The organism is Streptomyces toyocaensis, from assembly GCF_000725125.1.
GTDB classification, from domain to species: Bacteria; Actinomycetota; Actinomycetes; order Streptomycetales; family Streptomycetaceae; genus Streptomyces; species Streptomyces toyocaensis.
Map to the genome: position 1 here is coordinate 1 of NZ_JFCB01000013.1, position 114,036 is coordinate 114,036.

Below are 114,036 nucleotides of genomic sequence, written 5' to 3' on the forward strand. Positions count from 1 at the left end.
GCCTGCGGGACGTGCTCCTCGGCGACACCCGCAAACGGCGATGCGGTGGGCGGCCCGCCGTAACCCGCCGGCGCGGGCGGCGGCGGCATCCGGCCGGCCACGGGAGCGGTCCCCACCATGGAGGCCGCGGCGGTGCCGCCCGGCCGAGGGCCCGCCGCGTCGTAACCGGCGAAGAGACCGGCCAGTCCCGCCGGATGCTCACGCCAGCCCGGCGGAGCGGGGGCGGGCTGGCTGCGTCCGATACGGACGGAGCGGAGGCGGGGCAGCTCGGTGCGACGGCGCAGGTCGGCGGTGGCCAGGGCGATGCGCACCCCGGTCCAGTCCTCACCCGTGCGCTGGGCGACCGAGGCCCGCAGCAACAGGCGCCCGTCCTGGTCCCCCTGACGGTGCGCGAGACGGTAGGCGGGCACCCACACGGCGCCGGGCACCCCGTACTCCACCTCCACCCCGACCTCGGCGCCGTGCGCACCGTCGAGTGTCAGGACCGCACAGACCGAGGTGGCCACGTGCGCTTCCGGCGCGTCGGTGGAGGCACGGGCGTGCCTGTCCACCGCCACGGTGAGTTCGTGCTCGACCCGGCGCAGCTCCTCCTCCAGTTCGCGGAGCCTGCCGTGCAACCCGGTCAGGCGCTCGTCGACGAAATCGGCCAGGTCCAGCCACGCGTCGACCGGAGTGCGACGATGCGGGTCGTCCTTCCTGCGGGCCGGAGGCACCGGACGCAGCGCACCGATCTCCTCGATCAGGGTGAGCTGCCGGTCCCGGCGGCCCCGCGCCGCGTCGCAGTCGTCGCGCAACCGCTCCACTTCCCGCAGCAACTCGCCTGCCCGGTCGGAGTCCTGCGGCTCGGCCCCGACCTCCACCCGGGCCTCGGTGACGCGCACTCCGGAGACATCGACGACGCGCGCCCGCAACGAGTCCGCGTCCAGCGAGCGGGGCAGTCCCGCCACCCGCACCCGACCGTCCGCGGGCACCGGGCCCCGGGCCACGCGGCGGCACAGCGCGCCCTGCGCGTACACCACCACCGAATCGAGAACCGACGCCCACCTCGGAGCCGCCCCAGCCATCCTGTGCTCCCCCCAGCCGTGCCCGTGCCGAGGGAAGCCTACGCGGTACCGTGCCGTGTCGCCCCGCTGATCCGCTGTCCGGGCCGGAGGAGTCGGCGGCCGCCGGTCCGCAGCCTCTGGACGATGTGCGCACCTCACCCGGCGCGTTCGTCGACAGAGTCGCCCGGCTCGGTACCGCGGACCTGGTCGTCGTCGCGGGGCAGGCCAGTGACCGACGGCGGTCCGACGGAGCGCCCCGCGCCGGTCGGCCGCGGTCGTCTCACCGGATCAGGCACCAGTAGCCGCCGTGACTCCCGATGCCGATGCGCTCGTCCCGCGGAACCAGAGCGGGGTCCGGCCGGCCGACGGCCGCCAGGGAGCAGGCGGGGTCACCCACCGTCCCCTCGGCGGCCATGCGCCGCGCGGCGGCCACCGCTGCCGGAGAGGTGTACCAGGTGGTGGTCACCGGCTTGTGCGCGCCGGTCGTCGGTGCGGGCGTCGGGTGCTTCCGGTGGGGGGACGCCGGTACGGACGTCGCGGCGGGCGGGGTCGGCGTGAACGTCGCGGTCGGCGGGGTCGGCGGGGTCGGCGGGGTCGGCGTGAACGTCGCGGTCGGCGGGGTCGGCATGAACGGCGCGCTCGGCTTCGGGGCGGGCGTCAGGGTGGGGGGCGGCGGTACGGGCGTGGTGGGCCGCGGTCGCGTCGTCGGCGACCGTTCCGGTTCCGGACGCGCGGGCGGGGCCGGGGGCACGGGCGCCGTGGGCCGCGCCGAAGGCTCGTGCCCGGGGGATCGCGCCGGTGGCGGTGCCGACGAGGACGTCGTCCGCGGGGCCTGGACGCCCGGGCCGCCGGTCGCGGTCGCACGGGGCCCGGTCTCCCGGCCGGACGGTGCCGAGCGGGTGGCCGGCCTCTCGCCCGGAACCCCCGCTTCGGTGGCCGCCGGCCGTCGGCTCTCCGGCTCGGGTCGCGTCGTGGGCCGCAGGCCCGGCGGGACCGTCTCCCGGGGGCGGGACGTCGCCGGTGGGGAGGGCGGCGTCCGGGTGGGTGTCCCCGGCGAGGTGCTCGGCAGGCCTGTCCCGAACGTCCAGGACGGAAGTGGGTCCAGGGTGGGAAGGGCCAGGTCGGTCGGGTTCGAGGGCGTGGGGCGGGGAGTGCCGCCGTCCTGCGCGACCAACGCCCACACGCCGAGGCCGCCGAGGACGAGCAGGGCGGCGCCTCCTGCGATCCACGGGGTACGTCGGGGCGGGCGTCGGTGACGGTTCATGGTCCTACTGTCCTATGCGACCTGGCGAGGCGCCTGCCGCGTCGGCTGGACGTTGTGCTGTTCGCCCGCTTGTACCGCCGTCCGGGTGAGGCCCCTGGTCTGCGGCAGTCGGCCCCGCACCGTCGGTCCGGGCCGGCCGAGGTTCCGGCGACGACGGGGTGCCTCCGTCCGGAGAGCACCCCGTTCCGGCCGACACCGTCCTCGGTCAGTCGTTGACTTCCCTGTCGAAGTCCTCGGCGCACGCGTCCCGTTCGCTCCGCGTCTCGGCCTGCTGGACACAGTCGTCGAAGTTCTTGAACTCGTCCGAGTTGAGGATCGACGCGCCGACCGCGATGATCACGGTGGTGGCGATCAACGCCAGCCCGCCGAGCACCGCGCCGACGATCGACATCGTGCCGTGCGGGGCTCTGCCGCCCCGCGCCTTGCGGGCGCCGATGATGCCGAAGACCAGAGCCAGCAGCCCGAGCAGGAATCCACCGAACACGGTCCAGAAGAGGACGACCGCCAGCACGCCCAGAACCAGTGCGGCGATCGCCAGACCGTTGCCCCGACTCACGCCCGTGTCACGCTGCGTCTGCGTGGAGTCCGTGCGCGTCGGGGGGTGTTCCGGGAAGGACATGTCATCACACTCATCTCTGCTTCGGTCCAAGTGAGTTGCCGTACCTGCCGGTTGCCCTCATACCGGTGGCGAATGCCTGTGGGCCCGGCACGGGACGTTCACGGGGCGCTCACGGGACGTCAGCGGGCCGGCGCTCCGAGAGCACGCGGTGCGGCGCCGTCATGTCGTCGGCGCCGGCCGTGACGAGCACGGTCGCCGGTCCGTGGGCCGGATCCCCGGTGGTCGGCCTGCCCCGTCCGTGTCCGGGTCAGCGGGCCTCCCCGGAGGCGGGCCGGGCGGGGTGCGGTGCTGTACGGCCGGTGGCGGTGTCACCGCGGCGCAGCAGGCCCGGCAGGGCCAGGGCGCCCGGCCCGAAGAACACCAGGAGGAGGAAACCCCAGCAGAACAGTGCCGGGGCGAGGCCGCCGTTCTGCAGCGGGAAGAGACCGTCCTTCTGGTGTTCGGTGAAGTAGGCGAACGCCATGGCTCCCGAGCTGAGGAACGCCGCGCTTCGGGTGGCGACTCCGAGGAGGACGAGAGCACCGCAGACGAGCTCGATCAGGCCCGCGTACCAGAACGGCCAGTCACCGGTGGGGCCGGCCTTCCTGCCGAGCACACCGAAGACCGTGGCGGCGCCCTCACTGGTGAACAACACGCCGAGGACGATCCGGAACAGGCCCAGAACGAGAGGCTGGTGGTCGCAGAGCCGGTCGGTCAGGCGTCTGGTGCTCATCGCTGCGTACTCCTTGCACGGGTCGGTGCGGCGCGGGCGTGCGCCCGTCCGCACCTCTTTTACGTGCACGGTGTGCCGGCGGTTCAGCCGGTCCTGCGTTCACCGGCTCGACCCGGTGGGCCGGGCGTCCGGCCACACCGAACGCAGTGCCCCGCACGTCGTAATCCGGTCGTGTCCCGCAGCCGTGAGCGGTTAGTTTCCGGTGCAGTCCGGCGAGGGACCGGGCGCGACCGCGAAGGAGCCAGGCATGGAGATCGAGGGCGTGCGAACCGACCGGCTGGGCCTGCTGCTGGACCAGTTCGACCAGGCGCGGGAGATGGCGCGGGTCCGCCTGGCAGGACTGGGCGACGACGAGTACCTGTGGGAGCCGGTGCCCGGCTGCTGGTCGATCCGGCGCCGGGACGAGGCGGTCACACCCAGGGCGTTCGGGCCGGGGGAATGGGTGCTCGACAAGGGCGCCCCGGACATCCCGGCGAGCGAGTACGCGGAGGTCGTCCGGCAGGCCGCCGACGGCATGACGGTCGCCAAGATCGCCGATGACTGGAGCGTCGGTGTCGAGCGGGTCGAGCAGGTCCTCGCCCACACAGGGCCGCCTGAGCCGGACACCTCGCCGGTCGCCACCATCGCGTGGCGGCTGGGGCATGTGCACTCCAACTTCGAGGGCCAATGGGAGTGGACCTTCGGCGAGCGGAAGGACCCCGGCCTGTTGGTCGACTTCACCCCCTCCGCCGCCCTGGCACTCGAGCGGTTCTGGGCGTCGATCGACCGCTGGCGGGACAGCGTCGCCTCCGTCACCGAGGAGCAGCTCGACACGGTCGGCTTCTCGCGGTACCCGCACAGCAACGACGCGGAGTGCCCCTACGTGACCGTACTGGCGGGGGCCAACCTCGAGTTCATCCACCACATGGCCGAGACGGCGCTGCTCCGCGACCTGTGGCGGACCCGCTTCACGACGTCCGGGTAGGCGTTCCGGGACCTCCGTACCCCACCCCGCCGTGGACGGTCCCCGTCGCACCGGTCGTCAGCGACCGGTCGTGCCGTCGACGAGCTCGCGGAGGATGTCCGCGTGGCCGGCGTGGCGCCCGCTCTCCTCGATCACGTGCGTGAGGGAGGTCGCACCGGCGGTGAGTCCGGGTCGGCCGGATGTCACGGCGCCGCCCGACCCGGGCGGCGCCGTTCGGCGTCATCCGCGCCGGAGAGCTTCGATGGCTTCCTCGGTGGTGGGGTGGAAGGTGAACACCTGGTCGAGGCCGACCACCTGGAAGACCCGCATCTGGTCCGCGCTGACCCCCGCCAGGCCGAGGGGTGAGCCGGTGGCCTGTGCCCTCTGGTAGGCGGTGATGAGCGCCGTGATGCCCGTGGAGTCGCAGTAGGTCAGGCCGGACAGGTCGAGCACCACCCCCTCGTCGCCGAACGGTGCGTCGTTGACTGCCTCGGACAGGTAGTGGGCGGTGTGGTGGTCGAGCTCTCCGACCACCTCCACGACATAAGGGCCCGACGGAATCCGGCGCGGCGTGACGGAGCAGATTTCGTCCGAGTCGGTCACGGGTTCTCCTTGGTGCGGTTCTCGAGGTGGTGAGCGGGTGCGGGCCGGGCGAGGCCGTGAAGCGGGTGGGGCCGGTCACGCCGAGTGCCGAGCCGTCGGCGGCACGTTCCCCGGTGAGCGCGTCGGTGTGTCCCTGCGACGCCTGCCGTCATCGTGGTCCCGATCCTAGATTCTGCTGCCTCTCCGTCCGAGCCTGCCCCACCGATTGGCTTATCCTACGAACTCGTGGCAATCGGCCGTGCATCTCATGGGCGTCACGGAAATCGTGACACATGGTGACTTCTGCTCTTTTCCGGGTACCGGCTGGTGGTCGGTCGTAACGCGTGACAGGGGTCGAGGCGGAGTCGTCCTGACCGGGACCTGATCGACGCGGTGGCCCCGAGTGCGTGAGGAAAGGGTGTCGAGTGGAGCGCTCGGATGGCGTTGGGCACGGGTCGGCGGCAGCGCCCGGTGCGGACGTTTTCGCCGTCGACGAGGAGATCGGCCGTGCTCTTGCCGGCGTGGAGTGGTCGGCGACTCCGCTGGGCCCTCCGGACCAGTGGCCGCAGAGTCTGCGGACCGCGGTCAGCATCCTCCTGTCGTCCCGCTTCTCCATGTGGATGGCGTGGGGCCCGGAACTGACGTTCTTCTGCAACGCCGCCTACCGGCGCGACACGCTAGGAGACAAGTACCCGTGGGCGCTGGGCCGGCCGGCGCGTGAGGTGTGGGCGGAGATCTGGGAGGACATCGCCCCGCGGATCGACACCGTGATGACCTCGGGGGAGGCGACCTGGGACGAGGGGCTGCTGCTCTTCCTGCAACGGTCCGGCTACACGGAGGAGACGTACCACACCTTCAGCTACAGCCCGCTGCGTGACGACTCCGGGGCGGTGGTCGGCATGCTGTGCGTGGTCAGCGAGGACACCAAGCGCGTCATCGGCGAACGCCGGATGGCGACCCTGCGCGACCTCGGTTCCGACCCCAGCGTGGTCCGTACCGAACAGGAAGTGCTGGCGTTCGCCGACCAGCAGCTGGGCCGCAACGCGAAGGACCTGCCCTTCACGCTGACCTATCTGTTCCAGGCGGACGGCTCCGCGCGTCTGGCCGGCACCGCCGGGCTCTCCCCGGGACACCCGGCCGGACCCGCCACCCTGCCGGCCGGCGGTTCCGGTGTCTGGCCGGTGGCGACGCCGACGCACAGCGAGTCGGCCCTCGTCCCGCTCGACGGGCCCCCCTTCACGGACCTGCCGACCGGACACTGGCGGCAGCCACCCACTCACGCCCTGGTGCTGCCCCTGCTGCGCCAGGGCGACACGCCCTACGGGTTCCTGGTGGCAGGGCTGAACCGGTACCGGGCCCTGGACGACGCCCACCGCGGCTTCCTCACGCTGACCGCCGGCCATCTCGCGGCGGGTATCGCCAGCGCCCGCAGCTACGAGGAACAGCAGCGCCGGGCCGAGGAGCTGGCCGAGCTGGACCGGGCCAAGACCACCTTCTTCTCCAACATCAGCCACGAACTGCGCACCCCGCTCACCCTGATCGCGGGGCCCGTGGAGGAGCTGCGCACACAGCTGGCGGGGGCCGACGCCCGCGTGCGCGAGGAACTGGAGGTCATTCACCGCAACGGGCTGCGCCTGGGCAAGCTGGTCAACTCACTGCTGGACTTCTCCCGTATCGAGGCCGGCCGGATGCAGGCCCGCTATGAACCGGTCGACCTGTCCCGGACCACCGCCGACCTGGCCAGCGTCTTCCGCTCCGCCGTCGAGAAGGCGGGTCTGGACTTCCGCGTCGACTGCCCCCCGCTCCCCGCCCCGGTGTACATCGACCGCGGTATGTGGGAAAGGGTCATCCTGAACCTGCTGAGCAACGCGCTGAAGTTCACCTTCGAGGGCTCGATCGACGTCGTCGTCCGCGCCCGGGACGCGCACGCGCTCGTCACCGTCTCCGACACGGGCATCGGCGTGTCCCAGAAGGAGATGCCCCGCCTGTTCGAGCGGTTCCACCGCATCGAGAACGCCCGGTCCCGTTCCAGCGAGGGCAGCGGCATCGGACTCGCTCTGATCAAGGAACTGATCGGGCTGCACGGAGGCACGATCACGGCGGACAGCACCGAGGGCGAGGGCACCACCTTCACCGTGCGCCTGCCGTTCGGCTCGGCGCACCTCCCCGCGGACGCCCTCGCGCCCCCCGGCGACGGCCGTGCGATGTCCTCCGCCGCCTCCTACGTCCAGGAGGCGCTGCGCTGGCTGCCGGACGAGTCCGCCGCTGAGGCACGCTCCGTGACGACGGTCGCCGACACCCCGGGCACCTCGGTCCGTGCCGTCCCCGCGCGCCTGCTGGTCGCCGACGACAACGCCGACATGCGCGAGTACCTCGCCCGCCTGCTGGACGGCGCGGGGTACCAGGTGGACACGGTGAGGGACGGCCTGGCGGCGTTGCAGGCGGTCCGCGCCGACGCCCCGGACCTCGTGATCAGCGACGTCATGATGCCCGGCCTCGACGGCCGCGGTCTCGTGGCGGCACTGCGGGCCGATCCGCGGACCGCGTCGGTGCCGGTGGTGCTGCTGTCCGCGCGGGCCGGGCAGGAGGCGTCCATCGAGGGGCTGCAGGCCGGTGCCGACGACTACCTGGTCAAACCGTTCGCCGCGGCCGAACTGCTCGCCCGGGTACGGGCCAACGTCGAGCTGTCCCGTCTGCGTACGCACCAGGCGCGCTGGCGTACGGCGCTGGTCGACTCGATGCAGGAGGCCTTCTTCGTCTGCGACGAGGACGGCGCGGTCGTCGAGATCAACGCGGCCTTCACCGACATCCTCGGCTTCACCCCGGACGGCCTGCCCTACCGGCCGGTCCACCCGTGGTGGCCCGACGCCGTCACCGAGGCCGAGGCGCACCGCCAGGTCGAAGAGGCGTTCTCCCAGCTCCTCAACAACCCCAAGGGTTTCTACACCATCCCCGTCACCCACCGTGATGGCCATCGACTGTGGGTGACGGCCACGTTCAACCAGGCGCAGGACCCGGACACCGGGTGCCGGGTGACGGTGGGTACCTTCCGTGACGTGACCGCCGAGCACTACGCCGTCCAGCGCAAGAGCGCCCAGGCTGCCCTGGGCATGCGGCTGACGCAGGCCACCAGCCTCACGGAGGCCCTGGAGGGGGCCCTGGCGGAATTCAAGAGCCTCTGGCGCGCCGAACGGGTGCTCGCCGTCGTCTCGGCCCCCGACCGGCAACCGTCCGTGACGGCGACCGATCCCGGGCTGCGGTGGGAGGACCTGCCCGCCGAGCGCCGCGACACGCTCACCGCGTGGCTCGGCCGGTCCGTCCTCACGCCCCTGGACGACCCCACCGGGGCCGGCATCACCGTCAACCACCCCGAAGGCGCGATGGTGGTGTGGGTCGACCTCGGGGACCGTCGGCCGTTCACCGACGAGGACCAGCTCCTGCTGTCGCTCCTGGCCGGCCAGCTCGCCCAGGGGCTGGCCAGGGCGCACCAGATCGACCAGCAGCGCGAGACGGCGCTCGCCCTCCAGCGGGCCATCCTGGGGCCGGCCCATCTTCCGGAAGGCTTCGCCGTCCGCTACGAACCCGCCGGCCGCCCCCTGGAGGTCGGCGGCGACTGGTACGACGTCGTCCCCCTGCCCGACGGCCGCATCGGGATCGTCGTCGGCGACTGTGTCGGACGGGGCCTGGCGGCCGCCGCCGTGATGGGTCAGCTGCGCAGCGCCTGCCGCGCCCTGCTGCTCCAGGACGCCGCGCCCGGCCGGGTCCTGACGGCGCTGGACCGCTTCGCCGCCGGTGTGCCCGGCGCGAGGAGCACGACGGTCTTCTGCGGCGTCCTCAGCCCCGACACCGGCCGGCTCACCTATGCCAGCGCGGGACACCCGCCGGGCATCCTCGCCCCACCCGACGGAGGCGTCCGTCTCCTCGACGAGGGACGATCCGTACCGCTGGCCGTGCGGCCCGGCCGCGACCGTCCCGAGGGGATCTGCACGGTGCCGGCCCGGGCCACACTCCTGCTGTACACCGACGGGCTGGTGGAGCGCAGGCGCCGCCCGCTGACGGTCGGCATCCGCCAGGCGGGCGAGGCCGTCCAGGCCGGCCGCGCCGCCGCCGTCGGCGACCTCGCCACCAGGGTCATGGCCCGGCTCGCGCCGGCCGGCGGCTACGACGACGACGTCGCGCTGCTGCTCTACCGGCACCCCGGGCCGCTCGATGTGGCCTTCCCCGCCGATTCGTCCCAGCTCGCGCCGGTGCGCAAGGCCCTGCGTAGCTGGCTCGTCCAGTGCGGTCTGACGCCGCGGATGGTGCAGAACGTCCTGGTGGCGTCGGGCGAAGCCTGCGCCAACGCCATCGAGCACGGTCACCGGGACCGCCCCGGCGGCGCCATCCGGCTCCGTGCCGAAGCCCGGGCCGACGCCCTGCGCCTGACCGTCACCGACTCCGGGCGCTGGAAGGCGCCCCAGCCCGAGATCGACACCCACCGAGGACGAGGCGTGGCGCTGATGCGCGCCCTCATGCACCAGGTCACCATCACGTCCGGCGCGGCCGGCACCACTGTCGACATGCACACGAGGATCGCCTGATGACCACGCAGCTCACCCTCACGTCCGGTCGGCGACCCGACGGCACGGCCCAGCTGACGGTCGTCGGCGAGATCGACATGAGCAATACCGACGCCCTGGCGTCCGCCATCGAGGCCACCGAGGGGCCGCTCGTCCTCGACCTCACCGCCGTCCAGTACCTCGACAGCGCCGGTCTGAGCGTTCTCTTCTCCCACATCGACCGCATCGAAGTCATCGCCACACCCCTCCTGACGCCCGTGCTCGAGGTGTCCGGCCTCGCCGACGTGGCCACGGTGCACAGGGTGGAGTCATTCCGACCATGACCGGACACCACCTGCCGGGGGCGCCCGGAGCATGACCCGCGAACCGGCACGCGTGTCGAACGTGTGATGATCTGAAGGCAACATCCCGCCTTCCGGTATATGGCCAGGGCCGAGCCGAGCGCCCGGAGCCGTGGAATTCTGTGGGCAAACTGTTGACCGACCGGCCGGTGAGGAGGGGACATGGCGGCTGCGCGTGGTGAGCGCGCCCCCGGCGACCAGCACGCCGGGGTGACCCCCGGTCCAGCGGTCGGTGACATGATCGCGGTCCTCGGCACGGGTGCCTACGTCGTGGACGCGCAGGGCCACATCATGGCCGTCAACGCCGTCGCCGAGCGGTGGCTCGGCCGGTCCGCCGAGCAGCTCCTCAAAGGGGACGCCCACGACCTGCTGCACCGGAACGCCCGCGGGGAGTCGATTCCCAGGGTGCAGTGCCGCATGCGGCCGGCCTTCATGGCGGGGCGTCCGGCCCAGGCCGATCTGGAGTGGTTCGAGCGTGGCGACGGATCACTGATGGCCGTGTCATGGACGCTCAGTCCCGTCGACCTCGGTGGTGACGACGCCTCCACGCTCGTCCTGTTCCAGCCCCGGGAGGAGCCCGCCGACCTCGCGGCACGGCCCGATCCGGGTGACGGACTGCTGCAGGAACTCGAACGGCTCGCGCTGCTGGCGGAGATGACCACGCAGCTGACCTCCACCCTGTCCGTCGACGAGGCACTCCAGCGCCTCGTCTCCCTCGTCCTGCCCCGGCTGGCGGACTGGGCGGTGATCGACCTGATCAGCGAACGCGACGAGGTGTGGCGCACCAAGGTGGTGCACATGGAGAACGGCACCGCGGTGTCCCGGAGGGATCTCGAGGGGCCGATGGCGCCGGTGCCCGCCGAATCACTCATGCCGTTGTCCCGGGCCCTTCGGGGCGTGGCCTCGACGATCGCCGAACCGCAGACGTACGAGCGGTCGCCCGACACCGCCATCGCGGTCGAGCAGCGCCGCCTCTTCGAGGTGACGGGCATGCACTCGGCGGCCATCGCACCGATCCGGGGCCTGAGGGAGGTCCTCGGGGCCCTGACCCTGGGCCGGTCCGAACGCCCCGACAAGTTCACGCCCGTCGATCTCGCCCTGGTGGAGGACATCACCCGGCGCGCCGGCCTGGCCCTGGACAACGCCCGCCTCTACCAGCGGCAGCGCAAGGTGGCCGAAACCATGCAGCGGTACCTGCTGCCACAGCTTCCGCGCGTGGCGGGGCTGGAGATGACCTCCCGTTATCTGCCCGCGCCGGACGCCTCCCACGTCGGCGGTGACTGGTACGACGCCTTCGCACTCTCGGACGACGCCACCGCCCTCGTGATCGGCGACGTCTCCGGACACGACCTGGACGCCGCGGCGGGCATGTCGCAACTGCGGAACGTGCTGCGCTCCTACGCCTGGTCCCAGAAGGAACCCCCCAGCCGCATCGTCGAGCGCGTGGACCGGGCGGTGCTCAGCATCACCGACGTCTCCATGGCCACGCTCGTGTTCGCCACCCTCGTACCGGGCGAGGAGGGGCAGTGGGAACTGCAGTGGACCAACGCGGGCCATCCGCCACCGCTGCTGGTCACCCGCGAAGGGGTGGCCCGCTACCTCGCGAAGGGCAGCGGCATGCTCCTGGGTACCGGCGCGAACCGGCCGCGCTCGGACAGCTCCGAGACACTGCCACTGGGTTCCACCCTCGTGCTGTACACGGACGGACTCGTCGAATCGCCGAGCCACTCCATCGACGAGGGCCTGGAGCGCCTGCGCCGGCATGCCGCCTCCCTGGCCCACCGGCCGGTGGAGTCATTCACCGACGAACTGCTCAGCAGGACGCGGCCGGCCGACAACGACGACGACGTCGCCCTCCTGGCACTGCGGGTCGGCACCCGCCCCGGGCCCGCGTAGAGAACACATCCGGCCGCACCGGCGCGCGGGTCCCCGGTTTCGGCGCGATCGCGTGCGGTGAAGCCGCGTGACGGGGGTACCGGCAGGGCAATGCGTGATGCCACGGCCGGGAGGGTGACGTTGGACAGGACGAGTCAATTGCGACAGCTCAGGGGCGTGTACGCGGGAGGGGTCGTCGCCTGGACCTTCTGTCTGCTGCTGACCGCGGTCCAGGGCGGGGGCTCGGCACGGCAGACGGTGGTGCTGCTCGGGCTGCTCGCCGTCTTCCTCGTCCTGCTGCTGTGGTCGACCTGGTGCTTGTGGGAAGCCGGCACGCGGGTTACCGCGGCCCGGGCGGGAGGAACGGTGAACGCACAGGCCGACCAGCCCTGACCGGCGCAGCGGCAGCCGCTGAGCCGGACACCGAGAGCCCCTGCACGCCGAACCCGAACCGGGTTCGGCGTGCAGGGGCTCTCGGTGTCAATCGGCTTGTGCCTCAGGAGACTTGGGTCCTCCGGAGGTCAGAACGGCAGCCGTCCCCGCGCCCGTCGCCCCGCGGAGCCGCTGCGGCCGACCGCGCGGGAACTGGAGCGGAAGGGCTTGCTGAAGAGGCGCCCGAGCGGGCCAGGGGCCTTGGACCCGGCCCGGGAGCCGACGCCGAGGACGCGTTGCGTTCCGTTCTGCGGGTGTCGCGACAGACGTGGGACGAGGAAGGCGAGAATCGCGATGACGACGCAGACGACAACGATGCCGACGACCATGGTGAGGGCCTCCAGAGTCAGTGACGGGGATGCCGGACCGGTTGGTCCGTGTGACACCGCTTGCCCCGATTCCGGCCGGACACGCGCCCCAAGTCGGCGCTCGAGGCGGGAGGGGAAGCGGCATGGAGGCCGGGCGCGCCCGGTGGGCCCGGCCCTTTCGCCGACCGCGGGGTCAGGCCTCGACGATGCGGCGTACGTTCTCCACTGAGCCGCAGTCGGCCTTCAGCCGGCGCTCGCGTTCCTCCCGGAAGGCCGCGCCCAGCTCCGCACGCCGCTCCGTCGCCACGTTCTCCCGCGCCTGGTTGAGGATGGTGCGCTCCTCCTCGTCGGCGTGATGGGTCACGGCCTCGACGAGTTCCTCCAGCTTCGCGTCCCACTCCTCGGAGCCGATCTCTCGCACTTCGAGAAGCTCCAGCAGGGCCTTGTTCCCCTCCTCGTGCTCGTGCTCCCCGTGCTCGACCTCTTCGTCGTCGACGTTCTTGTACCGCTTCAGAGCGGGATACACCTTGGTCTCCTCGGCGAGGGCGTGCGCGACCAGCAGGCCCGCGAACTCGCGCAGCGCGGAGGCCCGGTCGGCCTCGACACTCCGCATCTCGCGGAAGAGGTCCTCCATACGCCGGTGGTCCTGGAGGATGAGTTCGACGACGTCCGAAGTCTCGGCCATGGGACTGTGCTCCTTTCCTGGGAGAAACTCTGCGCCTACCGCATGCCCCGTCCGGCCGTATTGAGTACTCCTGACTTTCCGGGAACGGTCACCCGGCCTCATACGTGTGTGCACGCGCGAGCGCCCCCGTCCGAAGACGGGAGCGCTCGAATGCGGCACGTCGGAATGTTCCGGGCCGGCTTTCGCCGACCGGGGTGCCGTCAGGCGTGGGCGTGTCCGCGACGATGCCCGCGGCCGGTGAAGGCTCGGTACAGCGCCAGGAGAATGACGGAGCCGATGATCGCCGCGATCCAGGTGGAAAGGTCGAAGAAACCGTCGATGGAATCGACACCGAAGATCACCTTGCCGAGGAAGCCTCCCAGGAGCCCTCCGGCGATACCGATGAGCATGGTGATGATGATCCCGCCCGGGTCCTTACCCGGCATGAGCGCCTTGGCAATGGCCCCGGCGAGCAGACCGATGAATATCCACGCGATGATTCCCATCTCACACTCTCCTTGTAGCTGTCGCTTCGACAACCGTGTTCCCCGGATCGCGGCTCCTAACAAAAATCTGACGGCAAAGCCGGGCGAGTCTTCGAACGGAACTGACGGGCAATCAACGGGGTCACACCTGTCGGATATGCCAAGTGCCCTTGAGGCCGCACGAGTTGGGGTTCAGTCGGTGGCGCCCAGACGTCGCCGGAGTTCCGCCTCCGAGACGTCCTCCAGGTGGGTCAGGAAGACCCATATGTGACCTGACGGGTCCTTGAGGATGACGGTGCGGTCACCGTGGAACATGTCCGTCGGCGGCTGGAGGATCTCGGCGCCGGCCGCCTCCGCCCGCTCCGCCAGGCCGTCGACGTCCGGCACGAAGACGTGCAGCGTGACGGAAGTGCCCCCGCCGAGGGAGGCCGGTGAGGCGAAGGCCCCCGCCTCCGCCTCCTCCACGCTCGCGTCGCCCAGCATCAGCGTCGACCGTCCGACGGTGATCTCGGCGTGCAGGATCCCACCGTCCGGTGCGTCGATCCGGAAGTCCTCGCGAGCACCGAAGGCCCTTTGGTAGAAGTCGATCGCTGAGGGGGCGTCGTCGACCATGATGTGCGGGATCACGGCGTAGCGATAACGGTCGGGAATCCCGGTGTGCACTGCGCGGCCGGCCATGACGAACCTCCTCGAAGACACCGCAGGTCGGTTCCCGCGGCTGAGGAACGAACGTAGAAACTCAAGCCCGCTTCAGGTCAAGCGCCGGCCGGGCGAAGGGGGCAGGCTGCGGGATCAGGCGTTGCTTCCGCGGGTCACGGAAGTTGAGCCGGGAGCACGGCTCACCCACGCGGTCAGGTCCCGTTCCCCCGCTGCGGCGCCGAGCGGTCCTGTTCCACCCCTCTCACCGAAGGCCGTCGCGATGCACGATCCTGCCCACCGTTCTCCCCGGCCGAACGTCTCGCGGGCGGCGGGCCCGCAGCCACCGGAGCCACGGCTGATCAGCGGCGTCTACGGCCTGGTCCTGGCCGGCGCGCTGGCAGCCGCCCTGGACTCCCCGGACGAGCAGACCGACCCCGGATCCGACGCGGTGTGGGTCCTCTTCACCGCCCTCGCGGCCGCGGCGGCCCACGGCTACGCCCACGTTCTCGCGCACCGGATGTCGACGGACCACAGCGGCCTCAAGGTCGGGTTCCGCGCCATGCTCGCCGAGTGGCCGGTCGTCGCGGCGGCGGTTCCGACCGTGGTCGTCCTGCTGACCGCGGTGCCCTCCTGGTGGACGGAGGGCGAGGCCGTGACCACCGCGCTGCTGATCAATACCCTGATCCTGGCGGGGGCCGGGATGTGGACGGCACGTCGCGCGGGCCGCGGGTGGCCGGCGTCCCTCCGGGCCGGCGCCGGCGACATGCTCATCGGCCTGGTGATCATCGCCGCGAACGCTCTGATCAAGTGACCGCCGATGCGGCGACCGCAGAGGCCGGCCGTCAGCGCGAGGACGGCACGATGTGCAGTCGCAGCTCGTCGACCAGGCCGGCGGCGAGGAACCGGTTGGTGGTGTTGGCGCCACCTCCACCGGCTGGGGCTCGCGCGCTTGGTGGGTGAGCACGAACACCGGCGCGTGGAACGGCGGATTGCCCCCCACCAGCCGTTCCACGGCCGCTCCCACGCGCCTCGCACCGGACCGGACATGTTGCGCCCGATGACGAACGCCCCGGCGTGGGACAACCGGTCGATGTCGGCCCGGTTCTCGTCAGGGGTGTCGAACATCCAGGTGTGCACTGTGCCGAATGCCGTGCGGCACGGGCCCTGGACGAGTTCGTCATGAGGGGCAGGCGGGCGCTCACGGGCCCCCGGCGCGATCCGGTGTACGCCGCTTCGCGGAGCGGGCGCAGCCGACATGGGTCGCCCGGTGGCCCGGGCCGATGAGGACCGTGGGCCGGCACGAGGCCGGAAGACCGGTGAGCCGGGCCGCGGCCCCTCCCCCCCGGTGCGGCTCTGACCGCGCACTGATCCCCAGGACGAAGCAAGATGGAACGACAGGACGTGCCGGTGAACCGGGGAGGTGCGGTGATGCAGGACGAGATCCGGAACGGCGGGGCTTCCCCGGCAGGGGACGATCCGTACGTCGACGAGCCCGATGCCGAGGACCTCGACGAGTACACCGAGCCCGAGCCGCACGACGAGGAGCCGGACGCCTACGCCACGGCGGACACGGCCACCAGCGCCACCGGTGTGCATCCGGACGTCTATCTGGACGTTCCGGTGCTGAAGGTCGACGAGATCGACCTGGACGTCGAGAACCTGCGGGCGCACGTCTCGCTGCAGGCCGAAGTGCTGGATCTGCTGAAGCTGAACGTGGGTGCCGACGTCGCACTCGGCCGGGTCCACCTGGGCATCACGGGCGTGGAGGCACAGGCCCGGCTCGAGGTGCGGCTCGACAACGTCGCGATGATCATCGATCGGGTGCTCACCACGCTCGACCGCAACCCGGAGATCCTCCACGAGCTGGCACGGGGCGTGGGGTCCGCCGTACGCGACGTCGGCGGCGGAGCCCGCCAGGCCGTCGGCGAGCTGGGTACGGGCGCCGGCCGGGCTGTCCAGAACGTGGGCGAGGGCGCCGGAGCCGCGGTTCGGGACGTCGGTCGCGGGGCCGGCCTGGCCGTCGAGGACGTGGGCCGCGGGGCCGGGAGAACCGTTGAGGACGTGGGCCGCGGCGTCGGCTCGGTGGCCGCGGACGTCGGCCGCGGGGCCGGGAGGGTCGTCGAGGACGTCGGTGGTGAAGTGGTCCCGGAGGCGGTGGGGGAGGCCGGCCAGGTGGTGGGCGGCGTCGCCGGGACCGCGGCCGGCGGGGTCCGGAACGTGACCGAAGGGGCGGAGGAAACACTTCCGGAAAGTGGCCGTGCTGCGGCGGACACAGCCGGAACGTCCGAGGGCGCCGCACGCCGGGCGGCACCGGTGGAACGGAGGGCGGTACGCAGGACGGGAGCCGGGGGCGGGGAGCCTGCCGCCCGGCGTCAAGTCGGCACCCGCAAGCGGCGGGTGCGTGCCGAGGACGAGAAGCCGGCACCGAGGCCCCGTCGCCGCCGCGCCGCCGAAGAGGGGGAGGAGCCGCCCTGAACGGCTGACGCGCCGGCTCCGGAGGGCGCCGGCCGGGCCGCCGCCGGGATGAGCCCGGGCCCGGGAGACGGGGAAGGGCACGGGCCGACGTGGGACATCTCGTTCCGGTCGACGGTCCGCTCCGAACGTCTCCGCTTCGCGGAGGAACCCCGAACCGCCGTCCGCTTTTCCGGCACCGGCGAACGGGAGTCGGTCAGCCACAGCGACCGGGACCACCTCCCTGAGAAGGTCGTCGCAGGTCAGGACTACCGCGACGTCACCGTCGACTACCGCCTCGAGACCCGGCTCGCTGCGGAGCAGGGTCTCGCGCGGGGCGCCGCCGACACGGATGCTCAGCCCTCGGGACGCAGCAGGCCGCGCCGGTAGGCGGGCACGAGGCGCGAGGTGGTGCGGGACCCGGTGGGTCACGCCGTCCACGGTGGCCGGCACCGGATGGGGCGCCCCGCGGGATGGTGCCCCCGCCGGCGGTCGTCGGCACCCTCTGTTTGCCCGCCCCCTCCGGGGGGACCCTGCGCGTATGACCAAGAAGCCAGGTCGTCGCCGTATGCGGCAGAACCGGATGCTGTGGCTGCTGGACGCCCTGGAGCGCGACCCCAGCAGGGACAAGGTGATCGACGCGCTCGTCGGCGGCGTACGCGCGTTGCCGCTCGGCCGGGCACGGGACGCGCTGCACGGCACATGGCTCGGCCATCCCGTACACCCCTTGATGGTGCAGGTCCCGATCGGCACGTGGATGTCCGCCGCGGTGCTGGATCTGAGGCCGGGCCCCTCCCGGGGCGCCGGTCTCCTGGTCGGTGTCGGGCTGCTGGCGGCCGGTCCCGCCGCCCTGACGGGCGCGGTCGACTGGGCGGAACTGCGCCGCCGGCAGACGAGGGTCGGGCTGGTGCACGCCGTCGCCAACGCGACGGCCGTGGGTCTCTACGGGGCCTCGCTGGCCCTTCGCCTGTCCGGGCGGGCCGGAGCAGGCCGCACGTGCGGCTTCCTCGGACTGACCGCGGTCGGGCTGGGAGGCATGCTCGGTGGCCACATGGCGTACCGGCAGGCATCCGGCGCCAACCACGCCGAGGAGGTGCCGCACGTCGTGCGGGAGGGCTGGCACCGGATCGGCACCGTGGACGAGTTCCCCGTCGGCGAGCCCGTGCGCCGCACCGTGGACGACGTGCCGGTCCTGGTGGTGCGCGAGATCGGCGGGAGCATCCACGCGCTGGCCGAGCGGTGCAGTCACCTGGCGGGACCTCTGTCCGAGGGGACGGTCGCCGACGGGTGTGTCCGGTGCCCCTGGCACGGCAGCGTCTTCCGGCTCTCGGACGGCTGGAACGTCCGCGGTCCCGCCACCGCGCCGCAGCCCGCCTTCGACAGCCGCGTCGTCGCCGGGCACGTCGAGATCAGCCTGCGCGGCGAGGGCCAGACGGCGGAAGAGCACGGCACGGGCGAGCCGGCGACGGCAACGGGACGGGGTGAGCATGATGGGCACGGCGACTGACGGCCGTTTCGCGCGACGTCTCAGGGGACTGGTGCGGCGAACCGAACACGACTATGCGGCGGGGAGCGACCGCCCGCTGCGCGGCTACGTCGCCGCCATGGCGGCCTTCGGCGTGTACACGGCCGGATGGGCCACCGTGGTGAGGACGCGCGGGCGTCCCCTGCCGGACCGGCCCCTGCCCTGGGACGTGGTCCTGACCTCGGTGGCGACGTTCCGACTGAGCCGGCTGCTGAGCAAGGCATCGGTGACCAGTCCGCTCAGAGCCCCTTTCACCACGTTCGTCGGCCCGCAGGGCCCGGCCGAACTGCACGAGGAGGCTCAGGCCGACGACCGCAGGGCCACGGTCGGCGAACTGGTGACCTGCCCGTTCTGCGTGAGCGTCTGGGTGGCCTCGACGCTCACGGCCGGGCAGTTGCTCTGGCCGCGCGCGACCCGCACCACCATGGGCGCGCTGACCGCCCTGGCCGGCGCGGACGCCCTGCAGCTCGCGTACGGCGCGCTGGTGAGCAGGACGACCGGTGAGTGACCGCGCGTCGGCGGCCGCGCGCACGTACGCCGCCCGGTGCGGCCGGGGGCGGGGTGACCGGCGCCGGCGGTACGACGGGCCCTGAACGGCTCGACGCGCACGACGCGACGCGGATAATGACCCGGTGTCCACTGCGATGATCTCCGCCCGGGAAGCCGAAGTGCTGGCGCTGCTCGGGGAGCACCTCAGCAACGCGGAGATAGCCGCCCGGTTGTTCATCTCCGTACGCACCGTCGAGTCGCACGTGTCCTCACTGCTGCGCAAGCTGCACCTGCCCGACCGGAGGGCGCTGTCCCGGCAGGCGGCCGGCCTGTCCCGGGCGCAGCGCACCGGGGCGGCCGCCCTGCCCTCACCGCTGACGACGTTCGTCGGCCGGGCGCGTGAGCGTGCCGAGCTCGCCGACGCGGTCACGACGCACCGGCAGGTGACCGCGGCCGGTCCCGGCGGAGTGGGGAAGACCCGGCTCGCCCTGACGGTCGCCGCCGACGTGGCCGACCGGTTCCCCGACGGAGTGTGGTTCGCCGATCTGGTCCCGGTCACCGACCCCCGGCGCGTGGGCGCCGCGGTGGCGGAGGCCGTGGGTGCGGGGGACGAGCCCGGGCGCGACATCGACGACGCCGTGCTGGCCGCGCTGGCGGACCGCCGTGCGCTGCTGGTGCTGGACAACTGCGAGCACGTACGCGACGGGGCGGCGCCTTTCTTGGAGAGGCTCCTGACGGCCTGTCCGCGCCTGCACGTCCTCACGACGAGCCGGGCCCGGCTGATGGTGCCGTTCGAACGCGTCTTCACCGTCCCCCCGTTGTCGCGGGAGGGCGGAGACGAGTCGGACGCGGTCGCCCTCTTCATGGACCGGGCCGCGGCGGTCGGCTGGCCGCCGGGTCCCGCCGTGAGCGAGGGAGTCGTGGCCATCTGCGAACGGCTCGACGGTATGGCGCTCGCCATCGAACTGGCGGCGGCACGCTGGTCCACTCTCGGCCTCGACGGCCTGACCGCCGGTCTCTCCGATCAGCTGCGGACCCTCACCGGCGGCGCCCGCGCCGACGGCCGGCACCGGTCGGTGCGGGCCGTACTGGACTGGAGCCACGACCTGCTCGCGCCGCAGGACAAGGCGCTGCTGCGCCGCGTGTCGGTGTTCGTCGCACCGTTCACCGCCGAGGCGGCCGCGGAGGTCGCCGCGCTCGCCCCGCTGGACGCGTCCACCGTGATAGACGGGCTCGGCAGACTGGCGGAGCAGAGCTTGCTCGCGGTCACCCCGTCCGGGACCGGCACCCGGTACGACGCGCGGGTCACCATCCGCCAGTACGGGGCGCAGCGGCTCACCGACGCCGGCGAGCAGACCGTCGTCCGGTCCCGCCACGTCCAGTGGTGCCTGGCCACCTCGGCCGCCCTCGTGGAAGACGACGGCCCGGACTGGCGCGCCCGGTTCGACGCGGTGGCGGACGACGTCAGAGCGGCTCTCGCGTGGGCCGCCGACCGGCCCGGACGGCCTGAGGACGCCTGCCGCCTCGCCCGGTACCTGGCGCGGCTGGCCTTCACCCGCAACCTGCTCGGCGAGGCCCAGCAGCGCTACGAGCAGGCCGCGCGGCTCGCCGGTGAGGCCGCCACCGCGGCCGCGGCGCTGCGTGACGCCGCCGCGGTGGCGGGGTGCCGCAGGGCCGGCGACGACATGTACCGGCTGCACCGTGCCGCCGCGGAGGCCGCTCGCCGGGCCGGGGACGACGTCCGGGCCGGCTGTGACCTGGCGGCCGCCGCCACCGTCGCGTACCGCTTCTCCACTGCCTTCTCGCGCATCCCCCCGGCCGGCCAGGTACGGATCCTCCTGACGCGGGCACGTGAACTGGCGGGCGACGCCCCCGGTGCCCGGGCGGCCGTCGCGCTGGCCGAGGCGGCCGTCGTCACCGACGCGTTCGGCGCGCTGCAGACGGACGAGGACAATCCCGTGCGCGAGACGGTCGAGCACGCCGAACGGGCCGTCCTCCTCGCCCGGCGCGCGGGCGACGCGGTCGCGGAGTCCGCCGCTCTCGACGCGCTCTCCGGCGCCCGCGGCTGGACCGGTGACGCCTTCGCCGTCGCGGCCGCCGCCAGGCGCCGCACCGAGGTCCTGGCCCCGCTGCCGCCCACTCCCGCCGTCTCGCACGAGTGGGCGGACGCCCTCGCCATGGCCGCCGCGACCGCCCTCGGCATCGGGGACCTGCCGCAGGCCAGGCGGTGGGGCGGACAACTCGCCGGTCATCCGCTGCTGGCCGAGGCGGGCCACCATGCCACGTCCTGGATGCTGGTCGCGGACGCCTTCGCCGGCCGGGCCGACGACGTCCTCGCCCGCGGCGTGCGCTTCCGCGACTCCTGGGAGCACGGCGGACGGCCCCGGTCACTGTCCTTGGGTGCCGCGGCCGCTTCGGTGGCCATGGTCCACGGGCTGCGCGGCGACCCCGCCTCCCGGACCGCCTGGCTCACGATCGCCGACCGGGCGGACATGGCGGTCCAGCACCGACAGGGCTACGGCGCGGTCTTCGACGCCACGGTCCTGCTCCACCACGGGGACGCGGAGGCGGCACTGGAGCGGGTGGCACCGGAGCCGGAGGAGGTGTGGAAATGGGTGTGCTGGATCTGGCTGCACTGGTACGTGGCCCTCCGCGCGGAGACGGCGGTGCTCGCCGGCCACCCCGACGCCCGGACCCGCATCCACGCGGCACGGACCGTGGTCACCGGCAACCCGGTCGCCACAGCCCAGGTGGACCGGGCGGAGGCCCTGCTCGACGGCGACCTGCAGGGCCAGCTCGCGGCCGCCAAGGCGTTCGATGCGGCCGGCTGCCCCTACCAGTCGGCGCGCACGCTGCTGCTCGCCGGTGGCGAGCACACAGCGGCCGGCACGACCGCGCTGGCCGCTCTCGGCCTCGGTTCCGGGCCGGCCGGGTAGCGCGGCTCCAGGTCCCCGCGGCCCGCACCTGACCTCGCGTCCGGCACGTACCGCGTGCCCGGCCGTCAGCGCACCGCCTGCTGCACCAGCGCGGCGATCCGCGCCTCCACCTGCGGCGTGACGTCGGTCAGGGCGAAGCCGGCCGCCCACATCGTGCCGTCGTCCAGGTTCGCCCGGTCGCTGAAGCCGAGTGTGGCGTAGCGTGCCTTGAATTTCGCCGCGCTTTGGAAGAAGCACAGGACCTTGCCGTCCAGCGCGTACGCGGGCATGCCGTACCAGAGCCTCGCCGTGAGGGCCGGCGAGGCGGCCATGACGACGGCGTGCACCCGCTCGGCCATGACCCGGTCCGATCCCTCCATCTCGGCGATCTTCCCGAGGACGTCCCGCTCCGCCTGCGCGGCCTTGTCCGCGGGCGATCCGCGCCGCGCCGCGGCCTTCCGCTCCTGGGCGTGCTCCTTCATCGCGGCCCGTTCCTCGGCCGTGAACCCCTCGTACGCGTCGCTCTTCGTGCTGCTCATGATTCCTCCCGTGGCTGGGTGTCCCGCCGGGCCCGTGAGCCGGCCGGCCCCTGTTCCCGCTGTGGTCACAGGCTCTCCCATCAGCACCAGGGACCGCCTCCGTGCCCACCACGGAAACCACCACGGACACCACCACGGACGGGACGGTCAGGAGCCGGCTGGGTGCGTCCGCGGGGGCTGGTGGGTGCGGGTACGGAGGACGAAGGCGCCGAGTGCCGTGACCGTCATGGCGGTCAGCCAGGCGGTGCTGTTGAGCAGAGGGCTCAGGGTGACGTTCCCGGTGAAGCCCGCGGCGAGGCTGGTCTGGAGCGAACCGTAGCTCGGAAGCAGCTCGACCAGCGGATTGTCGGCCGTGGTACTGGCGACGGGGTTCTGCGGTGCGAGGTCGATGATGCTGGTCATGATGATCGTGACCAGCCCTTCGACCTCACCGCGGAGGAAGAGGGCCAGGCACATGCCCATGGCCCCGTAGACCAGACAGTCCGCCAGGACCGCAAGGCCCAGGAGGAAAGGCTGGAGGGGAGTCCAGAACAGCAGCATCCAGGCGGTGGCGTAGGCGCTGACCAGTACCGAGGCGACCAGGAGCGTGGTGAGCTTGGCGCCCGTCAGGGCGGTTCGGGGGTAGCCGGCTGCGGTGAGACGACGGTCGAAGGCCCTGGTGCGGCGTGCGGCGCTGAACATCAGGAATCCCACGAGGAGGGACACGGCGTTCAGGGAACCGCTGATCATCGTGATCTCGTCACCGCCGGCGCGCAGCCACGTCCCGGTGGCACGCAGCCGGAAGGGGAACGTCTTCGGTGTGGTGAGGGTCTTGGCCACGGTGATCCACATCGGGATGAAGGCGATCAGGAGCACGGCGGCCAGCCGGTTCTTGGCCATGGCGAGCAGGGCGTAGCGGGTGGCGACCAGGTAGGCGCTCATGCGGTGTCCGCCGTGGGGGAGGGGCCGAGGACACCGTCGTGCAGCTGGTGCAGGACGTCCAGCCGTGCGGCGTCGTGGGCGAGGTGGGAGATGATGATCACGGTGCGGCCGCGGCCCCGCAGCTCCTGGGCGAGGTCCCAGAACCGCAGGTAGGTCTCCCAGTCGAACCCCTGGTAGGGCTCGTCGAGCAGCACGACGTCCGGGTCGTGCATCAGGGCCAGGACCAGGTTCAGTTTCTGCAGGGTGCCGCCGCTGAGGAATTTCACCGGTGTGTCCAGATAGCCGGCCGCGGAGAGGCCCTCGATCAGCCGGAGCGCGCGGCCGGGACCGGGGAGGCGGTAGGCGACCTGGAAGAGACGGAGATGCTGGCGCATGGTCAGCTCCTCGTCAAGGACCGGGTGCTGCGGGCAGTAGCCCCGGGTGCCCAGCAGGTCCACGCGTCCGTCGTCGGGGCGCAGGTCGCCGCTGAGAATGCGCAGCAGCGTGGTCTTCCCGGCGCCGTTCTCCCCGACGATGCCCACCAACTGCCCCGCACGCGCCTCGAAGCTCACCCCGCGCAGGACCTCCCGGGACCCGAAGCTCTTGCGGACCGCCGTGACGCGCAGCACCACGTCGGCGGACAGCGGGCTCGAACCGGCCACGGGTGCTCCTGGAGGGCGGGGGAGTGCGGAGGTTCCGACCAGTCCACGATGCACGAGCCGGTCGGGAAACGTCATGACCGTGTGCGGCGCGCCCTCGGAACCGGGAGGTGAGCCGCCACCGAGAACGCGGATCCGGAGCCCGTCCTGAATGTTCATGCCAGATATCACCACGCCTGCAGACCCCGGTCGACCGTCCTGACCAGGTAAAAGGGCACATTGGGTGAGGTCGCCGAAACTCGGGGAAAAAGATGCGGCAGTCGACGGGAGGTTGTCGTGAGAGGTGGAGACGTGGAACTGGGCGAGTTGCTCGCCGCCGCGGAGGCGGCGCCGCCCGGTGAGTCCGTCGATGTCGTGGCGGACGATCTGAAGAAGCGGTTCGGTGCGGAGCAGGTGTCCTTTCTGTTCGTGGACCTCGTCGGTCAGCGGCTCGTCCGGTTCACCGCGCCGACCTCCGGCATCGCGGACTCCGACGAACCGATCGACCTCCACGGCAGCGTCTACGACCGCGTCCTGCGGAGCCAGCGCCAGCACGTGGAACCCGACGGTCAGGGCGGGCGGCGCGTCATCACGCCGGTCACCAACCGGGGCGACTGCATCGGCGTCCTGGAGGTGACCCTGCAGTCCGCCGACGACACCGTGCTCCAGCAGGTGCGCGACGCGGCCCACGCGCTGGCCTACATCATCGTCACGGACCGCCGCTTCACCGACCTCTACCACCTGGGCCGGCGCACCACCGAGACCAGCCTGGCCGCGGAGATCCAGCACCAGCTGCTCCCGTCCGCCTCGTGCTGCGAGGCGGCCCAGTTCACCCTCGCCGCCGGGCTGGTCCCGGCCGACGACATCGGCGGCGACACCTACGACTACGCCCTCGACCGCGACACCCTGCACCTGTCGGTCACCGACGCCATGGGCCACGACACCAACTCGGCCCTGCTGGCCACCTTGCTGGTCGGCGCGCTGCGACGGGCACGCCGCGGTGGCTGCGACGCCCTCCTGCAGGCCAACCACGCGCACCAGGCCCTGCTGAACCACAGCCGCGGCCTGGCCACGGGCCAGCTGCTGTGCGTGCAACTCGAGACGGGCCTCTGTGAACTGGTCAACGCCGGTCATCCCCGGCCGCTGCGCCTGCGCGACGGCACCGTCGAAGAGGTCGAACTCGCCGTCAACCTGCCCTTCGGTGTGGCGGCGCCCACCCCCTATCGTCTGCAGGAACTGCAACTGCGGCCCGGAGACCGGCTGATCCTGCTGACCGACGGGATGCAGGAACGCGGCGCCGCGGCCGTGGACCTGGCGGCGCTCGCCCACGACACCCGTTCGCTGCATCCACGCGAGGCCGTCCGGAGTCTGACCGCCGCAGTGCTCGACGCCTGCCACGGCAACCTCAGGGACGACGCCACGATCCTGATACTGGACTGGCACGGCGGACGTCGCAGACCGGCCGAGCACTGACGGCGCCGACGGCCGGAACGGGGCCGCCATGTCCTGTCAGTCCGTCGGGTGGGAGCCCGGGGTGTGGCCGAAGGTACGGCGGAAGACGTCGATGAAGGAACTGGCGGAGGACCAGCCGCACCGGTGGGCCACCGAGGTCACCGGCGTCCCCCCGGCCAGGAGGACCAGGGCGTGGTGCAGACGCAGCTGGGTGCGCCACTGCGGGAAGGTCATGCCGAGGTCGCTGCGGAACAGCCGGGACAGGGTGCGGTCGCTCGCCCCTACCTCGCGGCCGAGTTCGGCGAGTGTGCGGCTGTCGCCCGGGTCGGCCCGCAGGATGTCGCACAGGGCGCGCAGCACCGGCGCGGTGGGAGTCGGCAGGTACAGCGGCTGCCGGCGCGACGCCCGCAGCTGGTCGAGCAGCACCGCGCGCAGACGGGCCCGTTCGGGGCTGCGGTCGTCCTCGGTGCGGGTGTAGTGGACGATCAGCTCCCGCAGGAGCGGTCCGACGGCCAGCACGGTCGGCGACCGGAGGCCGAGCGGATTGTCGGTGACGGGCAGCCCCACCAGGTGCAGGTCGACCGCGCCGTAGGCCCGGTGCGCGTGCACGGTCCCGGCGGGTACCCAGATGGCACGCGTGGCCGGAGCGACCCAGGACCCCTCGCTGGTCGTGACGGCCAGCACCCCCCGGCCGGCGTGGACGATCTGGTGGTCGTCATGCCGGTGGGCGTCGATCGCGGTGCCGGACGCCATCCACTGGGCGCGGGTCGGGGCCGTCGGATCGTGGCGGATTTCCGTCATCACCTGACAGTTTATCGAAAGCGCGTCATGGCTCCCGGCTCGGATCATGACGGGATGCGGAGGAACACACCGATCGTCCTGCTGTCCGTGGGCCACGCCTGCGTCGACGTGTACCAAGGCGCCGTGGCGGCCCTCGTGCCGTTCTTCGTCGCCGAACGCTCCTACACCTACGCGGCCGCCGCGGGCGTCGTGCTGGCCGCCTCGCTGCTGTCCTCGGTGGCCCAGCCGGTGTTCGGCGCGCTGACCGACCGCCGGGCCATGCCCTGGCTGCTGCCGGTCAGCACCCTGCTCGGCGGCCTGGGTATCGCACTCAGCGGGCTGAGCGGCTCCTACCCGCTCACCCTCGTGTGCGTCGCCGTCTCGGGCGTCGGCGTCGCCGCCTACCATCCGGAGTCCGCCCGCGTCGCCCGGATCGCCACCCGGGGCAGCCACCGGGGCATGGGCTGGTTCGTCTCAGGGGGCAACATCGGCTTCGCGCTGGCTCCGCTCATGGTCACGTCCGTGGTCGCCGCCGGAGGCCTGCGCTGGACACCGCTGCTGGTGCTGCCGGCTCTCGCGGGCGCCGCGATGTGCCTGCCCGCGGCGCGAGCGCTGCGGCGGAACGAAGCCGACGGAGCCGGTACGACGCCGGCCGCGGGCGGTGACGACACCGCCTCCTTCGTGAAGCTGTCACTGGCGGTGGCGTTCCGGTCGATCACCCTGGTCGGTCTGAGCACCTTCATCTCGCTGTACGCCCGGCAACGCCTGGGTGGCAGCGCGGCCGCCGGTACCACGGCCCTGACCGTGCTGTATCTCGGCGGCGCGGTCGGCTCGCTGCTGGGCGGGGTTCTGGCGGGCCGCTGGGACCGGGTGACGGTCTCACGCTGGTCGTATCTGATCACGGCCGCGTGTGTCGCGGGGGTGGTGTGGGTGCCGGGCCCGGCGATCCACCTGTTCGTGGCGCTGACCTCGGTCGGCCTGTACGTGCCGTTCTCGCTGCAGGTCACGCTCGGCCAGGACTACCTGCCCTCCCGGGTCGGAACCGCCGGCGGGATCACCCTCGGCCTGACCGTCAGCGTTGGCGGCCTGGCCACTCCCGTCCTCGGCGGACTCGCCGACGCCACGTCCCTGCAGACCGCTCTGACGCCTCTCGTGCTGATGCCGGTACTCGGCTGGCTGCTGTTCCGCACCCTGCCCGAACCGAGGCGCCCGATGCCCGGTGTCCCCGCCCGCTCCGGAAGCCGGGCCGCGCGGTGACGGCGTCCCGGACCGGTCGGCGGGCCGGTTTCACGGGGTGGCGGGCAGCCGGCGCTTGTGGTCGGTGCGGCGGTAGTGGCCGAGGATGGTGTCGAAGGCCTGCTCGTCGACCGGCTTGCCCTCGAGGAAGTCGTCGATGACGTCGTAGCCGACTCCGAGCGCGTCCTCGTCGGCCTTGCCCGCGTCGAGACTCTCCAGGTCGGCGGTGGGGACTTTCCACACCAGCCCGGCGGGCGCGCCCAGCGCGTCTCCGAGGGCGCGCACCCGGCGCTTGGTCAGTCCGGCCAGCGGGACCAGGTCGGCGGCGCCGTCGCCGAACTTGGTGAAGAAGCCGGTGACCGCCTCGGCGGCCTGGTCGGTGCCGACGACGAGTCCCTCGTGCGCGCCGGCCACCGTGTACTGGGCGATCATGCGCTGGCGCGCCTTGATGTTGCCGTGCACGAAGTCCTGGTGGCGGGCGTCGCGGAACGTCACCCCCGCGGCGATCGTGCCCTCGAGCGCGGCGTCGGCGGCGGGTTTGATGTCCACCGTCAGCACGTGGTCGGCGCGGATGAAGGAGAGCGCGCGCTGGGCGTCGTGCTCGTCGGCCTGCACCCCGTAGGGCAGGCGCATGGCGTAGAACCGGGCCTCGTACCCGGCAGTCCGTGCGCGTTCCACGGCCAGCTGGCACAACCGGCCCGCGACGGTGGAGTCGACACCGCCACTGATGCCGAGCACGAGGGAGCGCAGACCGCTCGACGTCAGCCGCTCGGTGAGGAAGGCCACCCGGCGCTCGGTCTCCTGCGCGGCCTCGAAGGTCTCGGCGACGCCCAGTTCCCGGGCGATCTCCTGCTGCAGCGCGATGGACGCCGACTCGCTCAAGTCTGCTCCTTGGTCCGGCTCACGGGTGCTGTCGGGATCCGCTTACCCAGGACCCCTTCGGCGAATCCGGACCGGCGGGACACCGCCCGGCGGTGCGCCCCGCCCGAGTCCGGCCCCGCTGTCGTTTCCGTCCAAGACGGCCGTCCCGGTCCCGGTCTAGTGTGCACCCCGTACCCGATGACGAGGAGACAGCACCATGCGTGACCTGGTCTACACCGGCTTCATGTCGCTCGACGGCGTCGTGGACTCGCCCGGCGGCGGGCCGGGGGAGGAGCACCGCAGCGGAGGCTGGGTGTTCAAGGACCTCGAGTTCGTGGAAGAAGCCTGGTCGCTGAAGGGCGAGGAGCTCGCCGACACGACCGCGCTGATGTTCGGCCGCCGCAGTTACGAGGCGTTCGCGCCCGTCTGGCCCGGCTCGGAGGATCACGCCGCCTACAAGGATCTGCCCAAGTACGTGGTCTCGTCCACGCTGGGCGACGACGCCCTGGTCGACGGTTGGGGACCGACGACGATCCTGCGCTCGACCGCGGACGTCGCCGCGCTCAAGGAGGGCGAGGGCGGCGCTGTCTTCCTTCACGGGAGCGCGGAACTGGCCCGGCGGCTGTCCGACGAGGGCCTGATCGACCGGTACCACCTGCTCGTCTTCCCCGTGCTGCTCGGAGCCGGGAAGAGCCTGTTCGGCCGGGCCGACCGGGACAAGCACATGCTGACGCTGCGCGAGTCCGAGAGCTACCCCAACGGGATCCTCAAGCTGGTCTACGACGTCAGGCGCTGATCCACGTCGAGGGCGATCGCGCCGCCGCTGCCTTGCCGCAGTTGCCCGGCGGTGCGTCCGATGTAGCGGCGCAGTGCCCTGGCCAGGTGCGGTTCGTCGAAGTAGTCGAGTTCGGCCACGGCGTCGGCGGCCGGGACGCCGTCCGCCAGCAGTTCCGCCGCCGTGCGGGCCCGCTCGATCTGCCGGACGGCGCCGCGCGTCAGCCCGGTGGCGGCGCGGAACCGTCGTTCGACCGTGCGCTCCGAGACGGCCGGGCGGTGCCCCCGCAGCACTTCGGTGACGAGCGGATCACGGACCACGATCCCGGCCCGGACGAGACGCCCGACCAGGGCCTCGGCGTCGTCGGGGCCGGGCGTGGGCCAGCGCGTGCCGTCCAGCCGGAACGTCCGGCGCGTGGTGTCGGGGAGTCCGATGCCGCCGTCCACCAACTCGGGCGCGGGCACGGCGCGCAACGAGGTGCCCACGGCGAATGCGATGCCCGTGAACGTGGCGCCCTCCGGAACCGGGGCGGTGGCGGTCCGGGTCTCGGGCCCGGTGACGCCCGCGTGTGTCCGGCCGTCCTGTTCCCAGAACACCAGGCCCAGGCATGCCCCTGCGACGGACGTCATGGCCGTGACCTGCCCGCTTGTGCATGTCCACACGGTGTCGACCCACAGCGAGTCGGACCGGCGCGTCTCGAACCGCAGTCCCACGGCGGCAGGATACGCCGCCGTGGGCAGTGAGCCGCGATGAGTTCCGCGGCGTCCGGCGGTCATACTGACGAACCCGTTGCCGAGGAGGGCTTCTGATGCGCAGCGTGACCTATTCGATGAGCGTCTCACTCGACGGCTATGTCGTCGGGCCGGACGGTGGCTTCGACTGGGGGGTGCCCGACGAGGAGGTCTTCCGCTTCTGGATCGACGAGATCCGGGAGGTCGGCGTCCACCTGCTGGGACGACGGCTGTACGAGACGATGCTGTACTGGGAGACCGCGGAACGGGAACGGTCGCTCGACGACGCGGAGCTCGAGTGGGCCGCGCTCTGGAAGCCGCTTCCGAAAGTCGTGTTCTCCACCACGCTGTCCGAGGTGCGGGGTCACGCCCGCCTGGCCTCCGGCGGCGTGGCGGAGGAGATCGAGCGGTTGAAAGCCGAGCCGGACGGGGGTGACATTGCGATCGGCGGCGCGACGCTCGCCGCCGAGGCGGCCGCATCGGACTTGATCGACGAGTACCGGCTCGTGGTCCACCCGGTGCTGGTGGGCGGTGGCATTCCGTACTTCCCCCAGCAGGAACGCCGGGCCGATCTCGAACTCGTCGAGAGCCGCACGTTCCACTCGGGAGTCGTCCACCTGCGCTACCGCGTGGCCCGCCGGCGCGCGTCCCGGGACGCCGCCGTCCCGGTCCGTTCGCCCGGCAGCTGACCAGTCACCGAGCTCCGGCGGCGCCCGGTCACCACGTACCGATGACCGGAGCGTCGGGACGGTGGTGCCGCCAGGACCGGTCCAGCCGTGTGAGCCGGTGCGTGGCGGCGATACTGCACAGGGACGCGACCTTGCCGTCGCTGACTTCGAACGCCACGGCGCCCACGACCCGGTCGTCGATGACGGCGATGATCGCCGGGAGGCCGTTGACCGGCGCGATGTGGAACGTGGGCGTGCCCCCGGCCAGCCGTCGCTTCGCCGGCGTGGGCGTGAAGCCGGCCCGTACGTGGGTCGCGACCCGTTCGCGCGTCCGGAACCGCAACAGGCGCCTGCTCAGCCCGGCACCGTCCGAGACCGCGGTCACGTCCTCGGTGAGCAGCGCCACCAGCCGGTCGGTGTGCCCCGACGCGGCCGCGGCGAGAAACTCCTCGGCGACCCGGCGCGCGGACGCGGGGTCCGCATCACCGCCGCGCCGGCCCTCAGCGGTGACCCGGGTCCGTGCCCGGTGCAGGTGCTGCTGGCTCGCTGAGCGGGTGATGTCGAGGAGGGAGGCGATCTCGGCATGACGGTACGAGAAGGCCTCACGCAGGACGTAGACGGCCCGCTCGACCGGCGACAGGCGCTCCAGAAGGATCAGTACCGCCAGGGACACCGATTCGCGCTGCTCGACGGTGTCGGCCGGGCCCAGCATCGGGTCCCCCTGCAACAGCGGCTCGGGCAGCCAGGCACCGGTCGCACGCTCATGGCGCACCTGCGCGGAGCGGAGCCGGTCGAGGCAGAGATGGGTGACGACCTTGGTCAGCCACGCCTCCGGCACCTCGACCCGTTCCCGGTCTGCGGCCTGCCAGCGCAGGAACGCGTCCTGAACCGCGTCCTCGGCGTCGGCGGCCGAGCCGAGCAGACGGTACGCCAGCGAGGCCAGCCGGCCGCGGCTGGCCTCGAACCGATCGATGGCTGCGGTGTCCACGCGGAACAGCCTAGGCGGGGACTCCGGCACCCGTGCTCTCCGGGTCGGCGGCCAGGCGGCGCCTGCGCTTGGGCATGCCGAAGGTCGGGTGGGCGATGCCCCACCCGGCCCCGCTGAGCACGCCCGACTTGAGTCGCGCCGCTGTCCGCCCGCCCAGGTACCAGGACGTCGACCGGGCGTCCCCGTCCACCATCTGGAAGATCCCGTCCCGCCGCCCGAGGCTGATGTGGTTGCCGTGGTACTTCAGCCCGGTGACCGGGACCTCGCCGCCCGTCAGGCGCGCGATGATCGCCGCGGTCGCCTGCGCGGTGGTGCAGCCGGCCGTGGCGCATGACATCGGCAGCGGCCGGCCGTTGTCGCCGATCGTGTAGGCGCAGTCACCGGCGGCGTAGACGTCCGGGTGCGAGACGGAGCGCATGGTGCGGTCCACGACGATCTGGCCGGTCCCGACGACCTCCAGTCCGCTGACGGCCGCCAGGGGATGCACGGCGAACCCGGCCGACCACACGGTCACGTCGGCCGGCAGTGACCTGCCGTCGGCGGCGATCGCCCGCGTGGGCTCGACGGCTTCGATGCCGGTGTGCTCGTGGACGGTGATGCCGAGCCGGTCGAAGGCCCGGCGCAGGTGGCGCCGGGCCTTGGGCGAGAGCCAGGATCCCAGTTCGCCGCGGGCCGCGAGCACGACCGACAGGTCGGGGCGGGACTCGGCGAACTCGGTGGCGGTCTCGATGCCGGTCAGCCCCTCCCCGACGACCAGTACGGTGCCGCCCTCGGCCAGATCCGCCAGGCGCTCCCGCAGACGCAGCGCCGAGGACCGTCCGGTCACGTCATAGGCGTGTTCGGCCACGCCGGGGACGCCGTGGTCGGCGACGGAGCTGCCGAGCGTGTAGAGAAGGGTGTCGTACGCCAGCTCGGCGTCGCCCGCCTCAGCGGTGACGGCGACGGTCCCGCGCCGGGGGTCGACGCCGGTGACGCGCGCCAGACACAGCCGTACCCCGGTGCCCGCGAAGACGTCGGCGAGCCGGCGGAACGTGAGGTCGTGCCCGGCCGCGAGCTGGTGGAGCCGCATGCGCTCGACGAAGTCGGGCACGGCGTTGACGACGGTGATCTCGGTGTCGGCGGGGGAGAGGCGACGGGCCAGGTTCCCGGCGGCGAAGGCCCCGGCGTACCCGGCGCCGAGGACGACGATGCGGTGCTTCATGAGGTTGCTCCTGTCTCGATCGCGTGCACCTTGAACGAGAGGGCACCCCGATTGCTGACAGGAGCCGGGTGTGACGCGCGTCACCCTTCCGGGCGGCGGGGACGCGGACGTATGAGCCAAGGGTGAGAGCACCCCGTATCGGCCCGTCAGGGCCGCTCTACGCTGGGAGGATCCGGACAGGCGAGTGCGCCGGTGGGGGCGCGGGTGAGGCCGGGGGTGGGCGTGGCCGAGCGCGGCATGGCCGGCCGTGCCGTTCCGGGTGGGGCGGGGCCGGGCAGGAGGGACCACGGTGTCCAGGACGCATCCGCGGTGACCGAGGGCCGGTCGGGCCGGTAACGGCGCAGCGGCGGGCCGGGCGGACCACGGCCGGGTGACGGCGCGACGCGTGCGGTGCCCCGTCACGCGGCGTGCGAGATGGACGGCAACGGGCGGTGGGCTGAGCGGCGTTCGCTGCCGCGGACGGCGGGACACCGCACCGCGGAGGCCACCGTCATCGACATCATCGAGGCGGCCCGGTCCGCCGGTGTCGGGTGGCTCAGTCCGTACGGGACCGCGGGTACGCCCCGGTCCAGCAGGCGCGGGACCCGGCGTCGCTGTCGTCGATGCAGGGCGAGCGAGCCGGCCCGCGCTCCTCGCTCCGTCCACCACGGCCGGTCCCGAGCCACCGTGGCTTCATTCAGCTCCTCGGTCCGGTCTGTGCGACACCCCGGCGACCTCGCACCGGGTACCGGCGGTAGGGGCTCGGACGGCGCTCTCGTCCGGCTCGTCGAGCAGGGCCAGCTCGTGTTCGGTCAGGCGCAGGCTTCCGGCGGCGATGTTCTCCGCGAGGTGTGCCGGGTTCGTGGTACCGGGAATGGCCAGCACATGCGGTCCGCGGTGCAGGGTCCAGGCGATCCGTACCTGGGCCGGTGTCGCACCGTGGGCGCGGGCGACGGAGTGGACGCGCGCGTCGCGCTCCCGGCCGGCGGCTGCCTCGCGCCGCAGGCCGGAGACGGCGAAGTAGGGCACGAAGGCGATGCCCTGTTCCTGACAGAGGTCCACCAGTCCGGTCTCGTCGGCGCGGCGCCAGTCCAGGCCGTAGGAGTTCTGCACGCATACCACCGGCGCGACGGTCAGGGCTTCGACCACGTGCTCCGGTCGGACGTTGGAGAGTCCGAGGTGCCGGATCAGGCCTGCCTTGCACAGCTCGGTGAGAGCACCGAAGTGCTCGATGACCGAGGCCGTACCGGGGCCGTTGCAGCGCAGGTTCACCACGTCCAGGTGATCACGGCCGAGCTGGCGCAGGTTCTCCTCGACCTGGCCGCGCAGCTGGTCGGGGCGGGCCATGGTGAGCCACTCGCCGGAGGAGTCGCGCGCCGGGCCGACCTTGGTCACCACGACCACCTCGCCGTGCCAGGAGGACAGGGCGCGGTTGATGAGCTCGTTCGCGGACCGCAGTGGTGAGAAGTAGAACGCGGCCGTGTCGATGTGGTTGACACCCTGCTCGAACGCGCTGTGCAACAGGCCGACGGCGAGATCGCGGTCGATCGGCGTGCCGTCGGAGTTCCCCATCATTCCGTTGCCCGTCAGCCGCATCGCGCCGTAGCCGACGCGATTCACCTCCAGGTCACCGAGTTTCCGGGCACCCGCTGCCTCCGCTGAGTTCACCGTGCTCCTTCGCCCGTTGGTTCGTCAGGTCCTGGAGTATGCGGCCGTCAGGGCGGGCTGTGACAGGTCGACGGGCTGGGCGAAACGTCACATCTCCACCGGGAACTCATCGCTGCCGCACAGCCGTTGAATCTGTGGAGTGGAGCGGTCGGCCCGCCGCGACCACGGCGCGGCAGGGCAACGCGACGAGCAGAGCGATCGCGACCATGAGCGCGCTCGCCCACAGCGGCCCGAGGTCCCCGGCCGGGGTGCCGAGGGCGGTGGCGGCGACGAGGGGGCCGACGGCGGCACCGGTGTTGAGTGCCGCGGTCGCGTACGACCCGGCCATGGTGGTGGCTTCCGCGGCCTCGTAGAGGACTCGAGTGATCAGGGTGCTGCCCAGCGCGAACGACAGGGCGCCCTGCACGAACACGAGGGCGAACAAGGCCGCCGGCTCGTGAGCCAGCACCGCCAGGGCCGGCCAGCCGGTGAGCAGCAGCGGGCCGCCGACTGCGACGACCACGCCGGGACGCCGGTCGGACAGACGGCCGGCCACGGCCACCCCGGTGAAGGACCCGGCCCCGAACAGCGCGAGAACGGCGGAGATCCACAACCCGCCCATCCCGGCGGTGTCGGTCACCACGGGAGCGAGGAAGGTGAAGCTGCCGAACGTGGCCGCGTTCACCAGCGCGCCGAGCAGCATCACCAGAAGCAGGGGCCGCCTGGCGAGCTGGGCGAGCTCCGCCCTCAAGTCGGCCCCGCCGGACGCCTCTTCGTTCACTCGTCCCGCCGGTACCGCCTTCACGACGGCGAGAGCCGCAGGCAGGCAGAGAGCGGCGACGGCCCAGAAGGTGGCCCGCCAGCCGAGCAGCTCGCCGAGTGCCGACCCGCCGGGGACACCGGCGACCGTGGCCACCGTCGTTCCGGACAGCAGCACGGCCAGTGCCCGTCCCTTCCTGTCGGGCGGGACCAACGTGCCGGCAGCCGTGAGGGCGACGGCGAGGAACCCCGCGTTCGCGAGCGCGGCGACGACCCGGCCGGCGAACAGGACCGGGAAGCTGGTGGTGACGGCACCCACGCCGTGAGCCGCCGCGAAGACGAGGACGAACCCGACAAGCCCGGAGCGCCGGGGCCAGTCGCGCGCAAGCGCGGCCACGAGGGGAGCACCGACGGCCATGCCGACCGCGAAGGCCGAGGCGAGGGTGCCCGCTGTCCCCACCGTGACGTCGAGATCCGAGGCCATGTCAGGCAGAAGGCCGGCGAGCATGAACTCCGAGGTGCCCATGGCGAAGACCGCCATGGCAAGCAGATACAGCGAGAGAGGCATCGAGTGGCTCCGAGGTGAGGAGAAGCGCGAGAAGGTCATCTCGTCACCGCGGCCAGCCCTGAGGGTGCACGCGCCCGGCCGCAGAACTGCGGCGCGACGACAGGGCTACGGACTCCGTGGTTCAGGGGCTGACGGCGTGACCGACAGCCCCCACCGTGTCCGACTCAGGACTCGACATGGCCCGCACGGTACCCGACCGATACCCGTCGAGGCATCTTGCTTCTCCGGTTCCGGCCCGCGCCGCGAGTCAGTGGGGTTGCGATGAGGTGGGGGCCTTCGCGCACCGCCCCACAGGGATGGCATACGATGCGCGCGACCTTCATAAAGATCATATAAAAGGATGTCCACGTCATGGCAACCCGTGCCCCGTACCGTTCTCTTCGCGGCGTATCCGCCGTAGTCGCCCTGCTCGCGATCGGCGCGGTGGGATGCTCGGGCGTCACCGACGCCGTCGACAGCGCCAAGGACGGCGCGAAGAAGGCGGCTCGCCAGCGCTCGGTGTTCTCCCTGGATGTCGGCGACTGCTACAACCCGAACGGCAAGGCCGAGGGGGCGGCCTACCTCGTCGAGATCGTGCCCTGCGACGAGGCGCACGAAGGTCAGGTCGTCGGCGAGTTCGCCGTCGACGAGGGCAAGGGGTACCCCGGTGAGAGCGGGATCTCGGCGATCGCGGACAAGCGCTGCCCGGTCGAGGCGCAGAAGTACGCCCCGGACACCTGGGCGCTCCCCAAGGACGCCGCCCTCTTCTACTACACGCCGACCAGCGAGAGCTGGGCGACGGGTGACCGCGCGGTGAGCTGCACCTACACCGCCGAGAAGGGCGCGCTCAGCGGCTCCCTGAACACGGCGAAGACCCTCGAGCCCGAGCAGACCACGTACCTGAAGGGTTCGAACGCGGTCTACGAGGCCCTGTGGGCGAACCAGCCCGAGACGGACACCGTCGAGTCCGACCTGGCCGGTTACAAGGCGCAGGCCAAGGCTGTCGCTGCCGCCCTCGACACGCACGTCGAGGGCCTGGACGGCATCGAGGGTGCCGAAGTCGGCAAGCTCCGCGCGAACCTGACGAAGGCGGCCGGGAACTGGCAGAAGGCCGCGAACGCCGCCGACGCCGACGCGTTCTACCTCGCCTACGAGCCGGCGTTCACCGGCATCGACCCGAACAAGTCGGTCGCCGCCCGCAAGGAACTGGGCCTGGCCACCACGGTCCCGGCCGACGAGGCCGAGGTCTGGGCGGGCTGACGCTCCGTCGGTGGAGCATGAAGCGGGGTCCGTGCCCGTCGGGGCCGCGGACCCCCGCGGGGCGGGCACGGACCCCGCGACGCAGGCGACGGCGGCTTTCCCTTTTGTCCTCTGGCAGACGCGCGTAGACCACGGGCATCATCATTCTGTACCGCCTGCACAACCATCCCCCGAATGAAGCGTGGCCCACCGCAGGAAGGTCCCCACATGAAGGCCCTCAAAGCCCCGAAGCTCCGTTCCGTCCTGACCGCACTGGTCCTCGTCGTCGCTCCCGGCGTCGCCGTCATCGGCACCGCCGGCGAGGCCGCCGCCGTCACCAAGATCAGTCACGCCACCGCGACCTCGATGTTCCGTGACGTCGGCATCACCTGGTCGTCGTCCGGCAACTGCTCCGACCGCTACAACTCCACCTGTACGTCCTTCGAGCAGCTCAACCTGGCCACCGCCCAGGGCGCCCAGACCCTCAAGCGGGCCAGCGGCTGCGCCCTGAACATCACCGGCGGCACCGAGACCGGGCACGCCTCCGGCACGTACTCGCACTGGAACGGCTACAAGCTCGACTTCAGCAAGTACACCTGCGTCGGTAACTACATCAAGAACACCTTCACCTACATCGGCGTGCGCGGCGACGGTGCCCCGCAGTGGCGCTCCGGCTCCGGCAACATCTACGCCGACGAGGGCAACCACTGGGACGTCCTGTACTACAACTGCGGCGGCTGCTGAGCCCGTCCCGCGCCCGATCCCGAGGCTCCTCCGGCGGCCGGCATCGCCCCGCAGGAGGAGCGGGCGGGCCCGGGAACGCCGGCGCCGCGCGGCCGGGTGAACCCGGCTGTGGTTTTCCTGATGACCAGTCAGGTAAGCCGGTATCTGGTTCTACGCCGTCGACCTCGCGCCCCGCTCGCCCCCGTGCCCGGCCTGCCGAATGCTCTCTCGCGCCGCGCGGATGAGGTCGGCGTTCGTGTCCGCGGGTGCACCGTCCGGCAGCCGGAGCGTGTCCTCCAGGCCGATCCGCGTGTCCAGCCGACGGGCGGCTGCCAGGCGAAGGACGGGCCAGGCGGCCTCGCCCTCGCCGTGCAGGAGGATCCGCGAGGTCGCGGCCGGGCGGAGGTCGTCCAGCAGGCCGGCCGCGGATCGTACGGCGGTGTGCGGATCGGCGTCGGTGATCTCGGCCAGGACGCGCAGGACGCGGTGGGACTCCGGCCAGTCGAGGAACCGCCGTGCCGCGGGAGTGCCCGAGTAGATGCCTGCTTCGATGCCGACGCCCCGCTCCAGCAGGGCAGCGGCGACTTCGGCCGCGCCGTCCTCGTGCCAGTTCACGGAGGCGTGATCCGGCAGCACGGTCCATGAGCGGACCTGGGAGGCGCGGGTTTCCGGATGCGGGGTGGCCCAGGCGCCGGTGGTCACACCGACAGGGATGCCCGGGACGGCGGACCGTACGGCGGTGAGGGCCGCGGCGACGGCGGCAGGGTCCAGCGTGTCCTCGCCGTCGCCGTTCTTGGGGTGAAGGTGGATGTCCTGGGCGCCGGCGGCGACGGCTTCGCGGGCTGTCGCTGCCAACTCCTCAGGCGTGACGGGGAGATAAGGGCATTCGACGCGGCCTCTGGCGCCATTCAGGCAGACTTGCAGCATGAGCTGATCCTCTCAGGGGCCCCACGCCCCAGAGCGCGTCACGTCACCTCACGGACCGTCGGCGATCTTCTCGGCGCTCCCCGATGCGCAGGACGACGGCGTGGTGGGCCTGGCCAGACCGTCCCGGCCTGAGCGCTTTGGGCAGTCCGGTCGAGCGCGTCACCTGCCGCACGCGTCGCCGGATCCGCGGCCGGCGTCACGACGCGGCCGGCCAGTCCGCGAAGGCCGCCGCATCAGGGAACGCGTCGACCTCCACCCCGGTGAACTCCCCCACGCGAGCCAGGCCAATCCGGCCGCACTCCGGTCCGTGGGCAAGCAGGCCCGGCTCCTCATGCGGGTCCCAGGCCGGTTCAGGCGAGGTCGTGGTGCCGGCTGTCGTCCTCTTCGGAGCGGTTGCGCGTCCGGAACGTGCGGCGGTAGGTGTGCGGGGGCAGTCCGACCACGCGGTTGAAGTGCCGGCGCAGCGTGGTGGCGGTTCCCATGCCGGTGGCCGCCGCGACGGCGTCGACACTGTCGTCGGTGGTCTCCAGCAACTCCTGGGCGCGCCGTATGCGTTGGGTGAGCAGCCACTGCAGCGGGGTGGTACCGGTCGTGGCCCTGAAGTGGCGGCCCAGGTGGCGGGAGCTCATCCGGGCCCGGCCGGCCAGGTCTTCCACCGTCAGCGGCTGGTCGAGCCGTTCCAGCACCCAAGGGAGCAGTTCGGCGAGGGGATGACGGCCGGGAGCGGGGACCGGGGCCGTGATGAACTGGGCCTGGCCCCCGTCCCGGTGCGGCGGCACGACCAGGCGGCGGGCGACCTTGTTGGCGGTCGCCGAGCCGCGGTCGAGTCGGATGAGGTGCAGGCACAGGTCCATGGCGGCGGCCTTGCCGGCGGAGGTGAGCACGCTGCCGTTGTCCACGTAGAGGACGTCCGGATCCACATGGACCTTCGGATGGCGGTCGGCCAGCGCTCGGGTGTGTGCCCAGTGCGTCGTCGCGCGCAGTCCGTCGAGGAGGCCGGCGGAGGCCAGGACGAAGGCGCCCGTGCACAGGGACACCACGCGTGCCCCCGCCTCGTGGGCCGCGCGCACCGCGTCGACCAGGTCGGCGGGCGGCGCCTCGTCGATGTCGGCCCAGCCCGGGACGATCACGGTGTCGGCCCGGGGGAGCCGGTCGAGTCCGTGATCGGGCTCCAGCAGGAACCGGCCGGCCCGCACCGGGCCGGGCCCGCAGATGGCGAGGCGGTACCACGGACCCGCCACGCCGTCCGGGGCGGAGCCGAAGACCTCCTGGGCCAAGGCCAGTTCGAAGTGAAGCATCCCGTCGGTGACGGCCAGCGCAACCGTGTCCACGTCCGGAAGTGTACGGCGTATGTCGTTCCGGACACTCGTGCGAGCCTTCTGCCCCCGCCAGGATGGTCGCGACGGAGCTGAACGGATCATTCGAGCGAAGGAAGCACCCATGACGACGGCACCCAGGGTCGCGGTGTACGGCGCGTACGGACACACCGGGCGGTTCGTGGTGGCGGAGCTGCGGGAACGCCGGTACACCGCGGTGCTCTCCGGCCGCGACGCCGGCAAGCTGAAGGCGCTGGCACACGAGACCGGGCTGGACGCCCACCCCGCGTCGGTCGACGACCAGCCCTCGCTCGACCGGGCGCTGGCCGGCACGGCGGCCGTGATCAACTGTGCCGGGCCTTTCGCCACGACGGCCGTCCCCATGATCGAGGCGGCCCGGCGGGCCGGGATCCCGTACGTGGACGTGGCGGCCGAGATCGAGGCCGTCGCCGACACCCTCGCGTACGCCGCCGACCGGCCCCGGGACGCCGGGGCGGCGCTGGTCGTTCCAGCGATGGCCTTCTACGGCGGTCTCGGCGACCTGTTGGTCACCACAGCCATGGGCGACTGGACGGCTGCCGACGAGGCGCACATCGCCTACGGGCTGAGCGGTTGGCATCCCACCCCCGGGACGCGTGCCGCGGGCGCGGTCTCGCGGGAGCGGCGGGACGGCCGGAGCGTCCGATACCGGAACGGACGGCTGGAGTACCACCGGGACGACCTGCCCACGCTGGAGTGGCCCTTCCCCGCCCCGATGGGTCCCCGGTCCGTCATCGGGGAGTTCACGATGGCTGACGTCGTCACCGTTCCCAGCCACCTGTCCATCCCCGACGTGCGCACCTACATGGCGGTCGAGGCGGCCCAGGACATCGCCGCCCCGGACACGCCGACACCTGCCGCGGCCGACGAGTCCGGACGGTCCGGTCAGACCTTCCTCGTCGACGCCGTGGTGCGCTCCGGCACCCGTGAACGGCGTGCCGTGGCGAGGGGCCGGGACATCTACGCCGTCACCGCCCCGCTCGCGGTGGAAGCGGTCGACCGCATCCTGACGGGACGGACCCGGACGACCGGAGCCGCCTCCGCGGGGGAGGTCTTCGACGCCCCCGACTTCCTTCGCGCACTGTCCCCGCACATCACCCTGGAGCTGTGCCCGTAGCGAGCGGGCCGCGCTCAGCGTCTCGAGGTCCGCAGGTATCCGATGAGTCGCGACACGTGGCGACCAGCGGCCCTCCAGGATGCGGCAGCCGGGCGGAGCATGATCGATCGAGCGGCCGACCGGGGCGCTCTCCATGGGTGAGAGCCTTGGCGGTTACGGTCAGCGGAGTGTTCTCCAGAAGCCGTAGCGGTGGTCCTCGGCGAAGTCCACGGGGCGGATGCCGCCCGGTCCCGAGGCGAGGGACTGCACGTTCGGGGCGACCGGAGTGGTGGGCTTCCAGCTCGCCCTGCCCGTGCGGGCGAAGTCGCTCCAGATACGGATCATCCGGTGGGCCAGTCCCCGCTGGGTCGTGGTGAGTGACGCGTAGGCCTCGAGTTCGAAGAGGTACGGAAGCTCGAAGGTGTGCGCGGCACCGACGTCGAAGTCGGGTTTCCGGTAGTTCGGGTCCGCGTACCAAGGGGCGTCGTCGTCGGCGAACTCGTAGGCGTACGTGGGCACGTGGGCGGACAGTGCCCGGCCGGTGTCGACGGAGTGCCGGGCCCAGTTGCCGTCGGTCAGGGCCGCCGCGAGAGCGAGCGCGGGGGAGCCGTCGTATGCGCTGACGGGGTAGCGTTCGGCAATCAGCGGGGCCTTCTCCTCTCCGAACTCCTCCCGCAGACGGGCGTAATGGTCGGCCTGGTCGATTCGGGCGTCCGGGTCGCCCGTCGCCGCCTTCTTGGCCAGCTCCAGACCGTAGACCCGGCCTCGTTCCTCGTGGCGGTTGATGCCCTGGAGCACCGGGACCTGGTTGAACCGGCCGGTGGCGAAAGCCTCTTGGGGGGTGTGGGGCAGCAGTCTGCCGCCGTAGGCAGGCGTGTACTCGGGGCCCGTGCCGAAAGGATTGACCAGGTGCCCGGGGAGCGCGGTGCGCCAGTCGTCCGGACCGTGCTCCCTCTCGATCCCGGCCGCTGTCGCCACACCTTGCGTCAGGGCGCTCTCGCGGTCGCGTCGTCCCATGTCGGCCGTGCACGGGGCGCTCTGCAGGATGACCCGGTGGAAGAGACCGGCCGACGACGGGGCGACCAGATGGGCGCACGTGCTGTAGCCGCCGGCGGACTGGCCGAAGAGCGTGACGTTCCCCGGGTCGCCGCCGAAGGCGGTGGCGTTGCGCCGCACCCAGCGCAAGGCCGCCTGCTGGTCGAGGAAGCCGTAATTGCCGGACTCCCCCCGCGTCTCGAGGTCCGGATGAGCGAGGTAGCCCAGGGCGCCGAGCCGGTAGTTGACCGTCACCACGACGACGTCGCCCCGGGCGGCGAGTCGCTCGGCCCCGTGCATGGCGCCCTCCCCGTCGGTGTGGTCGCCGCCGTGCAGATGGACCATCACGGGCCGCGACCCGGAGGAGGCGTTACGCGGGGCCGTGACGTTGACGAAGAGGCAGTCCTCGTCGTCGGACGCGGGCCCGACGGGAGGGAGCAGACCCGCCTGGGGGCAGGCGATGCCCGGCTTCGTGGCGTCCCGCACACCGTCCCATCCCGTGGCAGGGGTGGGTGCCGCCCAGCGACGGTGACCTGTGGGCGGCGCGGCGTACGGGATGCCCTGGAAGACGCGTGCCGTCCTGGTCACCGTGCCCCGTACAGCACCCTTGTCCGTGCGCACCAGCGAGGCGTCCCGGTGGCGCTCCACCGCACCGTCCGGATCGGAGGCGGCCGCCGCTCCGGTGACGTCCGCGGTGACCACGGCGCCGAGAATCAGAGCGCCGACCATGACTGCTTGTGCTGTCCGCTTCACCATGCAGACGACCGTATGGACGGGTCGACCGCAGGAGTAGCCGGTCAGCCACCAGCCGTCACGGGGGTCAACCCCCTCGCGGAAAGGGGTGCTGCCCCCCTGGCCGCGCGGTGGGTGAGGGCTGCGCGAACCGAGTGGATGGGGGCCCGCCCGGTGCCTGCGCACCAGCGGACGCAAGCGGCTGGTCCGATTGCCACGCCGTACCAGCGTGGTGGCGGTCACTCGGCCGGCGATGCGACGACGCGCTCGCCGTGTGCCTCAGGTGCCCGTCAGCAGGGCGCCCTCCTGCACCGCCGTCAGGGACAGCGTCTTGTAGCCGACCTGCTCGAACAGCACGACGAGCCGGTCCTCCTCCGTGCGCATGACCGTGCCCGCACCCCACTCCGCGTGACGCACCCGCTCGTTCGGCTCATAGCGCTTGGCGCGCCCGGGTGGGGGACTGACATCCCGGTGCCCGCCCCCGGTGCCGGATGGCTCGTCCTCGCGGTCGCACCCGTCACACCGTCCGCACGGTGCGTCGAGCTGCTCACCGAAATAGCCCAGGAGGTACTGGCGGCGGCACGACGGCGTCTCCGCGTAGCCGCGCATCATCTCGATGCGCGACCGGTCGATGCGGCGCCGCCGCTCGAACACCTGCACCGCAGCTTCGGCGGCCTCGTCCGCCGTACGACCGGGCAGGGCCCGCACCGCGCGGCGCCTGCCCTCGACGGTCACCGCGCCCGCCTCTTGCAGCAGGTTCAGCAGATCACTGGTCTTCCGGCGCGACAGGCCGCAGAGCTGAGCCGTCCGGCTGCGGCTCTGCGGGACGCCCTGCTCCAGCAGCGTGGTCATGATGCGACGCAGCGCGTCGGCGTCCAGGGCCCGGGCCGTGAGGAACTTCTGCAGCCCCAGGTCCTCGGGGCGGTAGAACAGCACCGCGCGCGCCGGTTCCCCGTCCCGGCCGGCGCGCCCGATCTCCTGGTAGTAGGAGTCCAGCGATTCCGGGACGGACGCATGGGCGACGAATCGCACGTCCGCCTTGTCGATGCCCATCCCGAACGCGGAGGTGGCCACCACCACGGCGGGAGCGCCGCTCATGAACCCGTCGTGGATCCGGCGGCGCTCCGCGGCCTTCAGGCCCGCGTGGTACGCCTCCGCGTCGACGCCGTCCTGCCGAAGGCGCCCCGCATACGTCTCTGCGTCCTTGCGGGTGGCCGTGTAGAGGATGCCGGGGGCGCGTGCTCCGGCCGTCCAGCGTGAGACGGCCTCGCGTTTGGCGGGGTCGTCGGTGAAGGTGCGTACCGCCAGGTGGATGGTGGGCCGGTCGATCCCGGTCGTCACGACGTGGGCGTCGCGCATGCGCAGGTGCTCGACGATGTCGTCCCTGACCGGGGCCGCGGCCGTCGCCGTCAGAGCGAGTACCGGAGGGCGGCCCAGCCGTTCCGCGGCCTCACCCAGATTCAGGTAGTCGGGGCGGAAGTCGTGGCCCCAGGCGGAGACGCAGTGGGCCTCGTCGACGACGAACAGCGAGGGGCCCAGTTCCCTCAGCTGTTCCACGACATGGTCCTTCGCGAGCTGCTCGGGGGAGAGGAACAGGTATTCGGCGTCACCGTCCCGGATCGCCCGCCAGCCCCTGTCGGTGGCCGACCGCGACTGCGCGGAGTTCACGGCCACCGCATCCGGTGCCGCGCTCTCCCGCAGGCCGGCGACCTGGTCGCGCTGCAGGGCGATCAGCGGCGACACGACGACGGCGGGGCCACCGAGCATGACGGTCGGCACCTGATAGATCGCCGACTTCCCGGAACCCGTGGGCATGACGACCAGCACGTCGCGACCGTCGAGCAGTGCCTCCATCGCCTCCGTCTGCTCAGCGGCCAAGTCGGTCCACCCGAACCGTTCCCGGGCCACACGGCCCAGCTCGTCGATCCGGTCGTGCACGTCCATCGCTGTGTCCCTCTCACCGCCCGGCACTCCTGCAGACCCCGCCCGGGTACCCCCCTGGCCGGCCACGATGCGAAGAGACACGCGGTGAACGTGGCCTTTCCCCCCGGCCGGGCGTGGCGGCGCGCCGGCGGGATACCCGGCCGGCATGACGGACACACGGCCCCTCGCCCTGATCACCGGTGCTTCCGCCGGAATCGGCTACGAACTGGCCCGGCAGTTCGCCGAGCACGGCTACGACCTTGTGGTCAACGCCGAGGACGAACGGCTGGACGCCGCCGCTCGCACCCTGCGGGGGACGGGTATCCGGGTTCGTTCCGTACGCGCCGATCTCCGGACCCGTGAGGGCGTGGAAGAGCTGCTCGCGGCGGTCGACGGACTCACGGTCGACGTCGCAGCCCTCAACGCGGGAGTCGGCCGGGGCGGCGCCTTCGTGGACACCGATCCCGCCGACGACCAGGCCGTCATCGATCTGAACATCACCGCCACCGTCCGGCTGGCCAAGCCGCTGCTGCGCGCCATGGTGGCGCGCGGCGCGGGCAGGATCGCCTTCACCTCGTCCGTCGCCGCGATGATTCCCGGCCCCTGTCAGCCCGTCTACAACGCCTCGAAGTCGTTCGTGCAGTCCTTCGCCGAGGCGCTGCAGGAGGAGGTCCGGGACACCGGGGTGACGATCACGTCGTTCATGCCGGGCGCGACGGAAACGGACTTCTTCCGCAGGGCGGGGATGGCGGGGGACACCCGGATGGGCACCTCGAAGAAGGACGATCCCGCACAGGTCGCCGAGCAGGCGTTCACGGCGATCATGAAGGGCGAGAAGAAGGCCGTCACCGGGTCCGTGAAGGCCAAGGCGCTCGGCACGGCGGGCAAGGTGCTGCCGGACGGCGTCAAGGCGGCGGCCCACCGGAAACTGGCGGAACCGGGAACCGGCAAGAACGCCGGTCCCGGGAACGAGAGGTGAGCGAGTGCCGACGCGCCGACGGACGGCCCTGTGCGCTACGCCTCGTCGGTGCCGGAACGGCGAGCGGCGCGGCGCCGTATGCGCAAGGGCAGCGCGTACCAGCAGAGCCCGAACCACAACATGACCCCCACGACGAGTACTTCGGCGAGGACACCGGGAACCACGAAGCGCAGGATGAGGAGCAGCGTGCAGCCGATGGTCAGCGCGAGCAGGACCATGCCGCACATCATCAGGCGGCAGGCGGCCTCCACCACCTCGTTCTTCATCCGCTGGCCGGACAGGAAGCGGTGGATGGAGACGGGCGCGATGAGCGCGCCCGTGGCCGATGCGCCGAGTACCACGGTCGTGACGTAGATGACGTGGTCCAGCGTTCCGAGCTCCCGGAACAGTGGAGTGAAGGCCACGCTCAGCAGGAACCCGAAGAGGATCTGCACGCCTGTCTGCGTGACCCGCGTCTCCTGCAGGACCTCGTTCCAGCGGCGGTTGACCCGCTCACGCGGAGACTCCGGCGCCTCGCCACCGGCCCCCGGACCCTGGCCGTCGTGGTGCGCGCAACGCGCGATCTCCTGCTCCACCAACGTGGCCGACTGCTCCGTCATCGTCATGACACCCTCCCGATCGCAGGCCGTCCGTCTGCCCCGTCTTCACCGTCTTCATGCAGGTCATGGGGCAGGAGGGCCGGCCTCGCCGCCGCGGTCGGAGGGGACGCCGCAGACGACGGCGACTTCGTGGCTCCGGTGCGGGCGGACCGGTGCCCACAACGGCACGTGACGGCAGGACGAGCGGAGAGCTGATGTCGGTCGACTTACTCGGTTTCCTCGGTGTGGTGCTGGTGGCGTACGTGGTACCCGGCCCGGACTTCCTGGTGGTGGTGAGATCCGCCGCCGAGCATCCGTCCAAAGGCCGGGCGGCGGCGCTGGGGGCGCAGGCAGGGCTCTGCGTACACATGCTGGCGGCGGTCGCGGGACTGTCGGTGGTCGCCGCTCGCTCGCCCGTGATGTACGAGACGATCGAACTGGCCGGCGCGGCCTATGTGCTGTACCTGGGGGTGCGCGCGGTCCTCGCCGCCCGCCGGGTCGCCATCGAGGGCCGGCCCCGCGACCCGGCCGGGGCGTACGCGACGGAATCCGGGGAGTCCCGGTTCCACTGGAGGTCCGGCTTCACCCAGGGGTTCCTCACGAACGTCCTCAACCCCAAGGCCGCGCTGTTCTTCCTCAGCATCCTGCCGCAGTTCGTCGACGACGGCGGACCGATGGCCCGGCAGGTTCTCCTCCTCGGCATCCTGGACGTTCTCATCGGCGTGGTCTACTGGTTCGCCCTGGTCGTCGTCGCCGCGCGACTTCGGACCCTGCTCGCACGGCCCGAGATCCGTCACCGCTGGGAACTGACCACTGGCTGGCTCTTCATCGTCATCGGCATCTCGGTCGCCGCCGTGGCCTGAGCACCTCCGGCGTGGCGGGGAGCCAGGCAAGGGGAACCACATGCGACTGCCGGCCCTGGTCCGGGCCCTACGACCGGGACAACGCCCCCTCAATGTGCTGCGTGCCGACGGCTTCGGTCACCCGGACCGGCTGGCTCCGGCCCGGTGTGCCCCGGAAACGAGCCTGACGCGTGTTCGTCGTCGGCGAAGACGGTCGTGGGCCACGGCGACTGATGCCACGGTGTGCTCATGAAGACGACACCGGACGGACGTCCCGTCCCGCCCGCGCACGCCGACGAGCGCGCCATGCTGGAAGCATGGCTGGACTTTCACCGTGCGACTCTCGCCCTGAAGTGTTCCGGCCTCACCGAGGATCAGTCACGTCTCGCTGCGGCGTCACCCTCCTCCATGACGCTGCTGGGTCTCGTCCAGCACATGGCTGTGGTGGAACGCAACTGGTTCCAGCGTATTTTCGCCGGTGAGGAGGTGTCTCCGGTCTTCGAGGAGACCAACGTCGACGGTTTTTCCCTTCGGCCGGAACGAGGGCTCGAAGAGGCGATGGCTGTGTGGCAGTCGGAGGTCGCCCGAGGCCGTGAACTGATCGCTGACGCGTCGTTGGACGATTCCGGCCGTCTGTCCGAACAGGAAGCGGGTCACGTCGGCGACCAGAGCGTCTCCCTGCGCTGGATCATGGTGCACATGATCGAGGAATACGCGCGTCACAACGGTCATGCCGACCTCATCCGCGAACAGATCGACGGAGTCACCGGCGCCTGAGACGCGCTCGCCGATGACAGGCGAGCCGACAGCGACGGCGCAGGCGAAGCCGCGCTGACACTCCCTCGTCTCCTTCGTCCGGCTCCCGCTCCCAGGCGTTGCCCGGCCTCTCGGGGGTACGAGTGTGCGGTACCCCGTCGGCCACGAGTGCCTGTACGGACTCTCTTCGAAGCAGTGGGAGATGACATGAGGCTCCGCGAGTCGGCTTCGGTATTGGCCTCCCGGTACTGCGCCGACGTGCTGGCCGGGCGATACCGCCTGGACACGTTCATCGGCTCGGGTGGTGCCGCCGACGTCCACCGGGGTCTCGACCTGCGTCTGCGACGACCGGTGGCCGTCAAGGTCTTCCGGCCCGGCGCCGGTGCCGACATGGAGGAACGTTTCCAGGGCGAAGCGCTGATGCTGGCCAGGCTGCAGCATCCCGGGCTGGTCACCGTCTACGACGTCGGACGGCACCATGACCGCGCCTACCTCGTCATGCAGCTGATCGAAGGCCCCACGCTGAAAGGGCGTATCGCCAAGGGGCCCCTGTCCCTTCGTGAGACGGCCGCGCTCGGCGCCGGCCTTGCCGCGGCTCTGGCCCACACGCATGAAGCGGGGATCGTTCACCGTGATGTGAAGCCGTCCAACATCATCCTGGATGAGTCCGGGCGTCCCCACCTGACCGACTTCGGTATTTCCCGGCTGCTCGACGGCACGACGCAGACCTCCCCCGGAACGCTCGTCGGCACAGCCGCGTACCTGGCGCCCGAGCAGGTGCTCGGCCGGCCCGTCGGCCGGGCCGTCGACGTCTACGCCCTGGGCCTTGTCCTCCTCGAGTGCCTCACGGGCAGACTCGAGTACGACGGAGGCCCCCTTGAGGCCGCGATCGCACGACTGCACCGTCAGCCCGTACTGCCCGAATTCCTGCCGAGGGACTTCGCGGTGCTGCTACGGAACATGACCGCCCTGGACGAGCGGGACCGCCCGTCGGCACACGAGTGCGCCCGGACACTGACCTCCCTGGCCGGTGCCGTACCGTCCGTATCCGTCCCGTCCGTGCCCCGGGCCACGAGCGTCGCACCGAGTCGACGACCGGCGCGGGACGCCGAGTCCACGCATCTGAACCCGTTGCCCGCCGTCGGCACGGCCGAGCCGAAAACGGCGGGCCCCCGCCGGCGCGCCCTCATCGCCGGCGGAACGGCCGCATTGGCGGCCGTCCTGACCACCGCCCTCGCTGTCTCCGACGGCCCTCCACGAACTGACGCAGCACCCGTGGTGCCGTCGTCGTCCATCCCCGACACCCCGGCCGAGCCGCACCGTGACGCCCCCGCGGGGCGGAGCCCACGTCCCGCCCCGACCGACCCGAGCCGGGACGCAGCCACCGGGGCAGCCGCACACCGCACCGCGGCCCCCACTTCTCACCCGGCCTCGGACGGCACGGGGGGCGGCCGGGCCACAAACTCCTCCCACCCACGACACGAGGCCAGGACAAAGACCCCGAGCGAACAACACGCCACGCCCGAAACGGCTCGGAAGAACCAGGGAAACGGTCAGAGGGGAGGCAAGAAGCAGCGTTGATCCCGGCTACTTGGGCGCACCGCCCGGTGTCCCCGGCCGGGCGCGCGGTGCGTGCGGCGTCAGGGGGTGAGTGCTTCGTGGAGGGTGGGACAGCAGTCGATGACGCCGTCGACACCGGTGAGCTGCAGGACCCGCAGGACCGAGTCGGGGGGCCCGGCCAGGCGCAGCCAGCCGTCGGCCGCGGTGACGGCCCGGTGGGCGGAGATGAGGATGTTGATGCCGCTGGAGTCCATGAAGGTGACGCCGCGCATGTCCATCACGACGTGCGGGTGGGCGGCATCGGAGACGTCCAGGGCTTGCCTGAGCTGATCGCCGGTGTGGTGGTCTATCTCCCCGGACAGGGTCAGCAGGCGAATGCCGTCAGTGGCGGTGACCACGACCGACAGCCCGCCCACCCGGTGTCTCTGCTCGGCTTTCGGTCTGGGTGTTTCAGCCATACTGGTGATACTTCCATACTGGAAGCTTCATCATGGGTGTCATCCCGCCTCTCTGGGTGACGCGTTCCGTGTGACGTAACCGGCACCGGGCGCGCGGCATAGGCCGTGAACGCGAGGGTAAGGGCGAGGGCGTGTACGGGGTGGCAGAAATGAACGCGATGGATTCAGTGTCCGCTGGCGATGACGGCAGCCTGCCGCGTGAGCGGGCCATGCGGACGACGGTGGCCCTGGACGGCGGGGGAGCGGACATCGCCCACGCCCGTCATCTGGCCGTCGGCTTCCTCACCCGCGTGCAGGGCGAGCACGGCCTGCCCGTCTCGCAGCGTGCCCTGGACGTCACGCAGCTGGTGGTCAGCGAGCTGGTCACGAACGCTCGCAAGTACGCGCCCGGCCCGGTACTGCTCGACCTGCGGATCGCGGGCGACATGGTCGAGGTCGTGGTGTGGGACTCCGAGCCGGTGCTGCCGATCGCCCGGTCGGCCGACGCCGGGCGGGTGGGACAGCACGGGCTGGAGATCGTGATGGCCGTGGCGCAGGGGTTCGAGGCCCAACGGGAGCCGTTCGGCAAGCGCATCACTGTCCGGATCGCGCTGCTGGACGACCCGGAGGGTGATCTTCCCGGGCGCGGCACCGTGTAGCTCTCGGCCCGGGGAACAGGGACGGCTTCCCCACGGAGCACGTCGTTTGCGTGGTGCGGCGGATCACCGTCGCGCATGGTGCCGGTGGTGGTGCGCAGGGCCCAGACGGCGGAGCCCAGGCAGGGCCAGACCGCACCGTTTTGAACTCGGTGGCCCGACCGGGGTGCCAGTCGGGCGAGGACGGTGGCACAGCGGCCGCGGTGGTCGGGGTGGACGAGAGCGACGATGTCCGCGAGCGCGGCGAGGGGGCCGGCGCCCTCGAACGTGACACGGACGAGTTCGTGGAAGATCGCCGTGCCTTCCCGGGCCGCGCGGTCCCCGTGCATGAGGGCAGCCATCCGGCGGGCCGCGTCCATCGTGGCCTCCCGGCCGACGGGGGCGACATGGACCGCGGAGGTCGATGCCCGCATCGAGGAACCGTTTCCCGCTGCTCGCCGGCCGACCTGGAAATGGGACGCGGCGGCGAGGTCCCACGGCAAGCCGTTGGTCAGAACGTCTTGGGTCTGCGAGCCGATGTCTTCGGCTCTGATGCCGCCCACCGCTGGAAGCGGGTGAAGATGTCCGGCATGTCCAGTCCGCCGCGCTGGAACACCCTCGACGTCCACCGCATCGAGTGGTGGGCCATGGTGGGGAACACCGGCTCGCGTGCCGTCGCCGAGAAACTCGGCTTCACCGTCGAAGGGACACTGCGCCGTCGCGGCGTCGCCAACGACGGTGAGAGCCGCAAGACTGGTCGGTGGGCGGACTGCTGAGGCCCTGAGGCCCTGAGGTGCTGAGGCTCGGGTCGGTGGCACCCCGTCGGGGGCTCGCGACGGATCCCGCGCCGCCGCGGGCAAGCGCGGTTCTTCCTCGGACCCCGTCCAGGACAGGCCCGAACCGCGGGCAGCGGAGCGGCCCCCGGCCGGCCGTGGTCTCGATGGACACGGGCTCCTGGACCGCCTCACGGCCAGGTGCGGCGTGGTGGCCAGGCCGCCGCGCGAGCGCCCCGCGCGACGTCTGCGCGAACGCGTCGCAACACACCCGGGGCCCGAGACGGCTGCGAGGAGCCTTCGCACGGGCCGCTCAGTCCGTCGCCTGTTCGGTGATCCAGCGCGCGGCGAGGAGTCCGGAGGCCGAGGTGAGGACGGCGGCCGCGATGACGGTGGTGCTCAGGCCGAACGCGTCGGCGAGGACGCCGGCCACGAGTGCGCCGGCGGCATAGCCGATGTCACGCCAGAACCGGTACGTGCCCAGGGCATTGGCTCGCCAGGCCGGGTGGGCGTGGTCGGAGACGGACGCGATGAGGGCCGGGTAGACCATGGCGGTGCCCAGGCCGAGTGCGACGGCGGACAGGATTCCGGCGAGCAGGGGCCGGTCCAGCAGGGCGAGGGCGAGGGCGAGGACGAAGCCGAAGGCCTGGACGAACATGCCGTGGACGATGAGAGGTTTACGGCCGATGCGGTCGGCGAGGTGGCCGGTGGGGATCTGCCCCAGCCCCCACAGGATCGGGTAGAGACCCTTGATCAAGCCGACGGCGGCCAGGCCGAGTCCGTGGTCGGTGAAGAGGAGAGGGAAGACGCCCCAGGTGAGGCCGTCATTCAGGTTGTTGATCAGTCCGGCCTGACTGGCGCCGCGCAGGGAGCGGTGGTGCCAGGAGGTACGGGTGAAGGTGGCCCTCGGACCGGTGTCCTCCTCGGTCGGCAACGGCGACGCGTGGTGGGCGAGTTCGAGGGCGACATGGGCGGCCGTGTCGCGGACCACGAGGGCCAGCGCCAGTCCGGCGACCACGAAGACGACGCCGATGAGCTCGGGAACGGGCCGCAGGCCGTAGCCGGTGGCGAGGAAGCCCGTGAGCAGGGCGGTGACACCGACCGCGGTGTACCCGGCGGCCTCGTTCAGGCCCGTGGCCAGGCCACGCCTGGAGGGGCCGACGAGGTCGATCTTCATGTTGACGGTCATCGACCAGGTCAGGCCCTGGTTCAGGCCGAGCAGGACGTTGGCGGCGACGATCCAGCTCCAGGAGGGTGCCCAGGCGAGCGCGAAGGGGACGGGGACACCGAGCAGCCAGCCGGCCACCAGGAGGTGCTTGCGGCGGAAACGGGCGGTGAGCGCTCCGGCGGCGAGGTTGGTCAGGGCCTTGGTGACGCCGAAGGCGATGATGAAGGAGAAGACGGCCAGGTCGCTGGTCAGGCCGAAGGTCTCGGAACCGATCAGCGGAACGGTGGTGCGTTCCAGGCCGACCAGGCCGCCGACGCAGACGTTGACGATGACCAGCAGGGTGAACTGCAGCCAGTTCTCACGCAGTCCGAGCCGTACGGGCCGCCGGCCGGCGTCGTACGAGGTGGTGGCCGTGACGAGGTGATCATCCGCGGGGCCCACGGCGTCCTCCAAGATCTCGGGAACGGGGGAGTGGGGTCACTGCGCCGCACCCTCCGGACGCCACTACACTAATCCATGGATTTATGGAGGATGCCATGTCGGAGGACACGAAGAGCGCGACGAAGGCCCGGCTGTACGACGCGTTCGCGGCCAGCGGCAAGGCGCTGGCCAGCGGGAAACGCCTGGAGCTGCTGGATCTGCTGACTCAGGGCGAGCGCACCGTCGACGCCCTTGCGAAGGCGGCGGGGCTCAACCTGACCACCGCGTCCGCGCATCTTCAGACACTCAAGCGGGCCGGGTTCGTCACGACCCGCCGCGAGGGCGTACGCATCCACTACCGGCTGGCGGGCGACGACGTCGCCCAGCTGTTCGCGCTGCTGCGCAAGGTCGCCGAGGCCCACCAGGCCGCCGTGCCCGCCGCGCGCGACGCCTACCTCGGTGAGGACACCTCCGCCGAGCTCAGCCGTGAGGAACTGCGAGTCCGTGTCGCCGCGGGAGATGTCGTCGTTCTCGACGTACGACCGGGTGAGGAGTACCGGGCCGGCCACATCCCCGGCGCCCTCTCCATCCCGGTCGACGAGCTGCCCGAACGGATCAACGAGCTGCCCGAGGGCACGGAGATCGTCGTCTACTGCCGCGGCGAGTACTGCGTCCTCGCCCACGACGCCGTGCGGCTGCTGACCGACCGCGGCCGCCGCGCGATCCGCCTCGACGACGGCATGCTCGAGTGGCGCCTGTCGGAGCTGCCCGTCGACGTCCCGGAGACCTGACGTGACGGGCCCGGGCGGCGGTCTCCCGCCGCGTCCGGGACTGCGCGACGGGCCGGTCCACCTGGACCACGACGCCACCACTTCCACCACCGCTCCGGAAGAGAGACATGACCAGCACCGCGCCCACCGGCACGACGGCCTCCATACCCGACCCCGCCCAGGCCCAGCGCCGGATCCTGCGCGTTCTGGTCGCCTCCCAGGTCCTCAGCGGCGCAGGGCTCGCCGCCGGCGTCACCGTGGGCGCCCTCCTCGCCCAGGACATGCTCGGCTCCACCAGCCTCGCCGGCGTGCCCAGCGCCCTGTTCACCGCCGGATCCGCTCTCGCCGCCGTCGCCGTGGGCCGCATCTCCCAGGCCCGCGGCCGTCGCCCCGGCCTCACGGCTGGCTACCTCACCGGGGCGCTCGGCTCGGCCGGCGTCATCGCCGCCGCCGTCGCGGACGACCCGGTTCTGCTGTTCATCGCCCTGTTCGTCTACGGAGCGGGCACCGCCACCAACCTCCAGGCCCGCTACGCCGGAGCCGACCTCGCCGCTGACGGCCACCGCGCCCGAGCCGTCTCCACCGTCCTGGTCGCCACCACCCTCGGTGGCGTCGCCGGACCCAACCTCGCCGCACCCACCGGCGACTTCGCCGAAACCCTCGGCGTCCCCCACCTCGCCGGCCCCTTCATCCTCTCCGGCCTCGCCTACGCCCTGGCCGCACTCGTCCTCGCCCTCCGGATGCGGCCCGACCCGCTCCTCCTGGCCCGCGCCCTCGCCGAGAGCAAGGACACCGGAGCCGCCGCCGGCCCGACCACAGCCGCCGACGGCGCCGACACACGGGACGGGAGCGGAGGCGTCGTCCTCGGCGCGCTGGTCATGGTCCTCACCCAGCTCGTGATGGTCGCGATCATGACGATGACGCCGGTCCACATGCACGACCACGGTCACGGCACCGCCGCCTCCGGGCTCGTCATCGCCGTCCACATCGGTGCCATGTACCTGCCCTCGCCGCTCACCGGCTGGCTCGCCGACCGCTACGGCCGGATGAAGATCGCAGCCGCCTCCGGTATCACCCTCCTGGCCTCCGGCATCCTCGCCGCCTCCGCGCCCGGCGACTCCGTCGCCCTGCTCGCTCTCGCACTGGCCCTGCTGGGGCTGGGCTGGAACTTCGGCCTCGTGTCCGGTACCGCGATCATCACGGACACCGTGCCGTTGGCCACCCGAGCCAAGACCCAGGGCCTGATCGACGTCTCCATCGCCCTCGCCGGCGCCACCGGCGGCATGGCCTCCGGCATCATGGTCGCCGCCACGAGCTACCCCGCCCTCGCCCTCGCCGGCGGCGTCCTCTCCCTCGCCCTGCTGCCCGCCGTCGCCGCCACCGCCTACCGCCGATGAACCACGAAACGTCCACCCTGTAGCAGCGACCGGCCCCGCATCCCCGGAGGGAGCGCGAGCCGACGGCGCGACCGGCCGGGGCCGCGCCCGGTCCCAGGCGGCCGATCGGGCATGCCCCTGACCGGCCGCCGCGTGCTGGCTCGCCGGTCCCGTTTCCGTGTGTCACGGTGGGGCCGTGGTGTCCATGGACTTCAGCCGGTCCGGTCGTCGAAGAGGGGGGAGCGGCGTTGCGCTGGTGGGACGCTTGCAGCAGAGCCGGTGGGGACGTGATCCGGGCAGCCGCAGGCATCCGGCCGGGCCACGTGGCGGTGAGCCTGTGCCTGGCGGCCTCGCTGCTGGCCGGATACGGCGCCGCCGGTCGGCCCGTTCCCGTGCCGGAGGACCTGCGGGGCGGGCGCACGTTCCACGTCAGTCCCCAGGGCGACGACCACGCCGACGGCCGCACCCCCGAGACTCCTTGGCGCACGCTGCGTCGCGCCGACGCCGAGCGGTTGCAGCCGGGTGACCGGTTGCTACTGGAGGGCGGGGCGCGTTTCCCCGGCTCCCTGAGCATCGGCCGGGGGGAGGGCGGGAGTGCAGGCAGGCCCGTCGTGCTCGACTCCTACGGAGGCGGCCGCGCGGTGATCATGTCCGCCGGCTCGCGCGGTATCGAGGTGCACAACACGAGCGGCGTCGTGATCCGCAACCTGATCGTCACCGGGGACGCCGCGTCCTACGGGTCGAACGACGGCATCGCGTTCGTCAGCGATCTGCCCGGTGACCGCAAGCTCCCCCACCTCCGTGTCACCGGCGTCGACGTGTCGGGCTTCCGCAACGGCATCCGGCTGCACGGCGGCGCCGGGGCCTCCGGCTTCCGGGACGTGGTGATCCACGACTGTGCGGTGCACGACAACCGGGACGCGGGTCTCGTGACGGACGGGCCCGCCTTCGACGCCGACGCGCCGGCGTACGCGCACGAACAGGTCACCGTGTCCCGGGTGGTGGCGTTCGCGAACCGGGGCGACCCCCGGGCGCACCACAGAAACACCGGCAACGGGATCGTCCTCGGCAGCGTCCGCGACGGTGTCGTCGAGGAGTCGGTCGCCCATGACAACGGTCGGTCGTCCTCGGCGATCGCCGACGAAGGCCCCGTCGGCATCTGGACGTACGACTCGACGCGGATGGTCATCCAGCGGAACGTCGCTCACGGCAACCGCACCGGGTCGTGGGTGGACGGCGGCGGCTTCGGCCTGGACAACAACGTCTCCTACTCGCTCGTGCAGTACAACCTGTCCTACGGCAACGACGGCCCGGGTTTCCAGATGTACTCCGCCGCTCCGAACACGGCGCACACGGACAACGCGATCCGGTACAACATCAGCCGCGACGACTGCCGCAAGCTCCAGGACTACGGCGGCATCGTCGTCTTCGGATCGCACGTCGGGAACGTCGCCCTCTACCAGAACACCGTGCTGGTCACGGCGAACGGTGCCGTCCGGGCCCCCGCGCTGCGGCTCCGGCCCAGCCTCGGGGCGGTGTCCGTGCGCAACAACGTGTTCGCCACCGACGGCGCCCCCGTGGTGGTGGCCCAGAAGGCCTTCGAGACGGCGGAGGTGCTGATGCAGGGCAACGACTACCACAGCCCACGGGGCTGGACCCTGTGGTGGGGCGAGCGCGGGTACGCGGATCTGGCCGCATGGCGCGCCGGGACGGGTCAGGAGACGCAGGGCCCGCGGGCGACCGGAACCGACGCCGATCCCTGCCTCGTCGACGCCGCGCTGCCCGCGGACCGCCCCGGCCTCCGCACCGACGGCCCGGAGGGGGGCGCACTGGTCTCCCGGTGCGCCCACGCGCTGACCGCCGCGGCCGTGGACCTGCGGGCGGTCGGCATCGACCCGGGGCCCGTCGACTACTTCGGAACGCCGCTGACCGGATCCCCCGGAGTGGGGGCCGCGCAGGCCGGACCGGAGGCGTGAGGAATCGTCACCCGCAGGCCGTCGGGCCGCTCCGGCTGTGGCGTGGGGTGGGGCCGCCCCAGGGCGCGGACGTGCCAGCCGGCCGCGTGCCAGACCTCCCTGTCCAGGGCGTTGCGCGCGTCGAGCACGGTCGGGACCCGGACGATCTCCGACAGCTTCACCGGGTCGATCGCCCGGTACTGCCGCCACTCGGTCAGGTGCAGCACCAGGTCCGCGTCCCGGCACGCGTCCATGACGTCCGTGTGGTACGACGGACCGGGCAGCGCGAGCCGTGCGTTGTCGATCCCTTCGGGATCGTGCACGTGGACGTCGGCGCCCGTGGCGGCGATCTCCGCCGCCACGTCCAGCGCGGGTGAGTCCCGTACGTCGTCGCTGTCCGGTTTGAAGGTGGCTCCGAGCACCGCGACACGCTTGCCTGCGAACGTGTCGCCCAGGAGACGGCGGGCGAGGTCGACCGTGCGCCGTCGCTGCCGCCGGTTGATCCGGTCGACGTCACGCAGGAACGACACCGCCTCACCGACCTGCAGTTCCTCTGCCCGGGCGAGGAAGGCGCGGATGTCCTTGGGGAGGCAGCCACCGCCGAATCCGAGACCGGCGGACAGGAACCGGCGTCCGATGCGCGCATCGTGGCCGAGGGCGTCGGCGAGCGTCGCCACGTCGGCGCCCGTGGCGTCACAGATCTCCGCCATGGCGTTGATGAACGAGATCTTCGTCGCAAGGAAGGAGTTGGCGGCGACCTTCACGAGTTCGGCGGTGGCCGGATCGGTGCCGATGTAGGGGACACCGGCCCGCAGCATCGGCTCGTAGACCTGACGCAACAGCTGATCCGTGCCGGGCTCGGTGGCCCCCACCACCAGGCGGTCGGGACGCAGGGTGTCCTGGACCGCGAATCCCTCGCGCAGGAACTCCGGGTTCCAGGCGATCCGGGCCTCGACTCCCGGGCGGAGCCCCGCCGCGATCCGCCGGCTCAGCGACCGGGTGGTGCCCACCGGCACGGTCGACTTGCCGACGACCAGGCTGTCACGGGTGAGGAGCGGCGCAAGGCCGTCGACGACCGCCTCGACATGACGCAGATCGGCGGCGAGGGAGTCGGGGCGTTGCGGTGTACCGACACATACGAAGTGCAGGTCGGCGAAGTCGGCGGCCTCGGCGAGGGAGGTGGTGAAGCGCAGCCGGCCGGCCCGTGTGTTCCTGGTGAGGATCTCCGGCAGACCGGGTTCGTGGAACGGTGCCCGGCCGGCGGCGAGTTCCTCGACCTTCCCCGCGTCGGTGTCCACTCCGAGGACGTCGTGTCCGATGTCGGCCATGCACGCGGCGTGCACGGCTCCGAGGTATCCCGTACCGATGACGGTCAACCGCATGGAGAATCTCCTGTTCTTGGGCCGCTGACGCGACGAGGTCAGCGGGGGTACCCGTCGGGGTTCAGCTCCTGGAACCGCCAGGCGTCACGGCACATGGCGGTGAGGTCACGCGTGGTGGTCCAGCCCCAGGCACGGACCACCGCGCTCGGGTCGGCGACGAGCGTGGCGACGTCGCCGGCCCTGCGTTCGGCGATCCTGTGCGGCACCGGGCGTCCGCTCGCCTCCTCGAAGGCGGCGACCAGCTGGAGCACGGAGGTGCCGGTGCCGGTGCCGAGGTTGAACACCCGCATTCCGGTGCCGTCGTCCAGGTGCTCGACGGCCACTCGGTGTCCCTCGGCGACGTCCATGACGTGGATGTAGTCCCGCACCCCGGTGCCGTCGGACGTGGGGTAGTCGGCGCCGAAGACGGTCAGCCTTTCCCGGCGGCCCACGGCGACCTGCGCGATGTACGGCATGAGATTGTTGGGGACGCCCCGCGGGTCCTCACCGATCAGGCCGCTCGGGTGGGCGCCGACGGGGTTGAAGTAGCGGAGCGCGAGCACCTTCATCTCCCCGAGGTGGGCGCACACGTCCTCGAGGATCCGCTCGCACGTCAACTTGGTGCGCGCGTAGGGATTCGTGGGCGCGACGGGACTCCGCTCGGTCAGCGGCACCGACCTCGCGTCGCCGTAGACGGAGCACGACGAGGAGAACACCAGCCGGTGCACGCCGTGCTCGCGCATGACCGACAGCAGCGTGCAGGTTCCGCCCACGTTGGTGTCGTAGTACTCGACCGGCAGCGACACCGACTCCCCGACCGCCTTGTGACCGGCGAAGTGGATGACGGCGTCCACCGGATGGGAGGCGAACACCTCCGACAGCGCCCGCCGGTCACGGACGTCGACGCGGTGTGCGGCGGCGAGAGGCCGTCCTGCGGTCTTGGCGATGCGGTCCAGTGCCTGGGGGGAGCTGTTGACGTGGTTGTCGACGACGACGACTTCGTGACCGTGGGCGAGCAGTTCGACGCAGGTGTGGCTGCCGATGAAACCTGCGCCACCGGTCACCAGGACGGTCTTGGGCATGGAGGTACCTCGTTTCGTCGGGAGAGGGGGACGTCCGGACGGGACGGTCCGGGCACCGGGCGGGTTGCGGACGGCGGACCTCAGCCGGCGAGGAACCCGCCCAGATGGGGGAGGAACAGCAGCAGCGCCCAGCCCAGCGGCACGAGCGCGACGAGCCCCGTCGCCAGCGGCAGGGCGGCGGTGTGCAGTGCCCGGTGCACGGGGACTGCGGCGGATCGCGCGGCCTCGCGGACGTGCAGGGCACTGACCGCAAGCGTCACCGTGCCGTAGGCCACGGCCCCGAGGAGGCAGAGGAACACATAACCGGTCGCGGGGCCGGACGGCTCCCCGGCGAGCGCCGCGCCGGACAGCCCGACGGTGATCAGGAGGTAGGGGAGGACCAGGCGCAGCGGCAGCGGCTCCCACCCGTCGCGGGCCTTGGGCGTCACCTTGAAGACGACCGCCTTCGGCCGCACTCGCTGCACCAGGGCCGCCGCCACCCCCCACGCCACGTACGGCCAGCGCGTCAGACCGAACAGCCAGCCCTCCCAGCTCAGCAGCGGCGCGTCGACGGGCCGCAGCAGTCCGCGCCGGCGCAGCAGCAGGGTGAGCAGGACCAGGAAGAACGACATGGCCCAGAAGTGCAGGAGGAAGGCGCCGTAGTGGACGTTGATCCACGGGATGCCGGTGACGGCGGCGACCGGCGGCAGCAGCAGACCGCTGGTGGTGGTGAGGGCCAGGAGCGGATAGTACGAGAGGGCGAACCCGAACCGGATCCTGAGCAGGCCGGGCATGCGCCGCAGGTGCTTCGGGAGCATGCCCAGCAGCATCACCATCAGGCTCCGCGACCACTGGAACTCCTGCGTCACCATGGCTGCGAAGGTGAGGGGACCGTCGCCGTGCGCCTCGGCGTCGATGGCGAAGGCACCGTGCCAGCCGGCCGAGTTGAGCAGGAAGCTGGTCGAGAAGTCCTCGGCCAGCTCGGGTCCCAGACCTCCGATGTCGCGCAGGGCCCGGGTCCGGACGGCGTAGTGCGAACCGATGCACAGAGGTGCCAGGCCGTCGGTGTGACCGAGTTGCATCGGTCCGTGGAAGGTGGCCTCGCGGTGCAGCCTTCCCCGGGCCGACCAGGATGTACGGGTGTTGGCGTCGCACACGCTGGGGGCGGCCACGTAACCCACCGCCGGATCGGCGAACGGCCGGACCACTTCCCTCAGATAGCCGGGGCCCGGCACGTGGTCGACGTCGAGTTGGGCCACCACGTCATAGTCCCGGTATCCCCAGTGGTCGTAGAAGTGGGCGAGGTTGCCCTCCTTGCACCGGGTGCGCCGGGGCCATGTGTCCCGGTGGTACGACGTGACACCGCGCCTGCAGGACACACGCACCCCGTGGGCGGCGCACCAGTGCAGGATCTCCTCGTCCGGGTCCTCGTCGCACAGCCAGACGTCGTAAGGATGTGGGAAGTCCTGGCTCAGCATGGCGCGCAGGGTGGTGCGGGCGACAGCCCAGGGCTCCGACGGCGCCCGGGTCACCACGAAGGCGGTCCGCAGCCGGGGCACCTGGACGGCGGGATCGACGGAGCGCAGCCGCATCACCACCGCGACGAAGTACAGCGGTAGCAGCGACAGGTACAGCAGGAGTGCGCTGTTCACGGCGAACCCGGCCCAGCCGACCCGGTGCTCCGGGCGCAGCCACCACTCCCAGAAGCAGATCAGGGCGACCAGCCAGCACAGCGCCAGCAGGCCCGTCTTCGCCCGGTCCGGCGGGCGCAGCCGGGGAACCCACAGCCCTGACCCCAGGGTGCGCGCGGGGCGCGGCCTGCCGAAGACCGGTCCGTCGGCCGGCATGCCGACGACATTGCCCGCCGACAGGGTCATCAGGTGGGTCTTCAGCGTCTCGTCGGCCGTTTCCGCTTCGTACGGACTCTCGTCGAGGACGGTGCCGACCGCGGGGCCGGGGTCGTTCTGCGTCACGACGCGGTGGCGGTCGCGCCGGCCGCGCGGGACTCGGCGGCGACACCGTCCTGCTGACCGCCGCGGATCGCCTCCAGTGCGGCGGCGACATTGCCGGGCCGGGCCGCGAACCACCGCACCGTCCGCAGCAGACCGTCCTCGATGCCCACTTCCGGGCACCAGCCCAGACGCTCCCATGCCCGGATGATCTGCGGCCGGCGACGGGTCGGGTCGTCGACGGGCAGCGGATGGAACTGGATGCCGGCTGTCGACTCCGTCAGGCCGAGGACCAGTTCCGCGAGTTGCAGAACCGTCAGCTCGACGGGATTCCCGAGATTCACCGGGCCGGGCTCGTCGTGGTCGAGCATGGCGAGAATTCCACGTACCAGGTCGTCGACATAACAGAAACTGCGTGTCTGCTTTCCGTCGCCGTAGACGGTCAGCGGATCTCCCCCGAGGGCCTGGACGATGAAACTGGAGACGACCCGGCCGTCGTGCGGACGCATGCGCGGGCCGTAGGTGTTGAAGATCCGGATGATCCCCGTGTTCGTGCCGTGGTACGACCGGTGGGCCTGTGTCAGCGCCTCGGCGAACCGCTTCGCCTCGTCGTAGACACTGCGCGGGCCGACGGGATTCACATGTCCCCAGTACGTCTCGTCCTGAGGATGCACCTCGGGGTCTCCGTAGACCTCGCTCGTGGAGGCGAGGACGAAGCGGGCACCGTGCTGCGAGGCGAGACGGAGCGCGTTCTCCGTACCTCGGCTGCCCACGGCGAGCGTCTCCAGCGGACGTCTCAGGTAGTCGGGCGGCGAGGCGGGACTGGCCAGATGCGCGACCGCGTCCACGGCTCCCCGGACGTCGGTCGACCGGCTGACGTCGCAACGGACGAGTTCGAAGGCGGGATCGGAGAGGAACGCGGCGACGTTCGCCGGATCTCCGGTGGAGAAGTCATCGAGACACACGACCTTGTCACCACGCCGGAGGAGCGCTTCGCAGAGATGCGATCCCAGGAAACCGCCGCCACCCGTAACAGCCACACGCATGAATGCTCCTCGATCGACCGATGAGTTCCATCACTCCGCCCGACACGGGAAGGGAAAGGGGCCGTTTACCGGGGCAGGAGACGGCTCGCGTGGGAGTCGCGAATAGACCGTATAATCATTCGTCGGATTTCCTGTGGAAAGGTGCGTCCCACTGCGCCGACCGGCCGGTACCGCGAACGGGGGAAGCCGCGCCGCGTTCACCGCCGCCGCGTTGGCCCCGGCCGGGCGTGCGCCCGAGAGGTTTCATCCCTGAGTGTGAAGGCCGTCCGGGGCGGGCGGCCGGTTCCGGTGCCGCGGCCGGATCTCGTCCACCACGACGGCATTCGGCCAACACTCCACCGGTTCGCCTCTCCCGGACAACCGGACGGCCGGCCCGTTCCTCTCACTGCGGGGGCACAGCAAGAGCTCTCAGCGTGCCGGCTCGACGAACATCCCGACCGAGTCGCGCCGGCTGCTCCTGCTCACAGCAACGGAAGACGAGGGAACGATGACCAGAACGCGCACCGCCCGGCTGTGGCGTCCGCTGTCAGCCGGTGCCGTGGCCGTCGCCGTGACGGCCGGCATCGCGGCCGCTGCGCCGGAGCGGGTGAAGGCGGAGGCGGGCCCCGAGCTGAGCCTTGTCGCGGCGACCTCTTCGGTGACGCTCACCTCCTGGAAGGAGGATCCGGGTGTGTACTTGGACATCGGTACGTACCTCACCGCCGAGGGGATGCCGCTGGAGCTCAAGGTGACCCGGAAGTCCTACAAGGACCCGGTGACCGTCACCCAGACCGTGTACGAGGGCGGCAAGGCCAAGGTCAGGAAGTTGCCCGTGGGAACCGTGAAGGACTTCTCCGGGCTGCCCGGCTTCGTCGAGATCACTCTCACCGACAAGGCCGGCAAGAAGGTTCTCCGCCGCACCGAGGACTTCTGCCCGAACAACGCCAGCGGCCGAGTGCGGCCCGACGCCCCCGCCACCTCCAGGTATCCGGAGAGCTGCCCCACCAACCCCTTCACCCTCGGCTCCGTCTGGGGTGTCGAAAAGGGCTGGGCGGCGAACACCTACGCGGGCTCCTACACCGAGCCGGTCGAGCTGCCGGCCGGTACGTACACGGCCGAAGTCGGTGTGAGCAAGAAGTACCGCGACCTGTTCGGCATCGCCGACAAGGCGACCACGGTGAAGGTGACCGTGGTGGAACGGAGCTTCGAGGAGGAAGAGGGCACCGCCGAGGCAGTGCCCCGGTCCGCGAAGGCCGGCGAGTACGCCGGGCACCATGCCGGTCACCGGGCGCCGGGCGCCCACACGGGGCACGGGCCGGGTCACGCCCCGGCTCCGGCTCAGGCCGCCGCGCCGGCGACGAGCGGAGCGGGGCCCTCGTACAACGTGGGCCACGGTCCGCTGACCGCCGCGCCGCCGGCCCTGCCGTGGGCGCTGAAGAGGAAGCAGCAGGCCGCGCTCTCCCCACAGGTCGGTGACACCGGCGGCCAGACCGACGGGTCGCGCCAGGCGCCCGCCCTCACGCCACTGGCGAAGCGACCCGCCGGCAAGCCCGCCGTCCCTGACGTCCCCAAGCCGGACCTGCGCTCTCTGCCGGCCTACGGCATCGTCGTCAGCGACGGCGACAAGGACATCCCGGGCAAGGATTATTTGGCGTTCAGCGCCAACGTGTGGAACGCCGGCCCGGCGCAGCTCGTGGTCGACGGGTTCCGCTCGCCCGGCAAGGCCACGATGGATGCGTACCAGTACTTCTACGATGCCAAGGGCAAGCAGGTCGGGTACACCCCGACCGGCACCATGGAGTGGGACCCGCGTCCGGGGCACATGCACTGGCACTTCACCGACTTCGCCAGCTACCGGCTGCTGAAGGCGGACAAGAAGGAGGCCGTGCGCAGCGGCAAGGAGGCCTTCTGCCTGGCCAACACCGACGCGATCGACTACACGGTGAAGAACGCCAACTGGCACCCGTACAACACGGATCTGGCCACAGCCTGTGGTGAGGAGAACTCGATCTCCGTCCGCGAGGTGCTGGACGTCGGCTCCGGTGACACCTACACCCAGGACCTGCCGGGCCAGTCCTTCGACATCACCGATGTGCCCAACGGCACGTACTACATCCAGGTCCTGGCCAATCCGGAGAAGCGGCTGAAGGAGACCGACCTCGGCAACAACAGTGCCCTGCGGAAGATCGTTCTCGGCGGCGAGCCGGGCAAGCGAACGGTGACCGTGCCGCCGCACGAGTTGGTCAACGCGGGCTGACCCCGCGGAGGCAACAGCTCAGGAGTGCCGCCGCCGGGCTCACGGCGGCGGCACGTCCGTCGGCGCGCCGCGGGGAAGACCGCCGTCATCGTGCCCGCGGTACCGCGCTTCTGCCCACGGCAACAGTGGTTGACGGGTTGTGGCGAGCACCTGTTTCCTGAGCCGGTGACCCACCTACAGATCCAAGCGGTGGACGACGAGGCCTCGATTCACGACTGGCAGCACGTCCACAACGTGATCATCCCTGGCGATGTGCTGTCGCTCGACGACGTCCGTGCGCGCGTGGGCCGCAACCGTATGGAGGTCGCCTACCTGGACGACGTCCTGATCGGCTGTACCACGGTGCGCCCGCCCACCGAGGACAACGGCGCGACCGCCGCCGTCATCGTCCGCGTCCTGCCCGGGTTCCGCCGCCGCGGCCTCGGCACCCGGCTCTACGAGCGCGCCATGGCACAGGCGCACGCGCTGGACGCCCAGGTGATCGAGACCGTGGTGCTGGCCTCCAACCCGGACGGCCTCCGCTTCGCTTTTCGGCACGGCTTCGTCGAAGTGGAGCGTTACCTGTTGCGCGAGGGCGACACCGTGCCCTGGATCGACCTCCGCCTTGACGGTGTGCGCGGACCGGCCGCAACCCAGGGGCAGCCGGAGTGATGACGCGTCGGAGCGGCCGGCCGTCGTGTCACGCTGTTCCGCAGCGACTGCGGAGGAGTTCCACACCGTCGCCTTCCAGATCGTCGCAATACGTCGCGCGCCCAGTCATAGCCATGACCAGGGACAAGGTGCGGCCGGACACGAGCGGCCCGGAACCGGTGGTGAACGGGCCGTCCTCCGCTACGAGTCTGAGGCCGCCGATGCGTCCCTTGGCGACGACCACGAGGTCTGAACCCCGGTAGTACTCGGCCGTCTTGGTGACGACATCGATCGGGTACGCGTGGCGGAGGCCCAGCGGGCGCCGGATGTCTTCCGCGTGCACGATCGCCTCGCCCAGCATGGCGATGGCCGGCAGAGGGGGCTTGGTCCTGCTCGGGACGATGCGCCGGAAACGGTCCAGGGTCTCGGCCGGTGTGGCGCCGAGCTGCTCGGCCAGCCGCATGGCCACTTGCCTGTCGAAGTCGAACCGGCAGCGGATCACCCCCGCCAGCCAGCTGACGGCGTTGAGGCTCGCGCCCGCCGTCAGGTGCGCCAGTACGTGACGCACCGTCAAACCGACGCAGAGCGAGGGCGTCGCCCACTGCTCGTCGGTCAGATCTGCGAGATCGGCCGCCAGCGCCCCTCGCTCGGTGTGGATCAAGGACCATACTTCGGTCTCGCGATTGCGGTCTGCCGTACGTGCCGGATCAGTCATGCGGGCCGGACTCCAGTCAAGGATCGTGATCTGCGGGACCCCGCCCCGAACAGTGGGCGTCGGGCGAGGTGTTCCCCAAGGAGACTCCTGGACCGGAGGAATCTCATCGCCGGTGAGCGATCCTCTTCCGGCGCCCCGTCACGTGGGAGTGTTGTTGCGTCGTGCGTAGGCGCGGGCGGCGCGGGCGCGGTCACCGCAGCGGGTGGAGCACCAGTGGCGCCGGCCGTGGGTGCGAAGCAGGAAGCGGTCGCAGGGCGCGGATCCGCAGGCGGCGAGGAGGTCGGCGTCGGGGCCGGTGAGCAAGTCCGCGGCGTCGGCGGCGAGGTTCGCGAGTGCGTGGTTGACGGCCTGGTCGGTGGGGTGCGACTGGACGCGGCGCGGTCCCTGGGTTGCGTCCCAGGCGAGCAGGGGTGCGGTGGGCGCCGCGGTCAGTGCCTCGTTGACGGCCCGCAGGGATTCCTCGGGCGGGGCGGTCCCGTCGACGCGGGCGGCGAAGAGGGCCCGTACATGGCCGCGCATCGTGCGCGTCCGCTGCGCGCACACCTCGTACAGCCGCACGCCCGGGGTGATCAGGCCGTGGGCTGTGAGCCAGCGCATGGCGGAGTCCGGGGCGGAGAGCAGGTCGTAGCTCTGGCCGGCGGGCAGGGTCACGGCGGTGTCGGCGAAGTCCAAGGAGGCGTGCCGGTCGGCCCCCGGGGCCGGGGGGAGGGCGGCAGCTGCGGCATCGGCAGCCACGGTCTCTTCCATGACCTCATGGTATCGCTTGTGTTTTTCCGTGACGCCCGCCTACTCTTCCTCACGGAAAACCTCGAATCAATCCGTGAGGAAAGAGGGCGCATGTCCCAGCAGGACAGTGAGCAGGTCACGGTTCGCACCTTCGGTGGTCCGACCGCTGTCATCGAATACGGCGGCCTGCGTTTCCTGACCGATCCGACCTTCGACGGGCCCGGCGACCACCCCTCGCCCGGCCCGACCCTGACCAAGACCGCCCCCTCCGCCGCCGCCCCCGCCGACCTCGGCCCCCTTGACGTGGTCCTGCTCTCGCACGACGAGCACGCCGACAACCTCGACACCTCCGGCCGGGCCCTGCTCGCCGACGTCCCGCTCACCCTCACCACTCCCGGCGGCGCACAGCGCCTGGGGGGCAGGACCAAGGGGCTGGCCGACTGGGAACCGGTGGTGCTGGACCGCCCCGGCGGCGGCACGGTCACCGTCACAGGCGTTCCCGCGGTCCATGGCCCCGGCCCGCGTGAGAAGGTGGAGCCGTACACCGGTCAGGTCGTCGGCTTCGTCCTCACCGGCCATGATCTGCCCGTCGTCTACGTCAGCGGCGACAACGCCTCGCTCGACGCGGTCAGGGAGATCGCCGAGCGTTTCGCCCCGGTGGACACCGCTGTCCTCTTCGCCGGAGCCCCCCGATTCCCCGTCCTCTTCGACGGCGCACCGCTGGTCCTGGACAGCGCCCAGGCCGCCGAGGCCGCCGGAATCCTCGGCGCCCGCCGGGTCGTTCCCGTCCACCACGACAGCTGGGCCCACTTCACCGAGGGCCGCGACGTACTGGAAGCCGCCTTCGACGCCGCCGGTCTGGCCGACCGCCTGGACCGCGACTGGATGCGGCGCGCCTGATTCCGGCTGGATCCGGACCATGGTCACGCGCTGCGACACGAGGGCGTAGGTCTGCGGCACTGTGCCGTCGCGGCCCTCCGCCCCTGGCTCATCACATGACCTGCCGGACACCTAGCGCGAGCCCAGGAACTCGATCGCCCGCCGGGTCAGGAGCTTGGCGGCGTCCGGGTCGTAGGACGGCAGCGAATCGTCCGCGAAGAGGTGCTGGTCTCCGGGGTACAGGAACAACTCCGCGTCAGCGCGGTCGGAGACGAGCGAGCGGGCAGCGTCGATGTCCTCGACGAAGAACGGATCACCTTCCTTCGCATGCACCTGCACCGGCACCCGGTCGGGCCACGCCGTACCGAACTCGGACACCGGGACGCAGGCGTGGAGAAGGAGCGCGCCCCGCGCGCCCGCCCGCGTCTGTGCCAGCTTCTGGGCCGGCAGCACACCGAGCGAGAAGCCGACGTAGACACTGTCCCGCGGCAACGGTTCGGCCGCGCGGACGCCGCGCTCGGTGATCTCGCCGAACCCCACCCGCTCCACGTAGCCCTGTCCCTCCTCGAGGGAGCCGAACGTACGCCCGTCGAACAGGTCCGGTGTGTGAACGGTGTGGCCCGCCGCGCGAAGCTCGTTGGCGAAAGCGGTGACTCCGGGGGTCAGCCCCTGCGAGTGATGGAACAGTACGACCTCTGTCATGGCCCAGCCCTTTGCGTGAGGTGGCGAATGATCCAAAACTTTAGAATAATCGGAGAGTGTCGAACAATACCCGCTTCCCCGACTACGACCTCGACGACGTCACGGACGTGACAGCCCCGGCTCAGCTCCGCGCGCTGGCCAGCCCACTGCGCGACGCCATCCTCGAGCTGCTCCTCGAACGCGCCGCGACGGTGGGCGAATTGGCCTCCGCGCTCGGCCGCCCCAAGAGCACGGTCGCGCACCACGTGAGCGTCCTGGTGGAAGCTCACTTGCTGAAAGTCGTGCGGACCCGCAGGGTGCGGGCCATCGACGAGCGCTACTACGGCCGCACCGCGCGCGTCTTCCGTGTCGGCACGGTCAGCCCGACCGACAGCCCCGCGGCGCCGTACTGCATCAACGCTCTCGCCACGGCCGCGGCCGAGTCGGTGCCCGCCCACGAGGCTGATCGACTCTTCTCGATCGTGCGGCACGTGCGCATCCCCCGGGAGCAGGCCCGCGAATTCTGGGCGCGGGTCCTGGAACTCGCCAACGACTACGCGCAACTGCCGCGCGGAGGTGATGAGGTGTACGCCTTCGTGGCGGGGCTCTACCCGACCGCATGTCCGGCGCTGCCGGAGACTGAGCCTTCCGCGGAGGACAAGGACACTGTGAGGCGTCGGCCTGGCCGGCGCGTCTAGGATGTCGCCGCGCGCAGACGTCGCATCGCGGTCGTGCGTCACGCGCGGTCTTGTGTCCATGAGCAGTGCACCGGGATCCACCCGGGTCGCTGTGTCTGCGGGGGAGAACATCGGTGTTCGGAATCATCAGGCCATGCCGTCATCGCCTGGGCGAGAGAATGCGTACCGAGTGGATGGCGCATCTGTGTGGGCTGTGCCTGGCGCTGCGCGGCGAGTACGGGCAGTTCGCACGGGTGGCCACCAACTACGACGGCCTGGTCATATCCGTGCTGACCGAAGCGCAGTCGGAGCGCACCGGCGCCTGGCGGCGGGGTGCCGGACCGTGCCCGCTGCGGGGGATGCGGTCGGCGGACGTGGCGCAGGGTGAGGGAGCGCGGCTGGCGGCGACGGTGTCGCTGGTGCTGGCCGCGGCGAAGATCCGTGACCATGTGGCCGACGGAGACGGTCTGTTCGGGCGTCGCCCGGTAACGCTGGCGGCGCGTCGGATCGCCCAGGGCTGGGACCGGGCGAGTGCCGCGGGCGGCGAACGACTCGGTTTCGACACCCGGGTGCTGCTCGGCGCGGTCGAACGTCAACCGGAGATCGAGCGGTCCGCCCTCCCCGGCGGCTCGCTGCTGACGATCACGGAGCCCACGGAGACGGCGACCGCCGCGGCCTTCGCGCACACCGCGGTGCTCGCCGGCCGCCAGGGCAACGCCGCACCGCTGGCGGAGGCCGGCCGCCTGTTCGGCCGGCTGGCGCACCTGTTGGACGCGGTGGAGGACCTGGACGCGGACGAGGCGTCAGCGGCGTGGAACCCGATCGCCGTGACCGGCGCGGATCGCGCCGAAGTGCGCCGGCTGTGCGACGACGCCGTTCGTGGGATCCGGCTCGCCCTGGCCGAAGTCGAGTTCGTCGACGGTCAACTGGCGCGTGCGCTGCTGGGTGATGAGTTGCAGCGTGCCGTCGACCGCGTCTTCGACCCCCGGCATCGTCACCACCGGCATCGCCACCGAGCGCAGGGTGTGCGCATGCTGCCCTGGCTGGAACGCCGTTCGACGACGGAAGTACCTTCGGGCACCGGCACGACCTGTGGCGTCGGCGCGCCCGCGGGCGCGGCTCCGGAGAGCGCCTCGATGGCATGGGGGCGGCCGCCGGAGGGGCAGTGCCGGCGGTGTGGCCAGTGGCGCTCCTTGTGCAACGGCTGCGGCGTGTGCCGCGACTGCTGCCTCTGCATCGAGGACGCAGAGCCCTGGCAGTCCGACGACGGCAACCGCAACGACGGCTCCGGCCACGAGGGTTCCGGGGGCGATGGAGGGTTCGGCGGCCGGGGCGGTGGCAACTCGGGCGGTCCATCCGGAGGTTCGGGTGGAGGCGGTCGGGGGTCCGGTGACTCTGGTGGATCCGGCGGTGGCTCGGGTGACGGCTGCTGTGACGGCGGTGGCTGCTGCAACCCTTGCAAGTGTTGTTGTGACTGCTGCGACTGAACCATGGACGAGCAGGAATCCGGAGGAGAACTCGGTGCGGCGTCGGTGAGCTGTCCCCGGACAGCTCCTCCCGAGAGCAGGGGATGCGGGGTGGACGAGGTGCGCCGGCAAGGGCTGGAGCGGATTCGCTCCAAGCTCGAACTGATCACGCGGGTCGAGGCGGAGCACGGCTTCGGGGTGATCATCGAGGGGACAACGAACCCGGAGCCCGTCCCGGAGCTGCCACAGGGGGTCAGCGAAGTGTTCGGGCTCTTCTCGCGGCTGGGCGCCGACCACTTCCGCTTCTTCCAGCCCGACGAGATCCAGGACGCAGCCGCGTGGGCGGCCCGGGAGATCGTTCCCCACTGCCCGCTGGGCACTCCCCTGACCATCGGCTGCGAGCGCCACCGCGCCCCCAGGGACATCGAGTGCGGCTCCGGCATATGGCTGGACGTGGATGACGGGGACGTCTACTACTGCGACATCGACGACTACATCCATCTGTACAAGCACCCGGACGAAACGATCGACGTCCTGGTGTTCGCCGACGACATCGTCACGTTCTTCGACCGCTTCGTCCTCGGCCCTGCCTATCCCCAGCTTGTCGCAGCCATGATCGGACCGGGTTCTGTCACGGAACGTGACCGACGCGGCCGGTACCGGGACACATGGTTGCGGCTGCTTGTGGAAAGCGGCCTGGCTACGGCCGACGACAGGGAGGCGATCTGGGCAATGCCGGATGTGACGCGGTTGACGCTGAGTGATTGAAGGCCCGCCCGTCACCAGGATGCCCAGGGTGTTGCTCTCAAAAAATCCGTTGGCGAACCACGGCAACGTTGCTAGTCTCCCGGAGACCGTGCGAGAGACGAGGAGGTGGTACCCGTGAACGCAGTATCGACGTGGGTGCTCCCCTCCGGGGTCACGGTCGGGCTCTAGGCGCCCGGGAGCGCCGTTCAAGAGCCTCCCGAAAGGCACGACCGTGCACTTCACTTCCGAACAGCGCCTCGACGACGGCGTCCTCGAGCGCGAATTCACCCTCGGCGCGATTCCCGGCACTCTGTGGACGCCTGGATCCGCGCCCGCCCCGCTGGTGCTGATGGCCCACAACAACGGCCTGCCCAAGGCGGAACCCCGGCTGGTGGCCCGAGCCCGGTACACCGCCGCTCGCGGCTACGCGGTGGCCACCATCGATGCCGTCGGATGCGGTGACCGCCCCCGTTCCGCCGCCGACGAGCAAGCCCGCGCCGACCTCCGGCGGACGATGCGGGCCGGCGAACCGGTCGAGGACATCCTCGAGTCCATCGTCGGCCCGCTCGTCGAGAACGCGGTCCCGGAATGGCAGGCCACTCTGGACGCCCTTCTCGAGCTGCCGGAGATCGGCGGCCCGGTCGGGTACTCCGGCGGGTGGACCGCCCTCGGTGTGCGGCTCGCGGTGGTCGAGCCGCGCATCGCGGCCGCGGGCTTCTTCGCAGGGGGGTACGTACCCCGTGCCCAGCGCGAGGAGGCCCGGCACATCACCATTCCGCTGCTGTTCCTGCTGCAGTGGGACGACGAGGGGAACCCCCGGCAACGGGCCCTGGACCTGTTCGACGCCTTCGGCAGCAAGGAGAAGACACTGCACGCCAATCCGGGCGGGCACACCGGCACCCCCTGGTTCGAGCTGGAGGACGGGTGCCGGTTCCTGGACCGGCACCTGAAGTAGGGCAGGGCCGTCCGCCGGGGCAGCGCGCGGTGGGCCGGCGGACGCACACGGGCCACGTTGTCCGCGTCGGTCCGCCGTGACTGTGCATCGCGTGCCCCCGCCGGACGGCCCCCCGTGGAGGCGGAGGCGCGCTCGGGCCGCGGTGCGGGCGAGTGCACGTCCGGCGGCGCCGAGGGGCAGGTGAACGGGGTTGCGCAGGCCCGCCAGACGCTCCCCGTGTGCCCTTGACCGTCGCGGACGGTCGCGCACGACGGGTCACAGTCAGCGGCCGCATCCGCTCCATCGCGTGGGGCGGTGCGACGACACCAGATGGGTCGCGGAGCGCGCCCGCTCCCACATGCCGGACATTTGCTCGATCGGGCGCTGCTGTTCGCCGTGCAGGGCGTTGAGGACTACCAGGCACCCGGTCAGAGCCGGTACCGCCCACTGCGCGTAGGCCAACTGCCGCCGCGTCGTGTCGAGGTCGATCGGGTGCTTCTCCGCCTTCTCGGCGTCGGCGGGGTCGGAGGAGGAGGCCAGCTCGACCTTCTTGCCGAGAATGCGTGCGTAGGCCGTGGCGGCCAGAGCGGCGGCGGTGACGACGGTCTTGGCCGTAGTGGAGGCGGCCACGCCCTGCTGAGTGGCGACACGGTGCGCGTTCACGGCGAGCAACCCGCCGCCGCCGAACAGGTGCGCGCCGATCGCGGCGGCGTTGACCGGCGTCCACTTCGACCAGCCCGCCGAAGAGATCCGGTCTCGGGCCACCTCCGTGCCGCCTTCGGCCTGAGCCGCACCGTTGAGGCCCACCGCCCCCATCAGCGAGCCCCCGAACCAGGCGGCCAGGCCGAGATCGTGCAGGCTGCGGATGGCGGTATTGCGTTCAGACATACGGGGCTCCTTCGCGGGCGTGTTGCAGGTCTTGGTCGAGGTGGAGGTGATCCCTGTCCCAGCCTCACCGGACTCCACGGGCCTCGCCATCACGGCAGGCCATATGGGTGCACACCGCAAGGCGACGTACCCGGAGCGGGCAAGGACCGTGGCCCGCGCGGTTGCGACCAGATCGCCGCCGCAGGAGCTGAGCCGGGCGTCGAGGTGCAGGCCGGCGGAGCTGAAACGGCGCCGGGCGGCTCGGCCGCACACATGCTCCTGGCGAGCACAGGACGCGCGTCACCTGAAACCCTGGGTCCTATCCTGGCCGGACGGAGAGAAGGGCGTTCACAGCGACGACGCCGTCGACGCCCTGGCAGAGGCCCACGACCACGGGGACGAGACGCGGTTCAGGGACGTGTCCCCGCAAGGTGAGGGCCCCGTCCCGCACCTCCACCGCGACCGTTCCCTCGTCCAGGCCCAGGATGCGCCCCAGGACGTCCCGCTCGACCTCGCCGCGGATCTCGGCGTCGGAGCGGATGAAGGCGTCGAGCAGGTCGCTGCGGGTGACGATGCCGGTGAGGAGCCCGTCGTCGCCGACCACCGGCAACTGCTTGACGTGCCGCCTGCGGAGCTCCCGCGCGGCCCGGGGGATCGTCCAGTCGGCGCGGGCGGTGAAGACGGGGCTGCTCATGAGCGTGCCCGCGGTTCGGGCCCGGGCCTTGCCCCAGGAGCGTTCGTCGTTCCCGTTCTGACCCTGCGGATCGGGCATGCCGGTCTCGTGGCGCAGCACGTCGGACGCGGACACGACACCGACGGGCGCGCCGTCGTCGTCCACGACCGGGGCCGCGACGATGTCGTTGGCGTCCAGCAGGGCGGCGACCTGCTGCAACGGTGTGTCGGGACGAAAGGTGACGACCTCCTCGGTCATCACGTCACCGACCGTGCGGCGATACAGCATGGCATCGGCCTCCTCCGCTTCGCGACGGGGCGGCCGCGCGCGGAGCCCGGCGACCCGCGCGCGGCGCCGTCCGCCTCCGAGCCCTCGCCGGCTCGTCCACGCCGTCTTCCCCCACCATGACAGCACCGCCTCGCTCCGGCGACCAGTGCCGTTCGGCCCGGGAGGGGGCCGGAGCCGACCAGGCGGGTCACCAGCGGTGACAGACGGTGTTCAAGCGTAGGGAAACCGACTTGGCGCGCGGTCGGTCCGGAACCTTGATGTCAGCTGATGTCAGCTTGTGGCGTCGACCAGCCGCTTCATCCCGGGCTGGTCGGTCACGCAGCCCACCAGGCCGAGCGTCCGGGCGAGCGCCAGGTCGCCCTCGTCGTTGACGGTCCAGGCCATGACGTCGATGCCTGCCGCGCCGCACTTCTCCACGATGGCCCGGTTCAGCTGGCGCAACTCCACGCTGACCAGGGCCGAGCCGATCTTCCGCGCGCGGTCGACGAAGTCGTCGCGGTGTGCGCTGGCGCCTGCGACCAGCGCGGTGCGGGCGTGTGGCAGCATGCTGTGGATCTCGTGCAGAGCAACGTCGTGGAACGACAGCACCGAGACACGGCCCAGGAGATCGCGGTCGGTAAGGACCTTGGCGAGCGACTGGGCCGCGGCCACATCCTTGATCTCTGCCTGGATCGGCAGCGTCGGCCCGACGGCGTCCAGCACCTCCCCGAACGTGGGGATGCGCTCGCCGAGACCGGCGTCGAGCTCTTTGAGCCGGCGCAACTCCAGGTCGGCGATCGGACCCGAACCGTCCGTCGTGCGGTCCAGGGTCTCGTCGTGCATGACGACCAGCTCGCCGTCCCTGCTCAGATGCAGGTCGAGTTCGATACCGTCCAGCCCCTCCCGTTCGGCCCGCAGGAACGAGCGCAGGGTGTTCTCCGGCTCGGCGGCCATGACACCGCGGTGGCCGATGGTGAAGAAAGACACTCGGTTGCCGTCCTTGAATGGGGTGGTCAGGGGCAGCGGCACGAGTGCGGTGCCCCCGGCGGGCGGAGGTCGCACCGCCCATGGCAGCGATCAAGCGTAACGGGTCCGCCCTGCGCAGGCCGAGCGGGACAAACGGCACCGCACACAGCAGGGCCTCGCCTAGTTCCGCTGGCCGCGCCTGAGACACAGGCAGCGAGGGCCGTCAATCCGCGGTCAGCACGAACCGCCGTGGGAGCAGCTGCTCGAAGAGCCAGGGCTTCGGGCGGTCCGCCGTCGGGACGAGGCGACCGCGACGACCCATGTCGCTGCGGTCGCCAAGACGACGGACCTCCCCCTGGGGCGGCCAACTCGGCTGACCTTTCGCTCGCTTGGCAGGTGCGACCGGGGGTAGCCGAAAGGTCCTCAGACGTGGTTCAGGAACGAACGAGCGAGGGGAGCCGGAGCATGGACGTGTCTCGAACGCAGGGCGGAGGGGAACTCGGTGACCTCGAGCCGGGCACGGGACAGCGGGCGCAGTTGCGCGCACGGGTCATCGACATCGCCCTGGCAGCACTGTGCCTGGTGCTGGCGCTGTGGACGGTGTGGAGTGTCGTGGGCCTGGTGCGCGGGACGGCGGGATGGGCGTACAGCGTGGTCGCCTGCGCACTGCTGGGGGTTGCCCTCACCGCCCGGACGGCGGGCATCCGGCGCAGGAGCCTCCGGTCGGGCCGTTAGGCGGCGGGGGACCGGATCAACACCGCTTCCGGCGGCCATGTGGGGGCCCACGTGCTGCTCACCGTCCTCCTGGGCTCGGCTCTGAGCATGCTGCTATCGCCGGGCGAGTCGGCTCTCGTGGTGCTGATGCGGGCGGCTGTGATGTCGGCGTGCTCCGTGGCCTTCCTGCCGCCGCTGACAGGGCAGGGCGGTCGGCAACTCCGGCGCCTGTGTGACGTACGCGAAACGCTCCGGGGCACGAGCGGCCCGCGGCCGCGGCGGGAGCGACCAACGACGACGTGACCACGGGTAGGCTGCTGCGGTGCGTACGGTCGAGCTCCTGTTGGACGAAGCGGCAGAGCTGGCGGTCCGGGAGGCCTGGCGGCGGCTCGCGGATGCGGGGCTTCCCAGCCAGGCGCGCCACCGCTCACCGACCAACAGCCCACACCTCACCCTGGCCGCCTGCCCGGAGCTGACCGCGCCGATCCGGTGGGAGCTCGCCGAGGTGGCCGCCGCCCTGCCGCTGCCGGTGCGTTTCACGGGCCTGATCCGCTTCGAGCGGCCCACCTCGGTGCTGGCCTGGTCGCTGGATCTCGACTCCGCGCTGGCCGGCTTGCACCGCCGGGTGTGGGAGGCGGTGGCCTCCGACAGCCCACCCGATACCCTCAGCCCATTCCACGCACCCGGGCGCTGGAGCCCGCACGTCACTCTCGGCCGCACCCGGCGGGCGGGTGCCTTCGCCGGCCGGCGCGTCCCCGGACTGCTGCCGGCGCCGCCACTGTCGGTCCGGCTCACCACACTGCGCAGTTACGACACCGAGACCGGCACCCTGGAGGAACTGCAGCCCCGCCCCTGAGGGCCGTCCAACTCGACCGGATCAGTGGTGGGGCGTCGTGCCACAGGGGTGGTGTGCGCCGACGAACGGTACGGCTGATTCGAATCAGGAGCCGGCTCCCACCGCCGGGTTGTCATCGCTCAGCACCGGGGCACTGCGCACGAGGCGCAATGCCGTCGTCAGAAGAAGGCCACCGACGACGTTGCCCAGGACCGCCCAGGCCAGCCCCCCGAGCCAGTCGGCGTAACCGTAGGACGTGTTGCCGGTGTGCAGGCCGGCGAACGCGATCAGGGAGTCCACCGGGGCGGCCGGCCTCCTGGTACTCGCCCTGGCCGTCGGCACCGAGGGCGGATACGTGCCGGGCGTTCTGCCGGGACTGCTGCTCAGCGGTTCGGGACAGGGGATGGCGTTCACCGGAATGGTCATCACCGGGACATCGCCACGGCTGCCGCACCGTCGGCACTGCTCCTCCTCATCCGTACCGGGCACGAGTCCGTCCCGGTGTCCCGACCAGACCAGCCTTCCCAGCACAGGACCGGAGGTCATCGATGAACACGGCCCGCATACTCGACAGGACCGGACCCCCGGCAGGCCCGGCAATCGGTGGACGACTTCGAGAAGGAACACGACACATAATTCAGTCACCTGGTCCACTTCGGACCCGAGCTGCTGGAGTCGCTGCATGCCCCGGTGCTCTGCCGGACAACGACGTGTGGCGTCCGCCAGCCGTCCGGAAGTGGTCGAGCGGATGGCTGTCGTCACGACGGTCGCCAACCTTCCGTACCCGGGACGACCGTCATCGGCCCGCGCGCGAGGGGCACATCCTGGCCGAGCGCCTCGGCGTCCTGTCCCAGAAACGGGGCTGGACGCCACAGGCACGTGAACCCGAGTCCGGCCACGGATCGCAGCTGCCGCACCGTACTGCGCCTTCGCGGGCTTCGCTGCTGCAGGCGAGGACCGTCCGAGGGCCACGACGGGCCAGTTCCCTGCTCCGCAGAGTCGATGCCGCTGTTGGCGCCGGCGGCACCGCAGTGCGGCCGCTCTGGTCGGGGTGTGGCTCGCGTTCCAGCCCGTCGTGGCGGAGTTCCTTGCTGGGAAGGGTGTCGCCGAAGCCTACGAACCGTCAGGCCGAGGCTCCACTGTCGATGACCAGGTCGGTGCCGACCACCGCGCCGGCCGCGGGCGAGGTGAGGTAGAGCACCGCGGCCGCCACTTCTTCGGCTTCCGCCACCCGGCCGAGCGGAGTCGCCGTCTTCATCCGCTCGGTACGGCCGGCCTCGGTCTCACCGGGCAGCAGCGACATGGAGGTGGCAGCGGGACCCGGGCTGACCGCGTTGATGCGGATGCCCTGGTGGATGTGGTCGAGAGCGGCGGCGCGGGTCAGCGCGGAGACCGCTGCCTTCGAGGTGATGTACGCGGCAGCGTTCGGGATCCGCAGGTGTGCGCCCAGATTGGAGGAGATGTTGACGATGGCGCCGCCGCCGTTTCCCTTCATGTGCGCGATTTCGTGCTTCATGGCCAGCCAGACGCCGGTGACATTGGTCCGCAGTACCGCGTCCCAGTCCTCCTCGCTCACCTCGCCGACGGGTACGGTGCCGCGGAGTATTCCGGCGTTGTTGACCGCGATGTCCAGTCCGCCGGAGCGGGTGACGCTCTCGCGTACCAGGTTCTGGAGCTGGCCGGAGTCGGTGACATCGGCGGTGACGGCGGTGGCCGTGCCGCCGGTGGCCTCGATGAGACCGACCGTCTCGGCCAGGGAGGCCGCGGTGCGTCCCGCAGCGACCACGGATGCGCCCTCGGCGGCGAAGGCGAGCGCGATTGCGCGGCCGAGGCCGGAGCCTGCGCCGGTGACGAGGACGGCCTTGCCGGTGAAGCGGTTCATTTCGGTGGCTCCCTTGAGTGACGGATTACTTGGTGTGGTGGTTCAGGAAGGCCGCGACGGCGAGAGCGGCCCCCGTCGCGGCCAGGGACGAGGCGTCGCTGCCGAGCATGAGCAGGATCGCGAACAGGACGGTCGGGCCGAATTCCATCGCGGTGTTCAGCACGCCGCCCGCGAGCCCGGTCTGCTGCCGCGGCACGCCTTCGGTGGCGAGCACGGCGGCTCCCGCGAAGGCGGCCGCGGTGCCGGCCGGCAGCAGCACGAGGCCCGGCAGCAGCCCGTACCCGTATGAGACGTGTGCATCGGTCCCGGTGAGCGCGAGGAGGGCGAGCCCGGCCGCGCCGGTGCCGAGCCCGGCCGCTGTGACGGTTCGGGCCCCGCACCGGCCGATGAGCGGTCCTGCCGCCCGGCCCGAGGCGATCAGCGCGGCGGCGAACGGTACGAAGGCCGCCGAGGTCTGCAGCTGTGACCAGTCGCGCGCCTGCTGAAGGTGGAGCGAGAGGACCACGAAGGTCATCGCGGTTCCGCAGGCGCTCAGTGCGATGGCCGTGAGGGCGAGGGCCCGCCGCCGGTCGAGCAGGAAGCTGGGCGGCAGCAGCGGGTCGCGGGCGCGGCGCTCGGCGTACCAGAACGCGGCCAGCAGCGCGGCACCGCCGAGCAGCGGCACGAGCACGCCGGCCGACGACCAGGGGCGGGTATCGGTGACGACGAGCCCGTAACTGGCCAGGGTGATCCCGGCGGTGGCGAGCAGAGCACCCGGCAGGTCGAGGGTCCTGCCCCGGCTCGGCGTGGTGTCCGGCAGCAGCCGGAACGTGAGGGCGAGGGCTGCGAGGGCCGCCACGAGCGGTACGGCGAAGGTCCAGCGCCAGGAGAGCAGCGCGGAGATGACGCCGGAGAGCAGATTGCCCGCGGTCGCGCCGAGTACCGAGAGCCCGCCCCACGTGGCCATAGCCCTGCCGTACGCGGGTGGGGAGGGGAAGACGGCGCGCAGCACGGCCATGGCGGCGGGCGCGATCAGAGCCGCCCCCGCGCCCTGCGCGAAGCGCGCTGCGAGCAGTGTCCCGATGCCGGGGGCGAGCGGGGCGGCGGCCGAGGCGGCGGCGAAGAGGACCAGGCCTGCGGTGAGGGCACACCGCCCGCCATAGCGATCCGCAAGGCGTCCGCCAAAGAGCAGCAGCCCGGCGAAGGTCAGTCCGTAGGCAGCGCTGAGCAGAATCAAGTCTGCGCGCTCCAGCTCGAATTCGCGTCCGATGAGGGGCAGCGGTACGGCGAGCGCAGCGAGCGTGAAGATCAGCGTGGTCTGGACGCCACCGAGGAGGAGGAAGGCGCGTCGCTGCTGCATAGTGGCGACGCGGGCAGCGCCCGTGACGGTCATACCTTCCCCCTGATATTTGACCGATCGGTTCATTATTTGGGCATGTGGAAGGGAGCCTGATGGATGCGGTGGGTGTGAGTCAGTCCAGCAGGGCCAGTGCCTGTTCAGCCGCATCCCGCACCCGGGCGGGATCGTTCGACGCCTTGCCGACGATCCGTACGCCCTGTAGCAGGACGAGCAGCATGCGGGCCAGCGCACGCGGATCGCGGACCTCGGGCAGCTCGCCCTGAGCCTGGGCCCGTACGAGCGCGGAGTGCAGCAGTGTTTCGACGTGTTCCCAGCTGATCTCGACCCGGCGGGCCGCCGCAGGGTCGTGCGGGGCCAGCTCGGCTGCCGTGTTGGTGACGAAACAGCCGTTCAGCCGGCCTTCCGGGGAGGCAGCCTCTGCGGCGAAGCGACGCACTACCGCCCGCACCGCAGGCAGCGCGGGGCCCGGCTGGGACAATTCGGCGAGGAGAGCCGGGTCGCGCGTCTCGGCATACCGGTCCAAGGCCGCCAGATACAGCTCGCGCTTGTTGCCGAAGGTCGCGTAGATGCTGGCGCGGCCGATGCCGAGGTGCTCGACGAGGTCCGTCATCGATGTCGCTTCGTAGCCGCGCCGCCAGAACAGCTCAAGGGCCGACTGCAGCACGGCGTCCGGATCGAATTCCTTGGTCCTGGCCACGTCGAAGACCATAGGCATATCTGGAACGGTTGGTCAAATAACTGCGCAGCGTGGCCGGACCTGTGACGGCTCCTCACCTCCCGCACGCTCCAGGACCCGGTACACCGTCGCGCGAGAGACGGAGAATAGTTCGGCGACCACGTCACCCGGCGCGTGCGCGAGTGGCCGGCAGCACGGCACGAGGACATGCGGTGACCGTCAACGGCCGCCCGGGCGTCCTGGAGCGAGGACGGCACCCCGCTGGGTGGAACGCTCGCCGGTGGTCTCCCAGCCGGCGAGCCGGGTCTCGTGCGGCCGCTCAGGCGGGTGCGGGCTGTGTCCGGTCGGGGGTGGGTTCGAGACGGACGACGATGCCCTTCGACGTGGGCTGGTTGCTGATGTCGGCGACGCTGTCCAACGGCACCAGGACGTTCGTCTCCGGGTAGTAGGCGGCGGCCGAGCCCTTGGCGGCCGGGTAGGGGACGATCTCGAAGTCCTCGGCCCGGCGCTCGGTGCCGTCCGCCCAGATGCTTACGAGGTCGACGTGATCGCCCTGGGTGAGGCCGAGTTCGGCCATGTCGGCCGGGTTGACGAGCACGACGTGACGGCTGCCGTGGATGCCGCGGTAACGGTCGTCGTTGGTGTAGGGGACGGTGTTCCACTGGTCGTGCGAGCGCAGCGTCTGCAGCAGCAGGTGACCCTCGGGCGCCCGGGGGACCACGCTCTCGTTGCAGGTGAACAGGGCTTTGCCGACCTTGTTGTTGAAGACGCCCTCGTTGACCGGGTTGGGCAGTTGGAAGCCCCCGGGGCGGGTCACCCGCGCGTTGAAGTCGTGGAAGCCCGGCACGACGCGGGAGATGCGGTCGCGAATGGTGCCGTAGTCGCCCTCGAACGCGGCCCAGGGGATGTCCGCCTTGCCGTCCAGGGTGTGGCGGGCGAGCCGGCACAGGATGGCGACTTCGCTGAGCAGCAGTGGGGAGGCCGGTTCGAGGCGGCCCTGAGAGGTGTGCACCTCGCTCATGGAGTTCTCGACGGTGACGAACTGCTCGCCGTCGGCCTGGACGTCACGTTCGGTGCGGCCCAGGGTCGGCAGGATCAGCGCGGTGTCACCGCAGACGGTGTGCGAGCGGTTGAGCTTGGTGGAGATGTGGGCGGTCAGCCGGCACGAGCGCATCGCCTCCTCGGTGACCTCGCTGTCGGGAGCGGCCCGGACGAAGTTGCCCGCCAGGGCGAGGAAGACCTTGACGCGGCCCTCGCGCATCGCCTTGATCGAGTCCACCGAGTCCAGCCCGTGCGGGCGCGGCGGGTCGAACCCGAACTCTTCCTGCAGGGCGTCGAGGAAGGTGTCCGGCATCTGCTCCCAGATGCCCATGGTGCGGTCGCCCTGGACGTTGCTGTGGCCGCGCACCGGGCAGGCGCCGGTGCCGGCGCGCCCCAGGTTGCCGCGCAGCATCAGGAAGTTGACGATCTCCCGGATGGTGGGCACGCCGTGCTTGTGCTGGGTGATGCCCATCGCCCAGCAGACGATGACTCGTTCGCTCCCCAGGACCTCGTCGCGGACCTTCTCGATCTCCTCGCGGGTCAGTCCGGTCGCCGTGCGCACGTCGTCCCAGTCGACGGTGCGGACGTGCCGGGTGAACTCCTCGAAGCCGCTGGTGTGGGCGTCGATGAAGTCGTGGTCCAGGACCGTGCCGGGCCGGGCGTCCTCGGCCTCCAGCAGCAGGCGGTTGAGTGCCTGGAACAGGGCGAGGTCGCCGCCGGGCTTGATGTGCAGGAAGCGGTCGGCGATCTGGGTGCCGCGTCCGACGACCCCGCGCGGCTTCTGCGGGTTCTTGAAGCGCCGCAGCCCGGCCTCCGGCAGCGGATTGACCGCGACGATCCGGCCCCCGTTGCGCTTGGCCTCCTCCAGAGCGCTGAGCTGGCGCGGATGATTGCTGCCCGGGTTCTGCCCGACCAGGAAGATCAGATCGGCGTGGTGGAGGTCGTCGAGGCTGACGGTGCCCTTGCCGGTGCCCAGGGTCTCACTCAGGGCGAAGCCACTGGACTCGTGGCACATGTTGCTGCAGTCGGGCAGGTTGTTGGTGCCGAAGGCGCGGGCGAAGAGCTGCAGGACGAAGGCGGCCTCGTTGCTGGCGCGGCCGGAGGTGTAGAAGACGGCCTCGTCGGGGGAGGCCAGCGCCCGGAGCTCCCGCGCGAGGAGACCCAGGGCCTCGTTCCAGCCGACGGGCTCATAGTGGTCTGAGCCGGGCCGCTTGATCATCGGCTCGGTGAGCCGCCCCTGCTGGTTGAGCCACATGTCGGAGCGAGCGGCGAGGTCGGAGACGCTGTGCTCACGGAAGAAGTCGGCGGTGATCCGGCGCGTGGTGGCCTCGTCATTGATGTGCTTGGCGCCGTTCTCGCAGTACTCGTTGCGGTGGCGTCGGCCCGGGGCCGGGTCCGCCCACGCGCAGCCGGGACAGTCGATCCCGCCCACCTGGTTCATGGTCAGCAGGTCCACCCCGGTCTTGCGGGGGGAGGTCTGCTCCAGGGAGTACTCCAGCGCGTGCACGACAGCGGGGACTCCGGCCGCCCACTTCTTCGGGGGTGTCACGGAGAGGGTGGTCTTCGGCTCCTCGCCGGGTGGGTTCTGCATCGGTTCGCCCTTCTCTTGCCGTGTCCGGCTTCTCTTGGCGTCTCCGGTACGCCGGTCAGCCGACGGGCCACTGGGCCACGCGGCTCCTGGGCGGTTCCGGGCGGTCGTGCTGCACACGGCCGTTGCGGATGGTGCCGCGCCAGGCCCCGCCCTCCTGCCCCAGCCCTTCGATGAACCGCTTGAAGTTCACGAGTTCGCCGCGCACCAGCCGGGCGGTCAGCCGGACGGCCCTCGACGAGCGGGTCAGGGCCCTCGCGGCTCCTCGCGGCTCCAGGAGCATCCGGACGGTGATCGCGGTGCCGCCGGACTCGGTCGGCCTGAACTCGACCTCGCCCTGGTGGGAGGGGTTCTGCTCGAGACCGCGCCAGGCCAGGTAGGCGTCGGGGTCCTGCTCCACTATCTCGACCGCGAAACGGTGGCGCAGCGGGCCGTAGCCGACGGTCCAGGCGGTCATGGCGGGCCTGATCTGCTCGACGTCGTGCACCACGGCCGAGAAGCGCGGGAAGGTCTTGAACTGCGTCCACTGGTTGTACGCCGTCCGCACCGGCACTCCGACCTCGACCGTCTCCTCGACGTGGCGCTCCCGCAGCGGGCGGCGGCGCGTGACGCCGTGACCGTCGGTGCGCATCCCCGGCGTGTTCGGTACGGCCTGCTGGGCATCGTCTTCGCGCGCCATCGTGGCCTCTCCTCCGGTGGGGGAGCCGGGCGTGCGGGCACCCCGCCTCCCCTCGTGCGTCAGGACTCTCTCCCGGTTCCCACATCGCGCACTTTGAGTCACTCCGGAGCGTCCGTGTTTCGCGCGTCCCGGCGACGAGGGGGAGGGACGGCACGCAGCCGGCTTGCGGCGGCCGGCTCGAGCGCCGCGACGCGGAGACGTCCACTCGAGACGCCTGCACTGTTCGGTGCGGAGCCCAGGCCGCTGCTCGATACCCCGTGCCGTCCGACGCCTCCGACGGCCTGGGCGGACACGGAGATCTCCGACGAGGGCTGGAGCCCGCCTGTCTTGATCCTTGTCGAGCCTGCTGATTGGCTGGCCGGCATGAATGATCTCGGACCCGTTGCCTGGCCGCCCGCGCCGATCACGACGGAGAGACTCGTGCTGCGTGAGCCCGGGGTCCGGGACCGTCCGGTGTTCATCGATCTGCTGGCGTCGCCGGATGTGCACACCTATCTGGGTGGCCCCCGCACGCGCGACGAGCTGGAGCGCGAGTTGCCCGAAGTGCCCGAGCGATGGCCCGGCAGCTTCGTCGTTGAGCTGGACGGGGCGATGATCGGTCAGGTACTGCTCAGGAGAGCGACGGAGCACCATCGGCCGGCTGCCGCGGGGAAGGCTGATCTCGGCTATCTGTTCCTGCCGCGGACGTGGGGGTTCGGGTATGCCGCCGAGGCGTGTGCGGCGGCACTTGACTGGTTCGACGGCGCCTTTCCCGGTGAGGCGGTGGTGCTCACCACCCAGACCGCCAATGCCCCTTCGATGCGCCTCGCGGCAAAGCTGGGCTTCACCGAAGTGGAGCGGTTCCGGGCCTGGGGTGCTGAGCAGTGGCTCGGCCGGCGGGCCCCGGTACCGCCCTCCGGGTGAGCTCACGCTCGGCACCGCATCTCCGCGTTTCGAGGCGGTCGTGGACGGCGTCGAAGCCTTTGCCACCTGGGTCATGGCTGCTCCGGCGGGCAGCGCGTAGTCGTCAGGACTTGTGGTTCGGGTGACGCGTGCCCACGCAGCGGCGGTCTCCGGACGCTCGGCAAGGACGCCGCTCTCGACCGATGTTCTCGACCGAGGGGGTCGCTCAGGGTACCGAGATCGCGCAGGGACCGTCGCACGGCTGCGGCACGTCGTCCGACAGGTCCGGTCCCAGGATCGCCGGGATCCCCTCGTCCGGCGCCGCGGAAACGGCGCCGATGAGTTTGCGGCAGTCGTGGGGTCTACCCATCGACGAAGGGAGCGCACCATGCGCGAGATCATCGTTTGCACCTTCCTGACGCTGGACGGCGTCATGCAGGCACCGGGTGGACCGGATGAGGACGCTGAGAGCGGCTTCGAGCATGGCGGCTGGCAGAAGCCGGTGGCCGACGACGAGGTCGGCGCGGCCATCGCGGGCTGGTACGAGCACTCCGACGCGATGCTGCTCGGCCGCAAGACGTACGAGATCTTCGCCTCCTACTGGCCGACCGCCGACCCCGGCAATCCGTTCACCGACCGAATGAACAGCATGCACAAGTACGTGGCGTCTCGGACCTTGACGTCCGTCGAGTGGCAGAACTCCACGCTGCTGGAGGGCGACATCGTCGATGCCGTACGCAAGCTGAAGGCGTCCGACGGCGGCAACATCAACGTCGTCGGCAGCGGGGACCTCGCCCAGACCCTCATGCGGCACGGCCTTGTCGACGAGTACAGGCTGACCATCCATCCGGTGATCATCGGCACTGGCAAGCGGCTGTTCGCCGACGGAGCGATCCCCACTGCACTGGAGCCGGTCAGCGTCTCGACGACGAAGAGCGGCACCGTCGTCGGCGTCTACCGGCCGAACGGCAAGCCCAGCTACGACAGCTACTAGGACTGGTCCGGCCAGTGCCGCCGGCCGGCCGTCCTACCCGTCGCTGTCAGCAGCAGCGACTTGCCCACCGTGGCGCGTGCGGCCAGTGAGCGGTGGGCTTCGGCAGCCTGCTCCAGGGGGAAGGTGGCGCCGATCACCGGGCGCAGGCGTCCTCGGGCGGCGTGTTCCAGGGCCAGACCCAGCGTGTCCCGAACGGTCTTCTGATCAGGTGGGCCGTCCATGAGCGGAGTGAGGATCCGTATGCCTCGGCGTAAGGCTTCATCCCGGTCCGGGGCGGCGAAGCCATCGGCGGTGCCGTAGGTGACGAACCGTCCACCGTCCGCGAGCGCGTCCACAGTGGCCGTACCGAGCGCCCCGCCCGCACCGTCGTGGACGAGCGCGGCGCCTCCGCCGGTCACCTGGCGCACCTGCCCGGTCCAGCCCGGACGTGTGTAGTCGACGACGGCCTCGGCGCCCAGCTTGCGAGCCAAGGCCAGCTTGGCGTCGCTGGACGCAGCGGCCACCACCCGGGCTCCGGCAGCGACGGCCAGCTGCACCAGCAGCGAACCCGCCCCACCGGCAGCAGCCGAGACCAGCACCCACTCACCCCTCCGCGGCCCACCCAGCCGGTGCAAGCGGAGCGCGGTCACGCCGTCGTGCACCAGAGCAGCCGCCGCTTCGGAAGTCAGCCCGCCGGGGATCGGCATGATCTCCTCCTCGCCCGCGACGATCTGCTCGGCGTACCCGGTGCCGGTCCGTACGGCCACGCGTCGGCCGACCCACGCCGGGTCCACTCCTTCACCCACTGCCAGCACTGCTCCCGCTCCGCCACCACCGGGCACGTAGGGCAGAGACCGCGGGAAGAAGTCCTGACCCCAGCCGGCGCGCAACAGGGTGTCCAGGAAGATGACGTCGACCGCTGCCATGCCGACGACGACCTGGCCAGGCCCGGGCACCGGATCGGGCAGAGTCACCGCATTCAGCACCTCCGGAGCACCGAACGAGGCCACCTGAATCGCTCGCATGAGCAGCGCCTTTCACTGGAGACAGCATCCCGCGCAGTCTCCGACCTCAAGCCTGGTCGAGGTCAAGGCCGGCATACTCCGGGCGACGGAAACGACTCAGCCAGAAGATCCTCGTGGCCTCGCCGGAGCCCCGTGGTCAGGCCGCCACGGGTTACTCGGCGGCGAACCTGTCCACGAACTCCCGTGCGCGACGGTCGAGAGCCGCGTACTGCGCCTCCCGCTCGGCACCCGTGACTGCTTCACCGACCAGGAGGTTGCCTTCGGCGTCGAGACGCTGTGGGCGTTCCTCCGCGTCGGTGAGCAGGCCGACGGTGGAACGGGAGAAGCCGCAGTAGTAGGCGATGCCTTCGCTCAGGTTGGTTTCGAGGATGCTGTGCATCCCCTCGACGACGGGATCGTCGGCGGTGGCTCCGGCGAGGCCCAGCCACAGCATGCGCTTGCCGGTGAGGCGGGGCCTGCTGCGACCGTAGGCGAACCCGTAGTTCCACACGCGGTCGATCCACCCCTTGAGGAGGGCGGGCACGCTTTGCCAGTACACCGGGAAGACAGCGACGACGACATCGGCGTCGACGATGCGCTGCATATGGGCGCGGACCTCGTCCGAGTACGTCTTTTCCCTGTTGCCCCAGTCCGGCTGGTCCGCCACGTTCATCCGCGGGTCGAACCCCTCGGTGTGCAGGTCGAGCAGGTCGATGCGGTATCCGGCGGTTTCGAGCCGTGCGGCGGCACGGTCGGCCGTGTGCCTGGTGAGGGAATCGGTTCGGTGGTGTGCGACGACCACGAGGGCTGTCCTGGCAGGGCTGCCGTGCTGCTTCACGGTGTCTCCCGGTGGGTGGTGATCGGTTCGGTGAATCCAGTACAGCCACGGATACGTGGATGATCCATGGGGGAAACGCTCCGGGACATAGGAGATCGTCTACGATGCCCTCCGTGGACCCATTGAGCGCGCTGCTGAGCGGTATCCGGGCCGAGGGGTCGGTCGTCAGCCGTGCCGTACTGACGGTGCCCTGGACCATCCGCTTCGTCGACGACGCGCCGCTCATCATGATCAGCGTGCTGCGCGGTGGCGGGACCCTGCTGCTGCCCGACGGAACCGAACGAGCGATCGGCGCGGGCGACACGGCCATCGTCCGCGGCCCCGCACCGTTCCACCTCGCGGACCGTCCTGCCACCATCCACAGCGCTCACGCCGCATACGAGCTCGCCTGTTTCACCACCAACGCCGAGTGCACCGCCCAGGAACTCGGAGGTATCCACTGGGATGAGGACGCGGATGAGGCGACGGCGCTCATCGTGGGTGCCTATCGCGCCTCGGGCCACCGCCACGAGCGGCTCCTGCGTGCCCTCCCGCCCGTCCTGGTGGTGAAGGAGGACGCAGAGGTCTGTGCCTGGCTGGAGACCGCCGCCACCGACGCCGCCCAGCACTCGGCAGGTTCACAGGCGCTGATGGACCGGCTCCTCGACTGGGCCCTCGTGTGCACGCTGCGCAGTTGGTTCGACAAGGCCGGAGCCGACGCGCCCAGTTGGTACAGGGGCCTCGCCGACCCGATCCTCGCCCCAGCCCTGCAGGCCTTCCACGACCGGCCCGCCGAAGCCTGGACGGTGGCGTCACTGGCCGCTCAAGCCGGCGTCTCCCGGGCACTGTTCGCCAAGCGCTTCACCCGGCTGATGGGGCGCCCGCCCCTCTCCTACCTCACCGAGTGCCGCATGGACGAGGCCGAGGTGCTTCTGTCCGACACGGACCTCGGCATCGCCCAGATCGCCAGGTCCGTTGGCTATGCCGACGCTTTCGGCTTCAGTGCCGCCTTCAAGCGCCACAAGGGCCTGAGCCCCAGCACATTCCGCGCCACGGCGACGGCGGCGGGTTCCAGGGCTCTCAACTCTGCCCGGCCGACGGCGCGATAGGCGAGGAATGCGCCAGGACGGCGGCCCTGGTGACCTGAGTCGCCGCACGACGGCCCGGGCGCGCCGAAAACGTGGACGCATCCGTTGTGGAAGTGGCACCGCGTGGCTGCCATATCCGGCGCCCCTCCTCAGTACGCGGACGAACTCGTCGCACCGTGACCTCGGCGTTCATGTCCCGCTGTCGTGAAGGCTGGCGCAGCAGGGCCGCGGAGGGGTGTGTGTCTCGACGAGGTGTGATCGCGTGGATGCCCCGGGTCGGGGCATCGATGAGGTCTGCTTTGTCGCAGGCATCGCGCCGCCTCCACGCTGGGACGCATGACCGCACCGCACACGATCGCCGTCCGCCGTCCGGCCGTGGACGAAGCGCCCCGCGGCCGCCGCATCGACGCCGTAGACGTCCACGGCACCGTCGCGATCGCAACCATGACGCTCTGCACGGCGCGGACACCTTCACCGATGTCTTCCTGCTGGTCCACGCCGACGGCCGCTGGTGCGTCGCCAACAAGGCAGCTGTATCGGATTGCCGCCGGACCGACCGGTCGGAAGCCCGGCCGCAGTTCCCGAGCCGCGATTGCTGATCGCCGCTCGCACCGGGTACACGGGGCGGCATGGCGGAATGGATTCAGGCAGGCGGCTGGGGATTGCTGGCAGGCAGCGCCCTGCTGCTGGGAGCAGTATGCGGCTACTGGCTGCGCGTGCCGCAGAAGGCCATCGCGCTCGTCATGGCCTTCGGCTCCGGCGTCCTTCTCTCGGCCGTCTCATTCGAGCTGATCGGTGAAGCCTACGACCAAGGCGGGCTCGGCCCGGCGGCCGTGGGAACAGTGGCCGGAGCAGCGGCCTATACGACGGGCAACGTCTGGCTGGCCCGCCGGGGAGCCCGCCACCGCAAGCGATCAGGCCATCACCCTCGTCAGGCCCAGCCCTCCGAGCAGGGACACAACGGCTCAGGGCTGGCCCTGGCGCTGGGCGCGCTGCTGGACGGCGTACCGGAGTCGGCGGTGATCGGCGTCAGTCTGCTGGAGGGCGGCGCGGTCAGCCTGGTGACGGTGGCAGCGGTGTTCATCAGCAACATCCCGGAAGGCTTGTCGAGCGCGGCCGGGATGAAGAAGGCCGGGCGCAGCAAGGGCTACGTCTTCGGGGTCTGGGCAGCCATCGCCGCCGCGAGCACCGTCTCCGCCATCCTTGGCTACACCGTCGTCGGGGGATTCTCCCCGGCCGTGGTCGCCGCGGTGACTGCCGTGGCCGCGGGCGCGATCCTGACCATGATCGCGGACACGATGATCCCCGAAGCGTTCCAGGAGGCTCACCTGGCGATTGGGCTGGTCACGGTCTGCGGCTTCCTGGTCTCGTTCGCACTCTCCCATGCCTGATGACTCGAGTGGACGAGAGGAGGCGAGGTGCCCGCCGCGGGGTCACGGTGGGCACCTCTGCGACGACGCGTTCACTTCTCCGGACGGGTGGGTGGGGCGGCTCCGCCCGGTGATCCGTCGGCGCGAACGGGACGTTGTTACTTCAGATAGGGGCCGTCCTTCCCGATCTTCCCCGGGCCGTTGAGGACGTAGACGCGGAGATTGCGCCTTGCAGCGGTCGGGAGGTTACTCGTACATGACAGGCCCCTAAAGGGTCCGCGCACGGCTCCTGCCGGGGGTCGGGGGCGAGGACATCTACGTCACCGGCAACAACTCCAAGCTCGGCAACGGGAGTCCAGACACCCGGTGTGCTGGACGACCTCTACGGCGCAACGCGCGCCCAGGGCCGGACTCGTGGCGGCTTCACGCGCTGACAGTGCCGCCCGGGGCGGGTGAGGGGCGATCGCTTTCGGCCGTGTCGCGACCGCTGCGCTCATTGCGGTCATGTCTTCGCTTGTCTACGGCTGCACGGCCTGGTGGCAGGAGTAGGACGTGCCGCTTCATCCGGCTGTCGCGTCGCTCGATCCGTGGGTTCATCCGCCCGGCTGTGCCGCGTCATCGTGCGGTGCGCTGACACCTCAACCCGCTGAGCTGCTCGTTCACGACAACCCGCGTCTCTCGCGGCCATGGAGACTGATGCCGCAAGGCAATGAAACTTGCCGCAAAAGTTTTCACGGCCACGTCGGGATCCGTACTCTGAGAGTGTCCGTTCACTAAGTGAAGGGGAACACTTCGATGAAGCGGTTCTTGCGTTCAACTTTCATGGCTTGCGGGGCGGCGCTGGCTATAGCGGCGTCCGCCACGGTGGCCCACGCCGAGTCCCAGGAGAGCACGGGGAACGAAGCCCCCGTGCCCGCATGCCTGACGTACAGTCCGGGATGGCGCTACACGTTCGTGATGAACGACTGCTCCACCGCCCACCGGGTGAAGGTCTTGTACGGCGACGGAACGGACGTGCCCTGCCAGGAGGTGGCCGCGCGAAACTGGTTCACCTTCCCGGGGTACGGCACCACCGGGAACACGGTGGAGGGCATCGTTCTGTGCGACCCCACCGAAGGTGCCTGACCGTACGATCGCTCGCCACGCTGAACGGTGACGACTTCATGTCCGGTCCCGCGGGCGTTCAGGCCTTGCCGGACCGGACGGCAACCTGCGCCCCCTGGCCGCCACCTCACCACCATCCACGGCGACGTCGCCCTCTAGGGTCCGTGCTGTGAGTGACTACTATGACCTGTTCCTGGCTGTGGATCTGCCGCCGGATCTGCCTGAGCCGACGCTTCAGGAGCTGAGGTGGCTCCTGGGGCAGTCAGAAGCGCCACCGGTGCTGGAGTCGGCCGACTGGGAACCCTGGGGTGGACCGTGGCAGGTCTTCGCCGGTGGTTCGGCAAGCCACTCGTTCGACGGCGCAGACACCTCCCTGTTGGTCCCGGCCGTGGACAGACCGAATCCGGATGGCGGTGTGCCATGGGCTCTGACCATCCGGACGGGTATCCATGAGGACGAGTTCGGGGTGGTGATGGAGGTCGTTGAGTGGCTTCTGCGGCAGGCGACCACCCAGGGGTGGGTCGGGTTTCTCCGCTACTCGGCTTCGCATGGCGTGCAGCACGTGATACGCCATGAGGGAGGGTTCGATGTCGTTGATGTACGTAATGCCTGGAAGCAGATCAGTAGGTCGTGGTCGTAGTGGTGGCCCGCCTGCAGCCGGCCCGGGTGGTGCAGCTGCCTGTCGCCTGGCCGTAGGGTGCCTCCCCGAGTGTGTGAGGGCTCCGCCGCTTCCGGTGTGGCGAAGGTAGGCCCGATCGTCGTTGCGGGCGTTCAGCACCCAGTCGGAGCCGTGGCCGTAAGTGCGGCGAGTTCGAGGTTGCCGCGGACCGGGGTGGGGGAGCCGTTGGGGCGGAAGCCGAGCGCGGGTACCCGAGGCGCTGATCTCCTCCCGTAGCTCCCGTGCCGCAGGGCGGTGTTGCATTCCTTTCCGCCCGCGCGGCCACCGATCCAATTGCGGCCGACATCGCGCAGGGAGGCTGCGTGCACGGTGCGCACCACGCCGGCTCGACGATCAGCGCTCTCACGGCGACAACACCCTTCAGGTGACCGCCTCGAGCACGGGAGTCTGTTGGTATACGGCCAGCGCCCACTCAGTCCCTCGTCGCACATAGACACTCGACATCAGTGCCGTGAATACAGGATCCGCGCCTTCCCGATACGCTCGCCCACGATAGACCAGGACGGCAGAGGATTCACTGAGCGGAATGATTCGCTCCTCTGTGATCTCGTAGGTCCGCCAGGGCGGCGCTTCACTGAGCGAATCGATGACATTCTGCCGGTGGAACACATGGCCGTGCGCCAGCACCATGACGCCGTTCTCTGTCATCAACCGACCGTAGAAATCCGCGCCGGTGCCGTCGCACAGTGACCGCCAACCGCGATGCTCCAGCTCCAGAAGCTCTTCCCATTCCATGTGCCGACCGTACCGAGATCTCCGCCCTCAATCGAAAAGCCGCTCCTGTCGACGATCAGTGAATCGCGCACCGATCAACCAACCCGGGCAACCACACCCGACCCGCAAACTCGCTTGTCTCGACGACACTGGGGCGCCCGCGTTCTTCTCTGGAGCGGAACCGTCGGCCCTGTCCGACTCACACGTTCCACGCAAAGTGGGAACGGCAGTCGGCGTTTCACCGCGGGGCGCGTCCCGGTGTGTTCAGGCGCCGCCCTTGCGGAGCATGTCGTCGATCCGGGCGCCCTCCGCCGCCCCGACCCCGTCCGCACCGAGGGTGACACCCAACGCCTCGGCGAGCGCGCGGTGGTGGACGTCGACGGCCGACTCGATGAGAGTCGCCAGATCGTCCAGACCGGTGCGCGCCCGGCGCCACCCGGTGAGGAAGACGCAGGCTCCGACGACGAGAGCCGGCCACCACACGATCCCCACCAGTGCGTAGAGGAAGCCCCAGCCGGCCAGGGACACCGCGTCGGCGAAGGCGGCCCGCGCGCTGATCACCGGCCTGCGTGCCTCGTCGCCCAGCAGCAGCCACAGCCGGGGCCAGGCCGTCGAGGCGTCGAACCAGTACTGCGCCCGCGTCCGCGCCTCGACCAGCCTGATCCGGTCGCTCATCCAGGTCCGCCGCTGCGGCAGGTACGCCGCCACGGTCGCCACCCCGGCCCGCTCGGCCGCGCGCACCGCCCTGCGGCGCCGCCGCCCGCCACCGGAGGGCCCGGCGCTCAGCCACACCCACTCGACGGCCACGCCCAACTCACTCGCGAGGGCGCCCACCACGCCCGCCGCGAGCAGCGCCAGCCCGACGTCCACCGCCGCCCCGGACGGCTCCCGGCGCCAGCCGCGCCACACCGCCTCGGCCCACACCCTCAACTCGTCGGCGCTCAGCGCCCCTTCGTGACCGAGGTGCCGGCCCGCCACCGCCACGGCGACCAGCAGCAGGCCCGGCAGCAGCACGGCGGTGAACCAGCGGCTGTTCACATGCCGGTTCAGTTCGGCGAGTACACCCGTGAGCATCGCGCGTCACGCCGTCGGCCGCATGGCCGCACCGAAGGCATGGCACACCGGCACGTGCCCCTGCGCGTCGCGGCCCGCCGTCCGGTCGCACCGCTCGCGCGGACAGACGTAGGTGCCCGCGCCGACCGGCGTCGTCCGCGTGGCGCCCGGGAAGCCGACCAGGCCGAGCAGGTCGCGACCCGACCAGACACGGACGGCCTCCGGGTCGCCGTCCCGCACCCACTTGTGCACCGCGCGCACCGCCGAACCGCCCTCCTGGACCCGGGCCACGTCCCGGTCCAGCCGCTCACCGACACCCGTCCGCCGCGCCTGCTCGCGCAACCCCGGCAACCGGGCGCACCAGACGGCGAGCGCCTCGGACTCGGTCGGCTCCTCGGACGTCATGGACCCTCCGCGCAAGAATGGTCACCCTGAGGTGACCGGTCGTATCCTTGTGTGCCTGTCGTGCCGTCAGGGTGCCACAGGCCAGATGGGTGAGGGCAGGGAAATGGATGGGGCGGGATGAGGTTACGGGCCTGGGGTGATCCCGAGCGGCGGATCGAGGACAGCGTCACCCGGTACCTGAGCACCGGACGCGCTACCGAGGTCGACCGTCCCCAACTCCTGCGGGACGCAGACCGATTGCTGGCCCAGGCCGCCGAGGCGCCGCCCCGCTCGCCCGAGCGGGAGCGCGCGCTGCGACTGGTGGGCCTGCTCTACCTGGCCCGCGAACTGTTCCTGCGCCAGGGCGCCGTACTCTCCGAGGCCTCCCACATCGCCGCCGCCCTGGGCCTGTTGCACGACACCCGGCCGCAGTTGCTCCCCGAGCCCCTGTGGGACCTGGCCGTCGAGTTCGGCGCCGACCCGGCGACCCGCGCCGAGACCGCCGCCTCGTTCGCGCAGGCCGAGAAGGACGGCGGCGCCGACCCCCTCGCCTTCCTCGTCGCGCTGGAACACGCCGTGGCCGACCTGCCCCGGAACCACCCGCGCCGGTGCCCCTACGCGCTGCTCCTCGCCGTCCACTGGCTCGAACGCGCCGGGACCTTCCAGGACGCGGGCGACCTCGACCGCGCCGAACAGTGGGGACGCGCCGCACTCGCGCTCACCGCCACCGGCGACCCCACACGCGTCGCCGCGCTGCACGCCCTCGTCGCCACCCTCACCCGCCAGACAGCCCGGCACGACACGGCCACCCACGCGGGAGCCGCCGTACGGATGTGCCGCAAGTACCTCGCCGCCGTACCGCCCGGCCAGGGCGAACACCTCGCCGTACGCTTCTCCTTGGGCACCAGCCTCAAGGCCCGCCACGCCCACACCCGGGCGTCGCGCGACCTCGACGAGGCGGTGGACGTGCTGCGGAGTGCCGTCGCCGACGCCCAGCGCGCAGGCGGCCCGGCACCGGACCAGCTCAGGAGCTTCGCGGCGACGCTGTACGACCGCTACGTCCGCGAGCACGCCCAGGAAGACCTGGACGAGGCGCTGGGCGCGATGAAGGAGGCCGTGTCCACGGCCGTCGCGCGTGGCGGCCCGGCGGCGGCGTCGGCCCTGCGGACGGAACTGGCCGCCCTGGAACAGGAGAACGCCGCCCGCCGTGGCCTGGACGTGACCCGCCGGCCGCTCCGCCGCCCACCGACGCCCCACCAGCGCGCCGAGGAGGGGCGCCGGCTGGTCGACCGCTCCCAGACACCGGAGGGCGGCCCGCTCACCCTCGACCAGGGCATCGAACTGCTCGGCGGCGCGCTGCGCGAGCTGCCCCCGGACTTCCCCGACCGCGCGCCCTACGCCGCCTACCTGGGCCAGGCACTGCTGAACCGTTACGAGGCCGAGCAGGACGCGGCGGACCTGGACGCGGCCGAGGAGACGGTCCGGCACGCGGTGCGGCTGTGTCCCGAGGGCGACGGCAACCAGGCGCCGTTCCGCACCCTGCTGGCCATGACCGCTGACGCCCGCCACCAACGCCTCGGCACCCCTGAGACCCGCGACGCGGCCGTCCAGCGGTGGCGCGACCTGCTGTCCCGGCCGCTCGACCTGACCGGATACCGCCGAAGGACCCTGCACCGGCTCGGTGCCCACCTCGTCGCCCGCCACGAGGACACCGGCACCCTCTCCGACCTCGACGAGGGCGTGGACGCCCTGCGGCAGGCCCTCGACGCGGCCGGCCCCGCCGACGGGGAACACGGCCCCGTCGCCCTCGACCTCGCCGCTGCCCTGCTCCGCCGCCAAGAGCACAGCGGCACCGCGCGCGACCTCGACGAGGCGCGCACCTGCCTCACGGCCGCGCTGGACCGCCTCACGCCCGACGACCCCCGGCACATCCGCGCCCGCGACCTGCTGGTCACCGTGACCGAACGCCGACGCGAGGTCCACACGCGGCACGAGGAGAAGGCGGCGCCGGTCCTGCGCTCCAGCACCCTTGTCTCAGGCCCGGCCGACCAGCCCGCCGTGCCGGCCGACCAGGCGGGCAGCGACCCCGACGAACTCAGCTCCGTCGTCCGTCACAGCAACCGCGTCAACACCCTCCTCGGACACTTCCTGCACACCGGCGACACCGAGGCCCTCACGGAGGCCGTCGACATCAGCCGCCGTCTGCTCGCCGGCATGCCGGACACCCACCCCTACCAGGCACTCGTCCACGCGGACCTGGGCGCCGGACTGCTGCTGCGCTTCGAGCACGAGGGTGACCCCCGTGACCTCGACGCCGCCGTCGACCACCTGCGGCGAGGCGCGCACGGTCCCGACGCCACCGTCCAGCAACTGCGGAACCAGCTGAACCGCCAGGACCTCACCGTCGAGGAACTCGACCGCATGACCGGCGGCTCGCTCACCGGAGTCCTCGAACTGACCGGCGGCCGCGGCAAGGAACTCGCCCACCTCGCCGGCGCCCTCGTCCGCCGGTTCGAACGCGACGGCGCCGCAGGCGACCTGGAGGAAGCGGTCGCCTCCGCACGCCGCGCGGTCGAGACGACCCCCGTCGACAGCACCGTCGACCTGCACGACCGGCAGGCCATGCTCGGCCTCGTCCTGCTGACCCGGTACCGGCACACCGGCCACCGCACCGACCTCGACCAGTGCGTCGATTCCGGGCGCGCCGTCCTCGCCCTCACCGACGACATCGTGGGCGGCCCGCCCGGCGAGCACCGGCGTGGCGCCCTCACTGCACTGTGCAACCGCCTGCGCATGCGCTACCTGCTCACCGACGACGCCGACGACCTCGAGGAGTCCGTCGCCGCCGGACGGGAGGCCGTGCGGCTCCAGCCGCCGGGGACCTCGGACGAGTACCTGCTGACCAACCTCAGCCTCGCCCTGTGGGATCGGTGGGTCCGGCACGGCGAGGCCGCCGACCTCGACGAGGCGATCGAGCTCACCGGCACGGTCGCCCACGCGCTGCATCCTTCCTCCCCCCGACGCGCCCATGTCCTGCGCACCCTCGCCCGGATGCTGGGCGACCGCAGCCTCGCAGGACCGGCCGCCGCACGCCCCGACGACACGGCCCGCTGCCTCGCCCTGTCCCGTGAGGCGGCCACCCGTGCCGACACCTCGCCCCCGGCCGAGCGCCTCGAAGCCGCCGTCGCCTGGGGCGACTTCGCCGCCGCCCGCGCCGCCGACGGGGACGGTGACTGGGCCGAGGCCGCCGACGCCCACGCGGTCGCCGTCGACCTGCTCACGCTCCTCACCTGGCGCGGACTGTCCCGCGGTGACCGAGAGCGCCGCCTGGCCCCGTACGCGCACGTGGCCACCGACGCCGCCGCCTGCGCGATTCTCGCCGGACGGCCCGAACAGGCTGTCGAACTCCTCGACCAGGGCCGCTCCGTCCTGTGGAGCCAGGTCCTCGACACCCGCACCGACCTCACCGCGCTCCACACCGCCCACCCCGACCAGGCGGCCCGCCTGGAGGAACTGCGGGCGGGCCTCGACGACCTGCCCGACGGCCCGACCGGACCCGGCGACCGCACCGAGCACCGGCGTCGCCTGGCCCGCGCCTGGGACACCCTGCTCGACGAGATCCGGCGCCTGCCCGGCTTCGCGCACTTCCTGAAGCCACTGCCCTTCGCCGACCTCTCGGCCGCCACCGCCGGCGGCCCCATGATCCTCGTCAACGTCAGCCGGTTCCGCTGCGACGCCCTCGTGGTCACCCCCGGCCGGGTCCATCTCGTCCCCCTGCCCCGCCTGACCGCCCCCGCGGCGCAGCGCCGCACGCGGGACTACCTCGCCGCCCTCGAACGCCTCGACGACCCCGGCACGCCCACCGGACCCACCCAGCAGGCCGTGCTGGGCACCCTGGAGTGGCTGTGGGACACGGTCGCCGCCCCGGTCCTCGACTCCGACCTCGCCCGGTCCTGGCGGGGCGGACGCGTGTGGTGGTGCGCGACCGGCCCGCTCGCTTTGCTGCCCCTGCACGCCGCCGGCTACCACGACCCCGACGACGATCGCGAGGACGACGCCGTCCTGGCCCGCGTGGTCTCCTCGTACATGCCGACCCTGCGCGGCCTCCTGCGGGCCCGGCGCCCCGCCGCGCCGCCCGACCACGTACGCCGGCTGCTGATCCTGGCCCTCGGCGCCCCACCGCCGTACGCGTCCCATCTCGCCCCCCTGCCCGGCGCCCGCCAGGAGGCCGAAGCGCTGCGCCGCCGCTTCCCCGAACGGCACACCCTGCGGTTCGACGCGGCCGCCACCGCCCAGCAGGCGCTGCACCTGCTCGACGGCCACACCTGCGTCCACTTCGCCTGCCACGCCGGCCAGAACCTCGCCGACCCCGGCAAGGGAGCCCTGTACCTGCACGACCGGCCGCTCACGGTCACCGACCTGGCCCGACTCGACCTGGATACGCCCCAGTTGGCCGTGCTCTCCGGCTGCCGGACGGCCGTCGGCGGCATCGACCTGCCCGACGAGGCCATCCATCTGGCGGCGGCCCTCCTCCTCGGCAACTTCCGGCACGTCGTCTCCACCCTGTGGCCCATCGGTGACGACAGCGCCCGCACCCTGACCGACGAGATGTACGCCCGACTGGGCGATCCCGGAGGCCGCATCCATCCCTCCCGCACCCCCCAGGCCCTCCACTGCGCGGTCCTCAAGGCCCGCCGCCGCGCCCCCGACGCCCCGCTCGCCTGGGCCTCGCACGTCCACTTCGGGCCGTAGGAAGGCGAGTCGGTCGGCAGAACCGACGCCAGACGTCCAACTGAGGTCGCTTCACCATCGACGACAGGTGCAGCTGGTCCTCCCAGACGCCCACGATGACGTGGCACATCACCTTGCTGCCGGCGCGGTGCAGCCGGGCCACGCCCTCGGCGTCGTTCGCGATGCCGTCGATGTCGTGGACCGGCACGTCCACCGACGGGTCGACCTCGCCGCCGAGCTGCCACTGCCGGGCGAGCCCGGGTCGGGCCGGCCACACCGCCCCGGTGGACGGTCCCGGCGGCCAGGGCCGCAGACCCCGCGGGCGGGTGGTCCGGCGATCATGTCCAGGCGATGTCGGCCTCACCGTGTCCGGCCCGTCCCGCCTGTTGGCCACGGTGTCCGGGCTGCCCGGCGACCGGCCGGGAGGCGTGGGGCCCGTTCACCGTTGTCCATGGTGCCGCCGATCAGCTGCCGGGGGTGTGCGGGGGAGTACACGGTGTGCAGTGGCGGCGCCCGGTCGTCTGAAACGCGAGCAGGGAGGGCCACTTCCCACAAGAGGTCCGGTCCGGAAGAGGTCCGGTCCGGCGAAGCCATGGGGGAAGACAGAACGCGCTGCGTCAGTGACTGTCCGGTACGACGTCGCTGTGACGGCCGGTGTCCGTCGCGAAGCGCGAGCGCCGGGCCGGGGATCTTCCCGGCACAGGGTTGGGCGGCACAGTCATCGTGGGGTGGTGGTCCGGGGCGGGTGCCAGGCGCAGATGAGCGCTGATCTGTTTTCCCGTCCCGCACGGTGCGATGACGAGGCTGTCGCTGATCGTGCGCACGAGGTGCAGTCCGTGGCCGCCGACGCGGTGGGGGTCGGGCCGATTCACCGTCGGTGCTTCGGCTGAGGTGTCCCGGACGCTGATCTTCAGTTCCTCTTCGGACAGCTCCAGGTCCATGGCGCAGGGGCCGGGAGCGTGCCGGATGGCGTTGGTGACCATCTCGCTGACAACGAGTTCTGCGTCGATACCCAGGCGGACCGGCAGGAGGCGGCCGGCTGACAGGGCACGGACAAGGAAGGCGCGCAGGGTCCGACGTGCGTCCGCGGCGCGGGCCGCGTCGTGTGCCCAGACCGCGCTGCCGCGCAGAGTGGGGTGCTCGTCCGTCTCCTGCCCATCTTCCGCCTGCTTCATAAGCGGGATGGCCATACGGGGCTCTTTCGTTGTGTCCGCCGCTCAGGGGCGCTTTCCGCCGTCCGTTTACCCAGGTGGCGCCCGCGCACACCGGGGGACAAGCCCGGGAGGCCGCATGGTTCCGGCGGTCGTAGGGTTCGGGGTGATTTATGGTGGCGTAGGAGGATGTCCCTACCGGAGGTGCAATGATGCGCGCCGCGGCGGCGATCGTCTCCAGGGCTGTCGGCGTGGCGCTCATCGTCGCGATTCCGGCGTGCGACCAGGATGGGTCGGAGCCGTCGAACGTCCGGTACGGTGACTGCCCGGTCTCGGGTCGTTATGGGGAGTTCGACCTGTCGCCCGAGACGGTGGGCGCCCTCACGGTCAAAACGACCCTGCCTGCGCCCGGCTGGTGGAACGGTGACACGCCGGACTCCATCACGAGCGGCTACGAATACTGTATGGCGGCCAACATCGCCTACCGGTTGGGACTCGACCGGGTGACGGTGAAGAACGCCCCCTTCCCGGAGATCGTGTCCGGCCGGACCGAGAACTTCGACCTGGCCCTTGCACAGATCACGATCACCCCGGAACGGAGCAAGGTCGCGGATTTCTCCCCGCCCTACCTCTCCTCGACCCTGGGTCTGCTGATCAGGGACGGTGAGGAGATCAACGAGGACAACATCCGCGACGTCCGCGTCGGAGTGGCCGAGGGCACCACGGGCGAGGATTTCGTCAAGAACCGCATCAAGCCGACCAAGCCCGTGACCGCGTTCGCCAACGACCCGGAGATGGTCACGGCGCTGGAGGAGGGGCGGATCGACGCGGTCATCCACGACACGACGATCCTGCTCGCGTATCCCCAGCAGAGGGAGGACAGCGTTCGCCTCGTGGGTCAGTACAGGACCGGCCAGAGTTACGGCGCCCTGTACCCGAAGGGGTCACCCGACAAGGACGAACTGGACCGAGTCATCAAGCAGCTGATCGACGACGGGACGCTCGCCAAACTGTCGGCCGTCTACCTCGGGGCCGCCTTCGGCCAGGACCCGGTCAAGATCCCGTACCTCACGGTCGACGACGGCTCCTGAACGCGCCTGGGCGTGGACACCGTGAGGTGAGTGACGGGCCGGTGCCCGTCCCGCCTCACAGGTCCGCCGTCAGGAGACCGCTCAGGTCCCCGGCGGCTCCGGCGGACAGTGTCTGCTCAGCCCAGATGATCTTGCCTCCGTCGGTGTACCGGGTGCCCCAGCGGCGCGACAGTTGCGCCACGAGAAACAGACCACGGCCCCCTTCGTCGGTGATAGCCGCGCGGCGCAGGTGCGGGGAGGTGTTGCTGCCGTCGCTGACCTCGCAGATCAGGCTGTCGCCGTCGCGCAGCAGCCGCAGCCCGATGGGGCTCACTCCGTAACGGATGGCGTTCGTGACCAGTTCGCTCAGGATCAGCTCGGTCGTGAACGCGGCGTCGCCGAGCCCCCAGGACTCCAGCCTGCCGGCGGCCTCGGCGCGGATCCGGGACACGGCGGCGGGGTCGTCGGGTACCTCCCACTCTGCGACCTGCGCCGGGTCGAGCAGCCGGGTGCGCGCGACGAGCAAGGCGATGTCGTCACTCGCCCTGGTGTGCAGCATTGCGTTCAGCACCGCCCGGCAGGTGTCGTCCGGGGTGGCGCCGTCGGTATGGGCCAGTGCCTCCTTCAGCAGGCCGAGCCCTACGTCGATGTCACGGCCTTTGGCCTCCACCAGGCCGTCGGTGTAGAGGATCAGCCGGCTGTCGGCGGCCGGCCGGAGTTCGGCCGTCTCGACCGGCAGACCTCCTCCCACGCCGAGCGGCGGGGCAACGGGGATGTCGGGGAAGGTCACGGAGCCGTCGGGCGAAACCAGCGCGGGACCGGGATGACCGGCCCGGGCGACGACACACCGCCCGGACACCGGATCATAGACGGCATAAAGGCAGGTGGCACCGGTGACGGCCTCGGTCCTTCCCTCGGCCGCCGCGTCCTGGTCGATCCGGGTGACCAGGTCGTCCAGGTGCGCGAGAAGCTCGTCCGGAGGCAGGTCCAGGGAAGCGAAGTTGTGCACCGCGGTTCTCAGACGACCCATCGTCGCGGCGGCGTGCAGTCCGTGTCCCACGACGTCGCCGACCACCAGGGCCACCCGGGCCCCCGGCAAGGGGATGACGTCGTACCAGTCGCCGCCCACACCTGCCTGGGCGGGAAGGTACCGGTGCCCGACCTGCAAGGCGGACAGCTCGGGGAGTGCGCCGGGCAGCAGGCTGCGCTGGAGGGTGACGGCCGTGGTGTGCTCGCGGGTGTAGCGGCGCGCGTTGTCGATGCACACGGCCGCCCGGGCGGCGAGTTCCTCGGCGGGGGACAGGTCGTCCGACTCGAAGGGGTCCTGATCCGAACGCCAGAACTCCACGACGCCCAGCAGCTGGCCCCGGGCCTGGAGAGGCACCGAGATCATGGAATGGATACCGAACTCGATGACTTCCCGCGTCTGCTCCGGGTCCTGGGCGCGCCATCCGTCGGCCATGGCGAGGTGCGGGACGAGGACCGGCCGACCGGTGGTCATACCCACGGACGCGGGGTTGTCGGGCAGGTAGCGCAAAGGCGTTCCGACGGGGGCAAGGGGCGCCCCCTCCCGGATGCCCGCGGCCGCGATGCGGCGCATTTCCATACGCGCCCCCGTGGGTTCACCCCCCAGCAGCACGGGCTCGACCAACTCGACGGTGGCGAAGTCGGCGAAGCGTGGGACGGCCACCTCGGTCAGCTCCTCGGCGGTGCGCTCGATGTCCAGGGTGGTGCCGATCCGCGTGCTGGCCTCGTAGAGCAGTTGCAGGCGCCCGCCCGCCACCTCCGCGCGGCCCGCGAGGGCGCGCAACTCGGTGGTGTCGCGAAGGGTGGCGACTGCCCCCCCTTTCGGGCCCACGGGTCGCAGGTTGACCGCGAGCAGGAGGTCCCCGGCGAGGAAGACCTTGTCGGTGACCGCACGGCCCGATTCCAGCAGTCCGGCCAGGGCCGGGCTCAGGCCGAGTGCGGTGACCGGCCTGCCCTCGGCCTCCGGTGGCAGTTCGAGCAGCCGGCGCGCCTCGTCGTTGACCAGCAGCAGCCTTCCGTCACCGTCCAGAATGATCACGCCTTCACGGACCGAGTGCAGCACCGCGTCGTGATGCTCGTACATGCGTGTCATCTCCACCGGCAACAGACCTCGGGTCTGGCGCCGCAAGCGCCCGCTGACCAGTGCCGACCCGCCCGCGGCCAGCAGCAGCGCGACTCCGCCGGCGGCGAAGATCACCGGCAGTTGGTGCTGCACGGTACTGGTCACTTTGTCCACCGTGACCCCCACGGTGACCAGGCCGACGGCGGTCCCCTTCTCGTTGAAGACGGCCACCGTCGAGTCGACCGCCTTTCCCAGACTGCTGTCGAACGTGGTCTGGTGGGGTTGGCCTTCGAGCGCGTCGCCGTAGGAGGCGGAGACGTGCTCCCCGATCTGGTCCGGGTCCGGGTGGGTCCAGCGGAAGCCGTAAGGGCTCAGCGCCACGACGTAGTCGACGCCGGTCTTCTTGCGCACTGCCTCGGCATGGGGCTGGAGTGCCGCGGTCGGGTCGTCGCTCTGCATCGCCTCCGCGGTGCCCGGTGCTTTCGCGAACGACTCAGCCGCCACCAGCGACCGATCGCCGGCCTCTTGGATCGCGCTGTTGCGGTCCTGGATCACGAGCGCCACCACGGCCGTGGCGATGAGCAGCAGGACGACCACCAGTTGCAGCAGGAAGACCTGGCCGGCGACGCTGCGCGGCTTCAGCAAGGACAGGACGCGCGGGCCGGCCGGACGGTGATGTGCCTGCGGGCCGGCTTCCGGCGGCCCGGTCTCCGGCGGCACTCGGCCGTCCCGTCGGCTCGACGGGACGTGTTGCCGGATTTTACCCATTTTCCCAGTATCGGTGACCGGCCCGGCGAGTGCGGCTCAGGACAAGCTCGCCGGGCGATGCCGCGGTGAGCTGAGCGTTTCCTTGAACCCGTCGGCGGACATGGCGCGGCAGCCCCCACCCGCACCTGGCGGCCCGCCCTCGGCCGGACCCGGCCCGGCCCGAAGTGAACCGAACGGGGACCCACGGGTACCAGGCCGTTGTCGATGCATGCACCCGCGGAATCGACCAACCCTTGCGTCCTTGTCAGCTCGGCCCGGGGAGCGACGCTCTGAGCCCATCCGGCAAACGTGCGGGTGCGTAAGCGCGATTCACCCACTTCTGAAGATGTGGTGCTTGAGCCAACAGACCGCGGTAGGTGCGGACGGCATGGTGGTGGAGAGCCTCGACCACCGGCGGTTCGACCAGCTCGCGACGCCAGACGAGGAGGTGTCGCTGCCATAGGGGATCTCCCGCCAGCGGTTTGACCAATACCCCGTCGATGGGACACACCGTGGGCTGGACAGCGGTCACTCCCAGCCCTTTGGCGATCATCGACTGCAACTGATCGAGGACGTGGAACTCGTGTGTGCCGACGGGCATGAAGCCGGCGGCCCGGCAGGCATCGTAGAAGGCACCGGGCCACCCCACCCCATCGTCGGAGGCAACGAACCAGGTGTCCTCGGACAATTCCTCCAACGGCACCTCGATGCGGTGCGCCAGTGGGTGGTCGGCATGTATGGCCACGAAGATCGGGACAGTATTGATGGCGCGGTGCGCCAGAGCGGTGGAGTGCCGCACCGGCAGCCCTGGGTAATCGACACCCAGCGCGGCATCGAGTTCGCCGGATTCCAGGAGCTCAAGGAGTTCACCGGTGGCGTACACGCTGCTGACGCAGACCGTGAGGTGCGGGCAAGCGTCGCGGAGGGCGTCCAGAAGCGTGGGCACCACCGGTGTGTTGGTCACGCCGAGGCGGAGTGTAGCGGCCGCTGCGGGCGGGAAACCCATGTGCCGTCGCCCGAGGGCATCAGCGCGGGTCAGAATGTCGCGAGCCCGGCTCACGACCTCCGCCCCGTAGGCTGTCAGCTCCACACCCGTGCTGCTGCGCACGAACAGCCCTTCACCAAGCAGTCGCTCGATTCGACGTAGCTGTGTACTCAGCGCCGGCTGGGTGAACCCCAGCGCGACCGCTGCCCGGCCGACGCTCCCGGAATCCGCGATCGCGCACAGCACACGCAGGTGGCGCAGCTCGAGTTCCATCAGTACACCTCGCTGTGGGCGGCAACGGGCGTCCATTATGCGTGTCGGCACCGCATGTACGGCGTCCGGTGACGCCACTCACCGGAAGCGGAGACGCACGGCCTCGCCGACTCCCTGACCGGACCGCCGGACGTTATGCGTAGTCCGTGCGTTCTCCTATGCCCCAGCCCGTTGTCCCAGCGGAATTGGTCGTGCAAATCTCGACTCCGCATCCTGGCCCGTCGAGGTGCAGCGGATCCGCTCTCTGTACTCCGCCCTGTTGCCACCAATGTATGCGGTGACTGAGACCAGGCCCTGTTCGAGAGACGGAGGTCGTCAAGCAAGGAGGTAGGTCCATGACCCATCTGAACCAAGAGACCACGGTGCCTGCGGAGACGGATGAGAGCGAGCAGAGGAAGAACGGCTTGTACGGCCAGGTGAGCATCGAACTCGCCGAGAACATGAGGCAGGGCTGGGCCGACACCGAGCGCCACGATCTCCAACCGCTCGCGCTGTCGGCGTACACCGCACGGCGCAGGGCGGAGCTGTCCGCCCGCTTTCCTGGCGAGTTGCTGGTCATCCCGGCCGGCGTCGCGAGGATTCGTGCCAATGACACGGCGTACCCCTTCAGGCCCTCATCCGATTACGTCTACCTGACCGGCGACCAGTCCCCGGATGCCGTGTTGGTCCTGGAACCCACCCAGTCCGGCGGGCATCGGGCGGTCGCGTTCATGCGCCCGCGTTCCGACCGTGAGAGCGGTGAGTTCTGGCTCGACTATCACGGTGAGCTCTGGGACGGCCGCCGCAACAGCCTCACCGAGAACGGCAAGCTGCTCGGCCTGCCTTGCGCCGATGTCCGCACACTCGCCGAGCGGCTCGACTCGGCTACCGGCCCGATCCGTCTGCTCCGGGGTTACGACGCGGGTGTCGACGCCTCTCTCGCGGACAAGGCGACAGTGGGGCAAGACGACGAGTTCCGCGTGGTTCTTTCCGAGATGCGCCTGGTGAAGGACGAGTTCGAGATCGCCGATCTCCGTTTCGCCTGTGAAGCCACCGCCCTCGGCTTCGAGGACGTCGTCCGCACCCTGAGGGCCTCCGCGCCGACGTCCGAACGTCTCATCGAGGGCACCTTCTGGACGCGCGCGCGGATCGAAGGTAACGACGTCGGTTACGCGTCGATCTGCGCGGCGGGACCCCACGCCACGACCTTGCACTGGGTCCGCAACGACGGTGAGGCCCGTCCCGGTGACCTCCTGCTCCTCGACGCCGGGGTCGAGACGCGGAACCTCTACACCGCCGACGTCACTCGGACTCTGCCCGTCGACGGTCGCTTCACGCCCATCCAGCGCAAGGTCTACGAAGCGGTCCATGCTGCGCAAGAGGCCGGCATCGCCGCGGTCAAGCCAGGTGCGGCGTACCGGGACTTCCATGACGCCGCGCAACGGGTACTGACCGAACACCTGGCCGCCTGGGGTCTGTTCAGGGACCGGTCAGCGGAGGAAGCGTACCGACTCGGGCTGCAGCGACGCTGGACCCTGGCCGGCACCGGTCACATGCTCGGCCTGGACGTTCACGACTGCGCCAAGGCCCGGACCGAGATGTACGTGGACGGCACGTTGAAACCGGGGATGGTGCTTACCGTCGAGCCGGGCATCTACTTCCAGACCGACGACCTGACCGTACCCGAGGAGTACCGCGGAATCGGTGTACGGATCGAGGACGACATCCTGGTGACGGAGGAAGGCAACGAGAACCTCTCGGCCGGCCTGCCGCGTGAGGCGAACGAGGTCGAAGCCTGGATGGCCCGGCTGCGCCCCTGATGTCGCCTGCCTCGTCCACCCGCACGGCTTCCGTCACTGTGCGGTGAACCACGACAGGGGGAATCCCGAATGCAAGAACACCACGGCTCGCGTAGCAGAAGCAGTGGCGATCACGAAGTGCCGGCTGCGGGGAGTGGCCCCTTCCAGGGAGGATGGGCGGACACGAATCGCGAGCTGCCACTCCTGACGGGAGCCGCCTATGCGTCCAAGCGGCGCTCGACCGTGTCCGAGCGTTTCCCCGGTGAACGCATCGTCATCCCGTCAGGCGGGTTGAAGGTCAGGAGCAACGACTTCGACTACGCGTTCCGGCCGCATTCCGCGTTCGTCCATCTCACCGCGGAACTCGGGACGCAGGCGGTCCCCGACAGCGTCCTCGTCTTCGAACCCACGGGAACCGGTCATACGATCACCTTGTTCACCCGGCCGCGATCACCGCGTGATGGTGGACCGCGCGGCTCGGAGTTCTACAGCGACCGGCGGTACGGGGAGTTCTGGACCGGTCGGCGTCGGACACTGTCGGAGACCTCCGCGGCACTCGGCATCGAGGCTGCCGTACGCGAGGACCTCGAGCAGGCCCTGAGCCGGAACGTTCCGACCCGCGTGCTGCGCGGTGTGGACGCGCAGGTCGACGCGATGGTGCCGACGGCCTCCTGCTCCGACACCGAGCTGAACATGTTCTTGTCGGAGTTGCGGCTGGTCAAGGACGAGTGGGAGGTCGTCCAGCTGCGTTCTGCCGTGGACTGGACGGTCGCCGGCTTCTGCGACGTCGTCGGCGAACTGCGTCAGGCAACGCGCTGTGCCCGAGGGGAACGCTGGATCGAGGGCACCTTCAACCGGCGTGCCAGGCTCGGGGGTTACGGGCTGGGCTTCGAGACCATCGCGGCAGCGGGGGCACATGCCTGCGTCCTGCACTGGACACGCAACAACGGTCCGGTGCGGGACGGCGACCTGCTCCTGCTGGACGCGGGTGTCGAGGCCGATTCCTTCTACACCGCGGACGTCACCCGGACGTTGCCGGTCAGCGGGCGCTTCACCGACGTCCAGCGCCGCGTCTACGACCTGGTGTCGGCTGCTCAGTCAGCGGGAGTCGCCGCGCTGCGGCCCGGTGCACGGTACGGCGACTTCCACGATGCCGCGATGGGCGTCATCGCGGAAGGACTCGACGCGTGGGGTCTGCGGCCGCACGGCAGTACGGCTTCAACGCCCCCGTCCGACATGTACCGCCGGTACACCCTCTGCGGCTCGGGTCACATGCTCGGTCTTGACTGCCACGACTGTGCCAGTGCCCGCCGGGAGACCTACCTGGATGGTGAACTTGAGATCGGTCACGTGCTCACCGTCGAGCCCGGACTCTACTTCCAGCCCGACGATCTGACGGTGCCGGCGGAACTGCGCGGTATCGGCATCAGGATCGAGGACGATTTCGTCATCACGCCCGGTGGAGCCCAGTGCCTGTCGTCGGAACTGCCTCGAACCGCCGAAGATGTGGAGAACTGGATCGCGTCCATGCGCTGAACGAGTGAGGCGTGCCGCGCTCCGCGACACGGTCCACCGGAATCCGGCTTCACTCACTGGCACGACAGGTGCCACGGTGCTTGAGAACAACGGAACGCGGACTTCCTCGCGGAGGCATCTCTCGGCGGCGAATTCTGCCTGCCAGTCGGCTATTCCCTCGCTTCGCGCCCAAGTGCGGGCGTTCGGGCACCTGTTGGCAACCACGAATTAAGACGCAGGTCTTCCATAAAACATGTCACCTGTGCAATGGTACATGTCACAGATCGTGGTCATGTCAATCACGACATCGGTCGCTCGACCTCTGATCGAGAGCGCGACCCTCCCCGTCCGCGATCCCTTCATCCCCCACCGGCCGCGTCACGTGGCCCCAAGCCTCACTGGAGGCGTAGTGAGAAAGTCACTTGTCCGACGAAGTCTGGGCTCGGCCATACCGCTGGCTCTGACCGTCGCTTTGGGCGTCAGCCTGCTGTCGCCGTCGGCCAACGCCCAGACCGGATCCTCGGCGGCCGTCACGCGGGCTGCCACAGCGGGCGACGGACACGGCACACCACCCGTGGCTCAGTCCACCACCGCTGAGACGGAGCACGTCGCCAAGGGACGTCTGAAAGCGTCCGCGCTGCCGCCGCTGGCAGCGAGCAAGGACGCCCTCAAGGAATCCTACGGAGATCACGGCAAACCGCCGGTTCCCTCCAAGTCGATCGACACGACGGCCAAGGGCAGCGAGGGGAAGAAGACTGCGACCGCAGCCGCCGCGTGCAACACCTCCGACTTCACCTCCCGCACCGGCAGCGCGCTCGTGCAGCAGATCAAGGCGTCCACGACCGACTGCGTCAACACCCTGTTCAACCTGACCGGGAGCGACGCCTACCACGCCTTCCGTGAGGCGCAGATGGCCACCGTCGCCTACGCCCTGCGCGACGGCTCGGCCTCCTACCCCGGCGACTCCAGCACCGGCATGCCGCAGCTCGTGCTGTACCTGCGCGCCGGCTACTACGTCCACTACTACAACGCCGGTACGGTGGGCACCTACGGCAGCACTCTGCAGACCGCCATCCGCGCCGGGCTCGACGCCTTCTTCGCCAGCCCGCGCTCCCGCGACGTCAACAACGCCAACGGTGAAACACTCGCTGAGGCCGTCACCCTCATTGACAGCGCGGAGGAGAACGCCCGCTACATCCACGTCCTCAAGCGGCTGCTGGCGGACTACGACTCCACCTGGAACTCCTCCTGGTGGATGCTCAACGCGGCCAACAACGTCTACACGGTGACCTTCCGCGGTCACCAGGTACCCGCGTTCGTGACAGCCGTCCAGTCGGATCCCGGCCTGATCGACTCCTTGTACAACTTCGCGGCCGGTCACGTCTCGCTGCTGGGCACGGACCAGTCCTACCTCACGTCCAACGCCGGACGTGAACTCGGCAGATTCCTCCAGCACTCCACCCTTCGGAGCAAGGTCCGTCCGCTGGCAGCCGGCCTGCTGAACTCGAGCTCGATCACCGGCACCACCGCCCCGCTCTGGGTCGGCGTGGCCGAGATGACCGACTACTACGACAAGGCCAATTGCTCCTACTACGGCACCTGCGACCTCCAGACGCAGCTGGCGAACTCCGTGCTGCCGGTGACCTACACCTGCAGTTCCAGCATCACCATCAAGGCCCAGCAGATGACCTCGGGCGAACTGTCCACCAGCTGCAACAGCCTTCGCAACCAGGACGCCTACTTCCACAACATCGTCCGTGACAGCGGACCCGTCGCCGGCGACAACAACGACCGGATCGAGGTCGTGGTCTTCGACTCCAGCACCGACTACCAGACCTACGCCGGTGCCATGTACGGAATCGACACCAACAACGGCGGCATGTACCTCGAGGGGGACCCCTCCGCCGCCGGCAACCAGCCCCGCTTCATCGCCTACGAGGCCGAGTGGCTGCGCCCGTCCTTCCAGATCTGGAACCTCAACCACGAGTACACCCACTACCTCGACGGCCGCTTCGACATGTACGGCGACTTCAACGCCAACATCACCACGCCGACGATCTGGTGGATCGAGGGTTTCGCCGAGTACGTCTCCTACTCCTACCGCGGCGTCCCCTACACGGAGGCGATGACCGAGGCCGGCCGCCGTACCTACGCCCTGAGCACGCTGTTCGACACCACGTACAGCAATGACACCACCCGCGTCTACCGATGGGGCTACCTCGCCACGCGGTACATGCTCGAGAACCACCGTGCCGACATGGACAAGGTGCTCGGCTACTACCGGACCGGAAACTGGAACGCCGCCCGCACCTACCTGACCAGCACCATCGGGACCCGGTACGACAACGACTGGTACACCTGGCTGGCGGGCTGCGCGGCCGGCGACTGCGGCGGGGGCACCAACCCGCCCGGCAACCAGGCGCCCACCGCCGCGTTCACCACCGCCGTCCAGGACCTCAAGGTCAGCTTCACCGACCAGTCCTCGGATTCCGATGGCACCATCGCCTCACGGTCCTGGACCTTCGGTGACGGCACCACCTCCACCGCCGCCAACCCCACCAAGACGTACAGCGCAGCCGGAACCTACACGGTGAAGCTGACCGTCACTGACGACAAGGGCGCCACCGCCACGGCGACGAGGTCGGTCACCGTCAGTAGCGGCGGAGACACCGGCACCGAATGCACCGGCACCGACAGCCGGGAGCTGGGCCAGAACTGCCGGCGGAGCAACCAGTCCGCCACCACCGGAAACTACGCCTACCTCTACCTCTACGTCCCGGCGGGCACCACCCAGCTGAAGATCACCACCTCCGGCGGCACGGGTGACGCGGACCTGTATTACAGCGACAGCGGCTGGCCCAGCACCACCAGCTACACGCAGCGCGCCACGGGCTCCGGCAACAACCACACCTTGACCGTCAACAATCCGCGGACGGGTGCCAATTACATCAGCCTCCACGCGGTGAGCGGCTTCAGCGGGGTCACCGTCAGCACCGGCTACTGACAGACACCCGTTCCGAGAACGACCAGTCCACCATGGCCCGAGGCGGCTCCCCTTCGCCTCGGGCCAGAAAGGCGTCGTGTAGCGACATCAGGTCCCTGAACGTGCCCGCTTCAGAAATGCCGCAAGCGCGACGGCGCATTTCCGCGACTGTCGGAAACTGGCCGAGACGTCCAGCCGAACCCGGTTCAGGGTGAGGACACCGCGTCCTGCAAGTCGAGCCGATGTGTGAGCACAGAGGCCCGGCGCCGGGACGCAACCTGTCCACGGCCAGGGACGCCCCTTTCCGTCCGGCCATGGACTGCCCGAGGTCCCTCAGCGGAGACCTGGCTCATCCGCCCACAACCTCCCGAGACGGAACGCCTGTGACCGAACAGATCACCGCCGGGGACCTGCTCTGCCGATTGACTGGGCCGGGTCGCTGATCTTGTGCTCGGCGGGCAGCCGGTAGGAGAACTCGATCAGGTCGCGGGCGAGGTGGGGGGACCGGCGTTCGAGCGCGTAGGCGGAGGCGAGCTTGTCGCCGGTCATCACCAGCGGCCTCCAGATCCGCCGCATCGAGCTGCGCGAGGCCACCGCGGCGGGATCGGACGCGGAGCACCGCGAGGAGGACTTCCGGTGAACTCCGCCGCCGCGTGACCCTCGTCCACCGGGGTCTTCTCGGAAGACCAGGTCAGTCCGGGGCCCCGGTGGCCTGGAGGCGGCGCAGGGCCAGGATCAGATTGCCGCTGCCGAACGTCGCGAGCGCGGCGACGCCCCACAGGGTCGCCGCGACACCGGCCCGGTCCAGCACGGCGCCCGCGGCCAGGAAGCCCAGCGGCCCGGCCAGGGTGCTGATCGTGACCACGGCCTGCAACACCTTGGGCCCGAAGCCGTCCGGCAGCCGGGCGGAGAGCAGGCCCATCAGCGGCGCGTTCGCCAGGGGCGCGGCGGCCGACGACAGGCCGACGGCGACGACGAGCACGCCGGCCGGCACGGGCACCAGGAGCGTCCACAGGGGGAGAGCGACGCAGACCAGGGCCGTACAGGCGAGCCGTACGGGGGCGACTCGTGCTGCCAGCACATAGGCGGCCACCGAGCCCACCAGGCCACCGGCGCCCAGGGCGGCGATCAGCAGGCCGCCGACCCTGGCGTCCCCCTCGAACCGGGCGAACGCCAGCACCGGCATGGTGATCATCAGGGTCCGCAGCATCAACCCGAACACCACGGTGGACAGCATCGCCCGGCTCAGGAACCAGTCGCCGCACAGATGCCGCACCCCTGCCCACAGGCCGCGGGGCCCGGCCGCGGACCCTCCGGCCCCGCCACACCCTGCCGGGACGCGGCGCAGCAGCAGCAACCCGGAGAAGGCGAACGTGGCCGCGTCCAGCCACACCACCGATGTGGTCCCCACCAGCGGGATCAGCGCGCCCGCGAGCGCCGGTCCGGCGAACGCCGAGCCGTTCTGCACACCTTCCAGCGCGCTGTTGGCACGGGCCAGAGAGCGGGCGTGCGGGCTCAGCAGTTCCATCGCCAGCACCCGCTGTGCCGCATGGTACGGAACGGCCAGCGCCCCGAGCGCCGTGACGATCGCCACGAGGACGGCCAGATTGAGCGCGCCCAGGGTCTGCAGCAGCGGGATCAGCGCCACCACCGGAGCGCGGGCGAGATCGGAGACGACCATGGTCCGGCGGGCGCCCAGGCGCTGGATGACCTCTCCGCCCGCGAAGCCGAGCAGCGCCATGGGCAGCACCTGGGCCGCGAAGACCAGGCCCGCCCGGGTGGCCGAGCCGGTGGTCTCCAGCACCAGCCAGGGCAGCGCGAGCATGGTCATCTGGGTGCCCAACGCCGTCACCGCGCCCGCGACATAGACCGCCGCCAGCGCACGGCTCGGCCTGCCACCCGCTGTGCCGTTCGGCGCTCCGTCGGGTGGGACGGGGGCTGCGCCGGGCCGGGCCGCCGCGATCGTCATCGGGTCGCCCCTTTCTCCTCGGTGGGTCCGGGCCATGTGGTCGCCCCCGCACCCTGTCGCCCGCCCACCGTCCGGTGCCAGGGAAGGACCGGCAGTAGCTCACTGTCGGTGCCGCTGCGCCTTCTTCCCTGCCACGCAGCCCGCCCGTCCGGCAGTGTGATGGCCGTCGGAGCCCACCACAGCCAAGGCCACCGGCAGCGGAAGCGGACACCCACGAAGGGAGGGACGGCGATGAGCGGCGGTATCGGAACGGCGGTGCACGTCCCGTCCTTCGCCGCCCGCGACGGACGGCGAGCGGTCGAGACCCGGTATGTGGACGGTCTCCCGCAGATCGTGGCCTGGGATCTGACGACAGGTCAGCGCCGCCAGGCGACCACCGCACCGCTGGGTGTGGAGACCGCCGCCATCGAGCCGGACGGCCACGGCCTGTGGTGGTTCGACGCCGCTCCCGGCGGTCAAGGTCGCTGGCTGCGCGCGCCGTTCGAGGGCGGGCACCCGCGCCCGGCGCTCGACGGCGTGCCCGCCGGGCGGATGCACGGCCTGGCCTTCGACCCCCGCAGCGGCCTCGCCGCCGTCGGCGTCGGGGTCGCGGACCACTCGCGGTACTACCTCGGCCGACCGGGCGAGCGCGCCCGCCTGGTGGCCGAGGAGCCCGGCTATGCGGCAGTGGTGGGCCTGGCCCCCGGCGGCCGACTGCTGGCCACCGCGGGGCGCCCGGCCGGACCGGCCGCGGTCCGGCTGTGGTCACCGGCCTCCGGCGTCCTCGTGGACGCCATCCCCGGCGCAGCGGGGGACGGCGAGGGCGGCGCGGTGTGGGCGCTGGGCTTCCGCCCGGACCTCACCACCGCACGGCCGGAACTGCTGCTCGTCCTCGAACGCGCGGGCCGCTACACCCTGGCCTGCTGGCGGCAGGGCGAGGGGATCCGTACGCACGGTCCCGGCTCCGCCCTCGACTTCGCTACGGAGATCACCGCCTGCTGGTACGGGCCCGGCCGCACGGTGCTGGTCCAGCAGGACCGGGCGGGACGCAGCCGCCTGCTCCGCGCCGACCTCGACCGCGGTACGACGACGGTGCTTCCCACGCCCGAGGGCACGATCATCGACTTCTCCTGCGCACCCGACCGCACGGTCCACTGCCTGTGGAGCCGCGACGGCGAACCGCCCCGGCCACTGATCTGCCACCCGGAAAGCCCGGAAAGCTCGGAAAGTGCGGAGC

Annotated in this window: 100 protein-coding genes and 5 pseudogenes (1 of these 105 only partly in view); 49 read left to right on the forward strand and 56 right to left on the reverse strand. The window is 71.2% G+C overall.

The genetic code is table 11. The annotated features are described in order from the left end of the window. The 4 genes from BU52_RS15885 to BU52_RS15900 form a co-directional block, all read right to left on the reverse strand. Window positions 1-1,064, reverse strand: a 1,064-nt coding sequence (locus tag BU52_RS15885; protein WP_157847880.1) for a DUF4139 domain-containing protein, incomplete at its 3' end; no start/stop codon positions are given. A gap of 259 nt (window positions 1,065-1,323) precedes the next feature. Further along, complete coding sequence (locus BU52_RS35305; RefSeq protein ID WP_157847881.1) at window positions 1,324-1,671, reverse strand: hypothetical protein; 348 nt, start codon at window positions 1,669-1,671, stop codon at window positions 1,324-1,326. A gap of 841 nt (window positions 1,672-2,512) precedes the next feature. Further along, entirely contained in the window at window positions 2,513-2,863 is a 351-nt protein-coding gene (locus BU52_RS15895) for a DUF4190 domain-containing protein (protein WP_235216348.1), read from the reverse strand. A 310-nt stretch (window positions 2,864-3,173) separates the two neighbouring features. Beyond that, window positions 3,174-3,638 carry a DoxX family protein gene (locus tag BU52_RS15900; RefSeq protein WP_037934391.1) on the reverse strand — a complete coding sequence of 155 codons (465 nt, stop codon included), beginning with the start codon at window positions 3,636-3,638 and terminating at the stop codon, window positions 3,174-3,176. A gap of 247 nt (window positions 3,639-3,885) precedes the next feature. Between BU52_RS15900 and BU52_RS15905 the strand changes: the two genes are divergently transcribed. Continuing rightward, window positions 3,886-4,602, forward strand: a complete 717-nt coding sequence (locus tag BU52_RS15905; protein ID WP_037934394.1) for a DinB family protein — start codon at window positions 3,886-3,888, stop codon at window positions 4,600-4,602. A gap of 57 nt (window positions 4,603-4,659) precedes the next feature. Here the strand turns inward: BU52_RS15905 and BU52_RS33630 are convergent. Both BU52_RS33630 and BU52_RS15910 read right to left on the reverse strand, forming a co-directional pair. Continuing rightward, window positions 4,660-4,776 (reverse strand): annotated as a pseudogene (locus BU52_RS33630) (mycothiol transferase); the annotation flags it as partial. 45 nt (window positions 4,777-4,821) lie between these two features. Further along, window positions 4,822-5,184 carry an STAS domain-containing protein gene (locus BU52_RS15910; protein ID WP_037934396.1) on the reverse strand — a complete coding sequence of 121 codons (363 nt, stop codon included), beginning with the start codon at window positions 5,182-5,184 and terminating at the stop codon, window positions 4,822-4,824. Between the two features lie 404 nt (window positions 5,185-5,588). On the opposite strand from BU52_RS15910, the gene BU52_RS15915 reads away from it, so the two are divergent. The 4 genes from BU52_RS15915 to BU52_RS15930 all read left to right on the forward strand — a co-directional run bounded on the left by BU52_RS15915 (window position 5,589) and on the right by BU52_RS15930 (window position 12,331). Beyond that, window positions 5,589-9,743, forward strand: a complete 4,155-nt coding sequence (locus BU52_RS15915; protein WP_037934398.1) for a SpoIIE family protein phosphatase — start codon at window positions 5,589-5,591, stop codon at window positions 9,741-9,743. After that, window positions 9,743-10,045, forward strand: a complete 303-nt coding sequence (locus BU52_RS15920) for an STAS domain-containing protein (protein WP_037934401.1) — start codon at window positions 9,743-9,745, stop codon at window positions 10,043-10,045. The genes BU52_RS15915 and BU52_RS15920 overlap by 1 nt, the downstream gene beginning before the upstream one ends. 180 nt (window positions 10,046-10,225) lie before the next feature. Next, window positions 10,226-11,959, forward strand: coding sequence for a SpoIIE family protein phosphatase (locus tag BU52_RS15925; RefSeq protein WP_037934403.1), 1,734 nt, complete (start codon window positions 10,226-10,228; stop codon window positions 11,957-11,959). 138 nt (window positions 11,960-12,097) lie between these two features. Next, window positions 12,098-12,331: a hypothetical protein gene (locus BU52_RS15930; protein WP_157847882.1), complete on the forward strand. Its 234-nt coding sequence runs from the start codon at window positions 12,098-12,100 to the stop codon at window positions 12,329-12,331. Between the two features lie 128 nt (window positions 12,332-12,459). Here BU52_RS15930 and BU52_RS15935 read toward each other — a convergent pair whose 3' ends face one another. From BU52_RS15935 to BU52_RS15950, 4 genes are all read right to left on the reverse strand, one after another. Further along, window positions 12,460-12,699 carry a DUF6411 family protein gene (locus BU52_RS15935; protein WP_037934408.1) on the reverse strand — a complete coding sequence of 80 codons (240 nt, stop codon included), beginning with the start codon at window positions 12,697-12,699 and terminating at the stop codon, window positions 12,460-12,462. A gap of 172 nt (window positions 12,700-12,871) precedes the next feature. Then, window positions 12,872-13,363: a hemerythrin domain-containing protein gene (locus tag BU52_RS15940; RefSeq protein WP_037934411.1), complete on the reverse strand. Its 492-nt coding sequence runs from the start codon at window positions 13,361-13,363 to the stop codon at window positions 12,872-12,874. Between the two features lie 200 nt (window positions 13,364-13,563). Beyond that, on the reverse strand, window positions 13,564-13,848 hold the full coding sequence (locus BU52_RS15945; protein ID WP_037934414.1) for a GlsB/YeaQ/YmgE family stress response membrane protein: 285 nt from the start codon (window positions 13,846-13,848) through the stop codon (window positions 13,564-13,566). Window positions 13,849-14,019: 171 nt separating this feature from the next. Next, window positions 14,020-14,505: a VOC family protein gene (locus BU52_RS15950; protein ID WP_037934417.1), complete on the reverse strand. Its 486-nt coding sequence runs from the start codon at window positions 14,503-14,505 to the stop codon at window positions 14,020-14,022. Window positions 14,506-14,746: 241 nt separating this feature from the next. On the opposite strand from BU52_RS15950, the gene BU52_RS15955 reads away from it, so the two are divergent. Continuing rightward, entirely contained in the window at window positions 14,747-15,277 is a 531-nt protein-coding gene (locus BU52_RS15955; RefSeq protein WP_037934420.1) for a hypothetical protein, read from the forward strand. Between the two features lie 43 nt (window positions 15,278-15,320). Here BU52_RS15955 and BU52_RS36345 read toward each other — a convergent pair. After that, window positions 15,321-15,603 (reverse strand): annotated as a pseudogene (locus tag BU52_RS36345) (dihydrofolate reductase family protein); the annotation flags it as partial. Window positions 15,604-15,852: 249 nt separating this feature from the next. Between BU52_RS36345 and BU52_RS15960 the strand changes: the two are divergent. From BU52_RS15960 to BU52_RS15980, 5 genes are all read left to right on the forward strand, one after another. Beyond that, complete coding sequence (locus BU52_RS15960) at window positions 15,853-16,941, forward strand: hypothetical protein (RefSeq protein ID WP_235216349.1); 1,089 nt, start codon at window positions 15,853-15,855, stop codon at window positions 16,939-16,941. A 48-nt stretch (window positions 16,942-16,989) separates the two neighbouring features. Beyond that, a complete protein-coding gene (locus tag BU52_RS32790; protein WP_051858273.1) occupies window positions 16,990-17,307 on the forward strand; it encodes a hypothetical protein in 318 nt (105 codons plus the stop codon). A gap of 178 nt (window positions 17,308-17,485) precedes the next feature. Then, window positions 17,486-18,424: a Rieske (2Fe-2S) protein gene (locus tag BU52_RS15970; protein WP_037934422.1), complete on the forward strand. Its 939-nt coding sequence runs from the start codon at window positions 17,486-17,488 to the stop codon at window positions 18,422-18,424. Beyond that, entirely contained in the window at window positions 18,408-18,950 is a 543-nt protein-coding gene (locus tag BU52_RS15975) for a DUF1360 domain-containing protein (RefSeq protein WP_037934424.1), read from the forward strand. Before BU52_RS15970 ends, BU52_RS15975 begins: the two co-directional genes overlap by 17 nt. A gap of 124 nt (window positions 18,951-19,074) precedes the next feature. Next, window positions 19,075-21,867 carry an ATP-binding protein gene (locus BU52_RS15980; protein WP_037934427.1) on the forward strand — a complete coding sequence of 931 codons (2,793 nt, stop codon included), beginning with the start codon at window positions 19,075-19,077 and terminating at the stop codon, window positions 21,865-21,867. Between the two features lie 65 nt (window positions 21,868-21,932). Here the strand turns inward: BU52_RS15980 and BU52_RS15985 are convergent, their stop codons facing one another. From BU52_RS15985 to BU52_RS15995, 3 genes are all read right to left on the reverse strand, one after another. After that, window positions 21,933-22,385 (reverse strand): iron chaperone, encoded by a 453-nt coding sequence (locus BU52_RS15985; protein WP_037934430.1) that lies wholly within the window; start codon window positions 22,383-22,385, stop codon window positions 21,933-21,935. A gap of 147 nt (window positions 22,386-22,532) precedes the next feature. Further along, a complete protein-coding gene (locus BU52_RS15990; RefSeq protein ID WP_037934433.1) occupies window positions 22,533-23,306 on the reverse strand; it encodes a hypothetical protein in 774 nt (257 codons plus the stop codon). Continuing rightward, window positions 23,303-23,917, reverse strand: a complete 615-nt coding sequence (locus BU52_RS15995) for an ABC transporter ATP-binding protein (protein WP_037934667.1) — start codon at window positions 23,915-23,917, stop codon at window positions 23,303-23,305. The genes BU52_RS15990 and BU52_RS15995 overlap by 4 nt, the downstream gene beginning before the upstream one ends. 303 nt (window positions 23,918-24,220) lie before the next feature. On the opposite strand from BU52_RS15995, the gene BU52_RS16000 reads away from it, so the two are divergent. Further along, a complete protein-coding gene (locus tag BU52_RS16000) occupies window positions 24,221-25,396 on the forward strand; it encodes a PP2C family protein-serine/threonine phosphatase (protein ID WP_037934436.1) in 1,176 nt (391 codons plus the stop codon). Window positions 25,397-25,432: 36 nt separating this feature from the next. On the opposite strand, the gene BU52_RS16005 is transcribed toward BU52_RS16000, so the two are convergent. Next, window positions 25,433-26,176 (reverse strand): helix-turn-helix transcriptional regulator, encoded by a 744-nt coding sequence (locus BU52_RS16005; protein ID WP_037934439.1) that lies wholly within the window; start codon window positions 26,174-26,176, stop codon window positions 25,433-25,435. A gap of 54 nt (window positions 26,177-26,230) precedes the next feature. Here BU52_RS16005 and BU52_RS16010 point away from each other — a divergent pair, with 54 nt between their 5' ends. Further along, window positions 26,231-27,412: an MFS transporter gene (locus BU52_RS16010; RefSeq protein ID WP_051858275.1), complete on the forward strand. Its 1,182-nt coding sequence runs from the start codon at window positions 26,231-26,233 to the stop codon at window positions 27,410-27,412. 30 nt (window positions 27,413-27,442) lie between these two features. On the opposite strand, the gene nadE is transcribed toward BU52_RS16010, so the two are convergent. Further along, complete coding sequence (gene nadE, locus BU52_RS16015; RefSeq protein ID WP_037934442.1) at window positions 27,443-28,273, reverse strand: ammonia-dependent NAD(+) synthetase; 831 nt, start codon at window positions 28,271-28,273, stop codon at window positions 27,443-27,445. Between the two features lie 196 nt (window positions 28,274-28,469). On the opposite strand from nadE, the gene BU52_RS16020 reads away from it, so the two are divergent. After that, window positions 28,470-29,048, forward strand: coding sequence for a dihydrofolate reductase family protein (locus tag BU52_RS16020; RefSeq protein ID WP_037934445.1), 579 nt, complete (start codon window positions 28,470-28,472; stop codon window positions 29,046-29,048). Here BU52_RS16020 and BU52_RS16025 read toward each other — a convergent pair. Beyond that, entirely contained in the window at window positions 29,030-29,740 is a 711-nt protein-coding gene (locus BU52_RS16025; RefSeq protein ID WP_037934447.1) for a helix-turn-helix domain-containing protein, read from the reverse strand. The genes BU52_RS16020 and BU52_RS16025 overlap by 19 nt on opposite strands. A gap of 95 nt (window positions 29,741-29,835) precedes the next feature. Between BU52_RS16025 and BU52_RS16030 the strand changes: the two genes are divergently transcribed. Further along, window positions 29,836-30,447: a dihydrofolate reductase family protein gene (locus tag BU52_RS16030; protein WP_051858277.1), complete on the forward strand. Its 612-nt coding sequence runs from the start codon at window positions 29,836-29,838 to the stop codon at window positions 30,445-30,447. 28 nt (window positions 30,448-30,475) lie between these two features. Here the strand turns inward: BU52_RS16030 and BU52_RS16035 are convergent, their stop codons facing one another. Beyond that, on the reverse strand, window positions 30,476-31,414 hold the full coding sequence (locus BU52_RS16035) for a sigma-70 family RNA polymerase sigma factor (protein ID WP_037934450.1): 939 nt from the start codon (window positions 31,412-31,414) through the stop codon (window positions 30,476-30,478). Window positions 31,415-31,424: 10 nt separating this feature from the next. Continuing rightward, a complete protein-coding gene (locus BU52_RS16040; protein WP_037934453.1) occupies window positions 31,425-32,615 on the reverse strand; it encodes an NAD(P)/FAD-dependent oxidoreductase in 1,191 nt (396 codons plus the stop codon). 414 nt (window positions 32,616-33,029) lie between these two features. On the opposite strand from BU52_RS16040, the pseudogene BU52_RS33640 reads away from it, so the two are divergent. Then, window positions 33,030-33,161: pseudogene (locus BU52_RS33640) on the forward strand (undecaprenyl diphosphate synthase family protein); the annotation flags it as partial. A 126-nt stretch (window positions 33,162-33,287) separates the two neighbouring features. On the opposite strand, the gene BU52_RS16045 reads toward BU52_RS33640, so the two are convergent. Both BU52_RS16045 and BU52_RS16050 read right to left on the reverse strand, forming a co-directional pair. Further along, window positions 33,288-34,262, reverse strand: a complete 975-nt coding sequence (locus BU52_RS16045) for an aldo/keto reductase (protein WP_051858279.1) — start codon at window positions 34,260-34,262, stop codon at window positions 33,288-33,290. Between the two features lie 106 nt (window positions 34,263-34,368). Beyond that, complete coding sequence (locus BU52_RS16050) at window positions 34,369-35,568, reverse strand: Cmx/CmrA family chloramphenicol efflux MFS transporter (protein ID WP_051858281.1); 1,200 nt, start codon at window positions 35,566-35,568, stop codon at window positions 34,369-34,371. Between the two features lie 351 nt (window positions 35,569-35,919). Here BU52_RS16050 and BU52_RS16055 point away from each other — a divergent pair, with 351 nt between their 5' ends. After that, entirely contained in the window at window positions 35,920-36,807 is an 888-nt protein-coding gene (locus BU52_RS16055) for a septum formation family protein (protein ID WP_037934456.1), read from the forward strand. A 207-nt stretch (window positions 36,808-37,014) separates the two neighbouring features. Then, window positions 37,015-37,530 carry a hypothetical protein gene (locus tag BU52_RS16060; RefSeq protein ID WP_037934458.1) on the forward strand — a complete coding sequence of 172 codons (516 nt, stop codon included), beginning with the start codon at window positions 37,015-37,017 and terminating at the stop codon, window positions 37,528-37,530. A gap of 150 nt (window positions 37,531-37,680) precedes the next feature. Here BU52_RS16060 and BU52_RS16065 read toward each other — a convergent pair whose 3' ends face one another. Together BU52_RS16065 and BU52_RS16070 are read right to left on the reverse strand one after the other, a co-directional pair. Beyond that, window positions 37,681-38,436 carry a 3-keto-5-aminohexanoate cleavage protein gene (locus BU52_RS16065; protein ID WP_051858283.1) on the reverse strand — a complete coding sequence of 252 codons (756 nt, stop codon included), beginning with the start codon at window positions 38,434-38,436 and terminating at the stop codon, window positions 37,681-37,683. 350 nt (window positions 38,437-38,786) lie between these two features. Continuing rightward, entirely contained in the window at window positions 38,787-39,767 is a 981-nt protein-coding gene (locus BU52_RS16070) for a helix-turn-helix domain-containing protein (protein WP_051858285.1), read from the reverse strand. 109 nt (window positions 39,768-39,876) lie between these two features. On the opposite strand from BU52_RS16070, the gene BU52_RS16075 reads away from it, so the two are divergent. Further along, complete coding sequence (locus BU52_RS16075) at window positions 39,877-40,908, forward strand: saccharopine dehydrogenase family protein (RefSeq protein ID WP_037934461.1); 1,032 nt, start codon at window positions 39,877-39,879, stop codon at window positions 40,906-40,908. Window positions 40,909-41,067: 159 nt separating this feature from the next. Here BU52_RS16075 and BU52_RS16080 read toward each other — a convergent pair whose 3' ends face one another. Next, entirely contained in the window at window positions 41,068-42,678 is a 1,611-nt protein-coding gene (locus BU52_RS16080) for a carboxylesterase/lipase family protein (protein WP_078903271.1), read from the reverse strand. A 255-nt stretch (window positions 42,679-42,933) separates the two neighbouring features. Then, window positions 42,934-44,598, reverse strand: a complete 1,665-nt coding sequence (locus BU52_RS16085) for a RecQ family ATP-dependent DNA helicase (protein ID WP_037934464.1) — start codon at window positions 44,596-44,598, stop codon at window positions 42,934-42,936. 145 nt (window positions 44,599-44,743) lie between these two features. On the opposite strand from BU52_RS16085, the gene BU52_RS16090 reads away from it, so the two are divergent. Further along, entirely contained in the window at window positions 44,744-45,556 is an 813-nt protein-coding gene (locus BU52_RS16090) for an SDR family NAD(P)-dependent oxidoreductase (RefSeq protein WP_037934467.1), read from the forward strand. Window positions 45,557-45,591: 35 nt separating this feature from the next. Here the strand turns inward: BU52_RS16090 and BU52_RS16095 are convergent, their stop codons facing one another. Next, entirely contained in the window at window positions 45,592-46,161 is a 570-nt protein-coding gene (locus BU52_RS16095; RefSeq protein WP_037934470.1) for a DUF6328 family protein, read from the reverse strand. A gap of 188 nt (window positions 46,162-46,349) precedes the next feature. Here BU52_RS16095 and BU52_RS16100 point away from each other — a divergent pair, with 188 nt between their 5' ends. The 3 genes from BU52_RS16100 (at window position 46,350) to BU52_RS16110 (ending at window position 49,313) form a co-directional block, all read left to right on the forward strand. After that, window positions 46,350-46,997 carry a LysE family translocator gene (locus BU52_RS16100; RefSeq protein ID WP_037934473.1) on the forward strand — a complete coding sequence of 216 codons (648 nt, stop codon included), beginning with the start codon at window positions 46,350-46,352 and terminating at the stop codon, window positions 46,995-46,997. A gap of 228 nt (window positions 46,998-47,225) precedes the next feature. Further along, window positions 47,226-47,753, forward strand: coding sequence for a DinB family protein (locus tag BU52_RS16105; RefSeq protein WP_107061183.1), 528 nt, complete (start codon window positions 47,226-47,228; stop codon window positions 47,751-47,753). 186 nt (window positions 47,754-47,939) lie between these two features. Further along, window positions 47,940-49,313, forward strand: a complete 1,374-nt coding sequence (locus tag BU52_RS16110; protein WP_078903272.1) for a serine/threonine-protein kinase — start codon at window positions 47,940-47,942, stop codon at window positions 49,311-49,313. Window positions 49,314-49,372: 59 nt separating this feature from the next. Here BU52_RS16110 and BU52_RS16115 read toward each other — a convergent pair whose 3' ends face one another. Further along, window positions 49,373-49,750: an STAS domain-containing protein gene (locus BU52_RS16115; protein ID WP_078903273.1), complete on the reverse strand. Its 378-nt coding sequence runs from the start codon at window positions 49,748-49,750 to the stop codon at window positions 49,373-49,375. Between the two features lie 158 nt (window positions 49,751-49,908). Between BU52_RS16115 and BU52_RS34810 the strand changes: the two genes are divergently transcribed. Then, complete coding sequence (locus BU52_RS34810) at window positions 49,909-50,388, forward strand: ATP-binding protein (protein WP_037934475.1); 480 nt, start codon at window positions 49,909-49,911, stop codon at window positions 50,386-50,388. A 128-nt stretch (window positions 50,389-50,516) separates the two neighbouring features. On the opposite strand, the pseudogene BU52_RS37150 reads toward BU52_RS34810, so the two are convergent. Both BU52_RS37150 and BU52_RS16130 read right to left on the reverse strand, forming a co-directional pair. Then, window positions 50,517-51,443: pseudogene (locus tag BU52_RS37150) on the reverse strand (ADP-ribosylglycohydrolase family protein); the annotation flags it as partial. Between the two features lie 7 nt (window positions 51,444-51,450). Continuing rightward, window positions 51,451-52,746, reverse strand: a complete 1,296-nt coding sequence (locus tag BU52_RS16130; RefSeq protein WP_051858290.1) for an MFS transporter — start codon at window positions 52,744-52,746, stop codon at window positions 51,451-51,453. A 95-nt stretch (window positions 52,747-52,841) separates the two neighbouring features. Between BU52_RS16130 and BU52_RS16135 the strand changes: the two genes are divergently transcribed. From BU52_RS16135 to BU52_RS16145, 3 genes are all read left to right on the forward strand, one after another. Further along, complete coding sequence (locus BU52_RS16135; RefSeq protein ID WP_037934478.1) at window positions 52,842-53,516, forward strand: ArsR/SmtB family transcription factor; 675 nt, start codon at window positions 52,842-52,844, stop codon at window positions 53,514-53,516. Between the two features lie 107 nt (window positions 53,517-53,623). Beyond that, complete coding sequence (locus tag BU52_RS16140; RefSeq protein WP_037934481.1) at window positions 53,624-54,892, forward strand: MFS transporter; 1,269 nt, start codon at window positions 53,624-53,626, stop codon at window positions 54,890-54,892. 266 nt (window positions 54,893-55,158) lie between these two features. Continuing rightward, on the forward strand, window positions 55,159-56,847 hold the full coding sequence (locus BU52_RS16145) for a right-handed parallel beta-helix repeat-containing protein (protein WP_235216352.1): 1,689 nt from the start codon (window positions 55,159-55,161) through the stop codon (window positions 56,845-56,847). Here the strand turns inward: BU52_RS16145 and BU52_RS16150 are convergent. From BU52_RS16150 to BU52_RS16165, 4 genes are all read right to left on the reverse strand, one after another. Continuing rightward, entirely contained in the window at window positions 56,781-58,208 is a 1,428-nt protein-coding gene (locus tag BU52_RS16150; RefSeq protein WP_037934484.1) for a UDP-glucose dehydrogenase family protein, read from the reverse strand. The two genes, BU52_RS16145 and BU52_RS16150, sit on opposite strands and share 67 nt — an antisense overlap. Window positions 58,209-58,246: 38 nt before the next feature. Further along, complete coding sequence (galE, locus tag BU52_RS16155) at window positions 58,247-59,269, reverse strand: UDP-glucose 4-epimerase GalE (RefSeq protein WP_037934487.1); 1,023 nt, start codon at window positions 59,267-59,269, stop codon at window positions 58,247-58,249. An 80-nt stretch (window positions 59,270-59,349) separates the two neighbouring features. Further along, the gene (locus tag BU52_RS16160; protein ID WP_037934488.1) at window positions 59,350-61,221 is read right to left on the reverse strand and encodes a glycosyltransferase; all 1,872 of its coding nucleotides are present in this window, start codon (window positions 61,219-61,221) and stop codon (window positions 59,350-59,352) included. Then, the gene (locus BU52_RS16165; RefSeq protein ID WP_078903276.1) at window positions 61,218-62,243 is read right to left on the reverse strand and encodes a UDP-glucuronic acid decarboxylase family protein; all 1,026 of its coding nucleotides are present in this window, start codon (window positions 62,241-62,243) and stop codon (window positions 61,218-61,220) included. Before BU52_RS16165 ends, BU52_RS16160 begins: the two co-directional genes overlap by 4 nt. Window positions 62,244-62,730: 487 nt before the next feature. Here BU52_RS16165 and BU52_RS16170 point away from each other — a divergent pair, with 487 nt between their 5' ends. Both BU52_RS16170 and BU52_RS16175 read left to right on the forward strand, forming a co-directional pair. After that, the gene (locus BU52_RS16170; protein ID WP_037934490.1) at window positions 62,731-64,479 is read left to right on the forward strand and encodes a lysyl oxidase family protein; all 1,749 of its coding nucleotides are present in this window, start codon (window positions 62,731-62,733) and stop codon (window positions 64,477-64,479) included. 165 nt (window positions 64,480-64,644) lie between these two features. After that, entirely contained in the window at window positions 64,645-65,130 is a 486-nt protein-coding gene (locus BU52_RS16175; RefSeq protein ID WP_037934492.1) for a GNAT family N-acetyltransferase, read from the forward strand. 28 nt (window positions 65,131-65,158) lie between these two features. Here the strand turns inward: BU52_RS16175 and BU52_RS16180 are convergent, their stop codons facing one another. Together BU52_RS16180 and BU52_RS16185 are read right to left on the reverse strand one after the other, a co-directional pair. Further along, window positions 65,159-65,824 (reverse strand): maleylpyruvate isomerase family mycothiol-dependent enzyme, encoded by a 666-nt coding sequence (locus BU52_RS16180; RefSeq protein ID WP_037934494.1) that lies wholly within the window; start codon window positions 65,822-65,824, stop codon window positions 65,159-65,161. Window positions 65,825-65,962: 138 nt separating this feature from the next. After that, complete coding sequence (locus BU52_RS16185) at window positions 65,963-66,571, reverse strand: CGNR zinc finger domain-containing protein (RefSeq protein WP_037934496.1); 609 nt, start codon at window positions 66,569-66,571, stop codon at window positions 65,963-65,965. Window positions 66,572-66,661: 90 nt separating this feature from the next. Here BU52_RS16185 and BU52_RS16190 point away from each other — a divergent pair, with 90 nt between their 5' ends. Continuing rightward, complete coding sequence (locus BU52_RS16190) at window positions 66,662-67,450, forward strand: MBL fold metallo-hydrolase (RefSeq protein ID WP_037934499.1); 789 nt, start codon at window positions 66,662-66,664, stop codon at window positions 67,448-67,450. A gap of 111 nt (window positions 67,451-67,561) precedes the next feature. On the opposite strand, the gene BU52_RS16195 is transcribed toward BU52_RS16190, so the two are convergent. Next, a complete protein-coding gene (locus BU52_RS16195; protein ID WP_037934502.1) occupies window positions 67,562-68,131 on the reverse strand; it encodes a dienelactone hydrolase family protein in 570 nt (189 codons plus the stop codon). 56 nt (window positions 68,132-68,187) lie between these two features. Here BU52_RS16195 and BU52_RS16200 point away from each other — a divergent pair, with 56 nt between their 5' ends. The 4 genes from BU52_RS16200 (at window position 68,188) to BU52_RS16215 (ending at window position 71,955) form a co-directional block, all read left to right on the forward strand. Next, entirely contained in the window at window positions 68,188-68,808 is a 621-nt protein-coding gene (locus tag BU52_RS16200) for an ArsR/SmtB family transcription factor (RefSeq protein ID WP_037934505.1), read from the forward strand. A 113-nt stretch (window positions 68,809-68,921) separates the two neighbouring features. Then, window positions 68,922-70,274: a DUF5685 family protein gene (locus tag BU52_RS32795; protein ID WP_051858292.1), complete on the forward strand. Its 1,353-nt coding sequence runs from the start codon at window positions 68,922-68,924 to the stop codon at window positions 70,272-70,274. A gap of 90 nt (window positions 70,275-70,364) precedes the next feature. After that, complete coding sequence (locus BU52_RS16210) at window positions 70,365-71,021, forward strand: hypothetical protein (RefSeq protein WP_037934508.1); 657 nt, start codon at window positions 70,365-70,367, stop codon at window positions 71,019-71,021. Between the two features lie 211 nt (window positions 71,022-71,232). Further along, window positions 71,233-71,955, forward strand: a complete 723-nt coding sequence (locus BU52_RS16215; RefSeq protein WP_037934510.1) for a dienelactone hydrolase family protein — start codon at window positions 71,233-71,235, stop codon at window positions 71,953-71,955. 261 nt (window positions 71,956-72,216) lie between these two features. Here the strand turns inward: BU52_RS16215 and BU52_RS16220 are convergent, their stop codons facing one another. The 3 genes from BU52_RS16220 to BU52_RS16230 all read right to left on the reverse strand — a co-directional run bounded on the left by BU52_RS16220 (window position 72,217) and on the right by BU52_RS16230 (window position 74,728). Then, the gene (locus BU52_RS16220) at window positions 72,217-72,822 is read right to left on the reverse strand and encodes a hypothetical protein (RefSeq protein ID WP_037934512.1); all 606 of its coding nucleotides are present in this window, start codon (window positions 72,820-72,822) and stop codon (window positions 72,217-72,219) included. 298 nt (window positions 72,823-73,120) lie between these two features. Next, complete coding sequence (locus BU52_RS16225; protein ID WP_037934514.1) at window positions 73,121-73,762, reverse strand: CBS domain-containing protein; 642 nt, start codon at window positions 73,760-73,762, stop codon at window positions 73,121-73,123. Window positions 73,763-74,032: 270 nt separating this feature from the next. Next, window positions 74,033-74,728 carry a glycerophosphodiester phosphodiesterase gene (locus BU52_RS16230; RefSeq protein ID WP_037934517.1) on the reverse strand — a complete coding sequence of 232 codons (696 nt, stop codon included), beginning with the start codon at window positions 74,726-74,728 and terminating at the stop codon, window positions 74,033-74,035. A 444-nt stretch (window positions 74,729-75,172) separates the two neighbouring features. Between BU52_RS16230 and BU52_RS16235 the strand changes: the two genes are divergently transcribed. Together BU52_RS16235 and BU52_RS16245 are read left to right on the forward strand one after the other, a co-directional pair. Then, on the forward strand, window positions 75,173-75,442 hold the full coding sequence (locus BU52_RS16235) for a hypothetical protein (RefSeq protein WP_037934520.1): 270 nt from the start codon (window positions 75,173-75,175) through the stop codon (window positions 75,440-75,442). A 301-nt stretch (window positions 75,443-75,743) separates the two neighbouring features. Continuing rightward, the gene (locus tag BU52_RS16245) at window positions 75,744-76,277 is read left to right on the forward strand and encodes a 2'-5' RNA ligase family protein (RefSeq protein WP_037934526.1); all 534 of its coding nucleotides are present in this window, start codon (window positions 75,744-75,746) and stop codon (window positions 76,275-76,277) included. An 84-nt stretch (window positions 76,278-76,361) separates the two neighbouring features. Here the strand turns inward: BU52_RS16245 and BU52_RS36355 are convergent, their stop codons facing one another. The 6 genes from BU52_RS36355 to BU52_RS16275 all read right to left on the reverse strand — a co-directional run bounded on the left by BU52_RS36355 (window position 76,362) and on the right by BU52_RS16275 (window position 83,461). Next, a complete protein-coding gene (locus BU52_RS36355; protein WP_235216353.1) occupies window positions 76,362-76,682 on the reverse strand; it encodes a hypothetical protein in 321 nt (106 codons plus the stop codon). 697 nt (window positions 76,683-77,379) lie between these two features. Beyond that, window positions 77,380-78,138 carry an SDR family NAD(P)-dependent oxidoreductase gene (locus BU52_RS16255; protein ID WP_037934533.1) on the reverse strand — a complete coding sequence of 253 codons (759 nt, stop codon included), beginning with the start codon at window positions 78,136-78,138 and terminating at the stop codon, window positions 77,380-77,382. Window positions 78,139-78,163: 25 nt separating this feature from the next. After that, window positions 78,164-79,510, reverse strand: a complete 1,347-nt coding sequence (locus BU52_RS16260; RefSeq protein WP_037934535.1) for an MFS transporter — start codon at window positions 79,508-79,510, stop codon at window positions 78,164-78,166. A gap of 79 nt (window positions 79,511-79,589) precedes the next feature. Beyond that, window positions 79,590-80,174 carry a TetR/AcrR family transcriptional regulator gene (locus BU52_RS16265; RefSeq protein ID WP_037934705.1) on the reverse strand — a complete coding sequence of 195 codons (585 nt, stop codon included), beginning with the start codon at window positions 80,172-80,174 and terminating at the stop codon, window positions 79,590-79,592. Window positions 80,175-80,472: 298 nt separating this feature from the next. Next, entirely contained in the window at window positions 80,473-82,785 is a 2,313-nt protein-coding gene (locus BU52_RS16270) for an FdhF/YdeP family oxidoreductase (RefSeq protein WP_037934538.1), read from the reverse strand. Between the two features lie 55 nt (window positions 82,786-82,840). Continuing rightward, a complete protein-coding gene (locus BU52_RS16275) occupies window positions 82,841-83,461 on the reverse strand; it encodes an SRPBCC family protein (RefSeq protein ID WP_037934541.1) in 621 nt (206 codons plus the stop codon). A gap of 363 nt (window positions 83,462-83,824) precedes the next feature. Here BU52_RS16275 and BU52_RS16280 point away from each other — a divergent pair, with 363 nt between their 5' ends. After that, window positions 83,825-84,364 carry a GNAT family N-acetyltransferase gene (locus BU52_RS16280; RefSeq protein ID WP_037934708.1) on the forward strand — a complete coding sequence of 180 codons (540 nt, stop codon included), beginning with the start codon at window positions 83,825-83,827 and terminating at the stop codon, window positions 84,362-84,364. A 367-nt stretch (window positions 84,365-84,731) separates the two neighbouring features. Then, complete coding sequence (locus tag BU52_RS16285; protein WP_037934545.1) at window positions 84,732-85,337, forward strand: dihydrofolate reductase family protein; 606 nt, start codon at window positions 84,732-84,734, stop codon at window positions 85,335-85,337. Here BU52_RS16285 and BU52_RS16290 read toward each other — a convergent pair. Next, on the reverse strand, window positions 85,334-86,341 hold the full coding sequence (locus BU52_RS16290; RefSeq protein ID WP_037934547.1) for a zinc-binding dehydrogenase: 1,008 nt from the start codon (window positions 86,339-86,341) through the stop codon (window positions 85,334-85,336). The genes BU52_RS16285 and BU52_RS16290 overlap by 4 nt on opposite strands. 151 nt (window positions 86,342-86,492) lie before the next feature. Then, window positions 86,493-87,158 (reverse strand): NAD(P)H oxidoreductase, encoded by a 666-nt coding sequence (locus BU52_RS16295; RefSeq protein ID WP_037934549.1) that lies wholly within the window; start codon window positions 87,156-87,158, stop codon window positions 86,493-86,495. A gap of 113 nt (window positions 87,159-87,271) precedes the next feature. On the opposite strand from BU52_RS16295, the gene BU52_RS16300 reads away from it, so the two are divergent. The 5 genes and pseudogenes from BU52_RS16300 to BU52_RS16315 all read left to right on the forward strand — a co-directional run bounded on the left by BU52_RS16300 (window position 87,272) and on the right by BU52_RS16315 (window position 91,339). After that, window positions 87,272-88,246 carry a cupin domain-containing protein gene (locus BU52_RS16300; RefSeq protein ID WP_435857039.1) on the forward strand — a complete coding sequence of 325 codons (975 nt, stop codon included), beginning with the start codon at window positions 87,272-87,274 and terminating at the stop codon, window positions 88,244-88,246. 345 nt (window positions 88,247-88,591) lie between these two features. After that, window positions 88,592-88,824, forward strand: a pseudogene (locus BU52_RS36360) (nuclear transport factor 2 family protein); the annotation flags it as partial. 30 nt (window positions 88,825-88,854) lie between these two features. Then, entirely contained in the window at window positions 88,855-89,616 is a 762-nt protein-coding gene (locus BU52_RS16305; protein WP_037934553.1) for a ZIP family metal transporter, read from the forward strand. A gap of 786 nt (window positions 89,617-90,402) precedes the next feature. Next, window positions 90,403-90,720, forward strand: a complete 318-nt coding sequence (locus BU52_RS16310; RefSeq protein ID WP_157847883.1) for an alpha-amylase — start codon at window positions 90,403-90,405, stop codon at window positions 90,718-90,720. Between the two features lie 148 nt (window positions 90,721-90,868). Beyond that, the gene (locus tag BU52_RS16315) at window positions 90,869-91,339 is read left to right on the forward strand and encodes a hypothetical protein (RefSeq protein WP_037934558.1); all 471 of its coding nucleotides are present in this window, start codon (window positions 90,869-90,871) and stop codon (window positions 91,337-91,339) included. Window positions 91,340-91,738: 399 nt separating this feature from the next. Here the strand turns inward: BU52_RS16315 and BU52_RS16320 are convergent, their stop codons facing one another. The 3 genes from BU52_RS16320 to BU52_RS16330 all read right to left on the reverse strand — a co-directional run bounded on the left by BU52_RS16320 (window position 91,739) and on the right by BU52_RS16330 (window position 93,550). Next, window positions 91,739-92,113, reverse strand: coding sequence for a nuclear transport factor 2 family protein (locus BU52_RS16320; RefSeq protein ID WP_037934562.1), 375 nt, complete (start codon window positions 92,111-92,113; stop codon window positions 91,739-91,741). 243 nt (window positions 92,114-92,356) lie between these two features. After that, entirely contained in the window at window positions 92,357-93,166 is an 810-nt protein-coding gene (locus tag BU52_RS16325) for a hypothetical protein (RefSeq protein ID WP_037934564.1), read from the reverse strand. Window positions 93,167-93,172: 6 nt separating this feature from the next. Continuing rightward, window positions 93,173-93,550, reverse strand: coding sequence for a hypothetical protein (locus tag BU52_RS16330; RefSeq protein WP_037934567.1), 378 nt, complete (start codon window positions 93,548-93,550; stop codon window positions 93,173-93,175). A gap of 117 nt (window positions 93,551-93,667) precedes the next feature. Here BU52_RS16330 and BU52_RS16335 point away from each other — a divergent pair, with 117 nt between their 5' ends. Next, the gene (locus BU52_RS16335) at window positions 93,668-98,281 is read left to right on the forward strand and encodes a CHAT domain-containing protein (protein WP_037934569.1); all 4,614 of its coding nucleotides are present in this window, start codon (window positions 93,668-93,670) and stop codon (window positions 98,279-98,281) included. Here the strand turns inward: BU52_RS16335 and BU52_RS37155 are convergent. Together BU52_RS37155 and BU52_RS16340 are read right to left on the reverse strand one after the other, a co-directional pair. Further along, window positions 98,214-98,654 (reverse strand): endo alpha-1,4 polygalactosaminidase, encoded by a 441-nt coding sequence (locus tag BU52_RS37155; RefSeq protein ID WP_078903277.1) that lies wholly within the window; start codon window positions 98,652-98,654, stop codon window positions 98,214-98,216. The genes BU52_RS16335 and BU52_RS37155 overlap by 68 nt on opposite strands. Window positions 98,655-98,877: 223 nt before the next feature. Next, window positions 98,878-99,450, reverse strand: coding sequence for an ATP-binding protein (locus tag BU52_RS16340; protein WP_078903278.1), 573 nt, complete (start codon window positions 99,448-99,450; stop codon window positions 98,878-98,880). A gap of 170 nt (window positions 99,451-99,620) precedes the next feature. Between BU52_RS16340 and BU52_RS16345 the strand changes: the two genes are divergently transcribed. Then, entirely contained in the window at window positions 99,621-100,502 is an 882-nt protein-coding gene (locus BU52_RS16345) for an ABC transporter substrate-binding protein (RefSeq protein WP_037934570.1), read from the forward strand. A gap of 55 nt (window positions 100,503-100,557) precedes the next feature. On the opposite strand, the gene BU52_RS16350 is transcribed toward BU52_RS16345, so the two are convergent. Together BU52_RS16350 and BU52_RS16355 are read right to left on the reverse strand one after the other, a co-directional pair. Beyond that, window positions 100,558-103,338: a SpoIIE family protein phosphatase gene (locus tag BU52_RS16350; RefSeq protein WP_078903279.1), complete on the reverse strand. Its 2,781-nt coding sequence runs from the start codon at window positions 103,336-103,338 to the stop codon at window positions 100,558-100,560. Window positions 103,339-103,582: 244 nt separating this feature from the next. Continuing rightward, window positions 103,583-104,575 carry a LysR family transcriptional regulator gene (locus BU52_RS16355; RefSeq protein ID WP_037934573.1) on the reverse strand — a complete coding sequence of 331 codons (993 nt, stop codon included), beginning with the start codon at window positions 104,573-104,575 and terminating at the stop codon, window positions 103,583-103,585. Window positions 104,576-104,910: 335 nt separating this feature from the next. Here BU52_RS16355 and BU52_RS16360 point away from each other — a divergent pair, with 335 nt between their 5' ends. From BU52_RS16360 to BU52_RS16370, 3 genes are all read left to right on the forward strand, one after another. Continuing rightward, on the forward strand, window positions 104,911-106,374 hold the full coding sequence (locus tag BU52_RS16360; protein WP_037934576.1) for an aminopeptidase P family protein: 1,464 nt from the start codon (window positions 104,911-104,913) through the stop codon (window positions 106,372-106,374). Between the two features lie 69 nt (window positions 106,375-106,443). Continuing rightward, a complete protein-coding gene (locus BU52_RS16365) occupies window positions 106,444-107,889 on the forward strand; it encodes an aminopeptidase P family protein (RefSeq protein ID WP_037934578.1) in 1,446 nt (481 codons plus the stop codon). A gap of 388 nt (window positions 107,890-108,277) precedes the next feature. Then, window positions 108,278-110,872, forward strand: a complete 2,595-nt coding sequence (locus BU52_RS16370) for a collagenase (protein ID WP_037934581.1) — start codon at window positions 108,278-108,280, stop codon at window positions 110,870-110,872. Between the two features lie 375 nt (window positions 110,873-111,247). On the opposite strand, the gene BU52_RS34825 is transcribed toward BU52_RS16370, so the two are convergent. Next, window positions 111,248-111,427: an asparagine synthase-related protein gene (locus BU52_RS34825; protein ID WP_107061187.1), complete on the reverse strand. Its 180-nt coding sequence runs from the start codon at window positions 111,425-111,427 to the stop codon at window positions 111,248-111,250. Window positions 111,428-111,542: 115 nt separating this feature from the next. Beyond that, window positions 111,543-112,820 (reverse strand): MFS transporter, encoded by a 1,278-nt coding sequence (locus BU52_RS16375; protein ID WP_037934584.1) that lies wholly within the window; start codon window positions 112,818-112,820, stop codon window positions 111,543-111,545. 231 nt (window positions 112,821-113,051) lie between these two features. Between BU52_RS16375 and BU52_RS16380 the strand changes: the two genes are divergently transcribed. After that, a protein-coding gene (locus BU52_RS16380) for a S9 family peptidase (RefSeq protein ID WP_037934588.1) crosses the window boundary here: on the forward strand, window positions 113,052-114,036 show its 5' portion. Its footprint extends 956 nt past the window's final position; only the first 985 of its 1,941 coding nucleotides appear in the window; its start codon is at window positions 113,052-113,054; the stop codon falls past the right edge of the window.

Bases quoted from the DNA above. Each gene is read 5' to 3' on its own strand.
- BU52_RS35305 (WP_157847881.1), bottom strand. From the start codon at position 1,671: ATGCCGACCCCGCCGACCGCGACGTTCACGCCGACCCCGCCGACCCCG.
- BU52_RS15900 (WP_037934391.1), bottom strand. From the start codon at position 3,638: ATGAGCACCAGACGCCTGACCGACCGGCTCTGCGACCACCAGCCTCTC.
- BU52_RS15905 (WP_037934394.1), top strand. From the start codon at position 3,886: ATGGAGATCGAGGGCGTGCGAACCGACCGGCTGGGCCTGCTGCTGGAC.
- BU52_RS15920 (WP_037934401.1), top strand. From the start codon at position 9,743: ATGACCACGCAGCTCACCCTCACGTCCGGTCGGCGACCCGACGGCACG.
- BU52_RS15925 (WP_037934403.1), top strand. From the start codon at position 10,226: ATGGCGGCTGCGCGTGGTGAGCGCGCCCCCGGCGACCAGCACGCCGGG.
- BU52_RS15935 (WP_037934408.1), bottom strand. From the start codon at position 12,699: ATGGTCGTCGGCATCGTTGTCGTCTGCGTCGTCATCGCGATTCTCGCC.
- BU52_RS15940 (WP_037934411.1), bottom strand. From the start codon at position 13,363: ATGGCCGAGACTTCGGACGTCGTCGAACTCATCCTCCAGGACCACCGG.
- BU52_RS15945 (WP_037934414.1), bottom strand. From the start codon at position 13,848: ATGGGAATCATCGCGTGGATATTCATCGGTCTGCTCGCCGGGGCCATT.
- BU52_RS15950 (WP_037934417.1), bottom strand. From the start codon at position 14,505: ATGGCCGGCCGCGCAGTGCACACCGGGATTCCCGACCGTTATCGCTAC.
- BU52_RS15955 (WP_037934420.1), top strand. From the start codon at position 14,747: ATGCACGATCCTGCCCACCGTTCTCCCCGGCCGAACGTCTCGCGGGCG.
- BU52_RS15960 (WP_235216349.1), top strand. From the start codon at position 15,853: ATGGAACGACAGGACGTGCCGGTGAACCGGGGAGGTGCGGTGATGCAG.
- BU52_RS32790 (WP_051858273.1), top strand. From the start codon at position 16,990: ATGAGCCCGGGCCCGGGAGACGGGGAAGGGCACGGGCCGACGTGGGAC.
- BU52_RS15970 (WP_037934422.1), top strand. From the start codon at position 17,486: ATGCGGCAGAACCGGATGCTGTGGCTGCTGGACGCCCTGGAGCGCGAC.
- BU52_RS15975 (WP_037934424.1), top strand. From the start codon at position 18,408: ATGGGCACGGCGACTGACGGCCGTTTCGCGCGACGTCTCAGGGGACTG.
- BU52_RS15985 (WP_037934430.1), bottom strand. From the start codon at position 22,385: ATGAGCAGCACGAAGAGCGACGCGTACGAGGGGTTCACGGCCGAGGAA.
- BU52_RS15990 (WP_037934433.1), bottom strand. From the start codon at position 23,306: ATGAGCGCCTACCTGGTCGCCACCCGCTACGCCCTGCTCGCCATGGCC.
- BU52_RS16005 (WP_037934439.1), bottom strand. From the start codon at position 26,176: ATGACGGAAATCCGCCACGATCCGACGGCCCCGACCCGCGCCCAGTGG.
- BU52_RS16010 (WP_051858275.1), top strand. From the start codon at position 26,231: ATGCGGAGGAACACACCGATCGTCCTGCTGTCCGTGGGCCACGCCTGC.
- BU52_RS16020 (WP_037934445.1), top strand. From the start codon at position 28,470: ATGCGTGACCTGGTCTACACCGGCTTCATGTCGCTCGACGGCGTCGTG.
- BU52_RS16030 (WP_051858277.1), top strand. From the start codon at position 29,836: ATGCGCAGCGTGACCTATTCGATGAGCGTCTCACTCGACGGCTATGTC.
- BU52_RS16040 (WP_037934453.1), bottom strand. From the start codon at position 32,615: ATGAAGCACCGCATCGTCGTCCTCGGCGCCGGGTACGCCGGGGCCTTC.
- BU52_RS16050 (WP_051858281.1), bottom strand. From the start codon at position 35,568: ATGCCTCTCTCGCTGTATCTGCTTGCCATGGCGGTCTTCGCCATGGGC.
- BU52_RS16055 (WP_037934456.1), top strand. From the start codon at position 35,920: ATGGCAACCCGTGCCCCGTACCGTTCTCTTCGCGGCGTATCCGCCGTA.
- BU52_RS16060 (WP_037934458.1), top strand. From the start codon at position 37,015: ATGAAGGCCCTCAAAGCCCCGAAGCTCCGTTCCGTCCTGACCGCACTG.
- BU52_RS16065 (WP_051858283.1), bottom strand. From the start codon at position 38,436: ATGCTGCAAGTCTGCCTGAATGGCGCCAGAGGCCGCGTCGAATGCCCT.
- BU52_RS16075 (WP_037934461.1), top strand. From the start codon at position 39,877: ATGACGACGGCACCCAGGGTCGCGGTGTACGGCGCGTACGGACACACC.
- BU52_RS16080 (WP_078903271.1), bottom strand. From the start codon at position 42,678: ATGGTGAAGCGGACAGCACAAGCAGTCATGGTCGGCGCTCTGATTCTC.
- BU52_RS16085 (WP_037934464.1), bottom strand. From the start codon at position 44,598: ATGGACGTGCACGACCGGATCGACGAGCTGGGCCGTGTGGCCCGGGAA.
- BU52_RS16090 (WP_037934467.1), top strand. From the start codon at position 44,744: ATGACGGACACACGGCCCCTCGCCCTGATCACCGGTGCTTCCGCCGGA.
- BU52_RS16095 (WP_037934470.1), bottom strand. From the start codon at position 46,161: ATGACGATGACGGAGCAGTCGGCCACGTTGGTGGAGCAGGAGATCGCG.
- BU52_RS16100 (WP_037934473.1), top strand. From the start codon at position 46,350: ATGTCGGTCGACTTACTCGGTTTCCTCGGTGTGGTGCTGGTGGCGTAC.
- BU52_RS16105 (WP_107061183.1), top strand. From the start codon at position 47,226: ATGAAGACGACACCGGACGGACGTCCCGTCCCGCCCGCGCACGCCGAC.
- BU52_RS16110 (WP_078903272.1), top strand. From the start codon at position 47,940: ATGAGGCTCCGCGAGTCGGCTTCGGTATTGGCCTCCCGGTACTGCGCC.
- BU52_RS16115 (WP_078903273.1), bottom strand. From the start codon at position 49,750: ATGGCTGAAACACCCAGACCGAAAGCCGAGCAGAGACACCGGGTGGGC.
- BU52_RS34810 (WP_037934475.1), top strand. From the start codon at position 49,909: ATGGATTCAGTGTCCGCTGGCGATGACGGCAGCCTGCCGCGTGAGCGG.
- BU52_RS16135 (WP_037934478.1), top strand. From the start codon at position 52,842: ATGTCGGAGGACACGAAGAGCGCGACGAAGGCCCGGCTGTACGACGCG.
- BU52_RS16140 (WP_037934481.1), top strand. From the start codon at position 53,624: ATGACCAGCACCGCGCCCACCGGCACGACGGCCTCCATACCCGACCCC.
- BU52_RS16150 (WP_037934484.1), bottom strand. From the start codon at position 58,208: ATGCGGTTGACCGTCATCGGTACGGGATACCTCGGAGCCGTGCACGCC.
- galE (WP_037934487.1), bottom strand. From the start codon at position 59,269: ATGCCCAAGACCGTCCTGGTGACCGGTGGCGCAGGTTTCATCGGCAGC.
- BU52_RS16165 (WP_078903276.1), bottom strand. From the start codon at position 62,243: ATGCGTGTGGCTGTTACGGGTGGCGGCGGTTTCCTGGGATCGCATCTC.
- BU52_RS16170 (WP_037934490.1), top strand. From the start codon at position 62,731: ATGACCAGAACGCGCACCGCCCGGCTGTGGCGTCCGCTGTCAGCCGGT.
- BU52_RS16180 (WP_037934494.1), bottom strand. From the start codon at position 65,824: ATGACTGATCCGGCACGTACGGCAGACCGCAATCGCGAGACCGAAGTA.
- BU52_RS16185 (WP_037934496.1), bottom strand. From the start codon at position 66,571: ATGGAAGAGACCGTGGCTGCCGATGCCGCAGCTGCCGCCCTCCCCCCG.
- BU52_RS16190 (WP_037934499.1), top strand. From the start codon at position 66,662: ATGTCCCAGCAGGACAGTGAGCAGGTCACGGTTCGCACCTTCGGTGGT.
- BU52_RS16195 (WP_037934502.1), bottom strand. From the start codon at position 68,131: ATGACAGAGGTCGTACTGTTCCATCACTCGCAGGGGCTGACCCCCGGA.
- BU52_RS16220 (WP_037934512.1), bottom strand. From the start codon at position 72,822: ATGTCTGAACGCAATACCGCCATCCGCAGCCTGCACGATCTCGGCCTG.
- BU52_RS16225 (WP_037934514.1), bottom strand. From the start codon at position 73,762: ATGCTGTATCGCCGCACGGTCGGTGACGTGATGACCGAGGAGGTCGTC.
- BU52_RS16235 (WP_037934520.1), top strand. From the start codon at position 75,173: ATGGACGTGTCTCGAACGCAGGGCGGAGGGGAACTCGGTGACCTCGAG.
- BU52_RS36355 (WP_235216353.1), bottom strand. From the start codon at position 76,682: ATGACCATTCCGGTGAACGCCATCCCCTGTCCCGAACCGCTGAGCAGC.
- BU52_RS16255 (WP_037934533.1), bottom strand. From the start codon at position 78,138: ATGAACCGCTTCACCGGCAAGGCCGTCCTCGTCACCGGCGCAGGCTCC.
- BU52_RS16260 (WP_037934535.1), bottom strand. From the start codon at position 79,510: ATGACCGTCACGGGCGCTGCCCGCGTCGCCACTATGCAGCAGCGACGC.
- BU52_RS16270 (WP_037934538.1), bottom strand. From the start codon at position 82,785: ATGCAGAACCCACCCGGCGAGGAGCCGAAGACCACCCTCTCCGTGACA.
- BU52_RS16275 (WP_037934541.1), bottom strand. From the start codon at position 83,461: ATGGCGCGCGAAGACGATGCCCAGCAGGCCGTACCGAACACGCCGGGG.
- BU52_RS16280 (WP_037934708.1), top strand. From the start codon at position 83,825: ATGAATGATCTCGGACCCGTTGCCTGGCCGCCCGCGCCGATCACGACG.
- BU52_RS16285 (WP_037934545.1), top strand. From the start codon at position 84,732: ATGCGCGAGATCATCGTTTGCACCTTCCTGACGCTGGACGGCGTCATG.
- BU52_RS16290 (WP_037934547.1), bottom strand. From the start codon at position 86,341: ATGCGAGCGATTCAGGTGGCCTCGTTCGGTGCTCCGGAGGTGCTGAAT.
- BU52_RS16305 (WP_037934553.1), top strand. From the start codon at position 88,855: ATGGCGGAATGGATTCAGGCAGGCGGCTGGGGATTGCTGGCAGGCAGC.
- BU52_RS16320 (WP_037934562.1), bottom strand. From the start codon at position 92,113: ATGGAATGGGAAGAGCTTCTGGAGCTGGAGCATCGCGGTTGGCGGTCA.
- BU52_RS16325 (WP_037934564.1), bottom strand. From the start codon at position 93,166: ATGCTCACGGGTGTACTCGCCGAACTGAACCGGCATGTGAACAGCCGC.
- BU52_RS16330 (WP_037934567.1), bottom strand. From the start codon at position 93,550: ATGACGTCCGAGGAGCCGACCGAGTCCGAGGCGCTCGCCGTCTGGTGC.
- BU52_RS16335 (WP_037934569.1), top strand. From the start codon at position 93,668: ATGAGGTTACGGGCCTGGGGTGATCCCGAGCGGCGGATCGAGGACAGC.
- BU52_RS16340 (WP_078903278.1), bottom strand. From the start codon at position 99,450: ATGGCCATCCCGCTTATGAAGCAGGCGGAAGATGGGCAGGAGACGGAC.
- BU52_RS16345 (WP_037934570.1), top strand. From the start codon at position 99,621: ATGATGCGCGCCGCGGCGGCGATCGTCTCCAGGGCTGTCGGCGTGGCG.
- BU52_RS16350 (WP_078903279.1), bottom strand. From the start codon at position 103,338: ATGGGTAAAATCCGGCAACACGTCCCGTCGAGCCGACGGGACGGCCGA.
- BU52_RS16355 (WP_037934573.1), bottom strand. From the start codon at position 104,575: ATGGAACTCGAGCTGCGCCACCTGCGTGTGCTGTGCGCGATCGCGGAT.
- BU52_RS16360 (WP_037934576.1), top strand. From the start codon at position 104,911: ATGACCCATCTGAACCAAGAGACCACGGTGCCTGCGGAGACGGATGAG.
- BU52_RS16365 (WP_037934578.1), top strand. From the start codon at position 106,444: ATGCAAGAACACCACGGCTCGCGTAGCAGAAGCAGTGGCGATCACGAA.
- BU52_RS34825 (WP_107061187.1), bottom strand. From the start codon at position 111,427: ATGCGGCGGATCTGGAGGCCGCTGGTGATGACCGGCGACAAGCTCGCC.
- BU52_RS16375 (WP_037934584.1), bottom strand. From the start codon at position 112,820: ATGACGATCGCGGCGGCCCGGCCCGGCGCAGCCCCCGTCCCACCCGAC.